The organism is Alteromonas sp. 14N.309.X.WAT.G.H12 (genome assembly GCF_036697315.1).
GTDB lineage: Bacteria > Pseudomonadota > Gammaproteobacteria > Enterobacterales > Alteromonadaceae > Alteromonas.
Map to the genome: position 1 here is coordinate 1 of NZ_JBAHZB010000004.1, position 115,343 is coordinate 115,343.

At 47.0% G+C, this 115,343-nt stretch carries 104 protein-coding genes and 1 pseudogene (1 of these 105 running past the window's edge); 49 read left to right on the top strand and 56 right to left on the bottom strand.

What is annotated here, in order from left to right; all coding sequences use genetic code 11:
- Positions 1–1,112, bottom strand: a 1,112-nt coding sequence (locus tag V5298_RS03105; protein WP_332930008.1) for a hypothetical protein, incomplete at its 3' end; no start/stop codon positions are given.
- Complete coding sequence (locus tag V5298_RS03110) at positions 1,109–2,869, bottom strand: autotransporter assembly complex family protein (protein ID WP_332930009.1); 1,761 nt, start codon at positions 2,867–2,869, stop codon at positions 1,109–1,111. The genes V5298_RS03105 and V5298_RS03110, both read right to left, overlap by 4 nt.
- Before the next feature lie 265 nt (positions 2,870–3,134).
- Between V5298_RS03110 and V5298_RS03115 the strand changes: the two genes are divergently transcribed.
- The gene (locus V5298_RS03115) at positions 3,135–4,364 is read left to right on the top strand and encodes a multidrug effflux MFS transporter (protein ID WP_332930010.1); all 1,230 of its coding nucleotides are present in this window, start codon (positions 3,135–3,137) and stop codon (positions 4,362–4,364) included.
- Between the two features lie 251 nt (positions 4,365–4,615).
- Here the strand turns inward: V5298_RS03115 and ilvC are convergent, their stop codons facing one another.
- Entirely contained in the window at positions 4,616–6,097 is a 1,482-nt protein-coding gene (gene ilvC, locus V5298_RS03120; protein WP_332930011.1) for a ketol-acid reductoisomerase, read from the bottom strand.
- A 154-nt stretch (positions 6,098–6,251) separates the two neighbouring features.
- On the opposite strand from ilvC, the gene ilvY reads away from it, so the two are divergent.
- Entirely contained in the window at positions 6,252–7,115 is an 864-nt protein-coding gene (gene ilvY, locus V5298_RS03125) for an HTH-type transcriptional activator IlvY (RefSeq protein ID WP_332930127.1), read from the top strand.
- Here the strand turns inward: ilvY and V5298_RS03130 are convergent.
- The gene (locus V5298_RS03130) at positions 7,097–8,617 is read right to left on the bottom strand and encodes a YifB family Mg chelatase-like AAA ATPase (protein ID WP_332930012.1); all 1,521 of its coding nucleotides are present in this window, start codon (positions 8,615–8,617) and stop codon (positions 7,097–7,099) included. The two genes, ilvY and V5298_RS03130, sit on opposite strands and share 19 nt — an antisense overlap.
- Positions 8,618–8,687: 70 nt before the next feature.
- Positions 8,688–9,299, bottom strand: coding sequence for a trimeric intracellular cation channel family protein (locus tag V5298_RS03135; RefSeq protein ID WP_332930013.1), 612 nt, complete (start codon positions 9,297–9,299; stop codon positions 8,688–8,690).
- Between the two features lie 436 nt (positions 9,300–9,735).
- Here V5298_RS03135 and V5298_RS03140 point away from each other — a divergent pair, with 436 nt between their 5' ends.
- Genes V5298_RS03140 through ilvA form a run of 3 tightly spaced genes read left to right on the top strand, consistent with a single transcriptional unit; the run spans position 9,736 to position 14,079 of the window.
- On the top strand, positions 9,736–10,668 hold the full coding sequence (locus V5298_RS03140; protein ID WP_332930014.1) for a branched-chain amino acid transaminase: 933 nt from the start codon (positions 9,736–9,738) through the stop codon (positions 10,666–10,668).
- Positions 10,669–10,702: 34 nt separating this feature from the next.
- Entirely contained in the window at positions 10,703–12,553 is a 1,851-nt protein-coding gene (gene ilvD / locus V5298_RS03145) for a dihydroxy-acid dehydratase (RefSeq protein ID WP_332930015.1), read from the top strand.
- The gene (ilvA, locus tag V5298_RS03150) at positions 12,550–14,079 is read left to right on the top strand and encodes a threonine ammonia-lyase, biosynthetic (RefSeq protein WP_332930016.1); all 1,530 of its coding nucleotides are present in this window, start codon (positions 12,550–12,552) and stop codon (positions 14,077–14,079) included. The genes ilvD and ilvA overlap by 4 nt, the downstream gene beginning before the upstream one ends.
- A gap of 55 nt (positions 14,080–14,134) precedes the next feature.
- Here ilvA and plsB read toward each other — a convergent pair whose 3' ends face one another.
- Both plsB and V5298_RS03160 read right to left on the bottom strand, forming a co-directional pair.
- The gene (gene plsB, locus V5298_RS03155; protein ID WP_332930017.1) at positions 14,135–16,588 is read right to left on the bottom strand and encodes a glycerol-3-phosphate 1-O-acyltransferase PlsB; all 2,454 of its coding nucleotides are present in this window, start codon (positions 16,586–16,588) and stop codon (positions 14,135–14,137) included.
- A gap of 107 nt (positions 16,589–16,695) precedes the next feature.
- Positions 16,696–17,127 (bottom strand): DUF2177 family protein, encoded by a 432-nt coding sequence (locus V5298_RS03160; protein ID WP_332930018.1) that lies wholly within the window; start codon positions 17,125–17,127, stop codon positions 16,696–16,698.
- 153 nt (positions 17,128–17,280) lie between these two features.
- Here V5298_RS03160 and V5298_RS03165 point away from each other — a divergent pair, with 153 nt between their 5' ends.
- Both V5298_RS03165 and lexA read left to right on the top strand, forming a co-directional pair.
- Positions 17,281–18,072 (top strand): hypothetical protein, encoded by a 792-nt coding sequence (locus V5298_RS03165; RefSeq protein ID WP_332930019.1) that lies wholly within the window; start codon positions 17,281–17,283, stop codon positions 18,070–18,072.
- A 121-nt stretch (positions 18,073–18,193) separates the two neighbouring features.
- Positions 18,194–18,820, top strand: a complete 627-nt coding sequence (lexA, locus tag V5298_RS03170; protein ID WP_332930020.1) for a transcriptional repressor LexA — start codon at positions 18,194–18,196, stop codon at positions 18,818–18,820.
- Between the two features lie 281 nt (positions 18,821–19,101).
- Here the strand turns inward: lexA and V5298_RS03175 are convergent, their stop codons facing one another.
- Complete coding sequence (locus V5298_RS03175) at positions 19,102–20,319, bottom strand: acyltransferase family protein (protein WP_332930021.1); 1,218 nt, start codon at positions 20,317–20,319, stop codon at positions 19,102–19,104.
- A 683-nt stretch (positions 20,320–21,002) separates the two neighbouring features.
- On the opposite strand from V5298_RS03175, the gene coxB reads away from it, so the two are divergent.
- Genes coxB through V5298_RS03195 form a run of 4 tightly spaced genes read left to right on the top strand, consistent with a single transcriptional unit; the run spans position 21,003 to position 25,229 of the window.
- Positions 21,003–22,115, top strand: a complete 1,113-nt coding sequence (coxB, locus tag V5298_RS03180; RefSeq protein WP_332930128.1) for a cytochrome c oxidase subunit II — start codon at positions 21,003–21,005, stop codon at positions 22,113–22,115.
- A gap of 9 nt (positions 22,116–22,124) precedes the next feature.
- Positions 22,125–23,732, top strand: coding sequence for a cytochrome c oxidase subunit I (gene ctaD, locus V5298_RS03185; protein ID WP_332930022.1), 1,608 nt, complete (start codon positions 22,125–22,127; stop codon positions 23,730–23,732).
- Positions 23,733–23,741: 9 nt separating this feature from the next.
- A complete protein-coding gene (locus V5298_RS03190; protein ID WP_332930023.1) occupies positions 23,742–24,332 on the top strand; it encodes a cytochrome c oxidase assembly protein in 591 nt (196 codons plus the stop codon).
- Positions 24,333–24,350: 18 nt separating this feature from the next.
- Positions 24,351–25,229, top strand: coding sequence for a cytochrome c oxidase subunit 3 (locus V5298_RS03195; RefSeq protein WP_332930024.1), 879 nt, complete (start codon positions 24,351–24,353; stop codon positions 25,227–25,229).
- Between the two features lie 10 nt (positions 25,230–25,239).
- Here the strand turns inward: V5298_RS03195 and V5298_RS03200 are convergent, their stop codons facing one another.
- Complete coding sequence (locus V5298_RS03200; protein WP_332930025.1) at positions 25,240–25,449, bottom strand: DUF2909 domain-containing protein; 210 nt, start codon at positions 25,447–25,449, stop codon at positions 25,240–25,242.
- Between the two features lie 30 nt (positions 25,450–25,479).
- On the opposite strand from V5298_RS03200, the gene V5298_RS03205 reads away from it, so the two are divergent.
- Genes V5298_RS03205 through V5298_RS03230 form a run of 6 tightly spaced genes read left to right on the top strand, consistent with a single transcriptional unit; the run spans position 25,480 to position 29,908 of the window.
- Positions 25,480–26,190 (top strand): SURF1 family protein, encoded by a 711-nt coding sequence (locus V5298_RS03205; RefSeq protein ID WP_332930026.1) that lies wholly within the window; start codon positions 25,480–25,482, stop codon positions 26,188–26,190.
- Positions 26,191–26,195: 5 nt separating this feature from the next.
- On the top strand, positions 26,196–26,753 hold the full coding sequence (locus tag V5298_RS03210) for a hypothetical protein (RefSeq protein WP_332930027.1): 558 nt from the start codon (positions 26,196–26,198) through the stop codon (positions 26,751–26,753).
- A gap of 9 nt (positions 26,754–26,762) precedes the next feature.
- Positions 26,763–27,752 carry a COX15/CtaA family protein gene (locus V5298_RS03215; RefSeq protein WP_332930028.1) on the top strand — a complete coding sequence of 330 codons (990 nt, stop codon included), beginning with the start codon at positions 26,763–26,765 and terminating at the stop codon, positions 27,750–27,752.
- Positions 27,745–28,662 carry a heme o synthase gene (gene cyoE / locus V5298_RS03220; protein WP_332930029.1) on the top strand — a complete coding sequence of 306 codons (918 nt, stop codon included), beginning with the start codon at positions 27,745–27,747 and terminating at the stop codon, positions 28,660–28,662. Before V5298_RS03215 ends, cyoE begins: the two co-directional genes overlap by 8 nt.
- Positions 28,659–29,303, top strand: coding sequence for an SCO family protein (locus V5298_RS03225; protein WP_332930030.1), 645 nt, complete (start codon positions 28,659–28,661; stop codon positions 29,301–29,303). The genes cyoE and V5298_RS03225 overlap by 4 nt, the downstream gene beginning before the upstream one ends.
- A gap of 5 nt (positions 29,304–29,308) precedes the next feature.
- A complete protein-coding gene (locus V5298_RS03230) occupies positions 29,309–29,908 on the top strand; it encodes a GNAT family N-acetyltransferase (protein ID WP_332930031.1) in 600 nt (199 codons plus the stop codon).
- A 16-nt stretch (positions 29,909–29,924) separates the two neighbouring features.
- Here the strand turns inward: V5298_RS03230 and V5298_RS03235 are convergent, their stop codons facing one another.
- A complete protein-coding gene (locus V5298_RS03235; protein ID WP_332930032.1) occupies positions 29,925–31,007 on the bottom strand; it encodes a polysaccharide deacetylase family protein in 1,083 nt (360 codons plus the stop codon).
- A 90-nt stretch (positions 31,008–31,097) separates the two neighbouring features.
- Between V5298_RS03235 and V5298_RS03240 the strand changes: the two genes are divergently transcribed.
- Positions 31,098–32,366, top strand: a complete 1,269-nt coding sequence (locus V5298_RS03240) for an MATE family efflux transporter (protein WP_332930129.1) — start codon at positions 31,098–31,100, stop codon at positions 32,364–32,366.
- Here V5298_RS03240 and V5298_RS03245 read toward each other — a convergent pair.
- Positions 32,338–32,586: a hypothetical protein gene (locus tag V5298_RS03245; RefSeq protein ID WP_332930033.1), complete on the bottom strand. Its 249-nt coding sequence runs from the start codon at positions 32,584–32,586 to the stop codon at positions 32,338–32,340. The two genes, V5298_RS03240 and V5298_RS03245, sit on opposite strands and share 29 nt — an antisense overlap.
- 9 nt (positions 32,587–32,595) lie before the next feature.
- Complete coding sequence (nfuA, locus tag V5298_RS03250) at positions 32,596–33,174, bottom strand: Fe-S biogenesis protein NfuA (RefSeq protein WP_332930034.1); 579 nt, start codon at positions 33,172–33,174, stop codon at positions 32,596–32,598.
- 126 nt (positions 33,175–33,300) lie between these two features.
- Between nfuA and V5298_RS03255 the strand changes: the two genes are divergently transcribed.
- Positions 33,301–35,889 carry a M14 family zinc carboxypeptidase gene (locus V5298_RS03255; RefSeq protein ID WP_332930035.1) on the top strand — a complete coding sequence of 863 codons (2,589 nt, stop codon included), beginning with the start codon at positions 33,301–33,303 and terminating at the stop codon, positions 35,887–35,889.
- Here the strand turns inward: V5298_RS03255 and V5298_RS03260 are convergent.
- Positions 35,865–36,551, bottom strand: a complete 687-nt coding sequence (locus tag V5298_RS03260) for a hypothetical protein (protein WP_332930036.1) — start codon at positions 36,549–36,551, stop codon at positions 35,865–35,867. The genes V5298_RS03255 and V5298_RS03260 overlap by 25 nt on opposite strands.
- A gap of 71 nt (positions 36,552–36,622) precedes the next feature.
- Between V5298_RS03260 and bioH the strand changes: the two genes are divergently transcribed.
- The 3 genes from bioH to V5298_RS03275 all read left to right on the top strand — a co-directional run bounded on the left by bioH (position 36,623) and on the right by V5298_RS03275 (position 38,709).
- Entirely contained in the window at positions 36,623–37,414 is a 792-nt protein-coding gene (gene bioH, locus V5298_RS03265) for a pimeloyl-ACP methyl ester esterase BioH (RefSeq protein WP_332930037.1), read from the top strand.
- A gap of 135 nt (positions 37,415–37,549) precedes the next feature.
- Positions 37,550–37,882, top strand: a complete 333-nt coding sequence (locus V5298_RS03270; protein WP_332930038.1) for a hypothetical protein — start codon at positions 37,550–37,552, stop codon at positions 37,880–37,882.
- An 8-nt stretch (positions 37,883–37,890) separates the two neighbouring features.
- A complete protein-coding gene (locus V5298_RS03275; RefSeq protein WP_332930039.1) occupies positions 37,891–38,709 on the top strand; it encodes a putative metalloprotease CJM1_0395 family protein in 819 nt (272 codons plus the stop codon).
- 49 nt (positions 38,710–38,758) lie between these two features.
- Here the strand turns inward: V5298_RS03275 and V5298_RS03280 are convergent, their stop codons facing one another.
- Positions 38,759–41,086: a Tex family protein gene (locus V5298_RS03280; RefSeq protein WP_332930040.1), complete on the bottom strand. Its 2,328-nt coding sequence runs from the start codon at positions 41,084–41,086 to the stop codon at positions 38,759–38,761.
- Between the two features lie 395 nt (positions 41,087–41,481).
- On the opposite strand from V5298_RS03280, the gene V5298_RS03285 reads away from it, so the two are divergent.
- On the top strand, positions 41,482–42,216 hold the full coding sequence (locus V5298_RS03285) for a FadR/GntR family transcriptional regulator (RefSeq protein WP_332930041.1): 735 nt from the start codon (positions 41,482–41,484) through the stop codon (positions 42,214–42,216).
- A 193-nt stretch (positions 42,217–42,409) separates the two neighbouring features.
- Here V5298_RS03285 and V5298_RS03290 read toward each other — a convergent pair whose 3' ends face one another.
- The 9 genes from V5298_RS03290 to greB all read right to left on the bottom strand — a co-directional run bounded on the left by V5298_RS03290 (position 42,410) and on the right by greB (position 55,878).
- A complete protein-coding gene (locus tag V5298_RS03290) occupies positions 42,410–45,376 on the bottom strand; it encodes a TonB-dependent receptor (RefSeq protein ID WP_332930042.1) in 2,967 nt (988 codons plus the stop codon).
- 515 nt (positions 45,377–45,891) lie between these two features.
- On the bottom strand, positions 45,892–46,512 hold the full coding sequence (gene eda / locus V5298_RS03295; RefSeq protein WP_332930043.1) for a bifunctional 4-hydroxy-2-oxoglutarate aldolase/2-dehydro-3-deoxy-phosphogluconate aldolase: 621 nt from the start codon (positions 46,510–46,512) through the stop codon (positions 45,892–45,894).
- A 64-nt stretch (positions 46,513–46,576) separates the two neighbouring features.
- Positions 46,577–47,509, bottom strand: coding sequence for a sugar kinase (locus V5298_RS03300; protein WP_332930044.1), 933 nt, complete (start codon positions 47,507–47,509; stop codon positions 46,577–46,579).
- A gap of 72 nt (positions 47,510–47,581) precedes the next feature.
- A complete protein-coding gene (locus tag V5298_RS03305; protein WP_332930045.1) occupies positions 47,582–48,895 on the bottom strand; it encodes an MFS transporter in 1,314 nt (437 codons plus the stop codon).
- A gap of 2 nt (positions 48,896–48,897) precedes the next feature.
- Entirely contained in the window at positions 48,898–49,242 is a 345-nt protein-coding gene (locus V5298_RS03310; RefSeq protein ID WP_332930046.1) for a cupin domain-containing protein, read from the bottom strand.
- An 11-nt stretch (positions 49,243–49,253) separates the two neighbouring features.
- Positions 49,254–51,407 carry a heparinase II/III domain-containing protein gene (locus V5298_RS03315; RefSeq protein ID WP_332930047.1) on the bottom strand — a complete coding sequence of 718 codons (2,154 nt, stop codon included), beginning with the start codon at positions 51,405–51,407 and terminating at the stop codon, positions 49,254–49,256.
- A gap of 66 nt (positions 51,408–51,473) precedes the next feature.
- The gene (locus V5298_RS03320; RefSeq protein ID WP_332930048.1) at positions 51,474–53,756 is read right to left on the bottom strand and encodes a polysaccharide lyase 6 family protein; all 2,283 of its coding nucleotides are present in this window, start codon (positions 53,754–53,756) and stop codon (positions 51,474–51,476) included.
- 176 nt (positions 53,757–53,932) lie between these two features.
- Complete coding sequence (locus V5298_RS03325; RefSeq protein ID WP_332930049.1) at positions 53,933–54,811, bottom strand: NAD(P)-dependent oxidoreductase; 879 nt, start codon at positions 54,809–54,811, stop codon at positions 53,933–53,935.
- A 590-nt stretch (positions 54,812–55,401) separates the two neighbouring features.
- A complete protein-coding gene (greB, locus tag V5298_RS03330) occupies positions 55,402–55,878 on the bottom strand; it encodes a transcription elongation factor GreB (RefSeq protein ID WP_332930050.1) in 477 nt (158 codons plus the stop codon).
- 220 nt (positions 55,879–56,098) lie between these two features.
- Between greB and V5298_RS03335 the strand changes: the two genes are divergently transcribed.
- The gene (locus V5298_RS03335; RefSeq protein ID WP_332930051.1) at positions 56,099–56,377 is read left to right on the top strand and encodes a hypothetical protein; all 279 of its coding nucleotides are present in this window, start codon (positions 56,099–56,101) and stop codon (positions 56,375–56,377) included.
- A 243-nt stretch (positions 56,378–56,620) separates the two neighbouring features.
- Here V5298_RS03335 and fkpA read toward each other — a convergent pair whose 3' ends face one another.
- Entirely contained in the window at positions 56,621–57,409 is a 789-nt protein-coding gene (gene fkpA / locus V5298_RS03340) for an FKBP-type peptidyl-prolyl cis-trans isomerase (RefSeq protein WP_332930052.1), read from the bottom strand.
- Positions 57,410–57,580: 171 nt separating this feature from the next.
- Between fkpA and V5298_RS03345 the strand changes: the two genes are divergently transcribed.
- On the top strand, positions 57,581–58,576 hold the full coding sequence (locus tag V5298_RS03345; RefSeq protein WP_332930053.1) for a hypothetical protein: 996 nt from the start codon (positions 57,581–57,583) through the stop codon (positions 58,574–58,576).
- On the top strand, positions 58,569–58,799 hold the full coding sequence (locus V5298_RS03350; protein ID WP_332930054.1) for a SlyX family protein: 231 nt from the start codon (positions 58,569–58,571) through the stop codon (positions 58,797–58,799). Before V5298_RS03345 ends, V5298_RS03350 begins: the two co-directional genes overlap by 8 nt.
- A 23-nt stretch (positions 58,800–58,822) precedes the next feature.
- Here V5298_RS03350 and V5298_RS03355 read toward each other — a convergent pair whose 3' ends face one another.
- The gene (locus tag V5298_RS03355) at positions 58,823–59,029 is read right to left on the bottom strand and encodes a YheV family putative zinc ribbon protein (protein ID WP_332930055.1); all 207 of its coding nucleotides are present in this window, start codon (positions 59,027–59,029) and stop codon (positions 58,823–58,825) included.
- 130 nt (positions 59,030–59,159) lie between these two features.
- On the opposite strand from V5298_RS03355, the gene V5298_RS03360 reads away from it, so the two are divergent.
- From V5298_RS03360 to mdoH, 7 genes and pseudogenes are all read left to right on the top strand, one after another.
- On the top strand, positions 59,160–61,061 hold the full coding sequence (locus V5298_RS03360; RefSeq protein ID WP_332930056.1) for an ATP-binding cassette domain-containing protein: 1,902 nt from the start codon (positions 59,160–59,162) through the stop codon (positions 61,059–61,061).
- Complete coding sequence (locus tag V5298_RS03365; protein WP_332930057.1) at positions 61,045–61,539, top strand: TIGR02444 family protein; 495 nt, start codon at positions 61,045–61,047, stop codon at positions 61,537–61,539. The genes V5298_RS03360 and V5298_RS03365 overlap by 17 nt, the downstream gene beginning before the upstream one ends.
- The gene (locus tag V5298_RS03370; protein ID WP_332930058.1) at positions 61,539–62,561 is read left to right on the top strand and encodes a hydrolase; all 1,023 of its coding nucleotides are present in this window, start codon (positions 61,539–61,541) and stop codon (positions 62,559–62,561) included. Before V5298_RS03365 ends, V5298_RS03370 begins: the two co-directional genes overlap by 1 nt.
- Positions 62,558–62,785, top strand: coding sequence for a YheU family protein (locus V5298_RS03375; RefSeq protein ID WP_332930059.1), 228 nt, complete (start codon positions 62,558–62,560; stop codon positions 62,783–62,785). Before V5298_RS03370 ends, V5298_RS03375 begins: the two co-directional genes overlap by 4 nt.
- Positions 62,786–62,789: 4 nt before the next feature.
- Positions 62,790–62,897 (top strand): annotated as a pseudogene (locus V5298_RS03380) (glyoxalase); the annotation flags it as partial.
- Positions 62,898–63,209: 312 nt separating this feature from the next.
- Positions 63,210–64,844 (top strand): glucan biosynthesis protein G, encoded by a 1,635-nt coding sequence (locus V5298_RS03385; protein WP_332930060.1) that lies wholly within the window; start codon positions 63,210–63,212, stop codon positions 64,842–64,844.
- Positions 64,831–66,816: a glucans biosynthesis glucosyltransferase MdoH gene (mdoH, locus tag V5298_RS03390; protein ID WP_332930061.1), complete on the top strand. Its 1,986-nt coding sequence runs from the start codon at positions 64,831–64,833 to the stop codon at positions 66,814–66,816. The genes V5298_RS03385 and mdoH overlap by 14 nt, the downstream gene beginning before the upstream one ends.
- Positions 66,817–66,874: 58 nt before the next feature.
- On the opposite strand, the gene V5298_RS03395 is transcribed toward mdoH, so the two are convergent.
- From V5298_RS03395 to nudE, 3 genes are read right to left on the bottom strand one after another with little or no spacing between them, the layout of a single operon-like run.
- Positions 66,875–67,444, bottom strand: coding sequence for a YceI family protein (locus tag V5298_RS03395; RefSeq protein WP_332930062.1), 570 nt, complete (start codon positions 67,442–67,444; stop codon positions 66,875–66,877).
- On the bottom strand, positions 67,445–68,278 hold the full coding sequence (gene cysQ / locus V5298_RS03400; RefSeq protein WP_332930063.1) for a 3'(2'),5'-bisphosphate nucleotidase CysQ: 834 nt from the start codon (positions 68,276–68,278) through the stop codon (positions 67,445–67,447).
- 4 nt (positions 68,279–68,282) lie between these two features.
- Positions 68,283–68,846, bottom strand: a complete 564-nt coding sequence (gene nudE, locus V5298_RS03405) for an ADP compounds hydrolase NudE (protein WP_332930064.1) — start codon at positions 68,844–68,846, stop codon at positions 68,283–68,285.
- Between the two features lie 71 nt (positions 68,847–68,917).
- Here nudE and yrfG point away from each other — a divergent pair, with 71 nt between their 5' ends.
- The 3 genes from yrfG to V5298_RS03420 all read left to right on the top strand — a co-directional run bounded on the left by yrfG (position 68,918) and on the right by V5298_RS03420 (position 71,712).
- On the top strand, positions 68,918–69,607 hold the full coding sequence (yrfG, locus tag V5298_RS03410) for a GMP/IMP nucleotidase (RefSeq protein WP_332930065.1): 690 nt from the start codon (positions 68,918–68,920) through the stop codon (positions 69,605–69,607).
- On the top strand, positions 69,604–70,164 hold the full coding sequence (yjjX, locus tag V5298_RS03415; RefSeq protein ID WP_332930066.1) for an inosine/xanthosine triphosphatase: 561 nt from the start codon (positions 69,604–69,606) through the stop codon (positions 70,162–70,164). Before yrfG ends, yjjX begins: the two co-directional genes overlap by 4 nt.
- A 171-nt stretch (positions 70,165–70,335) precedes the next feature.
- Complete coding sequence (locus V5298_RS03420; RefSeq protein WP_332930067.1) at positions 70,336–71,712, top strand: NAD-dependent succinate-semialdehyde dehydrogenase; 1,377 nt, start codon at positions 70,336–70,338, stop codon at positions 71,710–71,712.
- Positions 71,713–71,770: 58 nt separating this feature from the next.
- On the opposite strand, the gene V5298_RS03425 is transcribed toward V5298_RS03420, so the two are convergent.
- Genes V5298_RS03425 through gspC form a run of 12 tightly spaced genes read right to left on the bottom strand, consistent with a single transcriptional unit; the run spans position 71,771 to position 83,180 of the window.
- Entirely contained in the window at positions 71,771–72,526 is a 756-nt protein-coding gene (locus V5298_RS03425) for a type II secretion system protein N (protein WP_332930068.1), read from the bottom strand.
- A complete protein-coding gene (locus V5298_RS03430) occupies positions 72,526–72,996 on the bottom strand; it encodes a type II secretion system protein M (protein ID WP_332930069.1) in 471 nt (156 codons plus the stop codon). The genes V5298_RS03425 and V5298_RS03430 overlap by 1 nt, the downstream gene beginning before the upstream one ends.
- Before the next feature lie 2 nt (positions 72,997–72,998).
- Positions 72,999–74,192, bottom strand: coding sequence for a type II secretion system protein GspL (gene gspL / locus V5298_RS03435; protein WP_332930070.1), 1,194 nt, complete (start codon positions 74,190–74,192; stop codon positions 72,999–73,001).
- Entirely contained in the window at positions 74,192–75,178 is a 987-nt protein-coding gene (gene gspK / locus V5298_RS03440; protein WP_332930071.1) for a type II secretion system minor pseudopilin GspK, read from the bottom strand. The genes gspL and gspK overlap by 1 nt, the downstream gene beginning before the upstream one ends.
- Positions 75,175–75,819, bottom strand: coding sequence for a type II secretion system minor pseudopilin GspJ (gene gspJ, locus V5298_RS03445; protein WP_332930072.1), 645 nt, complete (start codon positions 75,817–75,819; stop codon positions 75,175–75,177). The genes gspK and gspJ overlap by 4 nt, the downstream gene beginning before the upstream one ends.
- Entirely contained in the window at positions 75,816–76,277 is a 462-nt protein-coding gene (gene gspI / locus V5298_RS03450) for a type II secretion system minor pseudopilin GspI (RefSeq protein WP_332930073.1), read from the bottom strand. The genes gspJ and gspI overlap by 4 nt, the downstream gene beginning before the upstream one ends.
- Positions 76,274–76,912 carry a type II secretion system minor pseudopilin GspH gene (gspH, locus tag V5298_RS03455; protein WP_332930074.1) on the bottom strand — a complete coding sequence of 213 codons (639 nt, stop codon included), beginning with the start codon at positions 76,910–76,912 and terminating at the stop codon, positions 76,274–76,276. Before gspH ends, gspI begins: the two co-directional genes overlap by 4 nt.
- Positions 76,913–76,925: 13 nt before the next feature.
- Positions 76,926–77,360: a type II secretion system major pseudopilin GspG gene (gene gspG, locus V5298_RS03460; RefSeq protein WP_332930075.1), complete on the bottom strand. Its 435-nt coding sequence runs from the start codon at positions 77,358–77,360 to the stop codon at positions 76,926–76,928.
- Complete coding sequence (gspF, locus tag V5298_RS03465; protein WP_332930076.1) at positions 77,360–78,580, bottom strand: type II secretion system inner membrane protein GspF; 1,221 nt, start codon at positions 78,578–78,580, stop codon at positions 77,360–77,362. The genes gspG and gspF overlap by 1 nt, the downstream gene beginning before the upstream one ends.
- Before the next feature lie 2 nt (positions 78,581–78,582).
- A complete protein-coding gene (gene gspE / locus V5298_RS03470) occupies positions 78,583–80,148 on the bottom strand; it encodes a type II secretion system ATPase GspE (protein WP_332930077.1) in 1,566 nt (521 codons plus the stop codon).
- Positions 80,149–80,150: 2 nt separating this feature from the next.
- Positions 80,151–82,208 (bottom strand): type II secretion system secretin GspD, encoded by a 2,058-nt coding sequence (gene gspD, locus V5298_RS03475; RefSeq protein ID WP_332930078.1) that lies wholly within the window; start codon positions 82,206–82,208, stop codon positions 80,151–80,153.
- Between the two features lie 21 nt (positions 82,209–82,229).
- Positions 82,230–83,180, bottom strand: coding sequence for a type II secretion system protein GspC (gene gspC, locus V5298_RS03480; protein WP_332930079.1), 951 nt, complete (start codon positions 83,178–83,180; stop codon positions 82,230–82,232).
- Between the two features lie 124 nt (positions 83,181–83,304).
- On the opposite strand from gspC, the gene hslR reads away from it, so the two are divergent.
- From hslR to V5298_RS03495, 3 genes are all read left to right on the top strand, one after another.
- Positions 83,305–83,709, top strand: a complete 405-nt coding sequence (gene hslR, locus V5298_RS03485) for a ribosome-associated heat shock protein Hsp15 (RefSeq protein ID WP_332930080.1) — start codon at positions 83,305–83,307, stop codon at positions 83,707–83,709.
- Between the two features lie 23 nt (positions 83,710–83,732).
- Positions 83,733–84,638, top strand: coding sequence for an Hsp33 family molecular chaperone HslO (gene hslO, locus V5298_RS03490; protein ID WP_332930081.1), 906 nt, complete (start codon positions 83,733–83,735; stop codon positions 84,636–84,638).
- Between the two features lie 337 nt (positions 84,639–84,975).
- Entirely contained in the window at positions 84,976–86,544 is a 1,569-nt protein-coding gene (locus V5298_RS03495; protein WP_332930082.1) for a phosphoenolpyruvate carboxykinase, read from the top strand.
- Between the two features lie 52 nt (positions 86,545–86,596).
- On the opposite strand, the gene V5298_RS03500 is transcribed toward V5298_RS03495, so the two are convergent.
- On the bottom strand, positions 86,597–87,028 hold the full coding sequence (locus V5298_RS03500) for a hypothetical protein (protein ID WP_332930083.1): 432 nt from the start codon (positions 87,026–87,028) through the stop codon (positions 86,597–86,599).
- 209 nt (positions 87,029–87,237) lie between these two features.
- Here V5298_RS03500 and V5298_RS03505 point away from each other — a divergent pair, with 209 nt between their 5' ends.
- The gene (locus tag V5298_RS03505; RefSeq protein WP_332930084.1) at positions 87,238–88,563 is read left to right on the top strand and encodes a Na+/H+ antiporter NhaC family protein; all 1,326 of its coding nucleotides are present in this window, start codon (positions 87,238–87,240) and stop codon (positions 88,561–88,563) included.
- 11 nt (positions 88,564–88,574) lie between these two features.
- On the opposite strand, the gene envZ is transcribed toward V5298_RS03505, so the two are convergent.
- The 11 genes from envZ to prmA form a co-directional block, all read right to left on the bottom strand.
- Positions 88,575–89,891, bottom strand: coding sequence for a two-component system sensor histidine kinase EnvZ (gene envZ, locus V5298_RS03510; RefSeq protein WP_332930085.1), 1,317 nt, complete (start codon positions 89,889–89,891; stop codon positions 88,575–88,577).
- Positions 89,892–89,905: 14 nt separating this feature from the next.
- Positions 89,906–90,631: a two-component system response regulator OmpR gene (ompR, locus tag V5298_RS03515; RefSeq protein ID WP_332930086.1), complete on the bottom strand. Its 726-nt coding sequence runs from the start codon at positions 90,629–90,631 to the stop codon at positions 89,906–89,908.
- Between the two features lie 191 nt (positions 90,632–90,822).
- A complete protein-coding gene (gene nhaD, locus V5298_RS03520; RefSeq protein WP_332930087.1) occupies positions 90,823–92,070 on the bottom strand; it encodes a sodium:proton antiporter NhaD in 1,248 nt (415 codons plus the stop codon).
- A 194-nt stretch (positions 92,071–92,264) separates the two neighbouring features.
- The gene (locus V5298_RS03525; protein ID WP_332930088.1) at positions 92,265–93,167 is read right to left on the bottom strand and encodes a phosphoribulokinase; all 903 of its coding nucleotides are present in this window, start codon (positions 93,165–93,167) and stop codon (positions 92,265–92,267) included.
- Between the two features lie 86 nt (positions 93,168–93,253).
- The gene (locus tag V5298_RS03530; RefSeq protein WP_332930089.1) at positions 93,254–94,213 is read right to left on the bottom strand and encodes an ion transporter; all 960 of its coding nucleotides are present in this window, start codon (positions 94,211–94,213) and stop codon (positions 93,254–93,256) included.
- A 189-nt stretch (positions 94,214–94,402) separates the two neighbouring features.
- A complete protein-coding gene (gene purD, locus V5298_RS03535; RefSeq protein WP_332930090.1) occupies positions 94,403–95,692 on the bottom strand; it encodes a phosphoribosylamine--glycine ligase in 1,290 nt (429 codons plus the stop codon).
- A gap of 19 nt (positions 95,693–95,711) precedes the next feature.
- The gene (locus V5298_RS03540; protein WP_332930091.1) at positions 95,712–96,536 is read right to left on the bottom strand and encodes a methyltransferase; all 825 of its coding nucleotides are present in this window, start codon (positions 96,534–96,536) and stop codon (positions 95,712–95,714) included.
- Between the two features lie 157 nt (positions 96,537–96,693).
- On the bottom strand, positions 96,694–98,286 hold the full coding sequence (gene purH / locus V5298_RS03545) for a bifunctional phosphoribosylaminoimidazolecarboxamide formyltransferase/IMP cyclohydrolase (protein WP_332930092.1): 1,593 nt from the start codon (positions 98,284–98,286) through the stop codon (positions 96,694–96,696).
- An 88-nt stretch (positions 98,287–98,374) separates the two neighbouring features.
- The gene (gene fis, locus V5298_RS03550; RefSeq protein ID WP_018982332.1) at positions 98,375–98,668 is read right to left on the bottom strand and encodes a DNA-binding transcriptional regulator Fis; all 294 of its coding nucleotides are present in this window, start codon (positions 98,666–98,668) and stop codon (positions 98,375–98,377) included.
- Between the two features lie 29 nt (positions 98,669–98,697).
- Positions 98,698–99,696: a tRNA dihydrouridine synthase DusB gene (gene dusB, locus V5298_RS03555; RefSeq protein ID WP_332930093.1), complete on the bottom strand. Its 999-nt coding sequence runs from the start codon at positions 99,694–99,696 to the stop codon at positions 98,698–98,700.
- Positions 99,697–99,920: 224 nt separating this feature from the next.
- Positions 99,921–100,802, bottom strand: coding sequence for a 50S ribosomal protein L11 methyltransferase (gene prmA / locus V5298_RS03560; RefSeq protein ID WP_332930095.1), 882 nt, complete (start codon positions 100,800–100,802; stop codon positions 99,921–99,923).
- Between the two features lie 383 nt (positions 100,803–101,185).
- On the opposite strand from prmA, the gene V5298_RS03565 reads away from it, so the two are divergent.
- The 7 genes from V5298_RS03565 to V5298_RS03595 all read left to right on the top strand — a co-directional run bounded on the left by V5298_RS03565 (position 101,186) and on the right by V5298_RS03595 (position 108,392).
- Complete coding sequence (locus V5298_RS03565; RefSeq protein ID WP_332930096.1) at positions 101,186–103,408, top strand: FepA family TonB-dependent siderophore receptor; 2,223 nt, start codon at positions 101,186–101,188, stop codon at positions 103,406–103,408.
- 65 nt (positions 103,409–103,473) lie between these two features.
- Positions 103,474–104,265: a DUF3450 family protein gene (locus tag V5298_RS03570; protein WP_332930097.1), complete on the top strand. Its 792-nt coding sequence runs from the start codon at positions 103,474–103,476 to the stop codon at positions 104,263–104,265.
- A 1-nt stretch (position 104,266) separates the two neighbouring features.
- Positions 104,267–105,604 (top strand): MotA/TolQ/ExbB proton channel family protein, encoded by a 1,338-nt coding sequence (locus V5298_RS03575; protein ID WP_332930098.1) that lies wholly within the window; start codon positions 104,267–104,269, stop codon positions 105,602–105,604.
- Positions 105,604–105,990: a MotA/TolQ/ExbB proton channel family protein gene (locus V5298_RS03580; RefSeq protein ID WP_332930099.1), complete on the top strand. Its 387-nt coding sequence runs from the start codon at positions 105,604–105,606 to the stop codon at positions 105,988–105,990. Before V5298_RS03575 ends, V5298_RS03580 begins: the two co-directional genes overlap by 1 nt.
- On the top strand, positions 105,980–106,387 hold the full coding sequence (locus tag V5298_RS03585; protein WP_332930100.1) for a biopolymer transporter ExbD: 408 nt from the start codon (positions 105,980–105,982) through the stop codon (positions 106,385–106,387). Before V5298_RS03580 ends, V5298_RS03585 begins: the two co-directional genes overlap by 11 nt.
- Positions 106,388–106,393: 6 nt before the next feature.
- The gene (locus V5298_RS03590; RefSeq protein WP_332930101.1) at positions 106,394–107,020 is read left to right on the top strand and encodes an energy transducer TonB; all 627 of its coding nucleotides are present in this window, start codon (positions 106,394–106,396) and stop codon (positions 107,018–107,020) included.
- 1 nt (position 107,021) lies between these two features.
- Positions 107,022–108,392: a tetratricopeptide repeat protein gene (locus tag V5298_RS03595; protein WP_332930102.1), complete on the top strand. Its 1,371-nt coding sequence runs from the start codon at positions 107,022–107,024 to the stop codon at positions 108,390–108,392.
- 63 nt (positions 108,393–108,455) lie between these two features.
- Here the strand turns inward: V5298_RS03595 and V5298_RS03600 are convergent, their stop codons facing one another.
- Together V5298_RS03600 and V5298_RS03605 are read right to left on the bottom strand one after the other, a co-directional pair.
- The gene (locus tag V5298_RS03600) at positions 108,456–108,749 is read right to left on the bottom strand and encodes a high-potential iron-sulfur protein (protein ID WP_332930103.1); all 294 of its coding nucleotides are present in this window, start codon (positions 108,747–108,749) and stop codon (positions 108,456–108,458) included.
- A gap of 184 nt (positions 108,750–108,933) precedes the next feature.
- Positions 108,934–109,125, bottom strand: a complete 192-nt coding sequence (locus V5298_RS03605; RefSeq protein ID WP_332930104.1) for a CPXCG motif-containing cysteine-rich protein — start codon at positions 109,123–109,125, stop codon at positions 108,934–108,936.
- A 131-nt stretch (positions 109,126–109,256) separates the two neighbouring features.
- On the opposite strand from V5298_RS03605, the gene V5298_RS03610 reads away from it, so the two are divergent.
- Complete coding sequence (locus tag V5298_RS03610; protein ID WP_332930105.1) at positions 109,257–111,377, top strand: exonuclease domain-containing protein; 2,121 nt, start codon at positions 109,257–109,259, stop codon at positions 111,375–111,377.
- A gap of 147 nt (positions 111,378–111,524) precedes the next feature.
- Here the strand turns inward: V5298_RS03610 and V5298_RS03615 are convergent, their stop codons facing one another.
- Positions 111,525–112,832: a DUF5690 family protein gene (locus V5298_RS03615; RefSeq protein WP_332930106.1), complete on the bottom strand. Its 1,308-nt coding sequence runs from the start codon at positions 112,830–112,832 to the stop codon at positions 111,525–111,527.
- A 70-nt stretch (positions 112,833–112,902) separates the two neighbouring features.
- Positions 112,903–113,661: a DeoR/GlpR family DNA-binding transcription regulator gene (locus tag V5298_RS03620; RefSeq protein WP_332930107.1), complete on the bottom strand. Its 759-nt coding sequence runs from the start codon at positions 113,659–113,661 to the stop codon at positions 112,903–112,905.
- Between the two features lie 197 nt (positions 113,662–113,858).
- Between V5298_RS03620 and V5298_RS03625 the strand changes: the two genes are divergently transcribed.
- On the top strand, positions 113,859–115,343 hold the 5' portion of the coding sequence (locus V5298_RS03625; protein WP_332930108.1) for a TonB-dependent receptor. Its footprint extends 849 nt past the window's final position; 1,485 of the gene's 2,334 nt are visible here — the first part of the coding sequence; the start codon lies at positions 113,859–113,861; its stop codon lies off the right edge, out of view.

The following is a 115,343-nucleotide window of genomic DNA, read 5'->3' on the forward strand; positions in this document are numbered from 1 at the left end:
TCTGCTCCGGCTTCACCGGTAAGGTGATATTCCCCCATTTCCCCTTGGAAGCTGAGGGTGCCTTGCCACAGTTGTCCGCCCTCAATTTGCGGAATGCTTTGATCAGGCCAGGACAGGGTAAAATCTAATGGCAGACTATCGGTAAGGACGTTGCCTTTTCCCTGGGCAACAAGGGTATAGGTACCTTGGGTCTTAAGGGTGAAGGACATATCATCCAAAGCGCCTTGGGCATCAAGGTCGATGTCTTCGTGCACATCGTCCTGGGTTACCGATACCTGTGCCGACACATCTAAAGGGTAACGTTCAGAAAACACAATGCCGCCGGTGGAGTCTACCGTCGCTTGCGAATGTTCCACATGGAGCTTGCGCCAGTTAAGTTGGCTTTCAATAAAAGACAGGTTATCCCAGGTAACACGGGCCACCTCAATGGGGGCGTTGTCACCCTGGGTGATGGTCATAGGGGCCAAGCTAAAATCGTTGATATTGACCGACATCGGTAGCGTGATCACCGGCAATTCAGGGGCGCTATAATCCATGGCATAGCTGCGGGTGGCGGCAGGATCCGCGTCTTGTGTCTTACTCGCGGCAAGCTGAACGGCTACGCCCTCTACCGTCAACGAATCTAAGTGGATTTTTTCATCGGCACTGCCTTTGGTCGACAATGAGGCCAAGGAAATGGACTGGTCTGGTAAGGCTAGGGAAAAGCCCGTTAGGGTAAGGGCATTTAACGAAATTGGAATGGGTAAAGTAAAATCTGCAGTGGGGGTGTCATCCGCGTCATTGTCGTCACTGACCGCAGTTTGTGTAATGGCGATATTGTTAAGGGTGAGATGATCAATACAGAGTTTTTTGGAAAAGAAGCAACTCAGCACTACGTTGATCTCAACGTAGTCGGCGTTAACCTTCCATTGATCGTTTTGCCAAGATAAGCCGCTGACGGAGAAATCGCTTAACAGGGTACCGTCCATACGGGTAATGGTTAAGTCATCCACTACGGCTTCGGCGACGTAGCGCAGTACTGGTGTGCCTAAGGGGCTGATAAGTAAAGCCAGCAGGATGAGCAAAACCAGTATAGGCAGAAGTAACCAAGCAATGGTACGGCGTAACCTCATAATGCAGGCCCTATCATGAAGTGAAGCCGCCAGCTGTTTTCATAATCAGAAATTCCTCGTGCACCGTACACCCGCACTGGGCCTATGGGCGAGAGCCAATGAAAGCCGGTACCAAAACCATAGGCGATATCCTGATCAAAATCGTTGGTTGCCGTACCCGCATCGATAAAAACCGCTGCCCGCCAGTTCTCTGCAACACGGTAGGCATATTCGACGCCGGCGGTGGCAAGGTATTTACCGCCAACGGAAACATCGCTTTCTTCTTCTCCGGTTTCCAGGTTGGTCACGGTATCTTTAGGGGAAATATCCCGATAAGCAAAGCCTCGAATACTTTGGTCGCCACCGGCAAAGAAGCGCAGCGATGCTGGCACACTGGAAAAGTCGTTGGTTTTGATGGCACCGGTTTCGGCCCGCATCATTAGCCAGTGTTTTTTATAGGTCCGTATTACGCCCCCTTCAATTACGGCTTTTACAATATTGATGTCAGAACCAACGTTGTCTCTGCCAACTTGGGTGAACGCATGAAAATACGTGCCCTTGGTAATATTTAAGGTGTCATCTCGATTGAGATAGCGAATGGCATAGCCGGGCATAATTAACTGGGTTGTTTGTTCATCATCGGAACCCTGAATATAGGTTTCTTTTAAATAAGTTAATGAACCGTCTTGCTGCCAGGGCGAGTCGCTTTCCTGCCAGTAACGGTGGGAGGCTAAGGATAAGGTTTCTGCATCGGTATCGGAATTGCTATATTCGATAAACTGATAGCCTGCCTCAATACTGAGATAATCCCGGGTGATATCCTTCATTGGAATACGGTAATCCATCGTAACGGATTGTTCTGGTGATGAGATAAATATGGCTGAACTCACAGAATGACCTCGGGAATTCACCCACGGGCGTTCCCATTGCAAGCGTATGCGTGGGCCTGTATCTGTGGCCGCGCCTACCCCGACATTAAAGCTATCTTTGGGCTTATGAACCAAGGTGATCTCAATAGGAACTTCAAGATCTTCGGCTTCACTGACCACTGGACGGGCAATAACACGAGAAAAATACCCAGATTGGTTTAAGCGCCGGTTATATTCCGTTAACACCGCTGATGAATAAGGTTGCCCTGTGGTAAAAGGTTTCAGGCGATTAAGTATGGCTTTGGATTTGTTTTCACCAATCAGTTTTAGTTCGCCAAATTTATATTGTGGGCCACTTTGGGCAATCAGTAGAATGTTGGCCTCCCGCTCTTCTCGTACCAGATCTAAGCGGGTGGCTTGCCAACTAAAATCGAAATAACCATGGGAAAGGGCATAGTTAAACATGGCGGTTTTAAAGCGACTATATAAGGGTTGATGCAGCACATCCCCTTTTTTCAGTGGGAATGCATTAAACTGTTGGTGGAAGCCTTCATCGGTGCGTCCTGGGCCAATGATTTCCCGGGTGACATTGGCAACAATCAATGGCGTGTTTAAGTTGACCGTTACCACAAGGGTATTGTCATCAACATCTACACTGGCCTGGCTATTATAATACCCAAAAGGCTCTACGGCAGTGGCCACAGTGCGGTTAATTTCCTCTTGCCAGTAGGGATCATTTAAAGCGCTGTTTTCTACCTCTAAGTTGTTTAAATGCAAACGAATATTTTCTTCTATTTCTGATTGTTCCACGCCTTTAATATCGGCTTCAATCGACCAAGCAGCACCATGAAATAATGTGGCGCAAAGGGCTAACCAGCAGTAAGGAAAAATGGCCAAGGGAGATTTCATTAAATACGGTCGTTCCAAATAACAAAGGGCATGGGTACCTCGTGGTGTGATACAAGCATTAACACAACAAAAATAATGGCTTTTGATTATCTTAAAAGATAATGCCGTGGTAATGGTATTCGTATTTGTCAGGTAAAACGATCAATTTTACCGCTATCACATTTTGGTACGTTAAACCTTGAAAGTGACAAAGTCTTAGCATTCCCTTCCCATGAATGGGGTATACTACGGGACTATCGTTTTTTAACTGGAAAATGAAGTTCTCATGGGTCAGCCTCTATCAGATACTAGCAGTAAGCCAACATTAGGGTTGGTGGAATTTGTTGCGCTTATGGCACTTATGACATCCCTTGTGGCGTTAAGTATTGATGCTATGTTACCGGCATTAATGCAAATTGGTGAAGCTTTAAATGCAGACCATCCTCATCAAGTGCATCTAATTGTGTCTATATTCTTTTTTGGCATGGCTTTCGGACAGCTATTTTTTGGCCCGTATTCAGATGCACGGGGACGCAGAGAGGCCATTTTACTGGGCTTGGTTATTTTTATTATCGGCACCGTAATATGTATGACTGCCAAAGATATGAACACCATGTTAATTGGTCGATTGGTGCAAGCTTTTGGTGTGTCTGGCCCACGTATCGCTTCTATGGCAATTATTCGTGATCTCTATGTCGGGGATGCCATGGCCCGCGTTATGTCTTTTATTATGATGGTCTTTATTCTTGTGCCTATGGTGGCGCCCATGGTTGGGCAAGCCGTGCTTACTTTCTTTAGTTGGCAGCATATTTTTACATTATTTTCGACCATTGCGGTGATCACCGGTGTGTGGTTTGTTGCCAGACAGCCTGAAACTTTACCGGCAACAAAGCGGGAATCTTTTGCGTGGTCTCGCTTCTTTAAGTCGTCAAAGTACATTCTGACCCACGGCAATATTATGGGTTATACCTGTGCCATGGGGTTTATTTTTGGTGGTTTTTTAAGTTACTTAAGCGCATCGCAAACCATTTTCCAAGAATATTATGACACCGGAACAATGTTCCCATTTATCTTCGCGTTTCTGGCTTTCTCCATTGGTTTGGCATCGTTTTTAAACGGTAAAATGGTAATGCGTTTTGGCATGAGCAAACTGGTCAATGTGGCCTTAATAGGTGCGATAGGTTTTGGCGTCGTATATTTGTCTTTAATTGTCGCGTATCAGGGCTTACCGCCATTATGGATGGTGGTGTTGGTAATGTTTGTAGGCTTTTTCTTTATGGGGATCCTGTTTGGTAACCTAAACGCCATGGCGATGCAACCCTTAGGTCATATGGCCGGTATTGGCGCTGCCATTATTGGTTCTATGTCGAGTATATTTTCCGTGCCTATCGCGCTGTTTATCGATAGTTTTCTTAGCGGCACCCTGTTTCCCATTGGAATTGGCTTTTTAACCTTGTTTTCCCTGGCCTATTGCTGCGTGAAGCTTGCTGAGCGCTCTAAGCATTTTGAAGGATAAAAGGGGTCAGATGAGCCGTAGTGGGCTCTTCAGGTGCAATGGGTTTGCCTATGGCCGCTTATGCTAAATGGCGATCTTCTTAGTTTAAACCTGTTCATTAAGCCAGGCGCAAAGGGGTATCGGCGTTGACCCATGGGCCTTGCCTGAAATGGGTATCTAAAGAGGGGTTTTGTGCGGGGAAGAGGCATAAAAAAGCCCGACCAAAATGGTCGGGCAAGAGGGCTTAGTTAAGCACCTAACGACAGAAATTGTTACACACCAATGATGGCTTTCATGTCCGTCATGTAGCCACGTAATTCCTTACCGATGCTTTCAACACCGTGATTACGGATAGCTTCATTAACTTCTACTAAGCGGCGGTTTTCAACCTGATTGGAGGTTTCTCCCAGGCCTTTACCAATAACACTGGTATCGATTTTAGGCATGAATTTCTCACGCAATAGCGGTACTGCTGCATTGGCGAACAAATAGTTACCGTATTCCGCTGTATCGGAGATAACCACGTTCATTTCATACAAGCGTTTACGCGCAATCGTATTAGAAATCAAAGGTGTTTCATGCAGTGATTCATAGTAAGCAGACTCAGGTAAAATTCCTGCTTCAACCATAACGTCGAAGGCCACTTCTACACCGCACTTGATCATGGCAACTAACAAGATGCCATTATCAAAAAATTCTTGCTCAGTGATTTTGCCATCATACTGAGGGGCATTTTCGAAACCGGATTGACCTGTTTCTTCACGCCATTTCAGTAGGTTAGCATCACCATTTGCCCAGTCTTCCATCATGGTGCGAGAAAACTCTCCGCTAATGATGTCATCCTGATGCTTTTCAAACAGAGGGCGAAGCAGGTCTGTCAATTCTTCAGCTAAATCAAATGCTTTGATTTTTGCTGGATTAGACAGTCTGTCCATCATGTTCGTTACACCACCGATCTTAAGTGCTTCGGTGATGGTTTCCAGTCCATATTGAATCAGCGCAGCTGCATAACCGGCATCGATACCATCAGCGGTCATTTTTTCGTAAGCCAAGATAGCGGCGGCTTGTTGCATACCACATAAAATGGTTTGCTCGCCCATCAAGTCAGACTTAACTTCAGCAACGAAAGAAGACTCAAGCACACCTGCACGGTCACCGCCGGTAGCACTTGCCAGTGCTTTGGCGATATCCCAGCCTTCACCTTTCGGATCGTTTTCTGGGTGCACTGCAATCAGTGTGGGAACACCAAAACCACGCTTATATTCTTCGCGTACTTCGGTACCTGGGCACTTAGGTGCACACATAATCACTGTGATGTCTTTGCGGATCTGCTGACCTTCTTCCACGATATTAAAACCGTGAGAATAGCCTAAAGCAGAACCTTCTTTCATAAGCGGCATTACCGCTTCTACCACACTGGCGTGCTGTTTATCCGGCGTCAGGTTATACACGAGGTCTGCATCGGGGATAAGTTCCTGATACGTACCGACTGTAAACCCGTTACCACTTGCACGCTGATAAGAATCGCGTTTTTCATCGATAGCTGCTTGACGCAATGCGTAAGCAACATTCAACCCTGAATCTCTCATATTCAGACCTTGGTTAAGGCCTTGAGCTCCACAGCCGACGATGACAATTTTCTTGCCTTTTAAGAATTCACAACCGTCTGTAAATTCGCTGCGCTCCATAAAACGACAGCGACCCAGTTGGTCTAATTGCTGACGAAGAGACAGAGTATTAAAATAATTAGCCATATATAATTCCGAACATCATTAATCTAGTCATTATCAACGGGCGCAAAGCCAGTCGATGACCTCGTCGATGACGACTTGCACAGAAGAATACGGGATCCCTTTTGTTTTGGAAAATGATATATTTGCAAAACAGTATTTCATATTTTGCAATATTATGGATTTTCGTTCACTTCAGCTTTTTAATCATTTAGCAAATAGTTTACATTTCGGCGAAACGGCAAATGCCATGTATGTGTCGCCCTCTACCTTAAGCCGAGCCATTCAACGCTTGGAAGAAGAGTGTGGCACTGTGCTGTTAAAACGGAATAACCGCTCTGTTGTGCTTACCCACGCCGGACATAAGCTTCTGGCATTTAGTACGGAAGTACTTAAAGAGTGGCAGTCTCTTAGGCAGGAGCTGCGGGATGACAATGACGCCCTGCAAGGGGAATTAAGTTTGTTTTGCTCTGTTACCGCAAGTCAAAGTCACTTGCCGGCCCTGTTAAGGCAATTTCGAGAGCGCTATCCCAGCGTGGATATACGCTTAGTGACCGGCGATCCCGCATTGTCCAATGAAAAAGTCAAACATAAAGAGTGTGATGTGGCCATTGGCATTGATGCGCCCGATTTTCCCACGGATATGACCTTTTCCCCCTTAGACAAGATCCCCCTTGAACTTATTGTGCCCAAAGACTGGCGTTTAACCGAACTTGCCCAGATCGACTGGCGTCGGCATCAGGTGATTATGCCCGAGCATGGTCCGACCCGTCGGATTGCGTATCATTGGTTTGCGGAACATGGCATTCGACCCAATGTGTATGCATCCGTTGGTGGTAACGAAGCCATTGTCAGCATGGTGGCGTTGGAATGCGGCATTGGCTTTGTGCCAAAAGTGGTGCTGGAATACTCCTCAATGACCAGCAATGTTAACCGTATCCAAGTGCATGATATTGAAGCTTATGATCTCGGTTTAAGTTGTTTGTCGTCCCGTCGCCACGAGCCGTTAATTAATGCCCTGTTTCAACTTGTACTTAGTTGACGGATCAAGTTATCTAATGCCCTGTAGCCCAAGGCTTCACTAATGTGTAGTCGATTGACCTCGGCGGCACCGTTAAGATCGGCAATGGTGCGGGAGACCTTCAACGCGCGATGAAAAGCGCGCATGGACAAATTCAGTTTTTCTGCGGCCTTTTGTATAAAAGATAAATCGGCGGCACTAAGGGAACACACGCCTGCGAGTTGGCTTACGGGCAAATGGGCATTAAGTACCCCTTGCCTGTCTAGTTGACGTTGCCGCGCCTGGCGGACTTTTTCTTTCGGATGGCGGATATCTTCTGCTTCATCGTCATCAAAGGTCATGGCGAGTTGATAATCGGGTAAACGGGGCACATCCACTTGAATATCAATGCGATCAAGTAGCGGCCCTGACACCCGGCTTAAATACCTCAGTATTTGATCTGGCGGCGTGCGCCCGTCATCCACATCACCGGTAGGACTGGGGTTCATTGCAGCAATCAGTTGGAATCGCGCCGGATAACAGGCGCTACCCGACGCTCTGGCAATGTGCACTTCGCCGGTTTCCAAGGGCTCTCTTAGAACATCTAACGCCCGACGACCAAACTCAGGTAATTCATCTAAAAATAATACCCCGTGATGCGCTAGCGAGACTTCGCCAGGTAAGGGAGACGCCCCGCCGCCTGTAAGGGCAATGGCTGAGCAGGTATGATGGGGTGAACGAAAAGGTCGCGCCGGGGTGGATGTGACCGATGTTGATGTTTGTTTTATGGAATGCAATGACGCCACTTCTAACGCTTCATCGGTAGACAGGGGAGGCAGCATTCTTAGTAAGCGACTGGCGAGTAAGCTTTTTCCTGTGCCAGGAGGACCGGTAAAAAGCACGTTATGGGCGCCAGCGGCCGCAATGAGTAATGCCCGTTTTGCCTGATGTTGCCCTTGAATGCCTTCCCACACAGGTAATGTCTGGTGATGGGTATCTTGCAATGGCGTATTGGTATCTTTCACTAAAGGATCGGTGCCCGAAAGGTGTAAATACACCGCCAGTAGTGATTCAGCGGCATAACGGTGAGCATCTTCTACAATGGCCGCATCGCTACGATTTTCCCACGGATGAATGAGCGCGTGACGGCTGTTTTTACAGGCAATCACCACAGGAATGATGCCGCTAATTTTTCTAAGCTCACCGGTTAGAGCCAGCTCGCCGATAAACTCGATATCGTCCGCTGCATTGCTGTCTAAGGTGCCGTGGGCAATGAGAATACCAATGGCGATGGCGAGATCGTAGCGGCCGCCCTGCTTGGGAATGCTAGCGGGTGATAAATTGACGGTAATACGTCGGGCGGGAAATTCAAAACCGCTATTGATGAGTGCACTGCGTACTCTGTCTCGGGCTTCTTTTACCGAGGTTTCTGCCATGCCAACTAACTGAAACGCGGGTAAGCCATTTGCGAGATGCACTTCAACCCGCACCAGTGGCGCATCAATGCCGGTTCCTGCCCGGGTGTTTACCACCGCCATGCCCATACTGATCTCCTTTGTTGCTTACAGAAGTGTATGAGCTGCAAAGGTAAGAAAAAACTGGCCTCAAGTTGGGTTATTCGGCATTAAAAACCGGCAGTTGCCAGTGCCAACGCAGGGCTCCTAAACGCATCAGCACCGTCACCGCCAATGACACGGCAACACAATACTGATTGGCAATGCCCAGATGATATAAAAGGGCATAGCTTAGACCACCACAAATGCAGGTAATGGCATACAGTTCACCATTTAATACCAGGGGGATTTCACGACAAATAACATCTCGCAGCAAGCCACCAAATACGCCAGTGATGGTGCCCATGGCAATGGCAACGGACATGGGGGCATCATTAATAAGGGCCTTCTCCATGCCAACCACATTAAACAACCCCAAACCAAACGCATCAGCAACGAGTAAGTAGTGAAAAGGAAAGCGTGGACTGATGCGCAACCAAGCGATGGTGAGGGCCGCCGCCAGTAAGGTTGAATAGATGTAGTCGGTGTCATGCACCCAAAAAACCGGAATATCCAGCACAATGTCTCGCAGTGTTCCACCGCCAATGGCCGTTACGGAGGCTAAAACTACGACGCCAAAACCATCCATTTTTTTCTGATATGCCATCAGGGTGCCTGAAATGGCACATACCGCCACGCCGGCTAAATTTATCCAGTGAAACCAGTCGATCATGTGTTTGCTCTTTAGAATTGTTTTGTATGATGTAACTATGTGGGGAAATATGCATCCCAAAACGCAAATTACTTGATTCTGACAGTAGTTTCATGCTATTTCTTCACCCAATATCAGATTTACAGTCGGCCAGCTGTAGGTTTGAAGAGCAAATTCTAAAAATTTAATTCCGAATTTTTAAAATCCAGTCATCAATAGTCTTTTAAAGACTAGCCCCGTATCTGTGTCGATTGAAAGCGAAACGAGATAGGTACAGGCGTGTCTACACCCAATTGTTGTGTAAATATTCCTGTCCAGTTATATACAAGCAGCAGAATCCTTATTGGGCACTTTACTGCAGTCATGTATCATTCGTTTCAGAACGTTGTCTTGTAATTAATTTAAATACCGTTTAAGCGGTGACGGGCAAACATGCCTGGTACAGGAAGGAACAAACATGGCTAAGCAACCAGCAGAGTATATTTGGTTTAACGGCGACATCATGCCTTGGAAAGAGGCGACGGTGCACGTTATGACCCACGCAATCCATTATGGATCATCTGTATTTGAAGGTATCAGAGCGTACAATACGCCCGACCAAGGTACCTGTGTATTTCGTTTGGACGAACACAATCGTCGTTTAATCGATTCAGCAAAAATTTACCGTATGACCATTCCTTATACGTTAGAGCAACTTAATGCCGCGACCATGGATATTCTCCGTAAAAACGAGCTTAAATCTGCGTATATTCGCCCTATTGCCTACTATGGTGATATTGGTATGGGATTAGCAGTGCCCTTCGGTCAAGAAACCGAACTGGCCATTGCTGCCTTCGAATGGGGTGCCTATTTAGGCGAAGAAGCGCTAAAAAGCGGCGTAGATGCCGGGATTTCCTCATGGAATCGTTTAGCGGCTAATACCATTCCCACCGGCGCAAAAGCGGGCGGAAACTATTTGTCATCACAATTAATTTCCATGGAAGCACGTCGCCATGGTTATGGCGAAGGTATCGCCCTTGACCGCAACGGTTATATTTCTGAAGGCGCGGGAGAAAATATCTTTATTATCCGCAATGGTGTGGTGTCTACCACGCCGAAAACGGCGGCGATACTGCCGGGGATCACCCGAGACACCGTCATTACCCTTTTGAAAGAAATGGGTTATGAAGTGCGTGAAGAGAATATTCCACGAGAAGCCATGTATTTGGCCGATGAAGTCTTTATGTGCGGTACCGCGGCGGAAGTAACGCCAGTGCGTAGCGTCGATGGTATTGCTGTTGGTAATGGCGCCCGAGGCCCAATTACCGAAAAAGTACAAACAATGTTCTTCGGTCTGTTTAACGGCAAAACCGAAGATAAATGGAACTGGTTAACTCCAGTTTATAAGTAATTTCTATTTAAAATAAATTAAACGGGAAAGCATTATGCCCAAGTTACGATCTGCAACCACCACCCAGGGAAGAAACATGGCCGGCGCTCGCGCGCTTTGGCGCGCAACCGGTATGAAAGACACCGATTTCAACAAGCCCATTATTGCCATTGCCAACTCTTTCACGCAGTTCGTGCCGGGGCATGTGCACCTAAAAGACATGGGCCAGCTGGTCGCCAGAAGCGTTGAAGCCGCCGGTGGTGTTGCCAAAGAATTTAATACCATTGCTGTCGATGACGGCATTGCCATGGGACATGCCGGTATGCTTTATAGCTTGCCGTCCCGTGAAATCATCGCCGATTCGGTGGAATACATGGTTAACGCCCACTGTGCCGATGCCATCGTGTGCATTTCAAACTGCGATAAAATCACCCCTGGAATGTTGATGGCCGCTATGCGCTTGAATATCCCAGTGGTGTTTGTGTCGGGTGGGCCTATGGAAGCGGGTAAAACCAAGCTTTCTGATCAGTTGATCAAACTTGATTTGGTTGATGCCATGGTTGCCGCTGCAGATGATCGCATTAGTAATGATGACTCGAACGAAATTGAACGTTCGGCGTGTCCGACCTGTGGCTCTTGCTCAGGTATGTTTACCGCTAACTCCATGAACTGCTTAACCGAAGCGTTAGGGCTGTCTTTGCCTGGAAATGGCTCGTTGCTGGCTACCCATGCGGATAGAGAAGAGCTCTTCAAACAAGCCGGTGTGGTAGCGGTTGAGTTATGTAACCGTTATTACAAAAACGATGATGAAACGGCTTTACCCCGCAATATTGCCACCTTCGAAGCGTTTGAAAATGCCATGAGTTTAGATATCGCCATGGGTGGTTCCACCAACACGATTTTGCATTTGCTGGCGGCGGCGATGGAAGGCGATGTACCTTTCACAATGGCGGACATTGATCGCTTGTCTCGTAAAGTACCTCACTTATGTAAAGTGGCACCGTCTACGCCGAAATACCATATGGAAGATGTGCATCGTGCCGGTGGTGTTTTGGGGATCCTTGGCGAACTGAATAAAGCCGGTCTGCTTAACCAGAATGTGAATCACGTGTTGGGTAAACCACTTCCAGAAGTGATTGCTGATTGGGATATCACTAATCCAGAGAATGAAGACGCGGTGAAGTTTTTCCGCGCTGGCCCTGCGGGCATTCGTACTACCAAAGCCTTTAGTCAAGATTGCCGCTGGGATGAAGCGGATGATGATCGCAAAGAAGGCTGCATTCGCACCGTGGAACATGCCTATAGTCACGATGGCGGTCTTGCTGTGTTGTACGGTAACCTAGCCACCGACGGTTGTATTGTAAAAACCGCCGGGGTTGATGCCTCTATCTTAAAATTCACCGGTACCGCGAAAATCTACGAAAGTCAGGATGATGCCGTAGCGGGAATTTTGGGCGATGAAGTTAAAGCTGGTGATGTGGTCATTATTCGTTACGAAGGACCCAAAGGTGGCCCGGGTATGCAAGAAATGCTCTACCCCACCTCTTACTTAAAATCGAAAGGTTTAGGTAAAGAGTGTGCCTTGATCACCGACGGGCGTTTTTCCGGTGGTACCAGTGGTTTGTCCATCGGTCACTGTTCCCCTGAAGCTGCTAGCGGCGGCGGAATTGGCTTGGTTGAAGAAGGTGACAAAATTGAAATTGATATTCCAAATCGTAGTATCAATATCCTGATTTCTGATGAAGAATTATCACAACGTCGCGAAGCGATGGAAAACAGTGCGAAACCCTGGCGTCCAAAAGATCGTCAGCGTGAAGTTTCTTTATCGTTAAAAACCTTTGCAATGCTGGCTACCAGTGCTGATAAGGGTGCAGTACGGGATCCGTCAAAACTGGAAGATATATGAGTGTCAGTGACCACGAATATTTAAAAAAAATATTACTGGCTCCTGTTTATGAAGTTGCGGTAAACAGTGAGCTTTCGGCTATGGTGCGTTTGTCGCACTTGATTGGCAATGATGTTTTTTTAAAACGTGAAGATCAACAACCGGTTAAGTCCTTCAAGCTTAGAGGGGCTTACAACCGGTTAAGTACCTTAACGGAAGAAGAGCTACAAGCTGGTGTGATAGCGGCATCTGCGGGAAATCATGCCCAAGGGTTGGCGTATGGGGCGAAGATGAAAGGTGTGCATGCGACCATTGTCATGCCAGAAACCACCCCTGAAATTAAAATCGAAGCCGTGCGCCGGTTTGGCGGCAGCCATGTAAATATTGTGCTTCATGGCACGAATTTCGATATGGCCAGTAAGCATGCCCAAGAATTATCCGCGTCTCAGGGGTATACATTTATTCCGCCCTTCGATGATCCGGATGTGATTGCCGGACAAGGCACCATCGCCCGTGAGTTGTTGGAACAAAATCCCAATTTGGACATTGTTTTTATTGCCATTGGCGGCGGCGGATTAGCAGCGGGTATTGCGGTATACCTTAAGCAGCTTAAGCCGGATATTCAGATCATTGGCGTGGAATCGGAAGAATCGGCCTGTTTTAAAGCGGCTATGGAAGCCGGTGAAATTGTGACCTTGCCTTCCGTGGGTATCTTTGCCGATGGTGTGGCGGTAAAAACCATGGGAACCGAAACTTACCGTTTATGCGCCCGTTTGCTCGATGACGTGATAACCGTCTCTAACGATGAAATCTGTGCGGCGATCAAGGATATTTTTGACGATACCCGTGTGATTGCCGAACCGGCGGGAGCCATGTCTGTGGCGGCCATCAAAAAATACACAGCGCAACACGGCATAAAAGGCAAAAAGTTAGGCGGCATACTCTGCGGTGCTAACATTAATTTTCATACCCTGCGGTATGTGTCAGAGCGTTGCGAATTAGGCGAGCAGAAAGAAGCCGTGTTTGCGGTACAAATTCCCGAACGGCGCGGTGCCTTTAAGCAGTTTTGTGAAGCCTTAGGTGGCAAAGCCATTACCGAGTTCAATTACCGCTATGCCAATGAAACCGATGCACACATTTTTGTGGGCGTGAACCTCAAAGGCGGTAAACAGGAGTTTGCCGCCCTAAAAGATTCGTTATCGGCTAAAGACTATTCGTGTTTTGATTTATCGGATAATGAACTGGCAAAACTGCATGTGCGTCATATGGTTGGGGGGCGTCCGCCTACCTTGCTAAATGAAACCGTGTTTACCTTCGAGTTTCCAGAGCATCCAGGTGCATTACTTAAATTCCTTGATACCCTTGGCGAACGTTGGAACCTGACCTTGTTCCATTATCGCAATCATGGTGCGGCAGAAGGGTTGGTTTTGGCTGGATTTCAGATATCGCCAGACAGCAGAGCCGAATTTGATGCCCATTTGACACAACTTAATTATGAATATAAAGAAGTGACGCAGGATCCTGCTTACAAATTCTTTCTTTCATAAATAAAGGGGCTAGCTAGCCCCTTTATTCTTTATACGCCTTCCATAAACTATGGTTTTATTCTGGGCAATCTACGTTTTCTAAATGTTGAGTGATTTCCGGCCACACCAAAGACAGTACATCTTGTCGCAAGGCATCGCTTTCTTCGGAATACTTCAAGCTGCCATCAGGGGCAGAGTCTAGCCAGTGGTTTTCCCTTAATGCGGAAATAAAGCTGGAAAGCACGTTTTTATCGTAAAACTCCGGCGAGTTTATGCCATAGAGGATAGATAACCGTTCGGCAACCTGTCGGCTATTGCGTTCCAGCGTACTGCGGCTAATGACCCGTTCACGTTCAATCAGGGTAAGCACCACGGCGTAACGCTGAAAGGTCTCTTGCATACAACGGCTTAACAGCCACGCTGAATGGAAATTTCTATCTGAAGAGGACGGTGGCGTGAGGCAGTCATCCTCGCCGGTTAATAGGCGTTGCTCGAGCATGGTGGTGATCAATTTGTCCGTATACGATAGCGCTTGATCCTGAGTCATGTATATAAACAGTTCTTTTTGCAACAAGGGATAAAATGCTGCCATGAGCCGTAATACTTCGTGGCGATGAATGCCGGGTCTGGCAAATACGGTGGACATGATCACGCCAGGTAAGGCAAATAAATGCAGAATATTGTTGCGATAGTAAGTGAGATATATTGCCGCGTCTTCTAACGGTGAAACCAAGGTGCCGTATCCATCCTTACTGATGTCAAAGCGTTTTAGCGCTAAGGTTTCTGCCAACATTGTTTTAGCGTTTATATCGGGGATGGTGGCATCGTCGCTGTAAGGCGCACTTTTAAGCAGTGTCAGGTAATTGGACATGGCCCGCATGAGCTCTTTTTCCGTCATGGTCTTGGTTTTAGACGATAACAAGCATAAAGAGACCAGCGCCATACCGTTAATGGCGGCGTTTTTATTGATCCGCAACATGACTTCATGAGCCAGATCATTAACCATGGGCGTGAGCCAGGCGGGCTTTTTGTCGCCGTCATCGGGTAAGGTTTCCCGCCAGTCAGGTACGGATTGTTCCAAGAACTGATTTAACTGAATCGGTTCGCCAAAATTAACGTAGCCATGGCCGTAATTTCTTAGCTTTCTAATGGCAGAAAACACCTGCCAACTGGATTCTTTTTTCTTGCCGCTGCCTTTCAGTTCACTAAGGTAACTTTTTACCTCCATGACGTTCTCGTAGCCGATGTATACAGGCACAATACTCACTGGGCGCTGAACGCCTTTGACAACCGCTTGCATGGTCATGGCTAACATACCGGTTTTCGGTGGAATAAGACGTCCTGTACGACTACGACCGCCTTCGGGGTAATATTTTACCGAATAGCCTTTGTTAAACAGCAGTTCAAGATATTCACGAAATACCGCGGTGTAGAGCTGATTGCCCGCAAAGCTGCGACGCAAGAAAAAGGCACCGCTGCGCCGGAAAATGGGACCGGCGGGCCAAAAATTCAGGTTAATACCCGCAGCGATATGAGGGGTCACCATGCCTTCGTGATAAATGACATAGGTAAGTAGCATATAGTCCATATGGCTGCGATGACAGGGAACGTAAATGATTTCGTGACCGTTTGCGGCCAGTTCACGGATACGCTCGCTGTGTTTTACGCTGATCCCATTGTAAATTTTGTTCCAAATACGGGTGAGTATGCGATCGCCAAAGCGAATTAATCCTTCGCGGTAATCGGCGGCAATTTCATTGATATATTCGATGGCCGTGTCTCTGGGATCCTGCTTCTTTTTGGACTTCTTTTTCGAATTGCTTTGTTCAAGCATGGCCCGTTTAACACTTTCAGAGCCGAGAATGGCATTATGCAATTCTTGGCGTTCTAGCAAATTTGGCCCCGTCATGCTCTGACGTTTACGATGAAAATGTGTGCGCGCTACGCGAATTAGCTTGTGGGCAATGGATTCGTCAGTACCCCGTTGGGTGGACATTTCCCGGGCAGAAACGGCTTTGCTAAAATTAATGAAATTATCCCGACCCAAAAACATCACGATGAAGAACTTTCTTAGCCAACTGGGGGATGCATGATGGGCAATGAGATCGCCCAAATTAGGAGAGCCTTTACCCGGCGCCCGTCCCCAAGAGACAAACACAGGTACTACCTGCACATCCACATCGTCATGGTCGCGATGTAAATGAAACAGACTGGAGAAAACGGCCTCCACATCGGTGCTTGAGGCGCCTTTAGCGAACAAGGGCTCAGTTTTGCGCAGAAAGACACTACCTGGATAGTGCTTACCTGCCACTTCGATTCCTGCGGTAGGACTGGGTAATCCCAATCGTTCTGTACACATACGTAAGGCAAGTTGATCCGTCACCGAATTGGTAGGCAGCAAGTAGATAATGGGCTTGCTTCTGTCGATACCCAATTCAGACTCAACATTTGCCGGAATATTATGATCTTTAACCAAAAGCTTCACGGGATAGTGAAACACCGAAAGCAGCGTTTTTCGCAACCACGACATGAAAAGAAAATCCTGTATTAAAATAACCGGCGCAGTTTATCACAAACCCGCGGCGATCTAGATGATCTGTGATGGGCTTATCATAATAGAGTGTCTCGTCGGGACTGTCACCCCTGTCCCTTTGATTTTACATTGGCTTTTCTGGCTGCCCAACCGCCGGTGAACGCCATGATCATGGTGGCAAGGCTGCCCCATAACCAGTCTACGAATGTCATGGTAAGTGGCCAATGCTCGATAATGGCATAGGCGGTAAGATTATAGGTACCGTAGGCGGTTGCACCTAGCACAAAACCGCCCCATGCGGTTTGGATCAGGTTCTGGTTTATATAAGGGCGTATTATCAAATAGACCACAGATGCGCAGTAAAGCAGATAAAATACGACCCAAGGCCAGATAATAAATGGTTCTCTAAAGAGCTGCGTAAAGGCTGTCTGATACCACGGCATAGCGATGATACCTAGCCAGAGTGCATCGAGCACGGCAAAGGTGAACAGGACAGCAAAATAGCTGGCAAATATAGCTTTAACAGTGAGTTTCATAGAGTCATAAACGCAGCTGCGCCAATTAAAGTTCAGAGAAAAATAAATACAATGTCACGATACGCGTTATTTGAGCCATACTGATACTCATATCTGACGACTTTTTATCCGGCACTGCGCCGAGTTAACAAACAGGAATAACACGGAAACGCTATGCAGAAAAAACTATTCGAATTTGGTGATTTATTCTGGGTGCCGGAGTTTTATCATGCTTTTCTTCGCCGCTTTATGGGGGCGCTCTATAAGTTAATGGGTTATCACAAGTTGTGGCTACCTGAACTTAAAGCATTTATCAGTAAAGCGGGGGGAACCGTGCTTGATCCCTGTGCCGGTAGTGGTTATGTCAATGAACTGCTGGTTAAAGAAATGGATAACGACGGGGTAAAGTTTTATTTGTCTGATTTTATGATAGATAAAAACCCGGAGTTTAGGGAACACATTAATAACCTCGGTGATGATCGCATCCACTATTTAGATCAACCCATCGATGTATTAAAAGACAATCCTGATTTTCAAATCCCGAAAATTTTTATTAATTCCTTTCACCATTTTGATGATGAGCAGGTGGCGGAGATTTTGCGTCTTAACCTTTCCCATGGCAACGACATTCTGGTATTGGAATACTGTGACAACTCAGTTGTTAGCTACATTTCTATGTTGTTCGGACCGTTACTTGCGATGATCTTGTTGCCTTTTATTACCGAACGACGACAACTGCTGGTGACGGCCATTTTCACTTATCTTATTCCTATTGTTCCCCTTATGTTGCTGTGGGATGGGTTGGTGTCTAATCTGCGCTGTTATTCTCATCGTTCACTGAAGAAAATTGTGCATGACACAGGTTTTACCAACTCTACCGTTACCACGACATTTAGACGCAGCTGGTTATATCCTGCTGGGGTCACCGCCCACCATATTACGGCCTCGTCGTTGGAATCTGAGTAAGGGTAAGAGGGTATTTTATAGGTTAATTGGGCAAATTAAGCCCCAGGCGCAAAATTAAGCCTTTGTTTCTACAATTGAACTGTATATACTTACAGAAACTGTATAGAAAAACAGGCTGTTTATGCGTCCACTTACACCCAGACAAACGGAAGTTCTCGAGTTAATCAAAACCACCATGCTGGAAACCGGTATGCCTCCAACGCGGGCAGAAATTGCGAAAAAGCTCGGGTTTAAATCTGCCAATGCCGCCGAAGAGCATCTAAAGGCCTTGGCACGAAAAGGGGTTATCGAGATTTTAGCGGGAACCTCCCGGGGTATTAAGCTAAACATTCCTCTTGAAGCTGACAACGACGAAGAGGCGGGTTTACCGTTAATCGGTCGAGTGGCAGCTGGTGAGCCTATATTGGCTCAGGAACACGTTGAGACCCACTACAAGGTCGATCCAGAGCTATTTCATCCCCGCGCCGATTTTCTACTCAGAGTAAACGGCATGAGCATGAAGGACATTGGCATTTTGGATGGCGATCTGCTTGCCGTACATCGCACTACCGATGTGCATAACGGTCAGGTTGTGGTGGCCCGGGTGGACGAAGACGTCACCGTTAAGCGTTTAGAAAAGCGTGGCCGGGAAGTGTGGTTACACGCTGAAAACGATGACTTTAATACCATTAAGGTTGATTTAGCCTCAGAGCCTTTCAATATTGAAGGTATTGCCGTGGGTGTGATCAGAAACGCCGATTGGATGTAACCATCATCGAGCGGCCCCCTTGTTTTATGACTTACCCGAATCATATGAAGCCCTGACTTGAACGGTCAGTTCTGAATCATAGGGCTCAATGAAAGCTGACAGCCGTTTGTATAATAAGCCGTCATCACTACTCGACAATCACTCGTGACAGCCATCTCGGAAGGCTGTCATGGCCAATGCAAGGGTTATGCACTAAATGAAACAATGTCGAACTTCGTATCTGGATATGAAACCAAGGTGCGGGTTTTAATAAAAATAGCAAAACGGTATCAGCCGTAAAATCAAAAGTAGCGACCTATACCCCAAGTGCGTTTTATTATCTCAGCAAATCCAAAACTGATGATTAATCCAGAGAGCGTTAATAGTAAGATTTTTGGAAATGTGTCTATGGCTAGTGAATCATACATGGTGGTTAACCAAACAAGGACTGGCGCATGAATAAAGTACACAGCAAATGAGCGAGACGATACCCAACGGGTGACCGCGTTACTGACATCAAACTGCCTTCTGAAACACACCAATATCCCCAATGCTAAACCCATGCCTGTGGTTTGCTCCCATGTAGCCGCTAAAAAAGCATACAAATTCAGTCCTCCGAAATACAATATGGGGCCGTGCTCTCCCGGTTGAGGACCTTCTGTTGGCCCCCCACCGATAAATAGGATAAGGGCTAGGAAAAGTGGGCCACCGATTAATGCCCCCAAGCCTATTTTTCTTGCCCACCTACAGTCGGTGATCTTATCCAATCCCCCATTTTGAGCTAACGCAATTCCCAAGATAAAAAATACGATGTACTGAGGGAAATAAGCGAACTGAAAATTAAAAACACTTGTTCCGATAGGAAAAAAGATGCGGGTTATGGCGGTAGCCAGTGATAGGAATAAAGCAAGAATAAAGAAGTTATGCGTAGACGGCAGTGAAGGTTGTGTATTGATTTTGAGCGTATTCGGATAAACGCTACATAATGTAAAACTGATGCAAAATACAAGCAGGGTCAACACAAACCATAAGGGACCACTACCACTCCACACGTCACCTGATTTTATGTAATTAAGATAAATTGTAAGATCAGTAAACCTAGCAGACCCTGTTGTTCCGTTCATTAACTTGTATAGGATAAACGGATGGACAATAAACATGTACAAAAGTGCGGGAACGGCAAGTCTATTCGTACGTTCGACAATAAAATTCCAACTTCCTTTCCTTTGCAAGGCGCCATAAGCCATCCATCCACCAATGAAAAATAGCACGCCCATAAAAAACGATTGTAGATGGAAGATCCAGAAAATATAGGGGAGTTTTTCAGTCAGTGTTCCTTCTGGTCCATCCTTGATATACCAATCACCTACATGGCTATAGGTAATGCAACTATGAAAGTGAACAACGAAAATGATAATTACTGCGCGCAAATTATCGATCCATGCAATTCGCTTATTATTCGAGTGTAACGAGCTCCTACCTTGTGACGTCATCGCTGCTAACCTTACTTCTCTGCTCATGAACATACGGACGCTGAATTATGGCCATTGCCCGCTGCTGACTTATTCCATTGAAAGAAAGGCAATTAATAGACCACAATATTTTTTTCTTTTATAGCAATAAGTTATGAATTTTAAATGGGTAAACTAAAGTAGCATGGGTAACTTCTGGTTAATTTGCCCAATTGTGTGGTCAATCTGACACCTAGAGTTCGGTTTACGCGCATTGCTGCCTGTCAGTGTTTTGTTTTTTTAAATTCTAAAAGGCATGCTGAGGATGATTGTGATGAATTCTAAAAGCGCAATGCACCACAGTGACTTATCAAGTCTCACTGTATAATTGCATGCGACATCAAACAATATCATCAAGTTGGTATTCGATTCCACATTCACCGTAATCGTGGCAAAGCCCCGCCTGTAATGTCCTGCTGAATTTTTATACGCATTTCCCACCTCTAATCGAAAAAGTTTTTTAAGAAATAATGAATGAAAGACTAGACAAAATCTTAAATGTGTTTAATTCTTATACTGTTATTAACAAGTTAATAACAAAAGAGGAAAAAAATTAACAAGCCGGGACGGCTATCATCACAGAATCGAGTACTGTAAACATCCTACAAGGTTCTCCATCACGGAGGTGTTGAGTGAAGAAACACGTACGTAACGCAATGATGGTTTTGGGGGGCTTTTTCGCCTTTACATCAATGCGGGTTTTCGCAAAAACCGAATCGACTGCACAAAGAGCTGGGGAATTAAATTTACGTCCTGGCGTAACAGATATTAGTGGTCAGGTTTACGACCTTCACATGCTCATGTTTTCTATTTGCGTGGTTATTGCTGTGTTGGTATTTGGCGTCATGTTTTACTCAATTATCCGGCATCGTAAATCCCGTGGCGCTAAACCGGCGCATTTTCACGAAAACATTAAAGTGGAAATTGCCTGGACGATCATTCCCTTTTTAATCCTTGTGTTTATGGCCGTACCGGCCGCACGCACCTTGATTGCGATGGAAGATGCCAGCGAGCCTGACATGACCGTATTAGTCACCGGATCCCAGTGGAAATGGCATTACAAATACATGGATAGTGATGTGGCTTTTTATTCCGTTTTGGCCACCCAGCAAGAACAAATCGCGAATAAATTTACTAAAGGGGAAAATTACCTCCTTGAGGTTGACCGGCCTTTGGTGATCCCCACGGGGCAGAAAGTGCGGTTTCTGATTACCTCTGACGATGTGATCCATTCTTGGTGGGTACCGGATTTTGCCATTAAAAAAGATGCGAATCCGGGGTTTATTAACGAGGTCTGGACCAACGTGAATGAGCCGGGCATATACCGGGGTCAGTGCGCTGAGTTATGCGGTAAAGATCACGGCTTCATGCCGGTGGTGGTAATTGCCAAAACGCCGGAAGACTACCAAGCATGGATGACCGCAGAAGAAAATAGAGTTAAACAAGCCAAAGAAGAAGAACAGCGGCTTTTGGCTATGAATATGAGTATGGATGAACTCATGATCCATGGGGAAAAAGTTTACAACAGCACCTGTGCTGCTTGTCATATGCCCACCGGACAGGGGCTACCCGGCGTCTTTCCTGCCCTTAAAGGCAGTCCAATAGTATTAAACGATCAGCAAGCACACATTGATATCGTCTTAAATGGTAAAGCCGGTACTGCTATGCAGGCCTTTGGCAAAATGCTTTCACTAAAAGACATCGCCGCGGTGGTTACTTACGAGCGTAACGCGTGGGGTAACAATACCGGCGATATTATTCAGCCAAAAGACGTTAATGCGGTTGCCACCGGAACAGGTATTTAGGAGCGTGCTATGACCAAAGCGACAGAGACCTTAATGCCAGATCACACATTGGCACACGACGATCATCACCACGGCGCACCGAAAGGGATCATGCGTTGGTTACTCACCACCAATCATAAGGATATTGGCACCCTGTATTTGTGGTTTGCCTTTATTATGTTTCTTGTGGGTGGTGCGATGGCCATGGTGATCCGCGCTGAATTATTTCAGCCGGGTTTGCAAATTGTGCAACCGAATTTCTTTAACCAGATGACCACGGTGCATGGACTAATTATGGTATTTGGTGCCGTTATGCCGGCATTTACCGGGCTGGCAAACTGGCTCATTCCCATGATGATAGGTGCGCCGGATATGGCGTTGCCACGAATGAACAACTGGAGTTTTTGGATCCTGCCTTTTGCCTTTGCTATTTTGCTCGGTTCCTTATTTGTTGAAGGGGGTGGCCCCGCTTTTGGCTGGACCTTTTATGCTCCGCTCTCCACCACCTACAGCAGTGACAGCACAGGGTTATTCGTGTTTTCGGTTCATATCATGGGGATATCTTCCATTATGGGGGCCATTAACGTCATTGTGACCATTTTCAATATGCGTGCACCGGGTATGTCGTGGATGAAAATGCCCTTATTTGTGTGGACCTGGCTAATCACTGCATTTTTGCTTATCGCGGTTATGCCGGTGTTAGCTGGGGCTGTCACCATGGTGCTAACCGACAAATTTTTTGGCACTAGCTTCTTTGATGCCGCCGGTGGCGGCGACCCGGTAATGTTCCAGCATATCTTCTGGTTTTTCGGACATCCTGAAGTGTACATCATGATTTTGCCCGCCTTCGGCATTATCTCGCAAATTGTTCCGACCTTTGCCCGTAAGCGCTTATTCGGCTATGCCTCTATGGTTTACGCCACCGCTTCTATTGCATTGCTGTCCTTCATCGTATGGGCTCACCATATGTTTACCACAGGCATGCCGGTGTTTGCGGAAATGTTCTTTATGTTTGCTACCATGCTCATCTCTGTCCCCACGGGCGTGAAGGTGTTTAACTGGGTGGCTACCATGTGGCGAGGCTCCCTGACCTTCGAGGTGCCCATGCTCTTTGCTCTTGCGTTTATCGTGCTCTTTACCATAGGCGGCCTATCTGGGTTGATGTTGGCCATCACGCCGGTGGATTTTCAGTACCACGATACCTATTTTGTGGTGGCACATTTCCACTATGTGTTGGTGACAGGGGCGGTATTCTCAATTATGGCTGCGGTGTATTACTGGCTGCCTAAGTGGACAGGGAAAATGTTTAATATCACCTTGGCGAAATGGCATTTCTGGTGCTCACTTATTTCTGTCAACGTGCTGTTTTTTCCTATGCACTTTGTGGGTCTTGCGGGTATGCCCCGACGTATTCCCGATTATTCGCTGCAATTTGCCGATTATAACCAATGGATAAGCATAGGGGGGTTTGCCTTTGGTTTGTCTCAGTTGATCTTCCTGGCTGTGGTGATTAAAGCCTGTAAAAAGCAAGGTGAAGCGGTCAGTGATCGCGTATGGGAAGGCGCAGAAGGTCTGGAGTGGGAAATTCCGTCCCCTGCTCCTTACCACACCTTCGAAACACCACCGGTTGTGAAGTAGCGGCCAATTATGAGCACATCCACGTCTCAACACCGTAAATTAACCCTGCGATTAGTCGTCATCGTGGTGGGGATGTTCGGCTTTGGCTTTGCGTTAGTGCCGCTGTATGACGTGTTTTGTGATGTCACGGGGATTAATGGCAAAACCCAAAACTCGGCGGCGGAATGGAAAAGCGGAAATGTGGATAGTAGCCGTTCTGTTACGGTGGAATTTATTACCCGTACAAACTCCGGTATGCCATGGGCCTTTTCGGCACAAACCCAGCGGATAAGCGTGCACCCCGGTGAAATTAACACGGTGTCATTTTATGTTCATAACCCCGCCCGAACCAATATTATTGCCCAGGCCATACCCTCTGTCAGCCCAGGCCAGGCGGCGCTTTATCTCAATAAAACCGAGTGCTTTTGTTTTAATCAGCAAACACTTCAGGCGGGGCAGGAAGCCTGGATGCCCATGTCGTTTTATGTGGATCCGGATCTGCCCGACGACATCACCTATTTTACTTTGCAATACACCTTGTATGACGTGACTGATCGCGCAGACGATCTCACCAATAGCAAGAACCCATTTTTACGTCAGCCTGCCAGCGGCAGTCGTTAGGCAGGAAGGAGAGTCACTATGCAACAAGAATATCAGCGATATTACGTGCCAGCCCAAAGTCCATGGCCTTTTGTGGGTGCTGTAGCCTTGTTCTTAATTGCAGTGGGGGCCGCCAATACGGTCATTGAAAACAGCAATGGTGAAGACGGTTTTGGCACTCGTGTGCTGGGGCTTGGGATCATCACCTTGTTGGTCATGCTGTTCGGCTGGTTTAAGAATCAAATTGATGAGTCCATGAGTGGCTTGTATAGCGATCAATTAGGTCGCTCTTACCGTCAGGGCATGAGCTGGTTTATTTTTTCCGAAGTGATGTTTTTTGGCGCTTTTTTTGGTGCCTTATTTTATGCCCGTATGATCTCGGTTCCCTGGCTTGGCGGGGCGTCGAACAACGCCATGACAAACGAGGTGTTGTGGCCGGGATTTGAAGCCATGTGGCCGCTGATATCCACCCCCGGAGGCACCACTACCGAACAAATGGGGGCGATGGGCTTACCCACCATCAATACGATTATTTTACTTATTTCTTCTGTGACGCTGCATTTTGCTCATGTGGGATTAGAGCAAGGTAAGCGTAAGCAATTAACCCTCATGTTGGGGATAACCATATTACTGGGCATCGGGTTTCTTTCCTTGCAGGTGGAAGAATACATTCATGCCTACCATGAGCTGGGGCTAACGCTACAGTCGGGCGTCTACGGCAACACATTTTTTATGCTCACAGGGTTTCATGGCATGCACGTGACCTTGGGCACCATCATGCTCATCGTCTTGTTCTTACGGGTGCTCAAGGGGCATTTTACCGCCCACAACCACTTTGCGTTTCAGGCCGGCAGTTGGTATTGGCATTTTGTCGATGTGGTGTGGGTGATGTTGTTTATGTTTGTTTATGTACTGTAAGGAACGCCCGTTAGTACGGGCGAGGGTTCGGGGTAATTAATCCGGTTGCCATGGCAACCAAAATGAGAATAACAATGACAACAGAGGTGAAAACACGGCGGCCAATATATTTACTCATCGGTGGCCCGTCAGGATCGTTTTTCATCATTGCTTTCATGGCTAAAAACAAATTAACAATCATGTAGATAAGCAAACACACAAGAATAATTTTTATTGTCATTTTATTCTCCAACGGTGGAGCAAAGCGGTTATGAAAATCAATGAAATGCGCTCATCTCTTCCCACGGCAGCTTTAGTCAGTGTGGCAATCATTTGCATGATTAGCCTTGGTTTCTGGCAACTGGATCGCATGCACCAAAAAGAAATACGTTTAGCCAGCATAACGCAAAAAAGTCAGGAAAGTGCAATTTCCCTTAAGGCGTTGGATCCGCGTCGGGAGGATATTCGGGATTATCAAGTAGGGTTTAACGGCAAAGTAGACACAACCCAATTGTTGTATCTCGACAACCAGGTGGTAAACGGACGGGTAGGGTTCGATATCCTTGCCCCTGTGGTGACAAACGAAGGGCCAGTACTGGTGAACTTTGGTTGGGTCGAAGCACCATTGAGTCGGGAGTATTTGCCCGATGTAAGTATTCAAACCGGCTATCGGCATTTTCATGGCCGGGTCACCGTGCCGCAAAAAAATCCGGTGGTAAGGGAAACCCTGTCGCTGGATTCTGCCTTTCCCGTCATTATCCAACAAATTGATATGGCGTTTATTCGTCAATTAACCGGAATGAACATGGCACCTTTTGTGGTGAAGTTAACCACACCCACAGAAGGTGAATTTGTACGTCGTTGGCAACCTGTTGTCATGCCTCCGCAAAAACATCTCGGTTATGCCATTCAATGGTTCGGTCTAGCCATGGCGGCGGCGATGGTCGGGTATTTTGCATTAACATCGAAACATAAAAGGTAATGGCCATGTCTCACAAACGCAGCAAGATCACGTTAATCGGTGTGTTTTTGGTATTTATCATGCCGGTGCTCATCGCCAAATTGGCATTGGACAATGGATGGTTTAATAGCGCGGCCACCAATAAAGGGGAATTATTGCAACCCGTGCGGGATTTAAGCGTTGTGTTTAAGCAGGAGACGCCGAAGTGGCGCATTGTTTATTTGTTGCCTGAGCATTGCGACAAAGCCTGTGAGAATGCCATTTACAGTATTAGTCAGGTGTGGCTTGCGTTGGGGCGGGAAACCGATCGGGCGCAGGCGACCGTATTGGTCACCGGCCAAAGCGATCCAACCCTAGTACAAGCCCTGGGTAAAGATGACCGGTTTCATCTTGTCAGCGTTGGCGATATGGCACTTGGGAATGTATTGGCGCCGCCCGATAGAGAAGGAATTTTATTGGTAGATACCCTAAATAACGCCATGCTTCGTTACCCTACATATGAAGATAAACAAGCGGCAGTGCAAAGCAGCAGAGACATCCTGTCTGATGTGAAAAAGCTGCTTAAATTATCGCGCATTGGATAGGTGAACAAGATGAAAAAATTAGTGTTGTTCAGTTTACTGTTAGCGGTTGTGGTTATTGTTCTTGGGGCCTATACCCGTCTGACGGATGCTGGGCTAGGTTGCCCGGACTGGCCGGGCTGTTACGGCTTGTTTAGCGTGCCGGTGCAAGATGCCCATGTTGAGGCAGCCAATCAAGCCTACCCCCACCGACCGGTGGAGGCCGCCAAAGCGTGGAATGAAATGATCCACCGCTATTTTGCAGGGGCATTAGGGTTATGTATTTTCACCATTGCGGTGTTGGCGCTTAAACAACGTCATCAAGGGCAGTCACTGCGGTTGCCGCTGTTTCTGGCCGGATTGGTGATCTTTCAAGCCGCACTGGGCATGTGGACAGTCACTATGAATCTCTTACCTGTGATTGTTATGGGCCACCTGCTGGGTGGTTTTACCCTGTTGGCGGGGTTGTTTTTATTGCATTTAAAGCTCAGGGAGCAACACCGGCAAGCCCCACGAAGAATAAATAGTCTTACTAAATTTGCCTTGGTTGGGCTTGGCATCTTGTTGCTGCAAATCGGTTTGGGTGGATGGACGTCGGCAAACTATGCTGCATTGGCCTGTACGGATTTTCCGGTGTGTGAAGACGGTTGGGCACAACGCCTGGATTTCTCGGGGGCCTTCAGTGTGCCTTACGCTGAAACCTATGAATATGGAGCCCATGGGTATGGTGAACGAATGACCATGCATATTGTTCATCGTGCCGGCGCGGTGATCACTTTCTTGTACTTATTGTGGTTAGGGTTTCGTTTGTATAGCCGAGAAGTTTCAGCACCACTGAAAACCGCAGGCATGGTGTTAATTGGTGTGCTGATGTTGCAGGTCACCTTGGGCGTAAGCAACATTGTTTTAAGCCTTCCTGTGCTGGTGGCCGTTGCCCATAATCTTGTGGCTGCATGTTTGCTACTGGTAATGGTGTGGATAACCTATCAAGTTTCACGGACGCAAGGGGAAGCTCATGGCTAAAACGATTGTGGCGCCTTCTACGCGCGCAAATGCCGGTACCTCCGCAACGTGGCGGGATTACTATGAGTTAACGAAACCCAAAGTGGTGTTGTTACTTTTACTCACCGCGCTGGTGGGTATGTGTTTAGCGACGGATTCGTGGGTAAATGGGGGCACATTGTTTGCGGGCATGGCGGGGATCGGTATGCTGGCCTCTGCCGCTGCGGTTATCAATCATGTGGTGGATCATCGCATTGACGGCTTGATGGCCCGAACCGTTAACCGGCCGGTGGTTAAAGGGAAAGTGTCGGTTTCCCATGCCTTGATGTTTTCCTTTGCGCTGGGTGTTACCGGTTTTGGTTTACTGTGGTTCTTTGTGAATGCATTAACCGCAATGCTCACCTTGGCAAGTCTGGTCGGTTATGCCGTGGTTTATACCATGTTCTTAAAACGGGCAACGCCGCAAAATATTGTGATTGGTGGCTTAGCGGGGGCGGCGCCACCTTTGTTGGGTTGGACAGCCGTAACCAATGAAATACATGCTCACGCACTGTTACTTGTTTTAATCATTTTTACTTGGACGCCACCCCATTTTTGGGCCTTGGCTATCCATCGGGAAAAAGACTACGCGCGGGCAAAAGTACCCATGTTACCCGTGACCCATGGCATTGAATTTACCAAAACATCGGTGCTCGGTTACACTATTTTACTGGTTTTGGTTTGCTTGTTGCCTTATCTGGTGGGCATGTCCCATCTTATCTATTTGTTGGGCTCTTTAGCCCTTAATGCGGGATTTGTCATGTGGGCGTGTCGGTTAAAATATGCCAGTAAACCCGATACGGCGATAAAAACATTTCGTTATTCCATCTTGCATCTCATGTTATTGTTTGTGGTACTTTTATTCGATCATTACGTACCGTTGAGCTTATGAATCAAAAATATGTTGTGGGAATTATTGCACTTGTTGCTTTAGTTGCCGGTATTGTGGGTGCACGTTACATTGCATCATCGCAACCTTCATCTGCCGTTAAGTATTTTCAGTATTATCCCGAGCCCAGAGAAATTGCTGCTTTTTCACTTACGCAAAATAATGGACAGCCATTTACCCGTGAAAATTTGCAAAATGCCTGGACCCTGATTTTCGTTGGCTATACCTATTGTCCCGATGTGTGTCCTACGACGATGGCGTCATTAAGTAAAGTTTGGGAAAAACTTTCGGCGATAAAATCTAACCATCCCATTAAGGTCTTGTTCTTGTCGGTAGATCCAAAACGGGATGATATACAAAGACTTAATAGTTACGTCGGCTTTTTTAATAATGAATTTTTAGCCGCAACGGGGCCACACTCTGTTTTATTTCCCCTTGTCAGGAACCTTGGTTTGATGTATGCCTTAACGGGAGACATGGAAAAACCTGACTATTTGGTCGATCATAGCGCTTCCGTGGTACTCGTGAATCCCGATGCCCAAGTCATCGGTCGTTTTAAACCTATTATGGAGCCCGGGAAGTTAGCAATCAGCGATGCCGAGCAGATCCTTGCCGATATGCCAGAGATTGTGTCACTTCATTAGTAGTTATGACTCTAGTTGTAAGACAGGCCACCGCAAAGGATGTGAACATTGCCGTCCCTCTACTATTAGAAGCTGGAGAGCATCTGCTCGTCTCGATATTCGGAAACGGAGAACATGACGATGCTTTCGGTTTTCTTCATGCTGCCTGGTTAAGAGGAAATGGTCAGTACGGGTTCGAGAATCATTGGTTAGCATGCCATAACGATGAGGTCGTCGGTATTATCTCCTGCTGGCACGATCATTTGCCGGATAATTTTGACCGGGACACCTTGCTGGCGATAACCGATTACTATGGCCTTGATATGGCCCTGGACGTGGTTATGCGCAGTCAGCGTTACTCAGCCTCTCTCAATTCACCCATGGCGTTAGAGTTGTGTATAGGGCACATCGCGGTGGTTGCTTCCGCCCGTAGAAAAGGCGTGGGAACGGCAATGATACGGTTTATGGAACATTATGCCCGCACGTTAGGGAAATTTGCCTTGGTGCTGGATGTGGAACAGAGCAACCGTCAGGCACTGGGTTTTTATCACGCCTTAGGCTTTCGAGAGCAGCAGACAACCCCGCCGTTTATTCAATTGGCAAAAGGGATCCCGCCGCTCATGTAACCTTGCCCGGTTAGGATTAATCTGGGTAAGAGCCATCCTCTGAGGCCACAAAAAAGGGCTGGGAGTACCAGTAGTAACGTCCTCTTTGGGATTTTGAAGGCGCAGTACAATTTATACGTGAACGCCCGGTGGGTAACTTCGCTGTTAGCGTATAAGTGAGGATATTTGCATGGGTTTCAACCGGCATTTTTTCACCCAAAAAGTAGCAAGCAGCCTGACTAAGGGTCACATCATCGGCATCTAGCGTGATGCTTTGTGGCGCAGTTAAGGTGGGTGAAGCCCGTTCTGGGTTCTTTACGGTAGTAGATACAACCGGCATAGACAAACTGGCCATTTTCACTTTCAACGACGTCATACTGGCATAAGGTCCGGCTGCGGGAAAGCGGGGTAAGGCCGCAAAATCACTGTATTTGCTAATTGCCCCTGAATGCTGACCAAAGCCGACATAACCTTCTTGCAGCACTTTTTTCGCCAACGCCTGATTATATTCGCCAAAGGGATAGGCAAGGAATTTGAGAGACTGACCTGTTTTAGCGGCAATGAGTGATTCGGCCTCCTCTACGTTCTGCCAGATCCGATCAAGCCAGGCCTGGTCCGTTTCTCCGGACAATCGTTCCAGCATATGAAGATGATCAAGGGTATGGTTGGCAAAATCCACCCCCTCCTTGTGCATACGGCTAATTTGTTCCCAAGTGAGCTGGTTTTTCTGTTTGCCTATTTCCTTGGGGTTGATAAATACGGTATAGGGCAGATTTAATTCCCTCATAATGGCATGACCATGGGTAAGAATATTGGCATATCCATCGTCAAAGGTAATCGCCATGGCGCGATCCGGTAACGGGGTCTCTGATTTTATCGCTTCGACAATTTCCGGCAACGGCAGCACAGAGTAATGCTCGGCAACATAACGCATATGGGTTTCAAAGGTGGCAGGGCTAACACTGGTGCTTTTAGGCGTGGAATCGGATACGTGATGATAAAGTAATATCACGGCGTTGTTAGTCTCGTTGGCTTGTACCGCCCATGCGGAGCATAAAATCAGCACAGCTATAAGCCAATTTGCTGAATGTGAACGAGACCAAATTCTGATAAACTTCATAAACGTATTTTCCACTATTAGATTCTGTTGACGACGCAATTTTCTGCTGCTTGGCCGGCACACAAGACGCTGCTTACATTAGCATTTCCCATGATCCTCGCCAATATTACCACGCCGTTATTAGGCTTGGTTGATACGGCGGTGATGGGGCATATGGATTCATCGGCTATGTTGGCCGGGGCATCCATCGGCACCCTGATATTAACCCAAATATACTGGGTGTGTGGTTTTTTAAGAATGTCGGCTACCGGACTTAGCGCGCAAGCGAAAGGGGATAAGCACAATAGCAAAATCATGTCGGCCAAAACCCTATGGCAGACTGCCGCCATTGGACTCTTGCTGGCAGCGGGTATTGTGTTACTTCAAGTGCCTATTCTTAGCGCAGGTCAGTTTCTGGCTGATACAACGAATGAAGTCGCCCATTATACCGCGTCCTATTTCTACGCCCGTGTGTGGGGCGCGCCGGCGGCAATGTTAAATCTTGTGCTCATTGGTTGGTTAGTGGGTCAGCAAAAAACCAAAAGCGTATTGTGGATCCAGGTGGTGGGGAATGTACTAAACGCTGCGCTGGATATGCTTTTTGTGTTCGTGTTTGATATGGGCGTAGCCGGCGTAGCATGGGCCAGTGTGATGGCCGAATACACCATGATGGGATTCGGTTTCGTGGTGGCTTTTAGGCAAATCAGAGGCATTCAACCAGCTTTGTCTTGGTTCAACAGTGCGGCCCGCAAAGTGTTGTTTAAACTTAACAGCAACATCTTATTGCGCAATCTTGCACTGCAACTTTGTTTGGCATTTCTTACCTTACAAGGTGCGAGAATGGGCGAAACCGCAGCGGCCGTTAACGCCATTCTCATGCAGTTTTTTGTTCTCATTGCCCTTGGACTTGACGGTATCGCTCAGGCGGTAGAAGCCTTGATCGGTGAAGCCAAAGGGGCCAAAGATAAAACCGGTGTACTACAACATACCCAACGAGGACTATTTTGGTCATCGTGTTTTGCCATTGGTTATGCGCTGCTTTTCTATCTAGCCGGCCATGGGATCATTGCTTTGCTCACCGATTTGCCGCCCCTACGACAGGCCGCCGAGCTCTATTTACCACTTATGGTTTTACTGCCTTTGTTGGCCCATTGGTGCTTTTTGTTTGACGGTGTTTTTGTGGGGTTAACCCGTTCAAAAGAGATGCGCAATACCATGCTAATCAGTGCTTTTGGGGTGTATTTCCCGGTGTGGTGGCTAACCAGCGATGCCGGTAACAAAGCGTTGTGGTATGGATTGCTGGCATTTTTGTTCGCCAGAGGCGTTACCCTTGGCTACAGCTTTTACCGGTTTATTCGTCAGGATGATAATGTTTTTTAGCCGGATTCATACGCTTTAACCGTTGCCATAAAATGGCCAAATACCCTGTCATGGCAATGGCAAAGCCAACGAATAAGATGGCGATTGAGATGATATATAAAACTTGATGAAGCTGGGCCACGGTAAGCAATAAGGTGGCACCAGCAATAAATATGATCAAACCCAGTCTAAACCGGTGCCAGCTGCGGAGCAAAGATAATTCGGCGGAGTCTGTTGTCATACCAAAAAATCAATAATACGAATGTTCGCCTGCTTCGTGACTGGTGGCATCCCGCACACCGTTCAGCTCTCCGGGGAAGCTCTCAAGCAGTTGCTTTTCGATACCTTCTTTAAGGGTAACATCTACCATGGAACAACCGTTACAGCCGCCACCAAATTGCAGCACGGCATGACCGTCTTCGGTAATTTCCAGTAACACCACCTGTCCGCCATGGCTAGCGAGCTGGGGGTTGATTTCTGATTCAATGACATAGCTCACACGCTCTACAAGCGGTGCGTCATCATCCACCTTGCGGGCCTTCGCATTCGGGGCTTTGAGGGTTAACTGCGACCCCATTTGATCGGTGACATAGTCAATTTCCGCTTCTTCTAAAAAGGGCGCACTTTCAGCGTCGACGATTGCATCGAAGCCATTGAAAGGTAAACGAATATCACCTGGTTCAACCGCGGTAGGAGGACAATAGGAGACACCGCACTCTGCTGTAGACGTACCCGGGTTTACCACGAATACGCGGATGTTCGTCCCAGCATCTTGTTTTTCCAACAGTTTTGCAAAGTGAGCCTGCGCATCTTCTGATATAGTAATCATTAACAAATCCTACGTTGCATCTTAATTAAGCATATAATAACAAATTTACCTGAGTAAAACAGTCAGGTATTGCATGCAATCATACAGGTATGGGCAAATAGGCAAAATACAACAGGAAAATGTAAAATGGTAGCACGGATCGAATGGACAGTAAGATGGACAGCTGCTTTCATGGCGCTGTTATGTTTGTCAGCACACGCAAATCCATCTTTTTCGGATGGTGGAGGGAAACCCGCAACGGCTTACCTGCCCGCGGGAGTGGAATTTGATCCGTCTATACCGACGCCGGAATCGGTGCTTGGTACTGACGTGGGCACCTGGCATGTGCGTCATGATCAACTGGTTAATTACATGCAGGTGTTGGCGAACGCGTCCGACAGAGTGTCACTGGAAGTGACCGGTTATACCCATGAACATCGCCCCCTACTTTTGCTGACCATTACAGCTCCGAAAAATAAAGCCCAACTTCCCCAGTGGCGAGAAGCACACCTTAAGCAAGTGAATGAAGGTGTTCCGGCCGGGAAAGATGCGCCCTTGTTTTTGTATATGGGCTACAGTATTCACGGCAATGAGGCATCCGGTGCTAATGCAGCGTTAGTGGTTGCTTACTATCTTGCAGCTGCTCAGGATGAAAGAGTGACGAACCTGTTAAACGGTAACATTGTGCTGCTCGATCCGTCATTGAATCCTGATGGCTTATCCCGTTTTGCCCAATGGGCGAATATGCACAAAAGTAAAAATTTAGTCTCGGATCCAGAAAACAGAGAGCATCGTGAAGACTGGCCATCTGGTCGCTCAAATCATTATTGGTTCGATTTAAACCGGGATTGGCTGTTACTAACCCATCCCGAATCCCAAGCCCGTATTCGTCAGTTTCAAAAGTGGCGACCACATATTCTCACCGATCATCACGAGATGGGGCCTGATAATAGCTATTTTTTCCAACCTGGCGTCCCGTCACGGAAAAATCCCAATACACCTGATGGCAACGTGCGTATAACAGAGGCGTTGGGAGCTTTTCATGCGCAGGCCTTTGATGATGCTGGCCAGTTGTATTTTTCCGAAGAAGCCTTTGATGACTTTTACTATGGAAAAGGCTCGTCATACCCGGATGCCCTTGGCAGCATCGGTATTCTTTTCGAGCAGGCCAGTAGCCGCGGTCATGTCCAAGACACCATCAATGGTAAACTGACCTTTGCACAAACCATTCAAAATCAGGTGACCACCAGCCTTAGCACCATCGACGGTGCTCTGGCCAACAAGCCCGCCATTTTGGATTATCAAAAATCCTTTTATGACGAAACCCAAGCCGCTATTAGGGATGATGATGATTTCGGTGCAATTGTTGCGCTGTCCCAGGATCATGGGCGGGTCAATGCGTTATTGTCCATATTAGATCAGCATCAGATCCAGTATGGGTTTACTCAGAAAGATACCAAGGTTGACGATAAGCGCTTCGCCCGTGGCAGTTTAGTTGTCTCCTATAACCAGCCCAAATACCGGCTGATTAAGAGTTTATTTTCCAGCCGTCAGGATTTTCCTGAAAATACCTTTTATGACGTGTCCAACTGGAACATCGCACTGGCGTTTGATTTGCCCTATGCCGTGTTAGATAAGCGTAAAGGCCGAGGTCTCGATTTGACCAAGGCGTTGCCGGTGAATAAGGACAGTGTGCTGAGTGAAGGCGCCTACGCCTACGCTTTTGAGTGGAATGATTACTTTGCTCCAGCCCTATTGCAACAATTGTTATCAGGTGGCGTGCAGGTGAAAAGTTCGTTGTCTGCCTTTACTGCAACGTTAACCAACAGCGAACAACACACTTTTTCCGCCGGCGCCATGGTGGTACCGATGGCACTGACCCAGCCGGATGATACCTATGCACAAATTCTGGCAGCGTCGAAACTCAGCGGCGTAAAGGTGTACGCCATGAAAAGTGGCTTAACGGTACAAGGTGCCGATTTAGGCAGCCGTACCATGAAAGTTGTTCGCCCGCCGCATATTTTGTTAGTGGGGGGGAAAGGCACGGTATCTTATGAGGCTGGTGAAATATGGCATTATCTCGATACCCGTGTGGGTGTTGCCCCGACGATTGTGGAGAAAAGTCGCCTAAGCAGTGTAGATCTCAACAACTACAGTCACATTATTTTGGTGGGTGGCAGTTATCATGATTTGATTGCTAAAGAATCTCAGCGCATGGATAGGTGGCTGACAGCCGGTGGTGTGCTCATTGGTCAAAAATCGGCCCTTAAGTATTTGACGGCCGAAGGTTGGCTCGATGCCGAAGTTGTCAATTCAGAAAAAATTAACAGTGTGTTCCCCACCGAAGGATTAAAATACAAAGATAAATCGGCTTTGGCGGCCAGTAAGATCATCGCCGGCGCAGTTTATGAAGCCCAAATCGATCCGTCACATCCTTTGTTCTTCGGCTATCACCACAATACCTTACCCTTATTTAAAACCAGTAACATGATAGTACGGGCAGAGCACAATCCGTTTTATCAGCCCGGTTTTTATACCGACTCGCCATTAATGGCCGGTTATAGCGCGCCTGTGTTGCAGGATATGATTGCCGATTCTGCCGCCGTCTTAGTGCAGCCCCGAGGTAAGGGGGTGGTTATCGGGTTTGTCGACGATACCTTATTCCGTGGCTATTGGTACGGTACCGGTAAACTCATGGGGAATGCCATCTATCAGTCAGCGCACCTGGTTCGCTGAATGAGGGGGTTACAGGTGGTCAGTGCCATTACCCAAATATCAATGATCAGGGCTGGCTGATGCGCCCGTAATTGTTTGGCCAGTACGTCTGCGGTTACGCCCGTGGTCATGACATCATCAATGATGGCGACATGATGCACGTCATGGGGAATTGAGGTGGAAAATGCCCTGCGTAAATTGAGTAACCGCTGGCTGCGTGACAGTTTATGTTGGGTTTTACCGCCCTTACGGCAGGCCCAGTCATGATAAACTGGGCGGTCTATTTGATTGCTGATATGACGGGCAATCACCGCCGCTTGGTTAAAACGGCGGTGCATGAAACGACGAAAATGCACGGGGACAGGAAGCAAACAATCCGGTAGCAGTGTGTCCTCATGGATACAGAACTCGACAAACCAATCCGCAAGAATACGGGCACTGGTAAGGCAACGATGAAATTTCATGTTGTGCACCAAGTCGGTAAATGGCCACTGGTATTCCCCACATGCATAGAGGTTATCGTATCCACTATGACGAAACTGTCGGCGGATTTGGGGGTAGGTAAGCAGATTATCTTTATATCCCCCTTTCGCTAAAAAACAGGTATCGGTTTTGCAGTACTCACAAACCGGATGGTCGCTGTATTGCTGACATAATAAACAGGCAAAATTAGGGAGCTTCATTGTGAAACCTTTTGTCATGGAGCCAGTGGCCCTATTGTGCGATTAACATGGTATGTTTAGAGGATATTGTCTTGGTAAATACTAATCTCTCAGAGAAACTCGTCAGCCGAACCTGTGGTACAGGAAAAGATCTGGTGCTTTTACATGGTTGGGGGATGAACAGTGGTGTGTTTGAACACTTTATCCCTTTGCTGGAACAGGAATTTCGGGTAACCACCATCGATCTGCCCGGTTTTGGTGAGAACAATCATATTGTTCCGTTTCCCTACACCGTGGCCGCCTTGGCCGAAGCCATCATTACCTCTGTGCCAGCGTCGAGTATTATTGCTGGGTGGTCGCTGGGGGGATTGGTGGCACAATATTTAACCATTCATTATCCGCAGCATATAGGCGGGCTGATTACCATTGCCTCAACCCCCCGTTTTGCTAAAGGACCTTGTTGGCCGGGCATTAATCCTGAACTGCTGGCAAAATTTGAAGCTGAGTTAGCCCAAGACTATAAGAAAACCCTGGAACGTTTTTTGGCCATTCAAGCCATGGGAAGTAAGACCGCACGACAGGATATCAAAGCGTTAAAACAGAGTATTACCGCCTTCCCTGCGCCTTCGGTCACGGCCTTAAAAGCCGGCTTGAATCTACTATCCAAAGAAGATTTACGCCCCCATATCGGGCGTATCTATCAGCCTACATTACGGATATATGGACGTTTGGACAGCTTGGTTCCTACCAGTGGTATTGACGGCATTTGTGAATTGCAGCCTCAATGCGATACCGTGGTATTGCCCCATGCGTCCCATGCTCCCTTTATTTCCCATCCCCAGCAATCTGCGGATATTGTGCGCCAATTTGCCATGGCAGTCTAAAAGTGTTTTAAAATGAGTATGTTACCTTTGTGTATACGGAGCGATACAGTCGCTATGGAAATTTAATTAAAATCGGGCTTCTCCTTTACGTCATTCTGGTTAATAATTAACCGTGAGAGAGTAGAGGTATGAATTATGTCCAGTCTAATCGGCAATAGCATTAACTCGTCCATTGTGTCAGGAATGAGTGGCGTTCAAAATGCCTATCAGGGAATGACGCAAGCGTCTGTTGGTCTAGCGCAAAAGGTTGCCCAAACCAGTGTTGAGTTAAATGGTACCAATGACGTATTGGCCAATGCGTCATTACAAAATCTGTCAAATATTCGCAGTGTGCTGCCCACCGGTGGCGATTCTGTGACATCTAATTTGGTGTCTTTGCAGTTAAACAGCAACAATGCCCTAGCATCTACCAAGGTGCTGGACACGGCATTTGATACCGTCGGTACTATCATAGATACACTAACCTGATCCTTGCTATGAATATTGTAACGCCGGTACCGACATCCCTTGTCTTTACTACTGCTAACGTGAATACGGAAGCGGCCCGTCGTGACAACCTGCTTAAAGAGACCATTCCGGCCTCCAAAGATGCGGATAACAGTGCCGCTGAACAAGGGCTAGGATCAGAATCTGATCGGGCCAAATCGGCAGGGCAAAAAGGGGCCCCCGTCACCTATGAACGTCCTCAAGTGCAAACTGATAGTGTATCGGCAGCGTTGCACCAGGATGGCAATGATTCTGCCCAGAGAGATACCGACAACGCGAACAGGGAAAGTGCGGGCAAGGAACTCGCCGAAGAAAAGCAACAACAGGCCCAGCAGCAACAAATCGAACAGCTTGAACAGCGTGATCTAGAGGTAAGGCAGCACGAACAGGCCCATGTTGCTCAAGGTGGACAATATGCCAGCGCCCCGCAATACGAGTATGAAAATGGACCTGATGGCAAGCGTTATGTGACCGATGGCGAGGTGAGTATTGATGTCTCTGAAGCCGATTCGCCAGAACAAACGGTGCAAAAAATGGAGCAAGTGCGTGCTGCTGCATTAGCGCCCGCCGAACCTTCAGCGCAAGATCTGAAAGTTGCCATTGAGGCTAGTCGCCTTGCCACAGAAGCGCGTCAGCAACTTACTAGCGATGATGATGCAGCGAAAGACGACACAGTTAGCGAATCGATGCAAACTGAGCGAACTCTCGAGAAAGAGGAAACGGGATTTCAGTCGCGCATTGCGGTTATTCAACAATTCTATCAGTCGGCGGTAACGCCGGAAAGCTCGGCTTTTTCTACCCACGCCTAAGTACAACAACCGGTGACTGTAACGCCACCGGTGCATTTCCTTTAAAACGTTACTTTCCTTTGGCTTTAGCGAATGCATCGGCAAAGGCATTGCCCATTGCCGCATTGGCTGGTGCTGCCGCTTTAGGGGCATTACGGCTCGCCGGTTTACCTCTACCGGATTTGCCTGCGTTCTTCTTGCCCTGAGGGCGTTTTTCTGTGGCCGGAGCTGGGGTATCGTCCAAACGCATGGTAAACGAAATACGTTTGCGCTGAATATCCACTTCTAGCACCTTCACTTTAACAATGTCACCGGCTTTCACCACATCCCGGGGATCAGAGATGAATTTATTGGTTAAAGCCGAAATGTGAACCAGACCATCTTGGTGTACACCCACATCCACAAAGGCTCCAAAATTAGCAACATTACTTACCACGCCTTCTAGGATCATGCCTGGTTTTAAATCACTGATGGTTTCGACACCCTCTTTAAAGGTTGCGGTTTTAAACTCAGGGCGTGGATCCCGTCCGGGTTTGTCCAGTTCTTTAAGAATATCTTTAACGGTAGGTAAACCGAAATGCTCGTCGGTGAAGTCATCCGGTGATAGCTTCCGTAGCAAGTCGGTATTACCGATAAGATCGTTAACCGCCACTGCAGTCTGCTGCACAATACTGTCGATAACCGGGTAAGCTTCTGGGTGAACCGCTGAAGCATCAAGGGGGTTACTGCCTGCATGGATGCGTAAAAAGCCCGCCGCCTGTTCAAAGGCCTTAGGACCTAAACGTTCCACTTTCAGTAAGGCTTTGCGATTGGCAAATGCCCCATTATTGTCGCGGAAGGCTACGATATTGTGAGCCAGGGTTTTATTTAACCCAGAAACATAAGAAAGCAGAGCTGGTGAGGCGGTGTTAAGATCCACACCCACGGCGTTTACGCAATCCTCAATCACTCTGTCTAGCGACTTGCCCAGTTGGCTTTGACTAACATCGTGCTGATATTGGCCCACACCAATGGCTTTAGGCTCAATTTTTACCAGCTCGGCCAAAGGATCTTGTAAACGACGGGCGATGGAAACCGCGCCTCGAAGGGATACGTCTAAATCAGGTAATTCTTTTGAAGCCAATTCGGATGCAGAATAAACCGATGCGCCGGCTTCACTGACCATGATTTTTTGTGCGCCAATTTCTGGCGCGGCTTTTAGCATTTCTCCCACTAATTTATCGGTTTCTCGAGAACCTGTACCGTTGCCGATACTGATCAGCTCAACCTTATGCTGTTTGCATACGTTAATGAGAGTGCGCATTGACTTATCCCAGGCATTTTGCGGCGCATGGGGGAAGATGGTGTGGGTAGCTACCACCTTTCCGGTTTTATCTACAACGGCCACTTTTACACCAGTTCTTAAACCGGGATCCAGCCCCATGGTGGTTTTTGCGCCTGCTGGTGCCGCCATCAACAAATCATTCAGGTTCTTGGCGAAAACACTAATGGCTTCTTCTTCTGCCCGTTCCCGAAGCGCCGTGAAGAGTTCAGTTTCCATGTGTAAACCAATTTTGATTTTCCATGTCCACTGTACAACCTGTTTTAAAAATCCATCACCGGCTCGGCCTTTATCGGCAATGGCATAGTGTTCGGCGATGATGTGCTCACACTGGGAGGGCTGGAGGGGATCTTCGTTTTGTGGATCGGCATTAAGCTGTATGTGCAGCATGCCTTCATTGCGCCCACGAAACATGGCTAAGGCACGATGAGAAGGGACATTTTGAAGTCGTTCTTGATGATCAAAATAGTCTTTGTACTTTATCGCTTCTTGCTCTTTGCCTGGCGCAACGGTACTGGTAATAAAGGCATTGTCCTGTAAATAGCGACGTACTTTTCTTAGCAGTGAGGCATCCTCAGCAAAGCGTTCCATTAAAATGTAACGGGCGCCTTCTAATACGGCTTTAACGTCAGCAAAGTTTTTCTCTGCGTCGATAAACTTTTCGGCTTCGGATTCAGGGTTGAGGGTAGGATCATTAAACAATGCATCGGCCAGCGGGGCTAACCCGGCTTCAATGGCTATTTGCCCTTTGGTTCGGCGTCTTGGTTTATACGGCAGGTATAAATCTTCTAGTGTGGTCTTACTGTCTGCACCCGAAATTTCTTGTTTTAATGTGTCAGTGAGTTTGCCCTGTTCTTCTATGGATTTAAGAATGACATTCCGACGGTCTTCCAGTTCCCGCAGATAGGTTAAACGCTGTTCGAGGTTGCGTAACTGGGTATCATCTAACCCTTGTGTCGCTTCTTTTCTATATCGTGCAATAAAGGGAACTGTAGCCCCTTCATCAAGTAGAGATACCGCAGCCTTCACCTGAGTGGGACTGACAGCCAGTTCGTCGGCAATTTTATTGATAATCATAGTTGGCTTTGGCTCTGTGACGTTTGTACGTGTCCTGCCGGCAGAAAGTCAACCGGCTTTAGTAATCGTTTTTTAAAAAGTGGATTAAGTATATCATTGATAAAGCGTCGAAGAAGTCCCTTTGTGATGGGCAAAAGCGTATTTTTGTTATACAAAGGGGAATCGGTCCTTATTGGGCACCTCATAACAAAATCCTCTTCAATAACCAATCTTGCTGACATAAATGTTACTTTAAATTTACCAATTGTTAATTTTGGGCTTACCAATTGTCCTCGACTGCACTATACTGTTTCATGGGTAATCTGCTCGCGCTTATCTTTTTATTGGTGACGATTTGTCTAACCAAACTGGCGCACTCATCGGATGCCTTTGGTAAGCGAATGGGAATAAAAATAATGAAAAGGCGTAGACGTTTTTGGACAGTGGTTGAAAAGCTTGAGGCTTTAATTGACCAAGGGGTGTATACAGCAGGTAGTCGTCTACCTGCAGAACGGGAACTCGCTGAAACCTATCAAGTAAGCAGGCCCACTATTCGTGAAGCTATTATTGCCCTTGAAGTAAGAGAGCGGGTTGAGGTAAAAACAGGCTCGGGTGTGTATGTGCTCAGTAGCAAACCCTCTGCCAGCACCGAAAAGCCCATTAGCGCATTTGAGCTAACCCAAGCCAGAGCATTGGTAGAAGCTGAAGCCGCAGCGATTGCAGCCTCTACCATCAAAGATGATGAACTTAGCGCGTTAAAGCAAACACTCACCGATATGCAAGTGCCTGATGTGGCAGAAGAAGCGGATCAACAGTTTCATCAAATCATTGCCCGCGCTACCCGTAATAATGCCATTGTGTTTTATATCGAGAAATTATGGCATCTACGCCGCACCGAGCCGCAAATTATCGGGGCATACAAAGACGTGTGTTCACAGAGCATGAATCAGCGACTCGCTGAACATACATCGATTTATAACGCCATCGCCGAAGGCGATTCAAGTGCCGCACGTAAAGCCATGCATAATCATTTTGATCGACTAATTAATGCCTTATTTGATGCCAGTGAAGCTAAAGCGCTGCAAGAAATTAAACGTAAAACCGATGAGACAAGAGGGCTTTACTCCCTATCCTATCTGTCACATAAATAAGCTTATTGTTGTCACTGCCCACCGTATACCTTGTATCGCTAACGTTTCCCTTTAATAGGGATGATCGCGCCCTTTTTTCGCTGTTATGTTTAACCAAATTCAGACACAAAAAAACAAGCTAAATAGCTTGTTTTTTATGGTGTTCTAGAATGATGGGGTTGGCGTAATCGACGCCAACCCACTACCGACTAACTTAGTAGCGGTAGCTTACGCCGAAGGTGATACGACGGTCAGTCAGACCTTGGTAACACAGTAGGGCGCCTTCATTTACACAAGATTGTGTCACGTCTTCTTTCGTCAGGTTAACCGCTTCGATACCCACGTTAATTTTCTCGTTGATATCATAGCTAACACTGGCGTTTAACTGGCCTCTGTCTTCCTGTACTACTGGGAAGCCCCATGGGAAGCTTGACGTACTACCGAAATCCGTTGAACGGTATGCTTCACGCCAGGTGTAACGAGCGCGAGCAGACAGACCATATTTTTCATAGTATAACGTGATGTTATAGGCGTTTTCAGACAAGTCCACCAATTGCTGTACCGCAGACACTTCGATATCGCTGTTGCCTGTGGTTAATCCAAATACTGCATTGGCACGGCTTGTTGCCGTATCTACCGATTCGCCGCCAGAGAATTTCTGGATTGTATAGTTGGCGGTTAAACCGAAACCTGATGCCCAGCCCAGTTCGTCTTCAAAATTAGACAGGTCGTACTGGAAGGCCATTTCCACACCTTTTTGTGTGGTTGTGCCGGTGTCGTTAATGGTAGTTTGTGTAGGTACACACACGCCTACGCCCACATCAGGTCCAAATACGTTGATATCGGCGATGGGGTTGAAAATACCGCCGCCTTCACAATCTGGGCCAACAGTATCACGGTAGCCTGTTACTGGATCTTCATACGGGTCTACCTGACTGGTTACGTGCAAGTCTTCCCGTTTTTTGTGGAAGTAGCCGATACTCACAACGGCTGCTGGAGCGAAGTACCATTCCGCTGAAATATCAAAAGATGTCACTTCTTCAGGCATCAATCCTGGGTTACCAATTTCCACTGGTGGGTTAGGACTGGTGGAGTAGGTTACTGACGTCGACAGTTTATCGAAATCTGGACGACGGATATCTTTTGATATACCCATCCGTAAAATCACATCATCGGCTACATCGGCCACCACGTTAATACGTGGTAGTAAGAAGTCGTAGTCGCCGGTGGTGGTAACTTGAGAGACGATTTCGTTGCCACTACCGTCTGTGGTGACAGAGTTACCCACAGAGTTGACTTCTGTTTCTAGGTAACGAAGACCGAAATTACCGCGGAATATGCCGTATTCAAAGTTAGCTTGAGCATATAAAGCGTGCGTAATTTCTTCTATATCGAAAAAGCCCGATACTGAAGAGGTCGGTTCATCAATGGTAATGGTCTCACCGCCCGTTTCTGCGGTGTGAGCGATAATCGCTTCGTTTAATTTGTCTATCGCGGCATCCGGGTTGGAGGCGACTAACTCAGGGTTAATAACCAGGAAGTCTTTTACGTATAAATCACGACCATCGGCGTCATTAAAGTTATCTGGGCCTGCCACTAGTAAGTCGGCAAACAGATCTCCTGATGGGCTTGTATCCATGGTCCGCAAACTGGTGTTGGATGTGATCTCATCCGTCATACTTTGGGTTTTACTGTAGCGGTAACCAAAATCAACAGAAGTAATGACATCAATTTCGTCGACATAGTAAGTAAAGTCGGTACGGAACGCATCTTCGCTATTTTCTGTTCTGTTCTGACCGATGTTAACGTCACGTAGTCTTACGTTGGCCGGATCAAGCAACTGCGCTGAAGTAGGCGCGTTTGCTTCGTCCTCGGCGATACCAAATGCCAGTGAACCACCGGTGAGATCGTAAATGAACGGCGTACCGTTTTCATTAGAGTCGTTAGTGGCGGCATTGGGGTTTATAAAGTTAAGGGTGGTGTTAAAGCTCGGTGTATCTGAATCCGATGATGAGGAAGAAATTTCTGCACTTACAGAAAGGTTTTCACCTGTCCAGTCACCGCCTAAACGAAATATTTTACTGGTTGTAATACGTGAATTGGTATCACCAGAGAAACGCAAGTTTGGATCAGCACCGCCATCTTCAACGGGGATCACGCCACGGACAGCGGCTTGGATGCTACCTAAATCCACACCATCTAAAGAGCCAAAATTCACGGTTTCAAAATCGGTTGGAACAGCAACATCTTTTAAGTCACTTAGTCCTGATGCTTGTATACGAGAACTTTCTTGACGACGTTCCTGATCGTTCACCACGGCATCAAAATAAAGTCGAGTATTTTCCGATGGAGCCCATTCTAAGGTACCGGCTAGGTTAATGGTTTCATATTCGTAGTTATCATAATCTTGCACGAGAAACTGGACAGGCAAGTAGTCAAAAGCTTGGGCGCTGGCTGCACCACTGTCCGAGGCTACGGAATTGTCACGGTCAGCGCGAGGACGGAATGCTGTTACATCTTGTTCGCTGTAACTACCACTCAGTACAATACCGAAGCGTCCAGAATCTGTTTCCCAGTTATCACCCCAAGCGCCAGAGAGGCGCGGCATGATGCCATCAGTAGACAAGCTACTGTCTTCGCCTTGTATACGTATGGACGCCATAGTGTCAGTTAACTGAAGAGGTCTGATTGTGCGCAGGTTGATGGTACCACCAACGGAACCTTCAATGGTTTTTGCTTCAGGTGCTTTCGTAACTTCTACTGCAGCGATGATCGCGGCGGAGACATCTTCAAAGTTGATGCCGCTTCGGCCTGAACCTGAGCCTACCGTAGATACGCCGTTAATTTCCGTTCTGTTCGCGTTAGTACCACGGATCTGTACGCCCGTTCCCACACCCGCTTCACGTGTAATTTGAATACCGGTTACGTTTTCCAGTACTTCTGCTAAATTTTGGTCTGGCAATTTACCGATATCTACGGCTTGGATAACTTCGATCAGGTTATCTGCTGAGCGCTTCTCCGCGAGTGCGCTGGTCAGTGACTGACGAATTCCTGAAACTTCGATGACCTCGACATCTTCTTCAGCCGTGGCATCGGCTTCCTGTGCTTGTGCGGTCATGGCAACGTTAATGGCAGAAGCTGATAAAACAGCTAATGTTAATTTAGATAATTTGTGCCCCATGGTTTTTCCCTGTGTGTTTCTTCAATGTTGAATTTACAAACGCATTCTTCGTTTTGAACGCTTTAGGCTTTTACAAAGAATTTACCTGATATTTACAGGTAATAAGAAAAAGGTCAAATTTTTGGTAAGATATTTTTACGATATTTTTATATATTTGTTATTACCAAAATGTATTTTGGTTATATCCATGTTGGTAATATCAATATTGATATTTGGTTAAACTGTTGTTTTATATGTTTTTTTATGTTGTTTGTGGGGCGCTGAAGTGAAGGTTAATGCGATGTTTTATCGAAACGGAATTTGTTAAATTAAAAATTTTAGAATAATAAACGCACACGATAAAAATTTACATATTGGCAATTGGTCTACCATTAGGGCGGTGAAAAACGATGGGGTGCTAAACCGATGTGGGAAATCTATCAGACCATTTGCCTGGGCCTGTCATGGCCGGTATGAAACACCAGCACTCCGTTAAATAGACGTTTTCTCGGAGTGCTGATGGTTTAGGGTATCATCTAGTCTTTGAGCGCCTCACTACAGGCCGTTGTAATGGATTGCCAATCAGAGGCTTCGACCCATTCTTTTTTCGCGACCCAGGTTCCGCCTACGGCGAATACATTGTTCAGCGACAAATAGTCCGATTTGTTGTTTTGACTTACTCCACCGGTAGGGCAAAAGCTGACTTCACGAAATACCGATGACACCGCGGATAGGAAGGGCGCACCACCGGAAAGGGAAGCGGGAAACAGTTTTTGTTCTTTAAAGCCAAATTCCAATGCCATAAGTATATCGCCGGTATTTGATACGCCGGGCAATACCGGAACGGTACATTGGGTAAGCTCAGACAATAAATCACTAGAGACCGCGGGGGTGACGATGAAGTCAGAGCCTGCGGAAAGGGCCTGGGCTAATATTTCGCTATTGATGATGGTACCTGCCCCGACTTTGAGCTCAGGCACTTCTTGCTTAATGGCACGTAGGGCATCAATAGAGGCATCGGTTCTTAATACCACTTCAACCAGTTTAAGGCCTGATGCCGCCATGGCACGGGCGATATTTACGCCCTCCTCGGGGGAATTCGCCTGAATAATGGGGAGCAAAGTTTGGCCGGACATTAGTTCGGAAAAGCGCGTCATGAAATTCTCTCTTATATAAATAGGCGAGGCCTTAAACGACCTCAATGCTAAATTCTGTCGTACATTACAACCCGTGTGCGGCCATAGCCTGTATGAATGCCTCTTTTGGCGCGATGGCGCCGGGGTGCTGGATAACGGTGCCTGCTGCTTTGGCTGCCAACTGAACCGCATCGGCAATGCTGTGGTCTGTGAGGCGGGCACCTAAATAGACGCCGTTAAACGCATCACCGGCAGACGTGGTATCGACAACCGTGGTAACAGGAACGATGGGGTGGTGTTCTTTTTCGCCGTTAAGGGATGTGATGACCGACTCTGGACCATTTTTTACCACCACTTCTGTAATCGCATATTGGCGACAAAATGTGAGGACATCCTCTGCGGTTTTAACCCCAAATAATACGGTGAGATCTTCCACACCGGGTAAGGCGACATCACACAGAGCAAATGCTTGTTCGAACTGGGCTACCGCTTCTTCCTCGCTTTGCCATAAACGCGCTCGATAATTAGGATCAAAGACGATGGTGACACCGGCTTCTTTGAGTGCTTTTATTTTTAGCCAAAATGTCGCCCGGTCTTGGGCGTCAATAACGGCCAAGGAAATACCGGAAATAAAAAACATGTCCGCCGTTGCCAAGGTGCGCATCTTGTCATCGGTAAGGAATTCCACCACTTTTTTGGCCGCCGCGTAGCTGCGCCAGTAGGTGAAGCTACGTTCGCCTGTTTCATCGGTTTCGATGTAATACATGCCGGCATTTTTTTCAGGGTGACGGAAAACAAACTCGGTGTTTAAGCCTTCCGCTTTAAAACGAGAAAGCATTTTGTCGCTGAGACTGTCTTGGCCAATGGCTGTTACTACCGAAGCTTGGATATCAGCAAAACAACGTTTCAGGTACACGGCTGAGTTATAGACATCGCCAGCGTATGAGCGACTGATCATATCTTCAGCGTTTTCACGAAGTTCGACCATGCACTCGCCAATAAAGTAAATAGTTTTCATAGCGGTAAGTTACCGTAAATTGTGCAGTGGAAGCGGCAGAGCATCCATAGCCGATGCCGCTTATTTATTTTTTTACTCTGGTTTTTTCAGCGGTTCTATTTTTGGAATGAGGATCCAAACCGCTGCCATTGCAATAATGGCCAAAGAGGCACCGATCACGAAGGCCGGTGTGTAGTTACCATCGGCGGTGAGATACGGAACCAGTGAGGTTAGCCCTACCGCGCCCAATTTGGCTGCCATGCCAGAGAAACCGGATAGCGTTCCTACGGCTTTTTTGCCTAATAGATCGCTGGGTAATGTTTGCACGTTACCAATAGCGGTTTGGAAACCAAACAAAATCACAGCCATGATCAATACGGCAACAACCGGTGCACCGGGGTTGGCCATGGCAAGCAGTGCGGGCAGCATGATGAGACACCCTAAGGTGATTGTCAGCTTACGGGTTTTATCTGCATTCCAGCCGGCCTTAAGTCTGTTTTGTGCCAATAAACCACCAAACCAGGCACCGAACATGGCACCTACATAAGGAACCCAGCCGTAAATACCAATTGATTTGACATCCATGCCATAAACTTCGTTTAAGTAAATGGGGATCCAGAAAACAAATAACCACCAAATAGGGTCGATGGCAGCAGAGGCAATAATAACGCCCCAGCTTTGTTTGCGAGAAAGCAGTTCTAAGGTATCTGGATTGTATTCCTCTTCCGCTGTAACACTGCTAGTTACCGACGCCACTTTGTCGCCGCTGCGTTGTCCGGTGAGGATATATTCCCGTTCTTCTTCACTGATCCATGGGTGAGCGCCGGGTGGGGATTTAACTAAAATCATCCAAGGGAGTAACCAAAGCAATCCCGCAAGGCCCACAATCACGAAAACCATTTGCCAGTTAAAGTAGATGGTTAACATGGCGATTAACGGAATTGCAATGATACCGCCAATGGCTGCACCTGAATTGAAAATACCTTGTGCGAGTGCGCGCTCTTTAGTGGGGAACCACTCTGCATTACCTTTTGCTGCCCCCGGCCAGTTGCCAGCTTCGGCAACACCAAGAATGGCGCGGAAAAAAGCAAAACTTAAGACGCCTTGGGCAAAGGCATGGGCAACCGTTGCCAGTGACCACACACCAATCGACAGAACAAAACCCAGACGAGTACCGACCCAGTCGAAAATTTTCCCAAAGATAGCTTGACCAAAGGCATAGGCAAAAACGAATACGATGGAAATATTCGCGTATATTTGTTTGCGTTCGAGTGCGTTCTTTTCTGGAAAAAGATCATGAACGATGTCAGGCCAGAGCACGCTCAGGGCCTGACGATCGATATAGTTGATAATGGTCGCTAACGCGATAAGCGCGATAACATACCATCGTAAGCCTTTGAGTTTCATAATCAGTCCTCGAGGAAATCTTCACGCGGTGGGCTGAATGTATCAATTAAGCTACCGCCCGTAGGACAAATTGCACCATGCTCCGCATACGGCGGGATGAGGCAGCTGTCACCGGCTTTCAATACCTTGGTTTCCCCATCGATAGTGAAGTGAAACTCACCTTCAACAATGTAGGTTACTTGAGAATGGCGGTGTTTGTGGGTATAGCCTTCCGCGCCCTTTTCAAACCACACTCGTACGGCCATGAGCTCTTCGTTGTAGCCCAGCATCTGACGAGTAAGGCCACCACCTACATCGACAACTTCGGTATCTTTGGTAAAGGAAAAAATATCGCTTTGCTTCTGCATGTTGTTCACTCCTAGTGGTTATCAATCGCATAAACAGCTAGTCGGCCATCTAATGCAAAGTCTTGATTGTTATAGTTAAAAGTTGTTTTTATTGATGCTGCTGACGGATCAGCGTGATTAATGGCGATAAGGTATTGCTTATCGGCAATCGTCAGCTTGGTCAGTGATACGTTACCCTCTTTACTATAGGCAAGATCCGTGACTTTGCTGGTGGCATCTAACGTGTATTCTTTACTTGGGTTGTATTCACCATGGGGCTCTAGTACCGAAATAAAGGTATGAGCCTTGGTATCGGAAACCCGACGAATAAATCCATTTTCGTTGCGTAAATTGAAGTTAGGATCATTTGCGCCAATTTGGGTAAACAGGAATGCCTCGTCACCTTTCACAAGGCTGGTTTGGGTGTAAAAACGCCCGTTCTCGTTTAACCAAGAAACTTTTGCTAAGCCTTTTTCTGGGGTTGCCTTTCCTTTTAACCACAGATGCTGGTAACCAAACTGCTTGCCAAGGGCTGAAATTTGGTCGGTGTAGGCACGAAGATCGAAATTGGTTTCAATCAGTTGACCTTTATAATGAAGAGGAAGATCCAGTTGATGGGGACTATCGGCATTCACGTCAAAGATATCCAGCGCCACCGTGGTTTCAAGCTCTGGCAAATTCACTAATGCCACAGTACGAGCAAGCATGACATCTTTATACGCGGTATCAATTTGTCCACTGGCAACACTGCCAAAGTCACTGCTTTCGAAGAAATTCAGCGTCGGCGCATACTGGTTACCAATTTTAACGTCACCATTAAAATGACTGGTTTCATCTACTACCACGGTGTTATGGGCCACCGTTTGTTTGGCGTAGCTATCATTTTCCGGCAGGTAACGGCCGCCATATTTAGCTTCTACATTGAGAAAACGGGCCGCGCCATAATCGGAAACAATTTCCTGTCCATGGTCGTAGTATTGCCAAGTTAGTTTATCGAAATGACCGTGTCCTAACCCCTGAGCTGCAGGTTTAAACACCAGCGCTTGGTCACCGCCCATGCTACTGCGCATAACCACTAAAGCGCCATCTTTACCATCACTGCCATCACCAAAGGCCACAGAACGATAAACATAGGGTTTCGCTAGCCCTTCGTCTAACGCTTGGGCTACTTTTAGTCCATCACCGGTCAGCACAATTTGATGTTGTTGTTGGGCGATGTCCAAATATTCAGGATTGAGCGTCAGGGCATAGGCTACAGCAACACCGTGCACTAACTCGATGGTATCGATGCCTTTACTCTTGATGGAGTCATTGATGGGGAAGAACAGTCCGTTGTAGCTCAGCTGAATGGCGGTATCAATGGCTTTAAGTAGTACACCATCTCGATGGGCAAAGATATGGCGCTGAGGATCGTTATTTTCAATTGCACGGGCAAAGGTAACGAAAGGCAGCAGGGCAAATCTGTGATAATACGGGCCTTCGTTGTAGTAACCTTGGGGAGAAAAGAGTTTATCCAGTTGCTTTAAAAAGCCACCCTTACCGGATTTATCCAGATCATATAATGCCTTTTCCACCCATTCAGGTTCATTTAATACATATCCAGCCATGCCCACACCGGTTGTTGCCCAAGTGCCGTGGTTATGAACCTTGTTAAAGGTGGAGGGTTGGCCTTCTGATAAGAAAAGCGCAACGGGTTTTAGTAAGTTGCCTTCAATGGTATCAATTTGCGATGGCGTTAAAGCGTCATGCACGAAATCATAGGCTTGGATAGTGTAAACCAGCCACATGGCTTCATTTAGACTTTGCCAAAACAGTTTACCTGGGTTTTGCGACTTCACTTTGCGTTTGGGGTGTAACCCTAGCGTGGGGTACAGATTGGCATAAGCAAGCAGCATATCCCGTACATAATCTGCGTATTTTTCATCCTGACTAAGCTGGTAAATGATCCCCGCGTTGTACATCAGTTGATAATTTTTCTTATGGCGTTCGTGAGTATAGCCACCACCACCATCTTTAGGTACAGGTACGGTGATCGGTTGCTTTATTTGTTCATCTACCTGTGTTTTTAACGCATGGTAAGCGTCGCTGAAACTGCCTTCTTTTTCAATAGCTTGACGCATGTTAGTCACGTCACTTTGCGTGATCACCAGGTTCGGATGTGCAGCCTGTGCGTTAAAAGCAAGCATGCTAGTAACCATTGTGCAGAGTAATAGAAAATGCCTCGTTTTAAACAAATTGGTAAACATTATTGGTTACTCCGCCGGTGGATTAAGTAGGGTGTTGTCTTGAATGACCGCGGTATGCGGTCCTTTTGCCCAAAGCTCAGTGACAACCGGTTGGGCCGTTCCATCGAAGGTGTTGTTAATAATCTGGGTTTTAGGTTCGCCTACAGTGTGGTTAACAATGAGAGGGCGTGCATTTTTGAATGTATTGTTGTGGATGTTGGTAACCTGAACACCCTGTAGGAACACACTGGCCTGTTCATGGTTGCGTTTACCGAAGCCGACGGTATCAACGGTGTTACCCGCCATTTCAAAATGCGGGCCGAAAGTACTTTCGTCCGTGCCACCGCGATAAAGCTTCACCAGTGCGCCTTCAATGTTTTTAAATGTGTTGTTTTCTAAGGTAACGTATTCCGCGTTATAAATGCCTAAATCTTCAATTTCTTTATTCAGTTGAAGGACATCACCGGTAACCGTGCTAATAGTATTGTTACGCAGTGTAATATGGTCAGCAAAAGCGCCTTTTCCAGAAACAAACACATGGAATGAATGGTTAATGTCTAAATCCGTAAGTGTGGCGTTAACCAGCATGAAGCGGTAGTTATTCAACATGCCCCATTTTTGCGTGCGAACCACGCTGTTACCCGCAGCATCAGGACTGGCGTGGCCAGAAATGTTCAAGCCGTCAATTTTGAGACTACCACCGTTATGAATTTCAAACAGCGCAGTACGTTCAAATGACAATGTTGTTTGGCCTTTTTCTTTGGCTTTAATCGTTAGGGTTTTATCAATTGTTACCAGTTTAGGCACGGTAAATGCGCCTGCTGCCAGTTCAATAATATCCCCAGATTCAGCTTGCTCGATGGCATCTAAAAGAGCCGTAGCAGAAGCGGCTACCTGATGTACGTTTCCTGAATCAAAATCAACGCTCGCGGGAGTTTTGGGGTACCAATCTACGCCGGTTTCATCTTTAGATAGCACCTTAAGATCTTGCTTCACGCCCGCGGTGATAGCCGTTGAGGCAGGATAGCGTAAACCGTTTTCCCCAGTGGTCAGGTTTACGTCTTGAGTGGCAACACCACTACCGATTTCAGGCAGTACCTGAGTATTTGCCACGTTACCGCTAAAGGTAATTCCGGAGATGTCGTCAAAGGCGGTAAAGGGCTGTTTGCCGTCTTCGTTAATGATGAGGTTGTTTTTAATCACACTATCAATTGGTGTAGCAGTACGTTCAGCATCGCTACCGGCAGCCAGTTGAAAATGTGCCACATTGATAAAGGTGTTGTTTTCTACCGTTGCGTTTTCGACCTGATTGTAACGATTGATAGGCGAGTTAGGCACGCCATTCATGATGGTAAAGCCACCACCGAAACGATAGCCGGTAAGACCTTCTAGATAGTTGTTGCGCACTATCTGATCTCGGTTGATGATACGAATACCGCCGGTGTGAGGAACGCCGTTACCCAAAAATACGTTTTCTTCTACAGTGTTTCCGTTCCCGTGACGTAAGGTTAACGTGCCGCGGGCTTCATAAAATACATTGCCGCGAATGATATTTTTCCCTGATTTCACAGAGATAATTTCAACTTCACCATCGGTATGTTCAAAGTAGTTATTTTCTACCAGGGTATGAGAATCAGAAAGTGAATAATGGCTAGTACCGATACGCAGGGTTTCGCCGCCGTTAGAGCCAAAAGTCGGGCGATAGCCAAAGTAGTTATGATCGATACGGTGATAATTTTGTTGGCTGTCTTCTGTTGTCAGACGAACCGCCACGGTCACCCCTTTATTGCGTTTGCCCACAATGTGGCTGTGATCAAGACGGTTATGACGGCCGTAAAAGGCAACCCAGTAATCGGATTCTTGTTTGTCTGGATTGTTAAAGTTATCTATGACCACTTCGGTGACGCGAGAGTGGTAAGCCAGCGCTTTTTTGTGACGAAACTCAATAACGGCGCTGCTGGGGGTATGGCCATTTTTAAAGACCAAACCACTGGCTACCAAATAATCCCCGGCTAGTTTTAAGCTGGACTCGCCAGATAATATCACTTTGCCTTTGGTTTCAGCTTTTAGCGTGATTGGGGCGTCTTTTGAGCCATGACCTTGCAAGACAATTTCGAAATCTGTCCACGTACCATTTTTAAGAATAACCGTATCGCCGGCCACGAGATTATTGGCGATATCCTGATAGTCTTGCTGATTTTCAACAATGTACGTGTTGGCGTTAGTATTGGTGTCAGTATTGGAGTTGATTGAGGAGCAGGCCATTAGAATCGTGCTAAGCGCGATTAAGTAAATCCACATGAAACGCATAGATAACTCTTCTTCTTTGAAACCAGATCGTGAACCTGAAAATCGCTTGGTAGACATACCCTATAATTCAGAACAGGCAAATCCAGTGGTTATAAAAATCATCGAAAGCGCGGGCGTTGTGCGATGGAAAGCTATTGGCGTCCACACAATGGACGCCCGCATTGTCAACAACGTACTTATTTACTTAACTTTAAAAAGTAGTCGAAGATTTCAGGAACGTTACCGTCCCCCATGCCTGCATCGAAGGCTGCTTGCAGGTTCGCAGACGAGCCTTCAGCAATTTTAGATTCCGTACCTAAATCTTCTACCATTTGTAAAAAATAACCTAAGTCTTTGTTTGCATTGGCAATGGAGAAGCCAAGATCACTGACATTATCCACAGCATAATTTTTACAGAATTGCATAAATGGTGACGATGAAGGCCCTGTAGACATAATGTCGAACAGTTGTTGTCTGTCTACACCGGCGCGATCTGCCACTGCGAAAGCTTGTGACATGGCACAAACCGTTGTCATACCCATAAAGTTGTTAATCAGCTTTGTGGTATGTCCTGCACCGAGGGCTCCCAGGTGGAAAACGTTCTCACCTTGGTCTTCCAATACAGGCTTCACTTTATTAAACGTATCGATATCACCGGCAGCCATGATGTTCAGCAAACCATCTTTGGCGTGCGCAGGAGTACGACCTAAAGGCGCATCAATCATGCCAATGCCTTTAGCGGCAAGATCAGCACCGATTTTGCGGGTTGACGCAGGAATGGATGTACCAAAATCGATAAGTACAGAACCTTCCTTCATTCCAGCCAAAACACCGTCTTCGGCATAAATGACTTTTTCTACGATGTTAGATGTGGTTAAGCACAGCATAACAATATCCGCATCGGCGGCGAGGGCTTTACCCGTTGTTGCTGCTTTCGCTCCGCGGGCAACACACGCATCCACGGCATCTTTGTTCAGATCCATAACGATAAGATCGTAACCGCGTTTTTGCAGGTTCTCGACCATATTGCCGCCCATTAAGCCGAGACCGATGAATCCAATGACAGGTTTTGACATGAAAAACTCCTAAAATATTTGGCGCACTTACTCGGGTTGAATATTTGCCTGTTCTAGGCACGTCATCACCCGTACTAAATTCTCTATTACGTTGCCAGTACCAGCACGTTAGAAACGTGCAATACCCGCCGAAAAAATGTTGGGGGTACAATGCAAAACGTTCGTTATACCGATATAGCCTGGTTGCTTATTCTTCGTGCTAACCAATCAGCATACCAAAAACACTATTCCTACCTTGCCAATTTGTCAACCAATAATTAACATTTGGCTACAATCTGTGAACTTAAATTATTGCCTAAAACCTGACTTCTAAGCGATAAAATAACGTTTAGTTGGTGGCGGTTGAAATGAAAGTTTTAATAAATTGTTACTGTATCATGCTGTTTTAATTGCTTTTTATTTTGCTTCTTGTGACGAAGTAAGAGGAGGTAAGGGATTAAATAGTAGGGGGAAACAGCCTAAATGGAAGTATGAAAATGCTGTTAAATTTCTGATTTGGCTAAAGGGGGGAATTGGTAATAACATAAGGTGAACTGGTAATAACAGGGTGTGAAGTGCTCATGTTCATGAACCCATATCGCTTAAGGTTGTTATTTTTCATATTCAATGCGGTTGATGTACCAGGTTTTAATGCCCTCAGGGGTATTAACCGTTGCCGTTTCATCGACCTCTTTTTTGAGTAAGGCTCGGGCCATGGGTGAGTCTATGGAAATAAAGGTTTTATCTTCGCCGTATATTTCCTCGGGGCCAACAATACGTACTGAACGAATATCCCCAGCGTCATTTTCTATTTCAACACGGGCTCCAAAAAATACCCGCCCTTCCTGTTCCGGCGCATAATCCACAATTTTCAGCCGTTCCAGGCACTTCCTTAAATACCGTACACGGCGATCAATTTCCCGCAGGCGTTTCTTGTTATATTGATAGTCGGCATTTTCGCTGCGATCCCCTAAACTGGCCGCCCATGCGACCTTCCGTGTGGTTTCCGGTCTTTCCACCCGCCACAGGTGATCTAACTCTTGTTGTAGTTTTTCGTAACCTTTACGGGTAATCAGGGGTGTTCGCATAATCATTATTCGCTATGTTTATGATTTCTTTACTCATATATACGTTAAGCTGGTCGATAACAGAGTAACTATTTGGATATGCTTCGTTAGTTTTGCAACCTTATGCATGACAACTGCATAAAATATGAACATAATTGAACATATCGTCTGTAATAATGTCCTAAAAATAGTTTTAGTGATATTTGTCGATACTTTCAGAACGAGACCAGCGGGTAATTCTATGCAAGATGATCAAGCTTTCAACAAATCAAAGCGACATGGCGTGTCAGCCACTGCAAACGGAATTACCATAGCCGGGTTTTTGCTTTTCTTAACCGGCGGAATATTGTTTGCTATAGGCATGATAGACATTTTGGTACGTATAAACAGCCTTAAAACGGCATTAATGTTAGTGGGTGGACTTGTTTCGTATAAAGTGGGCCTAGTTATGATCCGTCATTGTGCCACATTACGCACCCGTACAGAACGACGCCGTCATCTACTTTCAGGTAGTAGCTAACAACCAAAAATAATAATCATACTTTTTTTAGTGCGAAACGTTTTATAAAACACCTATAAATATGTGTAAATTGAGCTAGTATAAAAAGTGAACAATATGTTTACGCATACCATTCTGGCTCGGATTCTTATTCGAGCACGCGCTTGAACCTAAACAGGCGATATGCACGTAAGGACTCACAGTGGGTACGGAGTTACCATAAAAAAAGCCGACGTTAAGTCGGCTTTTTTACATCAGAATTTCTTACTCGCTTTGGCTATCGTCGGCTTGCTCAACCACTTCAAGCAACTCCACATCAAAAATCAACGTTGAGTTGGGGGTGATTAAGCCGGTAGAGCGCTCACCGTAGGCGAGGTCCGCAGGAATAACGAAACGGTACTTGGCGCCTTCTTTCATTAATTGAACGCCTTCGGTCCAGCCTGGAATAACACGGTTTAATGGGAAGATAACCGGTTCACCACGTTCGTAAGAAGAGTCAAAAACGGTGCCATCAATAAGAGTGCCGTGATAATGCACTTTTACTGTGTCTGTGGCAGATGGGCTTTTGCCTGTGCCTTCTTTAATGACTTCATACTGAAGGCCAGAATCAGTGACAACTACCCCGTCTTTTTTCGCATTTTCGGCCAGGTAATCTTCACCTATCTTAATATTTTCTTCGGCGGCTTTAGTGGCCATTTCCTGTTGCTTGGCGCGCAACTGCTCTTCACCGGCTTGGGCGAATTTTTGAATGTCGCCAGTGGAGAATTTAGTTTCATTATTCATGGCATCAAGAAAGCCTTCTTTGAGGGCTTCTTTGTCCAAAGGTAAGCCGACTTGGTCTTGTTGCTTTGCGCGGTTAGTCACAAAAATACCCATGCTGGCGCCCATGGCGTAAGCATGTTTTTGCGCTTCAGTCATATCTACCGCCGCACTGTCTTGTGTAGAAGTTTCCTTGGCTGCCATATCTTCTTTTGTTTTATCATCTGTATTCGGTTGACAGGCAAACAAACCAAGTGCAGCTACTGTCGATAAGGCGACTAGCGACTTACGCATAAAATTCTCCATTAAAGTAAAAAAGTGAGTCAGACTTCACGTCCAACTTATTCGAGTTATAAATTAATAAATCCTAAAAAATGATCAACGTAAAAATCTTTTTGTTAAATTGATCTTCATTTATCCATGCTATGGTAAATGCAGGCGTAGATAAAGCGAAACCTGTAAGACATGATTCATCGACGATTGTTCCAAAGAACACTATCACTGGCATTTTTTATCCTGACACTGTGCAGTTGCTCGGTGCCCGAAACGAACCCTTTAGACAAATGGTGGCATGCGGAAGGGGGAATTTTCGCCGCGGATATTTCCCCCGACGGCAAATTTAGCGTGGTTTCCGGTGTGGACAACGGTATTAATGTTTGGCGTAACACTGACAATAAATTGTTGTATCATTGGCGTCACCAAAGTGAAGGCAACAATTTGGTTATTGCTATTCATATATCATCGGATAACAAATATGTGGTGACGGCGGATCGTGGAGCCTTTGCACTTTGGAGTATCGAAACCGGTGATCCTGTGGGTTTTTGGCGTATTGATGAGTCGTCTATTCGGGATGTGGCGGTTGCGGACGATGGCAAGGGAATACTGGTTGGCCGCTCTAATGGCCATGTTATGTATTTTGAGCCGCAAACGGGTCGGCGACTGGAATTTCTGGGGCATCAGGAACGCATTAATAGCGTCGATATATCGCCCAATGGAAAATATGCCCTCACCGGCGGCAATGACTATATGGCGTACTTGTGGAGTACCGACAGCGGACAAATCATTCATACCTTTCCCCACAGTAGCCGCATTTCAAAAGTGGCACTGGATGATAAAGGACGGTACGCCTTTACCGCCGACAGTAAGCAGGATTCGAAAATATGGAACGTACAAACAGGTGCGACTGTCAGTAACCTCAAGTATATTGCACGTCAGAAAATATTCACCGATGCGGTGTTTTCTGATGACGGTAAGTCGTTACTGACTGGTGCGCCTTCCCGACGTATTTATCGCTGGAATGTGAGAAGCGGAAAACTACAGGAAGAATGGAAGGTGGCCCCCAAAGAAGGCACAAGACCAGCGAGTGCCGTAGTTTATGCGGTGGGCTTTATGCCAAATGGCAAGTTGCTTTCAGAAAGCAGCAGTGGGTTAGCAGAATTATGGGCAATAGAAGATGAGTAATCCGACAACGATGAATGATGCCATACAGGCTATTGAAGAATTACAAACAAAAATAGCGTTTCAAGAACATACCATTGAAGCCCTCAATGAGGCGTTAACGGCGCAACAGTACCAGATAGAAAAATTGCAAGTGCAGATGCGTCATGTTATGGAAAAGGTCAAAGGATTCGAACCTTCAAATATTGCTAAATTGTCAGATGAGGCGCCACCGCCCCACTATTAAAATTACACCCTGTGGGGCGCGGGTTATTCGGGTTTAAAAACACCAATCACATTTTCATCCTGTCGGGTTTCAGCGCTAACTTTTTGGTCGGCTTGAGACTGGGTGTATCCGCATTGTACGCATTCGAGTTTTTCAACATTGTTTTCAAAATACAACATGATTTTATCCATAGAACCGCACTTAGGACAGGTGGCGCCGGCTATAAAACGTTTTCTCTTGCGCGCAGTCATGCTTGTCTCCTGTGTCATAGTAGAAAATGCGCTGATTTTTTATAGTGGTGGTATGTGCGTTAAAAACAAGCCACAACTACAGTGAGTTTGCTATCATACGCCGCTTAAATTGAAGGACAACCACGTAGGCATGATTACTCTATCTGACATAACGTTAATGCGCGGCAGCAAAGTGCTGTTAGAAAACGCATCGGTGCAACTTTTCCCTGGCCACAAAACCGCCCTTATCGGCAGCAACGGTTGCGGTAAATCCAGTTTGTTTGCCTTGCTCAGACAAGAATTGTCGGTGGATGCCGGTGAGTGTCAGGTGCCAGCCCAATGGCGTATTGTGAGTGTGGCCCAAGAAACCCCAGCGGTAGCACGCAGTGCCATAGATTACGTTATTGATGGCGACGCCCACCTACGGGGTTTGCAGCAAGCCTTAATCGATGCCGAAGCCAAGCAAGACGGGGACGCCATGGGGCGTATACATGGCATGCTTGAACATGCCGGTGCCTATGATGTGGAAGCCCGCGCCGCCACTATTTTAGCCGGTTTAGGGTTTACCACCGCCCAGCTAACCTCCCCGGTAACAGACTTTTCCGGGGGCTGGCGAATGCGTTTGAATCTGGCGCAAGCTTTATTGTGTCCCTCCGATTTGCTATTGCTCGATGAGCCCACTAACCACCTAGACTTAGATGCAGTTATCTGGCTGGAAAAATGGTTACAGCGCTACGCCGGCACCTTGTTATTGATCAGCCACGATAAGGCCTTTATCGATAATACCGTGGAACAAATTGTGAGTGTTGAGCAGCAAAAACTGGTGACCTACACGGGTAACTATTCGGCCTTTGAGCGCCAACGGGCCGAGCGACTTCGTCTGCAAAATATCGAGTTTCAAAAACAGCAGGATAAAATTGCCCACCTTGAATCCTTTATTAATCGCTTTAAAGCGAAAGCCAGTAAAGCGAAGCAAGCCCAAAGTCGCATTAAGCAGTTAGAAAAAATGGAGCAGCTATTGCCTGCCCATGCTGCCAGTGAGTTCAGTTTTGAATTTGCGCCTCCTGCTGGCTTGCCCAACCCGCTTATTCAGATGCGTGATGTAAAACTCGGTTACGGTGAACAGGTGATACTGAGTAACGTAAAGCTCAATTTGGTGCCGGGCAGTCGTATTGGTTTGCTAGGCCGTAATGGGCAGGGTAAATCAACACTGATTAAACTTTTAGCCGGTGTTCATGGGCCTATGGAAGGGAGCTTTACCGCAGCAAAAGGGCTAAATGTGGGGTATTTCGCCCAGCATCAGCTGGAATACCTTGATCCAGAGGCCTCTGCATTACTGCATTTACAACGGCTGGATAGTAAAACCACCGAGCAGGCGCTACGGGACTTTTTAGGCGGCTTTGGGTTTCATGGTGATCAGGCATTAGCGCCGGTGGCCCCCATGTCTGGCGGCGAAAAAGCCCGCTTAGTGTTGGCGCTCATTGTTTATCAGAAACCCAATTTATTACTCCTTGATGAACCAACAAACCACCTCGATCTGGAAATGCGTCATGCGTTGAATATGGCGTTGCAAGGATTTAGTGGGGCCATGGTGCTGGTTTCTCACGATCGTTTTTTGTTGTCGTCGGTGTGTGAAGATTTCTATCTTGTGGACAGTGGCAGCGCGGAGCCGTTTAATGGTGACCTGGACGATTATCGTCAGTGGATCCTCGCTCAGCAGCCAAACGATAAAGACAACAAAGAAGAGAAACCGAAAATTGATCGTAAGGCTGAAAAGCGCCGTGAAGCCGAGTTTAGACAGTCAGTAGCACCGCTAAAAAAAGCCATAGAGAAACACGAAAAGGCCATGGAAAAGGTCTCCCTCGCATTATCAGAAGTTGAAACGGAATTGGCAGATCCTGCGTTGTATGACGATACTAATAAAGCGAGGCTGTTAGCCTTGCTTGAAAAGCAGACAACACTCAAACAGCAAATGGATGATCATGAAGCAGCTTGGTTAGAAGCGCAGGAAACCATCGAATTGACAAGGGCGGAGTATGAATCTGAACGCTGATACATTTTGGCAGTACAGTTTACAGGTATATGGAAACAAAAAGGTGGCGGATACCGCATTGGCACTGCAAGATTCCTATCAGGTTAATGTGAATATGTTGCTGTTGCTTTGCTGGTGCACTGATAAGGGCGCGGTGGTGACATTAAATCAATGGGAAGTGCTAAAAGCAGCCATTGTGACGTCGGATGACAAGCTACAAAAACACCGTAAATTACGTCGTCAGGCAAAGTTAGCTAGGCCGTTTAATGACGAGGCATATACCCGTTTAAAACAACAGGAATTGGCCCTGGAGATGGAACAGCAAGATGTACTGACCACCGTATTTAATCGTATGGATGTGGAGTATGTACCATTAAAAGGCATTAACGGCAGTGTGGCAGGTTTTATCAACCTTTATGCCCTGCGAAAAAACGAAGAGGCCGTAAAGTGGGTAACCTACGTACTTAAATTGTCCCAATCGAACATTCCGCTTTCCTAATGGCCCTTCCCGACCATGGTCATGGTGTGGTTCAGCGCAGTGCTTTTACGCCACCCCGTTGGGCCCAAAACCCCCATATCCAAACCATATGGCCCCGTTTTGTGCAAAAGCGTCAGCCTGTTCATTTTCGCTGGGAGCGGATTGAAACAGAGGATGGCGACTTTGTGGATTTAGCCTGGGGCCCCGTTCCTGCCTCACTTTCAGGTTTGGTGGTGATGTTTCATGGCTTAGAAGGCAGTATCCGATCTCATTATGCTATCGATACCATGGCCGCATTGAGCGCCCAGGGCTGGCAGGTGGTGATGATGCATTTTCGTGGCTGTAGTGGCGAGGTCAACCGTACGCCCAGAGCTTATCATTCCGGAGACACCCAGGATGCGGTGTATATTCTCGAACTTTTACATCAACGCTTCCCCGGCTTGCCCAAGGTCGCCATCGGGTTTTCCCTCGGGGGGAATATGTTGCTTAAGTTATTGGGCGAGCAGCCCGATCAGCCCTGGCTTGAAGCCGCAATGGCGGTCTCGCCACCGATGAAACTTGATGTATGCAGTACCAGTATCAACCAAGGCTCCTCGCGGTTTTATCAAGGTTATTTGATCAGAAGTATGAAAAAAACGCTGATGAAAAAAATGGCGATGATGGATTATGGCAGCTTAATTGATCTTAATGTCGAGCAGGTGAAAAAACTGCGTACATTTCGCCAATTTGATGACAAGGTAACCGCACCGCTACATGGGTTTGCCGACGCATTAGATTATTATGAGAAATGCAGTGCCTTTCGTTATTTAGGCGCAATTCATTGCCCAACGCTTATTATCCATAGCTTGGACGACCCCTTTATGAGCCCACAAATTGTGCCCCAAGCCAGTGACTTATCCCCCAGGGTGACACTCGAACTTAGCGAGTTTGGTGGCCACGTTGGATTTATGCAGGGCGATATACGAAACCCCACAGTTTGGCATCCACAACGTGCCATTGATTATTTCACCCCGTATTTATCCGCTAAAGGCGAGATTTTATGATCATACCCATTGAAGAGTTAGATAAAGAGACCCTGACCAATATCGCTGAGTCTTTTGTATTACGTGAAGGGACCGACTACGGTGAGATTGAAGCCAGCTTTGAAGATAAAGTGAACCAGGTGCTGCGTTCTTTGCAAAAAGGCGATACGGTGTTGGTGTATTCTGAATTACATGAATCCGTTAATATTCAGGATAAACGAGAATATGATGCTTCCGAACAATAACTTAGGTGAAAAGTCGTATCGCATGATTTATACGGACCTATTTGGCAATATCCTTGAAATCTATAGCCATAATTATGAATTACATTATGGTCGTGGCGCGTATACGGGCTGATTGAAAAAATCACCCATAATTACCGTGTAATTATGGGCCCGTATCAGCCATGGGCACGGGCAAATGTTGACGAATTATTCCCCAGTGTATGCGATAGGCAACAGAAACCCTTATTTACTCAGCATACTGTAAATTTTCCACAAGCTATAAATTGTTCAGTTCCAAACGCAACTCCCAATGGCCTTTATTAACAAGGCCTGCAGCGATGTCGCTAGGCTAACTTTATTGTGGTTTGGTTTTTGCATTAAGCCTCCTAAAGTTTAATAAAAATACATCCTTTGGGATCTTTACATTTAAATGGAGCAGGAACCTATGTTGCCGCGTAATTTGTTAGCGACAAACACGGAATTATTATTTTCAATGGGTGGTGCGTCCAGTGGGATTTTTTCAGTGCGTCCTGCGGTGCTCCGAGCTTTTATTTTTTGTCTGTGTTTTGCTTTCAGTGCATTGAGTTTGGCCGATGAGATTGCAGAAGAGAACCTGCCTGCCGGAAAGCCTATTTTAAATCGGATCATTGAAGAGGCTAGAATCAGTGCCGAGCAAGATTATGTGGTTAACGATCACAATCTGGCTCAAGAACTCAAAGACATCGATTATCAAACCTATCGTCAAATTCGTTTCAACCCTGACAAAGCCTTGTGGAAAAACAAGCACGATTATGAGGTCCAGTTTTTTCATCCCGGTTTTTTGTATCAGCAACCTGTCTCTGTGGTCACTATTGCGCCGGATAACAGCGAAAATTTACTGACCTTCAACAGCGATAAATTTATTTACGAAAAAAATGCCCAGCCTTTGGCAAAACTAACGGATGAGAATAGCGGGTATGCTGGTTTTCGTATTCATTACCCCATAAAAAACAAAAACTACAAAGATGAATTTGCCGTATTTTTGGGGGCGTCTTACTTTCGTTTGGTGGGAAAAAACCAGGTTTACGGTATTTCCGCCCGTGGACTTGCCGTTAACACGGCCATGCCTGAAGGCGAAGAATTCCCACATTTTACCCAGTTTTGGTTGATCGAGCCTCGCGCCGGACAACCGATAAAAATTTACGCACGTCTGGAAAGCCCATCAGTGTCAGGTACTTACAGTTTTGAACTGATGCCAGGAAAAGACACTACCATGGAGGTGAAAAGCTGGATTTTTGCCCGTCAAGATGTGGACAAATTAGGGGTTGCGCCTTTTACCAGTATGTTTTTATACGGTGAAAATTCCCAACAGCGTCATGACGATTACCGTCCTGAAGTTCATGACAGCGATGGCGTACTTATGCTTAACCACGTGGGTGAAGTGATTTGGCGACCCCTGACCAACCCCCGTCGTTTGCAGGTGACCTCACTGAGTGACATTAAACCCCAGGGGTTTGGCATGCTGCAACGGGATACGGATTTTGCCAACTACCTTGATGCAGAAGCGAACTATCACTTGCGTCCGAGTCTGTGGGTAACGCCGAAAGTAGGCTTCGACAAAGGTAAGTTGGAAATTGTTGAAATACCTACCGACTCAGAAGTGCATGACAATATCGTAGCCTACTGGGTGCCTGATACGCCCTTTTTGGCTGGAGAAAGCCGTTATTTTGCTTACACCCTTAAAACCGTAGAAAAGCAACCTATGCGGTACGGGTTAGCGACAGTGGTACGCACCCGTCAAGGTGCTAGTCGATTACCCGGCTTTGAAACAACAGAAGAACGACATATACGACGCTTCGTTGTGGATTTTGAATTGCCCGACGGAATGACCGTTAACCCCGACAAAGTGAATCTTATTCTCGATGCGACTAACGCCCAAGTAGAGCAGGCCAAAGTGTTTGCCGTGGATGGCGGGAATAGCGTGCGTGTGACGTTCCTGGTTATTCCAAAGAGCGATGCTGCTGTCGATATGCGTATGTTTTTGAATCAGGACGAAACCCAGATGAGTGAAATATGGAGCTATGTCTATGAGCCACAGTAACCGAGATACATTATCTGTAAAGCAGTTTCGATTAAGCGTGAGAGGTCGCAGCTGGCGATTGCTGTTCATGTTTACCCTTGTTGCTGTATCTACTGCGTTGGCAGGATATAGCATGTTTGAAATTTTTCGTCCCAACCGCTTTACCGAGCTGGAAATGATCCAGCTTGGTTTGGCCATGGTGTTGTTTGTTTGGCTTACCATGTCGTTTTGGACTGCCGTTATCGGTTTTTTACTCAAGCTGTTTCACATCGACCCCTTGTCGTTGCGTCGTGAGATTGCCAAGTCCGATACGTCACTACCCATTTTTCGACGCCACGCCATCGTTATGCCTGTGTACAACGAAGATACCCAGCGCATTATGGTTGGGTTTGAGGCCTGTGTGCGGGAAATCATGGCCAGTGACTATGCGGACAAATACGATTTCTACATGCTTAGCGATACCCAAAATGACGAACTGGCTGTTGCTGAACTTAAAGCTTGGCAGCGTCTCCAGTTACGTTTAGGCAAAAAAGCGCCTAACACCTATTACCGCAGACGGGAAGACAACTGGGGACGAAAAGTTGGTAACATCACCGACTTTTGTGAACGCTGGGGTGGACAATACGAGTCGATGCTGGTCTTGGATGCCGATAGCGTGATGTCAAAAGCACGCATATTGGATATGACGCGCCGTATTGAGACCAACCCCGAAGCGGCCATGATTCAAACCATCCCCATGCCTGTGCGTCAGGACACGTTTTTTGGTCGTTTTGTACAGTTTGCTGCTCATTTATATAGCCCCATGCTGGCCACGGGCTTGTCCTTCTGGCAGACAGACAGTGCCAATTATTGGGGCCATAACGCCATTATCCGTGTTGAGCCCTTTATGCAACATTGTGGCTTGCCCACGTTAAAAGGGCGGGCACCGTTTGGTGGCGATATTCTAAGTCATGATTTCGTTGAAGCCGCCTTGTTACGCCGCGCAGGTTGGGAGTGTTATCTTATTACCGACACTGATGGCTCTTATGAAGAAGTGCCCGGCAATATGGTGGATTATGCTATTCGTGATCGTCGCTGGGTACAGGGGAACATTCAACACCTTGGTTTATTGCGTACCAAAGGGTTAAAACTCACCAATCGGTTGCACTTTAGCTTTGGTGCCTTTGCTTATATGTCATCATTATTGCTGTTTTTAATGTTAATGGCAGGTACCGCTGATGCGTTAGTGAAAGCTTTGGTTGATCCTGTGTATTTCACCTCGGCTCATCAACTCTTTCCCGACTGGCAAATAGCCCGGGAAGGACTCATGATTTTAACGTTGTGGGGCACCATCGCCTTGCTGTTCATGCCTAAAATGCTAGGCTTGCTTTTGACCATTATCCAACGTCGTAAGGATTTTGGTGGCGTCTTTAGATTGCTGTTTGGCAGTGTGGTGGAATTATTTATGGCCGTACTGATCGCACCTATGATGATGTTCTATCACAGCTATTTTGTGATTAGTGTCTTTATTGGGCATCAGGTGAAATGGGAAGCCCAAGCGCGAGAAGGGCGCATGGTGCCTTGGAAGGTGGCTATTTCTAAAGCAGCAGTAATGACAGTATTGGCGGCAGCATGGGGTGGCGCAACATTTTACTACACGCCCTCTTTATTCCTGTGGTTGTTACCTGTATTAACCGGGATGGTTTTTGCTGCTCCCATTATTCGCCTAACCAGTAGTGCCACCTTAGGGCGTGTGTGTCGCAAACTCGGTATCTTTGTTATCCAAGAAGAAATACGGGAAGCAGCGGTATTAAAAGAAGTGCGTGTAGAGATGGAAAAGTTCGATATTGCCGGGTTAGCACAATTTAATGCCATAGTGCCGTCTTTACCGATGGCGCATCCTGCCCACATGCAAGTGCAAGATCTCAAAAAAGCGCCGTTACCAAAACGGCAGAGGGTATTGCCAAGAGCAGAAGTGCTGAGATTAAACGCGAAAAGGAAAACTGCGGCTTAATTGTAATGGCGGGCTCTAGTCTAAGATTGGCGTGACCGGATTGTCACGCCAAATTAGGTTAATTTACTAAGGCAACAGAAAAGGTTACCGGTACAGCCAAGGTAATACTCGCAAGCTTTGCTACGTCCTGTAGCGCTTTTACACCACCATCAAGATTAAAGGTTGCTGCATTAATAACGGTAGGCGCGGTAGTTGCCACCGTGATGGTGTGATCGGATAACTGATTTACCACGACGTTAAAGGTGGCCGGTGCGGTAACACCATGTAATGAGATTTCACCGCTAATGGAAGCGGTTTGGCTATCACCCGCACTCATTGTTAACAACGCGTCTGGGATCGATGCGGTAAAAGTGGCTTCTGGATATGTCTTGGTTTCGAACAACATTTCCTGCATGCGTGTGTTACGAATGTCGATATGGGTATTCACACTGCTTAGCGGCACTTTGACGGTTAATTTACCATCGTTAGATAACTTGCCAGACAAGGCATCGAAGCTGTGAACTTCGGTTACCTGGGCATTTTTGGTGGTTAGAAAATTGAGGCTGGAATTGTCACTGTCAATGCTCCAATCTGCACTAGCAGGCAGTGCAATACAGGCGGTTAATGCCAACAAAGTACGTTTTATCATTTATTTCGCTCCTTTTTCATATTGAACGATATCTTCCCACGGCACGCGCTGATCGCCGAGAACGATAAAGTCTGGGTTTTCTAGCGTTTCACGCTGATTGTAGGTAAGGGGTTGAAAATTGGCGGCCAATATATTGCCGCCGGCTTCGGTGACGATACACTGAGAAGCCCCGGTATCCCACTCACCGGTAATGCCTAGTCGCATAAATACGTCAGCGCGTCCTTCTGCAATAAAGCAGGATTTTAGCGAGCAACTACCAAGAGGAAGGGTTTGATAAATCCGTTTTGCTGACATACGGGAAAACACCTTTTCCCGGGATTGACGCCGGCTGATGGCAATCATTACCACACTGTCGAGGGGATCTTCGAGTTTGCGGACATGGATTTTTCGGTGCTCGTCAGGGGTTTGTTTAAACGCCCCTTTGTTTTTAGTGGCATAATAGAGAGATTGTCCGGGAGGCCAGAAAATCACACCAATAACCGGTTCATTGTTCTCAATCAGAGCAATATTGACGGCAAAATCACCACTACGGGCAATAAACTCTTGGGTACCATCGATGGGATCAATGAGCCAGTATCTATCCCAGTTCCGACGCTCATCTAACTCGGCATGTTTGTTTTCTTCAGATAAGATGGGAATATGGGGGGTGGCTTCCATCAACCGTTTATTGATGATGTCGTTGGCCAGATAATCGGCACTGGTAACCGGCGAGTCGTCCTCTTTTGTGTAGGCGTCAAAGTCGCCCTTGTCATAAATAGTAAGAACGGCTTCGCCGGCTTCAATGGCGGCGCTTTTGGCCAATTCCAAAAGCGATTCATGGGTATCGTCAGGCATGATTTTAGCGCTCCTTTAACCACTTCTGAGCTAAGAATAGGGCAGCGACACAGCGGGCTTCAGTGAAATCTTCGCGAGCGAGAAGTTCGTCTGCTTGACTGAGTGGCCAATTAAGAACCTCCAAGGGCTCAGGTTCGTCACCTTCCAGCGAACTGGGATAGAGATCGCGGGCAACAACGATGGTCATTTCTGCATTAAAAAAGGTAGGCGCCATACTGACGGTATGAATAATATGTAAGTCATTGGACGCGTAACCGGCTTCTTCCTGTAATTCACGATTAGCAGCCTCAATGGCCGTTTCGCCAGGATCGATTAATCCTTTTGGAAAGCCAAGCTGATAAGAGTGGGTACCGGCGGCATATTCTCGGATCATGACCATGGTGGCATCATCGAGCATGGGCACAATCATGACGGCTCCTCGGTTGCCCCCGGCCATTCTTTCAAACTGGCGCTCAGCGCCATTTGAGAACTCAAGATCAAGCTGTTCAACCTTGAACAATCGGCTACGGGCTACAATTTCCCGATGCTTGATGAGGGGAAGTGATTTGGCGGAATCAATTTTACTCATTTTTATCCGTTAAAACTTTCGTTATCATGGCTACCATTGACTTAAGCTTAATGTATTTGAAGGAAAATCGCTTGCCATTTCTACCTTGGAGTGAAATAGACACGGTTCTACTCGACATGGATGGAACCTTACTAGATTTACACTTCGATAATCACTTTTGGATCGAACACTTGCCGAAAAAAATCGCTGAACGTAGCGGCAAGTCGGTAGATGAGTGTAAAACTACCATGCTAGCCCATTATCAACAGGTGTTCGGGCAGATACAATGGTATTGCCTCGATTATTGGGCTGACCAGCTGAACATGGATATTATGGCGGCGAAACGGGAGGTACAACACCTCATTTCTATGCGCCCAGATACCCTTCCTTTTTTAGACGCGCTTCACGACAGTGGACGTAAAGTGGTCCTTGTTACCAATGCACACCCAGACAGCTTGTCACTGAAAGTGGAGCATACCCAGCTGGATTCCCACATTGATGAGTTAATCTCTACCCATGAATTTGGTGTCACCAAAGAATCTCAGCAATTATGGCAGCAACTTCGCCAGCGGCTGAATTTTGATCCGGCACGAACTTTATTTGTAGATGATAGCGTACCCATACTGCATGCTGCTAAACGATTCGGTATTGGGCATCTGCTTGCGGTGAGTAACCCCGATAGTAAACAGCCTTTACGGAATATAAATGAGTTTCCTGCCATCAGTGATTACCGCACCATGGTGGATGAGATACGGCAACATCCGGTGAAAAATCCCTTATGACAGTATGTATTGTAGGATCTAAAAATCCAGTGAAGCTAAATGCTGCCCAACAGGCATTGAGCTTGTCTTTAGCGTCACCCGAGCTCACGGTTGAAGGGATAGCCGTGCCCAGTGGCGTGCCTGACCAACCCATGGACAGTGCCCAGACCCGAGAAGGGGCAATAAACCGTGTGAAAGCGGCCTTATCTTGCAGTGATGAATTTGCCCGCGCTAATCACTGGTTTGTTGCCATTGAAGGGGGCGTGGATCTATTTGACGATGGTCCGGCGACTTTTGCGTATGTGGCCATTTATCATCAGCAGCAATGGTCGGTGGGGCGCAGTGCGAACTTGCCTTTACCCCAATCGGTTTATCGCGCCTTACAGCAAGGGGAAGAACTCGGTACTGTGATGGATAAATTGTTTAATACCCACAATATTAAGCAAAAAGGGGGCGCCATTGGACTGCTCACCAATCACCTCGCCACACGGCAAAGTGTTTATGAAATAGCTTTATTGCTAGCGATGGCAAAATTTAATCATCCTGCACTTTACGAGACAGATTCCCCCACACCATGAAAAAATGGGGGACCGGTGTGAATAGAACGCATGCCCGCGGTAGAGTCACAGGCTAGTTCACCCATTGAGTGTTTGTAATGTCATAATATTGAAGGAGAAATTATTTTTCTTTACTTGGCGTTATAGTTGCAGCTTCTGTTTTACATAGTGAAAAAACAGGAGCGAACCTTAATGAGTGATAAAACAGTTACCATCAATCCTGCTACAGAGCAGCCCCTCGCTAAATATGGATTACTCTCTGAAACAGAAGCCCGCAACGCGGTGGATAAAGCCCACAACGCCTTCCTGCTATGGAAAAAGACGACCTTTAAGGAACGGGCGGCGTGTCTGCATAAGCTGGCTGATCTTATTACTGAACGCGGTGATGAAATTACCGCACTTATGGTTAAGGAAATGGGAAAAGTAGCGGCCCAAGGTCAGCAGGAAGTGGCACTTTGCGCATCTATTTGTCGCTATTCTGCGGATAATGGCGAGGCCTTCCTACAAGATGAAAATCGGGTTTACGAGGGCGGCAATGCCATTATTACCTACCAACCTATCGGTGTTATTCTTGGGATCCAACCTTGGAACTTCCCCCTGTATCAAGTGATCCGTTACAGCGCGGCCAATATTATGGCTGGTAATACAACGGTGCTGAAGCATGCTAAAAATGTATTCGGTATGGCTGAAATGATCCAGGCCCTATACGAAGAGGCTGGCTTTCCCAAGTATGTGTACCAATCACTGTTAACCGACGGCAAAACCGCCAGTGCCTTAATCAAACATGACAAAGTGCGGGGCGTCACGTTTACCGGCAGTGATCAGGTGGGCAAATCGGTGGCAGAAACGGCAGCGGGTCTTGCTAAGAAAACCGTATTGGAATTAGGCAGTAACGATGCCTTCGTGGTGTTGGGCGATGCTGACATCGATACTGCGGTAGAAGCGTGCGTGCAAGGACGCATCATCAACAATGGGGAAACCTGTGTTGCGGCCAAACGGTTTATTGTGGTGAACGAGGTTTATGATGCGTTTCGCGCCAAGTTTATCGCGGCTTTTAAAAACCTGACTATGGGTGATCCCGCACATGAAGGCACGGATATAGGGCCGATGGCCCGTGAGGACTTACGGGACAAACTCCATGAACAGGTACAGAACTCCATCGCTAAAGGGGCCAAACTCGTGTTAGGTGGGGAAATACCGCAACAAACAGGCTGGTATTATCCGGTCACTATTTTAGAAGAGATCACACCGGGCATGCCTGCCTACGACGATGAATTGTTTGGCCCGGTGGCGTCCTTTATTCGTGCTCAAAATGATACCCACGCCATGCAAATTGCTAACGACTCCCGGTACGGATTAGGTGGCGGCATTTTTACCACCGATAAGGACAAAGCCATTCGATTAGCCAAAGAAGAGTTTGATACCGGCATGGTCAATATTAACGGTTATTCGTTGGCGCAGCCGAATTTACCTTTTGGTGGGGTAAAAGACAGTGGCTACGGTAGGGAACATGGGGGTTTTGGCATGAAAGAATTCGTTAACGAAAAAACGATTTATATTGCCCAATAGGAAAGCATCGACGAAAAAGGGCGTTACGACGCCCTTTGTACCCTTTTTGACCCTTTTTTTAAAGGGAAAATGAAATGTACCCGTCTTTGTCCGGTTTGCCAAAGATCTCCGCAGCCTGATGCACTTCGTCGGGCAAATCGTCCTCGGGTTTAAACTTCCCGTCTATGGAAAATTGCTCAAAGTCTGCGGATAAAACGGCTTGCAGTGATAAGCCCAGTTTATTGGGCTCTTTTACCGTTATGCCGATATCTTTCCCTTCACAACTTAATTGCGCAGAGTAGTTACCAAAATCGATGGGGCCTTGAGTGCCGGCTACTGTTGCATTGAGCCAATCACCATGACCGGCCATGCGATTGCAATCCGGGCCGAAAGAGAAGGCATCTAAACGTACGCGAAAACGCCCGCCGGCATCCACCGGTAAAGGCAGCTGAATATTGGCTAAAATACGGTCCACCGGTAAAAACAACAGAAAGTCATCGGAGTTTATTTGCTCAGGAGAAAAGGCACTGACACTCACCGAGCCTTTAAATGACACATCATTGGGATCCCGCAAGTTACCACCGGTGATGTCGGCACTGAGACTACCGATAAGGAGTGGTAACCCAGCAATATCCCATTGCACATTCGTGATCGGAATGCCATCGATGACCATCGCTTGGGCTTTTCCTTCCCAAATTGTGCCACTTACCCCATAAATATTGATGTTCTTAGGCAGTGATTGGGCATAGATTATTTGGCTGGCCGGCATGTAGAGGATAACAAAATAGAAAAACACCACGACGGCGGCGCACGTCCATAAAATTTTAGCTTTCATTATTTACCTAACTGAAGTCGGCGAATTTTGACCTTGCCGGGATCATCACCCTCGGCAAAATCAGCCTGAATGATACGAATACCCATGGCTTCCATAGCTTGTAACCAGTCAAGAACCGCGTTAAAGGGCACTTCATCTACCGTCACTTGTAGTTCATCATCCTGGGGCTGCATTCTTGCAATGGCGATATTGAACCGTTCTGCGGTGTTATTTACCCCTTGGGCAAGGGAGCCGGTAAAGACGGTTTTCCCGCTGCTGCGACGCAATTGTTGGGCGCGATTACTTTGTTCTTTTACCCAGGTCAGTAGCGCCTGCTGAGATTCAAGACGGGCGGTTTCCTGGACGACGCCAGTGCTCAGGGGTTGCCAAACCAGCCAGTAGAAAAGGGCAATGGCTACGACCACGGCAGTCAATAAGGTGAGTCGCTGTTCTCGCTCACTGAGTTCTTTATATTTATCGAAAATTTTCATGCTCAACCCCGTATAGACACGGTGCCGATGACCATGTCATCGCGGTTATTAATAGCGCCTTGTTCCACATCGAAACCGGCACTTTCTGCCTGACGTCGGAATTGTTCAAGGGATTCAAAACTTTTCCCCTGGGCTTGCATACGCAGTTCAGTTCGCGCCGAATCAAACCGAATTGTCTGTGGTTTAATTTTTGAAGCCGAAAATGCCGGCGTTAACTGTTCCATCATCACCAGCAGAGAACTGCCACCACCGACTTGTTCTAGCTTTGCCATTTCGCCACGTATTTTTAAGCGGACATCACGGTAAGGGCCTAAATTAGGGAAACCGGTATCGACAAGCTGTTGGATCTCGTTGCTGAGTTTCGCATTTTCCCGTTTTAGCTGATAAAGGGTAACGCCCTTGTCTATTAAGGAAGTGGTCAGGGCAATGACTGCCAATATGGCGGCAACTCGCCATTGATACCATCGCCCAGCGCGCTTGCTTTTTAACCGATATTCGCCTTGTAACAAGTTAAAATCGGCCTGAGTTGCGCCAACGGCGAGTACGTGCATGGGTAAATCAAGCGGCTCTTGCTCGACAGTGGCATTTGGTAATGTGCCAAGATCATAATCGGAATAATTGTGTACGGTAACCTGGGTTGCTCGTTGACGTAAAATATGGGTAAACGCTGGCAGTACCCAGGAAGCTTCACCTTGCATCCCTTGCCATTCGTCTTCCCGCAACAAGACTTCATTACCCATGGTCAGTACCGACCAACCGTCTTTTGTTAACGGCATTGCCAGTACATCGGGTATTAAGCGATCACAAAATAGTCCCGCATCACTGAGCCATTGGCGCCAATGATTCATTTTTTCCCGAGATACCACCGCGACGGCTTGTTTATCACCCCGCTTAGGGCCAATGGCAAAAAACTGTTGGCTAATGTCTTCGGCCAATTCGTCTTCCAGCATAAAGGGCAGCGCAGATAAAATCTTACGTCCCCCTCGAGGCGGCAGTGCCACCCATTTTAGTAAAATATCACTGCCGGGCGCCAGCGCGATGATGGGACGTTGCCCTGCCCGCTCTTTTAGCGAGGAAAGGTGGGAGGCGTCGGGCAGTTCGCCTGAGGCAATAATTTCCTGTTCGCTGGCCGACCAAACCAGCCATTGTACAGGGATGTCATGCCGGGAACCCAATCTGACTAGCAGTTGTTCCATTATTTTACTCCTCCGAATTCACGACGTATTACCTCTACGCTTTCACCTGATTCAGCACTCAATAGACTGGTTAATGAAAATGTCGCGTTGTTATAACTGGTTTTAATATGCAACATAAAATACTTTGTGGTGATGGTAAACCAATCACGTTGGGTATCGCTAAGATCCAAAGCCTCAATGGTCGGTTCACTTAAAAAGTCATCCACCGTACTCCACCCGTCTTCCGAGCGACTGCTAATCAGGTTACTTGCCTGCGCCAATGATAGCCCTGTCAGACCGGCGAGAATAGGGGCCCGCTCTACGGTTAGGGTATTGACGTTTATCGCTAGCGTTGTTTCATCGGGAATGACACAAATTAACGGTAATATGTCGTTGAGCCAAGTCGGACTGACGCCGTTTATCAGGCGTAACTCTGACTGATTGGTCATCTGCGAGTTGGCAGCCAGATAGGGATGCTCCAAGCTTTCATAATCACTGTCTTCTGCGCCATAGGTTCGCGCGCTGGTGTCACTGTCTAACCAATCGGCTAGGCTGTCTCTTACGGTCTCGGCGGTGTAACTGTCGATATCATCGCCGGCGGCCTCTAGCATTAAACCAAAGGCTTCCATTTCTTCCGACGCTTCTGACTGACTGGTTTTGTCCTCATCACTCGGCGAGACGGCATTTAAATTGAAGCAGCTTTGGGCATCTTCCAATTGGGCTTTGATAACGCCGTTTTCTACCGGATAAGTAAATTCCTGGGCCCAATCATCACTAAGTACCACCTTATCGTCGGTTTCATCCAATAAGGTTGCAATGGCGGTGCGGGCATAGGCTTCGGCACCAAGGGCGTACCAGTATGCTTGATTATTATCTTTAATGTTAATGGTACGCTGTACCTGAATTTGCAGCCGAGTGCCCATTTCGCTGGCGATAATCACCACGAGGGCGACAATCATTAGGACGATGAGCAGGGCGACGCCCCGTTGTTGTGATGGCATCCTCATAAACTGGCTCCGCTAATGGTAAATTCCCGGCGTATTTTGCCAAAGTCTTTACTCACAAATTCGAAGGCGACAGCTTTGGGTAGTGTTGAACCCACGAAGGTGTCTCGCCAATCCATCCCGTCACTGTTAGACGACAAGGTATTGCTTGTCTCTTCGTCTTCATCTAAATCAACGATAAATTGCACTTTAAACTCGCTGATATTGTCTAGCAGTTCCCGCACTTTAGGTTCGGTGCCACTGACACTATCAACATAATTGGTATACAGGCGTTCAAGCTTGCCATCACGAATACGGTAGGCCACAGATTGCAGCGTACTGCGAGGCAACATTAATTGAGGGTTTTGCCATCCACTGCGCACAAACGCGATAGCCAGTCCGTCTGAATCATCAGGATCGCCGCCACGCATTACGGTTTCAGAGGCTTCGCCGTCTATCCTTACGGCCCGAGGTACCGCTTGTTCAATATCCCGCTCAATAATAGTCACTGCGCGCTGTAACCGTTGCAGCTTGTCAAAGCGGGAGGATGAGAGTTTGTCGCTGTCTAACACGGTTGTTAGCACCGCCGTGGAGGCTACGCCAATAAAGGCAAAAATGGCGATGGCGATAAGGACTTCGACGAGGGTAAAACCCTGTTGCTTCATGAGTCATCATCCTCATCGTCGTCGTCATTAAGATCATCGGCGTCGTTAGCGCTGTCTGAATCGCTGTCGGTGTCGATGGTTGTTGGCTCAGCCACATAGGTGATCACCGTGGTGGTAAAGTCATCGTAATTTGCATCTAACCCCACGCTGATCTCAAGGGCCTGCAATTCTTCTTGCGAAGTTTCTTTGACAACCTGCTTCCAATACCAGGTACGATTGGCCATTTCCGAGGTGCCACGGAGGTTATTTTCCGGCGGCCAGGTGGCTGTTAGTTTAACTTTGTTGATACGGTTATTAGCGACCCAGGTTGCAAAGGTGATTTCTTCAATTTTACCCACACTGAGTAAATGGTCTGAGGCCGCTTTTAACGCTGCAGTGCCTGCCATGGCAAAGATGACAATGGCAGCCATTACCTCCAGTAACGTAAGACCAGATTGTTTTGTCTTTACTGGCTTCATTCTGGCGGGTCCTCTAGCGGACCGTTTAAAATGAGTGGCGGCATATCTCGGTTTTGTAATTCAAAATACACCGGCGTTTCGCTACTTAAGCTGGGCTCATAGCGAAATGTCAGGCTAAAAGGCGTAATTTCACCGCTGGACATGATCAACACCTGCGGTGGCGGCAGCACCTTTTCTTCTTCGTCACCAATATTGGTACTGGTGTCATCAAGGGAGAAATTCTCGTCAAATACATCCCGTTCAAAGAGCTGATCTTCCGTATCCCAGGGTAAATCATCCAGATTAAGGGAAAAGGTAAAAGGATCAGCCAAGGCATGGGTGGCATACAATTTTTCATTTTCGAGCTTCTGCCACTTATCATCATCGTCGAGATAAACGAAATAATACTCATGGCGTTGTTGCTCAAACCGCACGCCAAGTTGACGTTGATTCAATACCGCGTAATCGCTGGCCATATCCACAAGCACCTGCAGTCGATTGGCTTCTTTTTTCAGCTGATCGGTTTGATTGACCCCAAAGGCATTAAATACCACAAAACTGGCGGCCAGCCCCATGACCACCATTACCAGCATAATTTCCAGCAAAGTAAAACCTTTCATGGCAGGCATTGGTAAAGCGTGATGAGGCTGCTTCATGGACGTCTTCGATTTACAGATATTCGTTCACGTTCCAAGTACCGATGTCGTCATCAGTACCGGGTTGTCCGTCAGGTCCGTTTGAGTAAATATCGTAATCGCCCATTTCTCCAGGGCTCATAAACTGATACGGATTGCCCCAAGGATCGTCAGGTAAACGTTGAATAATGCCGCCGGTAGGGTAGTTTTTCGGTACCGGATCAACGGAGGGTTTTTTCACCAAGGCTTCAAGTCCTTGCTCTGTGGTCGGGTAGCGGTTGGCCTGCATTTTATACATGGCCATGGCACTTTCCAGTTGCTGGATATCCACTGCGGCTTTTTTCTTTTGCGCGATCTCCTGATTCCCAATGACGTTGGGTAAGACCATGGACGCAATAATACCGATGATCACCAGTACGATCATCACCTCGATTAGGGTAAAACCGGAATGTCTTTTCATCGTTTTCATTAAATATTCACCATTTGATTCATTGCTAATATGGGTTGCAGAATAGCCATCACAATAAATAACACAACGAGTGCCATGACAACTATCAGCATAGGTTCAAAAATTTTCAGAGAAATACTCACCTGAGTTTCAAATTCACGGTCTTGGTTATCCGCGGCACGTCCCAGCATTTGTTGAAGTTCGCCCGACTTTTCACCGGATGCAATCATATGCATCATCATGGGAGGAAAGATGCGGGTTTTCTCTAATGCCGCGCGTAAACTACTTCCTTCTTTTACATTGACCGCCGCTTCAGTGATTTGGTTCTTAATATGTTGGTTTTGCAGCACATCGGCAGAAATACGCATGGCTTCAAGGAGTGGCACTGCACTGGACGAAAGTATGCTGAGTGTGCGGGCAAATCTTGCCGTATTGAGCCCTTTACTCACCTTGCCGAGGATCGGCATTTGTAAGATGGCGCGATGGTATTTCAGTTTCATCGCCGGTTTTTGCACCAACCGGTTAAATACCACCACCAGCAACATAATAACGAGCAGTAGTACTAAGCCGTAGGCCTGCATCCATTCGCTGATACTAATAAGAATGCGGGTGATCACCGGAATATCCTGGCCCATGTGTTCAAATTGGCCAACAATTTTAGGTACAACCACGGTGAGCAACAGTGAGATAACGCCAATGGCAAACACCAGCATTATGGCCGGGTACACCATGGCTTGTGTAATCTGGCTACGGGTTTGTTGTCTGCGTTCGGTGTAATCGGCTAAACGATTTAGCACGATATCTAAATGCCCTGACTTTTCACCTGCCGCCACCATGGCGCGATACAATTCATCAAAAACACTGGGAAATTGCCCTAACGCATCGGCGAGGCCGTGACCTTCAACCACTTTACTGCGCACGGCCATCATCATATTTTTATGACGGGGCTTCTCACTTTGTTCGGCAACCGCCAGGAGGGCTTCTTCAATGGGAAGTGCCGACTCTACCAAGGTGGCGATTTGACGTGTCAGTAGTGCGAGGTCTGAGGCCGAAATTCGGGGCTTAAAAAAGTTAAAGCCACTGCCTTTGGTGTTGTTCTTTTCGGCAACAATTTCTACTTCAAGGGGGATGAGCCCTTTTTCACGTAGTTGTTGGCGGACCTGACGGGCATTGTCCCCTTCCAATACGCCTTGTTTATTGCGGCCACTGGCATTGAGGGCCTTATAGGAAAACGCAGCCATTTTTAGTCCTCCCGCGTTACGCGCAGAACTTCTTCAAGAGACGTTTCGCCGGTCAGTACTTTTTGACAGCCGTCGTCTCGGATGCTTGGGGTGGACGTGCGAATATAACGTTCGATAGCTTGTTCGCCTTTGCCTTCGTGCATCATTTCTCGAATAGGTTCATCTACCAATAATAATTCGTGGATCCCAGTTCGACCTCGATAACCGGTTTGATTACACGCGGCACAACCTGCGGGTTGGTATATGGTGGGCAGCGGTTGGGTATTTGACACACCCAACAGTGCGGCTTGCTGCTCATTAGGTGTGGTGGGTTTGCGGCACTCTTTACACAAGGTTCTTACCAACCGTTGTGAAAGCACGGCTAACAAACTGGATGACATTAAAAAGGGCTCTATTCCCATGTCTTCCAAGCGGGTGATGGCGCCGGCGGCAGTATTGGTGTGCAGCGTAGACAATACCAAGTGGCCAGTTAAACTGGCCTGAACCGCAATTTGTGCGGTTTCAATATCACGGATTTCTCCCACCATTACCACATCAGGATCCTGACGCAAAATGGCCCGTAAACCTCGGGCGAAAGTCATATCTACCCGCGGGTTTACCTGAGTTTGACCGATACCGGGAAGATCGAATTCGATGGGGTCTTCTACCGTTAGGATGTTGCGATCTTTGGAATTGATTTCCGTAAGACCCGCATACAAGGTGGTACTTTTCCCTGAGCCCGTTGGTCCGGTGACCAAAATGATGCCATGGGGTTTGCGAATTAACGACGAGAATATATCCCGGTTGGCTTTTGTCATGCCTAAATCAGCAAGGTTTAATCGCGCATTGTTCTTATCGAGTAACCGCAATACCACACGTTCGCCGTGATTTGACGGCATGGTCGATACCCGTACATCTACCGCGCGACCTGCGATACGCAATGTAATTCGTCCATCCTGGGGGACCCGCTTTTCTGCAATATCCAGTTTGGCCATAACCTTAATTCGAGATACCAGCATGGAGGATAATTTCCGGTTTGGCCGCAAAATTTCCCGTAGTACACCATCAACACGAAAGCGCACGACCAGTTGATTCTCAAAGGTTTCAATATGAATATCTGAGGCTCCTTCCTTGATCGCTTCACCGAGCATGGCATTGATCAATTTAATGATGGGGGCATCATCTTCACTGTCGAGCAAATCTTCTGTATCGGGTAGTTCTTCGGCCAGGGCAAAAAGGTCACTTTCGTTACCTAAATCTTCCATTAATTGTTTGGCGGCAGAAGAATCGCGCTGAAAGGCTTGGGTTAGCAAGCTCTCAAATTGGTCCTGAGGAATTTCAGATAAAGTGAAAGGTTCACCAAAGAAGCGCCTGACCTCGACAAAAATGCTAAAAGGCGTTGCTTCAGTGTAATACAAGGTGGCAGGTTCACTATTGGTTTCAAGCAAAACATGATTTCGCTTTGCGAAGCTAAAGCTCAACTGGCGAGGACCGCCAGCGTCTTCAGCGACGTTATCATCGGCAAGACTATCGAGTGCTTCTTCTTGCGCCGCGATAGCCTGCTCAAGCGTATCTTGATTCGCAGCCATGATTAATCGTTGCCCTCTTTTTCTTTCTCTATCTCTTTCTCTTTGTCTTTTTCCATGATGTAGTCTTCAAATGACGGTGGTAATGCGAGGTCGTCATCCCATTTGGGCATGGAAGGTTGTTCTTTATCTGGCATCAATGCAATACCATCAGAATGGCGTTTTAACTGCTGAGCACGAATATAGTTATATTTTCTACGACTGATTTTGTTTGCTGTTACCCCATCGCGAATAATGGTGGGTCTTAAAAATACCATCAAATTACGCTTACGCTTAGTGGTAGAGGTAGACTTAAACAAGTTCCCAATATACGGGATGTCACCAAGGAGGGGGATCTTAGAGACACTTTCTTGTACATCTTCATCAATGAGGCCGCCAAGAACGATAGTGCCACCATCATCCACAATAACAGTGGTTTTGATTTGTCTTTTGTTAATGGAGATATCCACGGACGTGGTACCACTGACAGAGGAGACCTCTTGTTCTATGGTTAACTGAACCGCATCCCCTTCGTTAATTTGTGGGGTAACTTTGAGTTTTATCCCTACTTCCTGACGATCTACCGTTTGGAAGGGGTTGGAATTATCGTCACCGGTGGTTGTGCCTGTGATCACCGGTACTTCCTGACCCACAATGAAAAAGGCTTCTTCGTTGTCCATGGTGGTAAGGTGAGGTGTCGCCAGTACATTGGAATTGGTGTCAGTATTTACCGCCTGAATTACTGCCCCCCAGCCGTTTTGTATAACCCCTGCCAGTAAGCCGTTGGTACCGCTAAGTAAGCTAGACAGTGAGCTGTAATCGCCGTCATCGGTTGTGGTCACCGACACCACGTCACCATCATCGGTAATATAAGCTTCGGTATCAGTGGTATCTTCCGCTTCTTTAATGGCCACCGCCAGCGAGCCCACAGGAATAATACCATTACTAAATTGTGTACCACCGCCGTCTTCGGTGACCAGCTGCACCCCTAACGTGGCACCATTGCTTTCGTACACTTCTACAATAATGGCTTCGACTTGCACTTGGGCACGGCGCACATCAAGCTGGCGAATGATTTCCGTTAGCGAGCTCATCATATCTGGCTCGGCGGTAATCACCACGGCATTTGAGGGAACGTGGGGTTCAATGCTTATATCGCGGCTGCTGGTGTTTTTAGCGGTTTGCGTCGCGCCTTTTTCTTCCGCCTGAATACTGGCAGAAACCCCTTGTAAAACTTTAACGACATCTTCTGCTTTGGCGTAATTTAGGAAGATGACCTGGGTGTTGCCATTGGTTTCCAATTCCTCATCCATTTGCTGGATCAGTTTGACAATGCGCTCTCTTGATTGGGCATCGCCACTGATGATCACGGAGTTAGTCCGATCATCTGCCACCGCCCGAGGGGTCGATTTTCCCGTGGTAGTGGTTTTGCTTTGGGTACTGTTGATGCTGTCGACAATACGCACCATTTCCGAGGCTGACGCATAGTGCAATTTGACGATTTCCACTTCTTCGTCACCGGCACGGTCAACACGTTCAATGATTTCTACTAACCGATTAACCACCGCCGCGCGCCCTGTGAGCATCATTACGTTTGAGGGATCGTGGGCCACCACGTTACCGCCTCCGGCCTGATCGTTTAGCTGGCGCAGAATGGGGGCAAGTTCTCTTACCGGTACATTGTAAACCGGCACGACCCGGGTAATCATTTCATCGCCGTCTAAGGTATCGCCTTCTACAACGGGAATATTGGAGGTTTTCGCTTCTTTCGAGCGCACCACTTTGAGGACGCCGCTGGGCATTTCTACCACCGCAAAATCATAAACCTGCAATACATTCAGGAAAAACTGATAGTACTGATCTTCGGTGAGCATGTCGTAGGAACGCACACTGATCTTGCCCCTAACGTTGGGCTCGACAATGATCGTTTTTTTCAAATTTTTACCAACGATGGTAATAAATTCGTTGATATCGGTATCTTTGAAATTCGGCATGTACTCTGCGGCTGTTGCCGAAACACACAGCGCGGCAGCACACATCGCCGCTGAAATCCGAGAAAATAAGGTTCGGCGCTTTTGCCTCATGAGTCTGTCTTCCTACTTTTATTATGCATTATCCGGCTCCGGCATATCCAGATACACGGTAATATACTCACCGTCACGGGTCAGTGTCAGTTCAATGGTACTTGCCTGACGAAGTTCATTCATGGCGGCTGAAGATTGTTGCGTGTCTGTCAAATCCAGCCCATTAATTTGTATTACCACATCGCCCGACTTAAGACCGGAAGATTCGAACAACGCAGGGTTGTTCCCCGGTTTAATTGTATACCCTATCAGTTGGCCGCCGTTAATGGCGGGGGTGATAGAAATATAATCGGTAAAAGTCGCCGGTTTTTTTCGTAACTGGTTGGCGATCCCTTCATCGATTTTTACTTGTCTACCCTTGCCCGATGGCGGGGTAGTGTTTCTGGGGGGAATATTGGGACGACGTTTATCCGGGAGTTCATTTTTCACCACCCGTTTTTTGTTGGTATCATAGTCGATGCCGTCGAGCATCAGGGTTTCTTTACGTATGCCATTTTTAATGATGACCCGATCATCGTGCACCTGATGTAAGGTGGCATTGGTGTTTTCAATTTTTTCACCCAAGCCATAGACATCCTGAACCCCGCGATACTCAATAATGGCCGCAGCCTCTTCTTTGATTGAGCTGACGACGACGCCGGTCAGGGTTAATTTTAGTTTGGTTTCCGGTGCATCGGTTATGGGCTTTTCATCCACTAGGGCATCGTTTTGAATGGGTTTTCCAAATAAATTTAGCTGTTGTATTTGTGCTACATTGACCCCACTTTGCCCTTGTTGAACAAGTTGTGGTCCTGCGGATAAATCGGCAGGTATGGTAGCGGCGTCAGGTTCGGGTATAATTTGCCACACTAACCGTGCAGCAAATGCCAATAAATACAGGCTCAGCAGTACCACAACGACGAGGTGCAGTTGTTTTTGATGCCGGCTGAAAAATAGCGCCAGAGATTGAGTGTTAATTTTGTCGAGTGTCATGTGTTGTCGAAGATACTGCTTTTTTAATCATTGATTTAGAATTATGCACACGATAGCCGACTCATCATAGCCTAGTCGAGGCGGGGGTCACAACAGTAAAACGAAAGAGTGACAAAAATATTACATGAGCAATGGTAATCCTGATGACACTGACGTTAATGTCCGCCTTGATAAATGGCTCTGGGCTGCTCGTTTCTTTAAAACGCGCTCCATTGCCAGAGAAATGATTCAGGCTGGAAAAGTTCACTATAACGGCCAGCGTGCCAAGCCAGGTAAAACAGTAGAGCGTGGCGCCATGATAAAAGTTCCCGCCGGTTGGGATATTAAAGAAGTTAAAGTGCTTAAAACCAGTGATAAACGGCAAAGCGCCGCGTTGGCCCAAGGCTTATATAAAGAAACGGACAAGAGTATTGCACAGCGGGAAGCGAATCAGGCGGCACGTAAATTAAGTGCGTTTCATAGTCCTAGGCCAGAGCACCGGCCGGATAAAAAACAGCGCAGACAGATTATTAAATTTAAGCAGCAGTAGTCTGCTAAAACAGGATAACAGGCATGACCAACAACCAATATGATGAACTTCACCGGTATCTGTTGAACGCCGCCAATGTGCGAGGCGAACTGGTACGTTTAGAAGATAGTTTGCAAAACATCGTACACAGTTATGAATACCCGGTACCGATCCAGCATTTACTTAGCGAAATGGCAGCTGCAACCTGTTTGCTTACGGCTATTTTGAAATTTAAAGGCGAAATCGGCATTCAAATTCAAAGTAAAGGGCCGGTGAGTTATGCGGTGATTAATGCCACCCACGATTACACCTTGCGTGGCGTGGCAAGATGGGATGAAACCCTAAGTCATTTACCTGACGCCTTTCAAGAGCTTCTAAGCGAGGCGGTAATGGTGATCACCATTACCCCAGAAGAAGGTGAACGTTACCAGGGTGTGGTGCCGTTGGATAAGCCGACTCTAGCCGAATGTTTGGAAGGGTATTTTGCCCAATCTGAACAATTGGCCACGAAAGTGATGTTGATGACAGATTTAAACAACCCCGGACATGCTCGGTCAGCGGGTATGTTATTGCAGGTTATGCCCACTCAGGCGGCGAATACCGACGTGAGTCAGGATACTGAATTTGAACACGTCTGTAAGCTTGCCGAGACCCTGTCTGAAAAAGAAATGTTTACGTTGCCGGTGAATGACATTCTTTATCGCTTGTTCCACCAAGAAGAAGTGGAAGTGTTTCCGCCACATGGGGTTTCTTTTGCCTGTTCATGCTCAAAGCAACGTAGTGCCGATGCACTACGTAATGTGGATAAAGCCGAGCTGTTGCAAATTGTGGAGCAAGACGGTGCGGTTAGAATGAATTGTCAGTATTGCCATGCTGAATATGTCTTTGACAGTATGGATATTGAAGCTATCCATGAAGGGCAGTTTGTGGAAACGCGAAAAGATCAGTAAGGTGCTGAAAACTAGTTAGATAATGCTCTATGTATTGGCAATAAAAAAAGCGGCTCAATGCCGCTTTTTTATTGTTTTTCTTTTTGTGTTAAAGCAATATTACATAACTGTTTACAGTTTTTTAACTAAGCTATCTCTTTGAATTTTATTATAAAATGGGTTTTGTTTTTATTTGGTGTCACCCTATTTTGTAATTATCCCACCAATAAACTGTAATTTAGATCAATAAATGGTCATTATTTAGCACTTAAATGTTGATGAAAGCCCTGTTTTATATACAATCGAAGATAGAAGTATTTTTGAAAGCAAAACTGAAAATTTACCAAAAGGCTTACAGATGACAGCGGCACCACGTATTCACTCAGATAATTCAGTACAACCGCTTACCGACTTAACATCGGCGGAGCTAATCGAAATTGCATTGCAACGCGGCGAAGGGAAACTAGCCGATAATGGTGCCTTGGTCGTTGAAACGGGACATAGAACGGGGCGCTCGCCGGCGGACAGGTTTATTGTTCGTGAACCGTCAACCGAAGGGGATATCGACTGGGGTAGCGTAAACAAACCTTTTGATCCTGAGGCGTTTTCTGCACTTTGGGATCGTGTGGAAGCTTATATCAACGAGCAAGAGCATTTTTTGTCCCATTTGCAGGTGGGCGCAGATCCACAGCATGCTTTGCCAATAAAAGTGAGAACACAAACCGCCTGGCAGCATGTTTTTGCCCGTAACCTGTTTATCCGCCCTAAAGAGTGGAACAGTGAAAATCACGAAGTCTGGGATGTACTCAATGTGCCCGGCTTTCTTTGTGAACCCGAGCGAGATGGTACAAATAGCGATGGTGCCGTGATTATTAATTTCGCAGAGAAAAAGGTCTTACTGGCAGGTATGCGCTATGCCGGCGAAATGAAAAAAGCCATGTTCAGCGTACAGAATTTTCTGTTGCCAGCAAAAGAAGTTTTACCCATGCACTGCTCTGCTAACGTGGGTGAAGGCGGCGATGTCACCTTATTCTTTGGATTATCCGGTACTGGGAAAACCACCCTTTCTGCGGATCCTAAACGCTTTTTAATCGGTGACGATGAACACGGCTGGGCACCGGGAAGCGTGTTTAATATTGAAGGGGGATGCTATGCAAAATGCATCGATCTTTCGCAGAAAAATGAACCGGTTATTTGGGATGCCATCCGTTTTGGTACGATTTTGGAAAATGTGGTTTTAGATGACCACCGTACACCGGACTATGCCGATACATCGCTCACTCAAAACTCTCGTGCCGCTTATCCGCTGGAACATATTGAAAAAAGAGTTGCGGAAAACCGGGGTGGTGAACCGCGTTCCGTGGTCTTTCTTACCTGTGATGTTAGCGGCGTGTTACCACCGGTGTCCGTGTTAAGTGAAGAGGCTGCGGCTTACCACTTTTTAAGCGGCTATACCGCAAAAGTGGGCTCCACAGAGATCGGCTCTACCAGTGATATTGAGTCGACCTTTTCCACCTGCTTTGGCGCGCCATTCTTCCCTCGTCCAGCTGGCGTTTATGCCGATTTGCTGATCAAACGGGTCAAGTCTTTTGGTGCCAAGGTGTATCTGGTCAATACCGGTTGGACCGGTGGCCCGTACGGAAAAGGCAAACGTTTTGATATTCCCACAACCCGTGCCATTGTTGATGCTATTGTCACTGGTGCTTTAGCTAATGTGCCTACCCAATATATTGATGGCCTTAATGTGGAAGTGCCGATTACGGTACCTGGGGTGGACAGCACCTTGCTTGTTCCTTCTAGAACATGGGCTGACAAAGGGGAATACAAAAAATATTTGGACAACCTGATTGGCGAATTTCAGGCAAACTTCGCGAAATATGATGTGAGCGAAAGCATTGTTAAGGCCGGTCCAGGTTACAAAAGCTAGTGTTATTTAGGGTATGAGCAAAGCAGCCCGCCAGCAATGACGGGCTGTTTTTTTATTGTGAGGCCGCCGCTTGAATGACCGACATATCCATATAGTTGGCATAATTGCTGATAGCTTGGGTAACTTGGGGGTTTTGCATCAGTTCGCCCATGGCAACCTGACCTACCAGTTCGAAGGCACGCTGCGTGGCCATAGGATCAACCTTCAAAGCGTTTTTAAACTCTTCTGGACAATCTTCTCCTAGCAGGCGCGTTATCAGCGCACCAATGGTTTTATCCGACGCTAATCTGTCGCTATCTTCGATATTGGCATAGTCAATAATTTCCGGATGGGCGGCCATGGCAAAATAGATCCATTTAGCCAACTCTTTGCGCTCTTTACCGTTTAAGGCATCGACGAGGCATTCGCCAAAGGCGTTGGCAGAGGCTTGCATGGATATAATGCTGCTTAGACTTAAAATTAACGCTCCAATGATTTTTTTCATTCTTTATTCCCTGTTTAAGTGATTTCCCTTGAACTTGATGTCCATTATGGCATGAAGCTCAAGTAAGCAGCACTGTACTGGCCGCAGGTATATCTTATCGGCAATCGATATAATATGGGTAAGACTTTTTGACACTCGCTAGTGAAATTTCCTCTTTGATTAGGCTACACTTCGCGTCAAATAACATGACGCCTATTTGATGGGGACCTGTGCAACAACACGCGCCTGCTAATTTTTTAGGGCTTACGCCCATTTTGTTTTTTGTTATCACTGTGCTGGTCGCCGGTATCGCTACCGATGACATTACATCAATGCCGGTTTTGGTGGCCTTTTTCCTTTCGGCGGGCTACGCACTGCTACTTAATCCTAAACATAAAACCCTGTCTTTAACGGAAAAGCTGAATCTGTTTTGCGAAGGAGCGGGTAACCGTAATATTGTTCTGCTGGTGCTGATATTTTTACTGGCAGGGGCGTTTTATTCCCTTACGATTGATATTGGTGCCCGGGACGCCACGGTTAATCTGGCCCTCAGTGTGATCCCAACGCCCATGATTTTGCCCGGATTATTTTTAATTTGCTGTTTTATTTCCTTTTCTATGGGGACATCCACGGGCACCATAACCGCCTTAGCACCCATCGGTCTGGGTCTATCTGAGGGCTTGGGAGTTTCTCCTGCGTTATTGGCCGGAGTGGTTGTGGGCGGCGCCATGTTTGGAGACAACTTATCCTTTGTGTCTGATACCACCATTGCTGCCACTCGTAGTCAGGGGGTTCAGCTTACCGACAAATTCAAAGCCAACTTATTAATTACCTTACCGGCCTGCATCCTTACGTTAATGATACTGGTTTTTATTCCCGTATCGGGTGGCAGTGCATTACAACAAGGTGGCTATGATCTAGTGCGTATCTTGCCCTACCTTATGATTATTATCAGTGCATTGGCGGGGCTGAATGTGATCATTGTATTGGCGTTAGGGATTGCCACTGCGGGGATCATTGGTTTGAGTACTGACAGTTTTGGCGTTATGGCCATGTGGCAAAGTATTCAAACCGGTATGGGGTGGATGCAAAATTTGTCGATGATTGCACTCACCATTGGTGGCATTGTGAGTTTGATGTATGCCTATGGCGGTATCGCCTGGCTTATTCGGGTACTGACTTACCGCGTGAAAAGTCGTCGGGGCGCGGAGTTCAGTATTGCTGCCTTGGTCAGTATTTTAGATTTATCCACTGCCAACAACACCATATCCATTGTGGCGGCGGGCCCTATTGCCAGTAAACTTAATAGCGAATATGGCGTTGATCCCCGTCGCACCGCCAGTATTTTGGATGTCTTTTCTTGCAGTTTTCAGGGCGTGGTTCCCTATGGCGCACAAATTCTTACTATTTCAGCGGTGGGTGGTCTATCCCCTTTGGCGGTATCGGCGTATGCCTGGTATCCCATGCTACTGCTATTTTTTGGCTTGGTGAGTATTGCGTTTAACTTCCCCCGGTTTGTCACCGACGGTTCGGAATATGCCGCCGATACCCCTTAATCTCTCTGGTGTTAGTGATTAATGGGTAACCAGAATTCAGCGACCAGCCCGCCTTGGGGGTGGTTGCGCAATGAAATACCGCCAAAATGCATGTTAATTATTTTGCGGGTGATGGCCAGTCCTAAACCTGAGCCAATACTGCCGCGGGCTCTGTCACCCTGTTTAAAGGGCATAAAAACGTCGTCTAGGGAGGCTTCGGGAATACCCGGGCCAAAGTCCCGAACACGACAATAAACCCGATTTTGTTTTTTGTCGTAAAACGTACTGATGGTGATGGCATTGCCCCCGTAGCGAAATGCGTTTTCCAATAAATTATCCAGTACCCGTTTAAGGGCGATTTTACGTAAGGGAATTCGGGGTAAGTCATTTAGTTTTACGGTGATTTGATGCTCGCTTTGACGATGATGAGAAGCGGTAATATCGTTAATAAGGGTATTGAGATCATCGTTTTCCCAGTGCTCAGCATGATCATTGCGGGCGTATTCGATAAACTGATCAATAATGGCATTCATGTCTTCAATATCACTATTAATGCCATCACTGACCCACTGGCTGTTTTCAGGCAACATTTCAGAAGCAAGACGGATACGGGTTAACGGCGTGCGTAAATCGTGGGAAATACCCGCGGTCATCAGTGTGCGTTCATCTTCCAGTTGCTTTATGCCCTGACTCATGCGATTAAAGGCCCGTGTCACCTCCCGCATCTCCGAACTCCCTTGTTCTTTTAGGGGGGGAGGGAATTGTCCTTTTCCCACTTGTAACGCTGCTTGTTGTAGAGCCTTTAACGGCCGGTTCATATGCCTGACAAACCACCAGCCGCCGGTCACGCTTAATATCCCAATGACCATCAGATACATGCCGGGGGGGGGCGAGATCCCAGAATAGTTGTCATTGGCTAGGGGAATGCTTACCCATACATTGGGGTAGGCCGACAGAGAAAGCCATACGCGGTAGGGGGTATTGCCCACTGAACTTTGGTTACTGCTTATGCGAACGTCCGTTCGTATACCCAAATTGGCAGAGACCTGATCGGACATAAAATGGTAATGGGTGGCTTGTTGTAAACCTTGTTGCAACGCCCGCTCGGTGGTCATGATATCCACGTTGGTTTGCTGGGCGTATTGCAACCGTTGTTCAATGGGTTTGTTGAGTAGCTCCTGACTTAAAATGCTTTGCATTTGGGTTGCTAACAAACTGCTGATCTGTTGGGTGGTGGGGCGAACGAAGTAGTAGGTAACAGACAAATAGGAAACAATTTGATTGATAAGCAGCAGAACGCCAATCAGTAAGACAGTTTGGCCGAAAGCACTGGCGGGAATAAGGCGCATAGTCCGTGTTCTCTCTAGCTCTGTTCCTCGCCATCGGGCACAAAGACATAGCCAAGTCCCCACACCGTTTGAATATACCTTGGGTTAGCCGGATCTTTTTCTAACATCCGTCGTAAACGAGATACCTGTACGTCAATACTTCGTTCAAGTGCGCTGTAGTCCCGTCCCCGGGCAAGATTCATCAATTTATCCCGGGATAAGGGCTCTCGGGGGTGGGTGACTAAGGATTTTAAAACGGCAAACTCGCCACTGGTTAACGGCATGGGTTTACCTGCCCCTGTCATTTCCCGTGTTGCCAGGTTCAGGCGGTATTCACCAAACGCCACAATTTGCTGCTCTTTAGAGGGCGCGCCGGGCACATCGGTTGATTTTCGGCGCAATACGGCCTTGGCGCGGGCCAATAATTCCCTTGGATTAAAGGGTTTTGGTAAGTAATCGTCCGCGCCCATTTCCAGACCGATGATCCTGTCTACTTCATCACCTTTGGCGGTGAGCATGATAATGGGAATATCGTTGTCAGCTTGACGAAGCCGACGGCAAATAGACAGACCGTCTTCGCCAGGAAGCATTAAATCCAATACAATCAGGTGAAAGTTTTCTCGTTCAAGAAGCCGGTCCATCTGCTCACTATTGGCCGCAGAACGTACCTGATAATCCTGTTCTACCAGATAGCGCTCTAACAGACTGCGTAAGCGCATATCGTCATCGACTACCAGTATCTTCGAGGTTTCCTGACTCATATTCTAATACCCACTGTATTTAAGCGTATTGCGACGACAAGAATGTAATAGTGCAGGAAGCGTTAATGGCAAAAACGGAATGTTTGTTGGCGTGTTTTTGTCTGCTGCCCGCTGCGTTAACTATAACTATATCAGCGGGCAGACAAAAGCAAAGAGATGTTACATATCCCTATTGAGTGTTACAAAAAATGTCAGTTAAGTACCAAATGTGCCATTAGCAATACTAAGGAAAAGCCTAGGCTGTAAGATACCAATAGGAGTAGCGCGAATTTGGCATATTTGGCAAAGGTTAAACCGCTGACTTTACTCATGGTAACGATCCCCGCAGAAGAACCGATAATGAGTAGCGAGCCGCCCACGCCTACAGCGTAGGTAAAGGCCATCCATTCTGCGGTAGACATGGCTATATCGGCTTTTAATAACGCGGCGGTTAGCGGTACGTTATCGATCATTGATGACAGTACGCCCATGACGAAGTTTGCGCCGGTGGCTGGCAGAACGTTATATATATCCAGTAAGGCACCTAACGCGTGAATGTGATCTAACATGCCGACTAGCAGCAACACGCCTAAGAAGAATAGCAAGGTATCAAACTCAATTAGGCGAATGTAATCAAGGATGGGATCTTCGTATTCTTCCTCGCCCATAAATGTTGCCACCAAAAACATCACCGCCATACCTGATAAGAAGCAAAGCATGGGGGGAATGGAAAACAACACGTTTGCGACCAACGTAAGAATAATGGTAGAGATAAAGGTACCGGCAATAACATAGTCCACGGCTCGCATTTCACGTCGGGTTTTCTTGATTTTCACTTTACCTTTCAAGCCAATGCTTAGCATGCTGGCTAAGAAAAGTACGGCTGTTAATGAAGGAATAATTAACAGTAAAAGCTGAGTGATGGTGACTTTGTCGTCAAGGAAGATCATCAATGTAGTGACGTCACCGGTAATCAGCGAAACACCGCCGGAGTTCACTGCAAACACAACCAGTACCGCAAAGCGCATGGTCTGATTAAAGGGCAGGCCCAGGGACAGCACCATGGCAATGGAGACGAGGGTGGCGGTGATATTATCCGCCAAAGAGGAAAAGCAGAAACTAAAAATGGCGGTGAAGAAAATGAGTTTTCGAAGACTGATTTCAGCGGGCATGATGATATTCAACATATTTTCAATCATGCCTTTGCGGTTAAGGTAGGCAACAAAGGTCATTGCGGCGACCAAAAACAGCCATAGGGTGGATATTTCAGTAATGTTTTCGGTTAAATGCTCGCTAATCTCGGCTAATTCCGGCCCCTGATTAGCATCGATAAACAATATTATCCAAGCTAAAGTACCCAGAAAGAGTGTGGTTTTGGCTTTATTAATATGAAGGGCTTCTTCAAAAATAACGCCCACAAGGGCAAGTATGGCTATGCCGATGAGCAGGATATCCAGCATGTTTTTAATCTCTGAAAAAAAAGAGCCTAATTATAGGGATTTCTAGTTATAAACTAAACCGCCAGCACGTTAGAAACGCGGTATTGCAGGTTATATTCAGAATGCAATGAAGTGATGGAAACAGATTGATAATAAATTGTAAATCAACTGGTATGAAAGGAGTGAAAGACGCGTGAAAACACGTCTTTGAATACTTAGTTTTCGCCCACCCAATCCATTTGACTACCGGCTCTGCGCTTCTGATCTAAAATTTCTTCAATCAGTGGTGTGAGGATGAGTTCCATGGCCAGCCCCATTTTTCCACCAGGCACCACAATGGTATTGACCCGAGACATAAATGCGCCATCGATCATTTGTAACAGGTAGGGGTAATCAACGTTTTTCATTTCGCGGCGAAAACGTACTACCACAAAACTTTCGTCCTGAGTGGGAATTTCACGGGCACTGAAGGGGTTAGACGTATCTACTGTGGGAACCCGCTGAAAGTTCACGTGTGTGCGAGAGAACTGGGGCGTAATGTATTGAAAGTAGTCATCAAGACCTCTAACAATGCTGCTCATTACCGCTTCACGGGAGTGGCCTCGGTCAGTGGTATCGCGCACAATTTTTTGGATCCATTCCAGATTCACAATGGGGACCATGCCAACCAACAAATCAACGTGCTTAGCCACATTGTTTTCATCGGTGACCACCCCACCGTGGAGTCCTTCGTAAAACAATAAATCGGTATTTTCTGGTAACGCCTGCCAGGGAGTGAAAGTGCCGGGCATTTGATTAAAGGGTACAGCTTCATCAAAGGTATGAAGGTATTGGCGGAATTGCCCTGTCCCCGTATTGCTATATTCACGGAATAAGCTTTCTAACAGCTCAAAATCATTAGCCCGAGGACCAAAATAGCTGATATGACGGCCTTGCTCCTGGGCTTTACGTATTTCTACTTCCATTTCAGGTCGTGTAAACCGATGGAAGCTATCTCCCCCTACAACCGCAGCATTGACACTCAGATTTCTGAATATATGCCTGATTGCATTGGTGGTTGTGGTGGTGCCCGCACCTGAAGAACCGGTGATAGCAATAATAGGATGTTTAGCTGACATAATCGACGTTCGGTAATATTGAAATACTGTTATAAGCTGGCTTGCGCCAAGAATCAAGTGAAGTCATACTCTCGCTGATCTTGTGATCAGCCCAAAGAATCATCGTCCGTAGGCTCTGAATGTCCGTCCTGCCTATGTTTAAGTAGTTGAACAATCAACTCTGCCTCTTCTTTATCTAGATACAATAATTCTCGAATTTTTTCGATATGGTGGTAATCATTGTCAGTCAGATAGCCATCTGCCATAGCATCATTTACCAGCGCACGAAAACGTTCTCGGCGAATGTGCAATTGGGCGGTGAAGCTTGACGATAATATACCTGCGGGTAATGCATAGAGTGTTACGCCAAGTAAGGTTACTAGCCCGCTAAATACCTTGCCCATGGGCGTCACAGGAATTACATCGCCGTAGCCCAAGGTTGTCAGCGTTACCAGCGCCCACCACATGGCATTGGGTATGGACCCAAAAACCTCCGGCTGCTGTTCACGCTCTAAATAGTATATGCCGGTTGCGGCAAAGGTCATAATAATAACCAAAACACTCATGGCAGCAAACAGAGTGCGAGATTCATTACGTAACACCTGCCACAGTAATTGTATTGAATGAGAGTACCGCCCCAGTTTTATCAGGCGCGTAAGCCGTAATATTCGCAACACTCGTAGGTCTAAATTAATGAACATGCCCAGATAAAAAGGCAATATGGCGATGAGATCCACAATAGCCATCGGTGACAGCATGTAATGTAAACGCTGCTTAAACAGGGATTTTTCCGCGTGTTTAGTTTCGGGGTTTTCCACACAGCACCACACGCGGGTAATGTATTCTATGGTAAAAATGGTTACCGAAAGTGTATCGAAAATACCTAAAGCCGTACCCCAACGGTGAGCAATATCGGGTACCGTTTCGAGCATCATCGCAATGGCATTGGCCAGGATCAGTACAATCAGACAGGTGTCGAACAGGCGGCTTGGCCACTCGCCGGCTTGGTTCTCCATATAAGGACGCAAAATACGATAAGATTTTGCGCGCAACGGCAATTTGCTCATTATGCCGCCTTGCTTTCGTTAGACGTCATGGGTTTAGTCCAAGATGATGACAGGTCAAGAGCATTACTTATAACCTACCAGTGTCAAAATTACACCCTGCTTCGGCTAAAAGACGCCTTGATTTAACCGGCAGTTAAACTAAAAAAGGGCGCTTTGTGCGCCCTTAAGTACTTATTTTTTATATTTTTATTAGCCTCTCGCTTCTCGCTCGATGGCGCGATAGGCAATATCTGTACGAAAGTATACGTCTTTCCAATTGATGGTGTTTACCAGCTCATAGGCTTTTTGTTGTGCTTCGGTAACACTATTGCCTAAGGCGGTGGCACATAACACACGGCCACCGGCGGTAACGACTTCACCATCCTGCATAGCCGTACCGGCATGGAAGACTTTACCGTCTTTTTCTGCCGCATCCTCTAAGCCGTGAATCACCTCACCTTTATCATAACTGCCAGGGTAGCCACCGGCTGCTAATACCACGCCCACGGCAGCCCGTGGATCAAATTCGATGGTTTTGCCCGCCAGTTCGCCCTTACAGGCGGATTGACACAATGCAACCAGATCCGATTGTAAACGCATCATGATAGGTTGGGTTTCCGGATCGCCAAATCGGCAATTATATTCAATGACCTTAGGCGTACCATCGGCCATGATCATTAAGCCTGCATATAAGAAGCCGGTGTAAGGATTTCCTTCTGCGGCCATACCTTCAACGGTGGGCAAGATCACTTCTTCCATGACCCGGTCATGAATGGCTTGGGTAACCACGGGAGCGGGCGAATATGCGCCCATACCGCCGGTATTTAACCCTGTGTCTCCGTTACCCGCCCGCTTGTGATCCTGGCTGGTGGCAAAAGGCACCACGTTTTTGCCGTCCACCATAACGATAAAGGAGGCTTCTTCGCCATCAAGAAATTCTTCGATTACCACCCGGCTGCCTGCATCGCCAAAGGCATTACCGGCTAGCATATCGCGGATGGCGGTTTCAGCTTCTTCCAGGGTCATGGCAACAATCACACCTTTACCTGCGGCTAACCCATCTGCTTTGACAACAATGGGCGCGCCTTTTTCCCGCACATAGGCAATGGCGGGTTCAATTTCGGTAAAGTTCTGATATTCCGCCGTGGGGATCTGGTGACGGGCCAGAAAATCCTTGGTGAACGCTTTGGAACCTTCCAGTTGGGCGGCGGCTTGAGTGGGGCCGAAAATCATTTGCCCTGCCTCGGTAAAGGCGTCCACAACCCCTTCTACCAAGGGGGCTTCAGGGCCAACGATGGTCATATCGACTTTATTGTCCTGTGCAAAAGCCAGTAAGCCTTCGATATCGGTGACACCAATGGCCACATTGCGAAGTTTAGGTTCGGTGGCTGTGCCGGCATTACCCGGTGCAACAAATACCGTTGATACAGCTTCAGATTGTGCGGCTTTCCACGCCAAGGCGTGTTCACGGCCACCGCTGCCAATAACTAGTACGTTCATCAAAGCGTTCCGTTACTCATTATTCAGGTTTAACAAATTTTAATGTCATTCGATTACTTTCCCCAATGGCCATGTATTTTTCCTGGTCTTTCTGGCCTAAGCGAAGAGAAGGAGGAAGGGTCCATACACCGCGGGGGTGATCGGCGGTATCCAGCGGGTTTGCATTCACAGCACTTTCTGCTGCCAGTTCAAAGCCCGCTGCTTTCGCCGCATCAATGACGAAGGATTTTTTCATATAGCCGCTGCTTTTCATGTTTTCGTCGGCAGCGGTTTCTGGCAATTGATGTTCCACCACACCTAGGATGCCACCGGGTTTGAGCGCTTTATAAAAAGAAGAAAATGCGCTTACCACGGCATCTCGCTCGCCGCCCATATACCAGTTGTGGATATTGCGGAAGGTGAGCACTGCATCAGCACTGCCTTCAGGGGCTATGGCTAGCGCTTTTTGGGGATGAAATGCGGTGATGGTTACGCCTTCATAAGGGCTACCATCCTGGGTTTTTTGCTGAAAGGAGGCCAGCGATCTTTTGTAATAATCGCCGCTTTCATCATCAATATAAAAGTGGGCGGCAATATAGTTACCCTCTTTGGCAAGTAGTGGAAATAAAATATCGGTATACCAGCCGCCACCGGGCCAGATTTCCACGACTGTCATGTCTGGCTTGATGCCGAAAAATCGCAGTGTTTGCTGAGGATGACGATATTCGTCACGGGCTTTAGCGTCGTCACTACGAAGTGCATTTTTAGCGGCATCTAAAACAGCATCTGCGTTGGCATTTATGGGGGCCATCACAGTGGTAGCAGCAAAAAGTGAAGCGGCAATCACACGGATTGTGTTTTTCATGGTTGATCCTTTTGTCGTCACGGAGCTTTTCGTTTTCTTACACTTATACCCAGTACTACCAAATAGGGTGCGACTAGGTTAACCCAGGTAGCAAAGGAAGAAAACGCAAAAAGGTTGTGGGTACTACCACAACCTTTGTCGTTAACAACATGTCGGATTAGTGACGGAAATGACGCATACCGGTAAAGACCATGGCAATGCCATGTTCATCAGCTGCTGCAATGACTTCATCATCGCGCATGGAGCCACCTGGCTGGATCACCGCTTTGATACCCGCCGCGGCCGCCGCATCGATACCGTCTCTAAACGGGAAGAAGGCATCTGAGGCCATCACGGAACCGGCCACTTCCAGATCTTCATCAGCGGCTTTAATGCCGGCTATCTTCGCCGAATAAACCCGGCTCATTTGGCCTGCACCCACGCCAATGGTCATGCTGTCTTTGGCATACACAATGGCGTTGGATTTGACATATTTTGCCACTTTCCAGCAGAACATAAGGTCACGTAATTGTTCTTCTGTGGGCTTCACTTTTGATACAACTTGTAAATCGTCGGCTTCAACCATGCCAAAGTCACGTTCTTGTATCAGCAACCCACCATTGACGCGTTTGAAGTCGCGGCCTTCGGTAAGTTGGCCTTGCCAGTCACCACAAGCAAGCAGACGCACATTTTTCTTCGCTGCAACCACGGTTTTGGCTTCATCGCTTACTGTAGGAGCGATAATGACTTCAACAAACTGACGTTCCACAATGGCTTTTGCTGTGGCTTCGTCCAGTTCACGGTTAAAGGCAATAATGCCACCAAAGGCAGAGGTGGGATCGGTTTTAAAAGCGCGATCGTAGGCGGTAAGAATTGAATCGCCAATGGCCACACCACAAGGGTTGGCATGTTTGACAATGACGCAGGCCGGCTCATCGAATTCTTTTACGCATTCAAGGGCAGCATCGGTATCAGCAATATTATTGAAGGACAATTCTTTGCCCTGTAATTGCTCTGCTGTCGCTACAGATGCTTCCTGGATATTGTTTTCCACATAAAATGCTGCTGTCTGGTGGCTGTTTTCACCATAGCGTAAATCCTGTTTTTTGGTCATCTGAATGTTGAAAGTGCGAGGGTATTCGCTTTGACATTCACAGGTATCTTCACAGCAAGACTCAACACGGGTACCAAAGTAATTGGCAATCATGCCATCATATTCTGCGGTGTGCTCAAAGGCTTTAATGGCTAAATCGAAACGGGTCTGATAAGTCAGTGAGCCCTGATGGTTTTCCATTTCAGCTAATACCCGGGGATAATCCGCCGCATTGACCACAATGGTCACATCTTTGTGGTTTTTCGCTGCTGCACGCACCATGGTTGGGCCGCCGATATCGATATTCTCGATAGCATCTTCCAGGGTACAGTCTTCATTGGCTACCGTAGCGGCAAAGGGATACAGGTTAACCACCACAAGATCGATAGGGGCAATGTGGTTATCAGCCATTACCCCCTCGTCCTGACCGCGACGACCAAGAATACCGCCATGAATTTTAGGGTGCAGGGTTTTCACCCGGCCATCCATAATTTCAGGGTGCCCCGTATGTTCAGAAACCTCTTTCACCGGCAGACCGGCTTGCGCCAGTAATTTTGCCGTACCGCCTGTGGATAGCAGTTCAACGCCGCTGTCATGAAGTGCCTTGGCGAAATCGACAATGCCCGTCTTATCGGACACACTTAGCAGGGCGCGTTTGATAGGTTTAGGTGTTTGCATAGTGATGTTGAGCTCTTTGCGTTAGTTGACGTGAGATACAAAAAGAGCACCGTTTGGTGCTCTTTAAATTGGGCTAGGCCCGTAAATCTTAGTTCATGCCGTACTGCTTCAGTTTTTTGCGCAGTGTACCACGGTTGATTCCCATCATGATGGCTGCACGAGTTTGGTTACCACGAGTGTAAGTCATTACTTCTTCAAGTAAAGGGGCTTCTACTTCAGCCAGAACAAGTTCGTACAAATTATCGATATTAGCGTTATCCAGTTGCTTAAGGTATTTATTAACCGCTTGCTTTACTGAATCACGCAGAGGTTTCTGTGCCTGTGTTTGTGAAGGAGTGGTTACTGTCGTGGTGAAAGGTGAAGTCACATTTTGATCGAACATAATACTTTCTTGCTCTTAGTTAGTCATTACTATGCTGCTGGCGAGATTTGTCGCTTATCTCTGATTAGCAGCGATTGAAAATAGTCATCAAGGGCTTCAAGCTGTAATTCAGCTTGCTCAAGACCATTGAACGTTCGGCGGAACTGATTTTCCTTGTCGTGCTCCGCGAGATACCACCCTACGTGCTTACGCGCGATTCTCACGCCCATAATGTCGCCGTAAAAGGCATGCACATTACTGACGTGCTCGTGGAGTACCGCATGCTGTTCAGACAACGATGGCGAAGGCAGGTTCTCACCTGTCTCAAGGAAATGCTGAATTTGTTTAAAAATCCAGGGATTTCCCTGTGCGCCACGACCAATCATGATCCCGTCTGCACCGGTATACTCGAGCACGGTACGTGCTTTTTCCGGGGAGTTAATGTCGCCATTGGCTATGACAGGAATAGACACGGCCTGTTTAATGGCTTTGATCGTGTCATATTCGGCATTTCCCCGATACATACAGGCTCGCGTTCTGCCATGAACCGCTAATGACTGTATGCCGTTTTGTTCCGCAATGCGGGCAATTTCTGCCCCGTTACGATTTTCAGTATTCCACCCTGTCCTGATTTTCAGGGTGACTGGCACATCCACCGCATCTACTACCGCTCGGACAATGCTTTCAACAAGTTTCGGAAACTGTAGTAAAGCGGAGCCAGCTAACTTTTTATTCACCTTTTTGGCCGGGCAACCCATGTTGATATCGATGATTTGCGCACCGTTACCCACATTAAATTGCGCCGCCTGAGCCATTAACTCAGGATCTGCGCCTGCGATCTGTACGGAACGAATACCTTCTTCACCAGTGTGATCCATGCGTTGCATCGATTTCACTGACTTCCATACCCTTGGATTACTCGACAGCATTTCCGAAACAACCAAGCCTGCCCCCATACGTCGACATAACTGTCGAAAGGGCCTGTCTGTCACGCCCGCCATAGGCGCGAGCATCAAATTGTTCTTAAGTCTGTGAGGACCAATTCGCATAATATACCATCAACCGCTGCGCAGATTTTATACACCGGGCCAAAACGGGGCGCTAAGTTTACGTGTTTTCACAAGCCTTGAAAAGGCTAAAAATCGCACAAAATTTGTGTCTGGGCTCTTGACAGGAAAAAGAAGATTTGCGTGAGCCATCGAGTTATTGGGTAAATAGGGATAGAAAAAAAAGGCATTTTTTTGTCAGTAGTCTTACATTTTTATGAATATTTTCAGTAGGTTCTTGTTCCACTGACCCGGGCCCAATCCCCTTCTGTGGCACTCTTGTCCAAGGTGAAAGCATCGCCATAGGCCGATTCAATTTTTTCTATCTGTTCTTTTAAAATACCAGATAAAACGAGCTTTCCACCTACCTTGCAATAGGCACTAATGACTGATTTTAATTCAATAAGGGGGCCACTGAGTATATTTGCCATCACAATGTCGGCTTCCAGCGCGGGTTGATCTTCGGGTAAATACACGCTGAGACGGCTTTCTACCCCATTGCGCCGGGCGTTTTCCATCGAGGCTTGCAACGCCTGCGGATCGATATCAATACCAATCACTTCTTTGGCACCGAGTTTTAGGGCGGCTAAGGCCAGAATGCCGGAACCACAGCCAAAATCCACCACAGTTTTATCGGTTAAATCTAATGCATCAAGCCATTTGAGACATAATGCGGTGGTGGGATGGGTTCCGGTACCGAAGGCGAGACCGGGGTCGAGCATTACATTCACCGCCGTTGGATCCGGCACATCTCGCCAGCTTGGACAGATCCAAAGTCGCTGGCCAAATTGCATAGGGTGGAAATTGTCCATCCATTCCCGTTCCCAGTCTTTGTCTTCCAGTTGATCGAGCTTGTATTTAAAACCTGGGCCCAGTATTTTGGATTTTTCTAGTCTTTTGATCACGCTTTTCATGTCGTCGGCAGCGTCAAATAGCCCGACCACCTGGGTGTCTGGCCAAAGCAGGGTTTCTCCCGGTTTAGGCTCATACATGGGGGTATCTTGCGCATCAACAAAGGTGACGGCCTGCGCACCGTTGGCACTGAGCATGGTGCCGATTTGTTCTGCCTGTTCCGAATTAGAGTCGATTTTTAGCTGTATCCAAGACATGTTAACCCTTGAGCGCGATGATTATTGCTGATGTGTCTGCTTTTAGGGGCGTATTTTACCAGTGAAAGACGATAAAGCCCATTCTAGTTCACGGTTATTGGTTTAAACATCCTTGCTGGTTACTTGATGGGAAAATCTTGCACTGGAAACGTCTATCCTTTTGCAAGGGTGTATTGGCGTTCTTGTAAACAGATTATTCCCCTGTGTCCCTCTTATTGTTCATTTTTTCTAAAAAGATACTTGAAAAAAATTCATTAACAATGATAATGATTCTCATTGAGGTATGTGTTTAAATTAGCCAAAAATAAGAGCGTTCCCCCATTACGCCATTCTTTTCGACCGTACATTTCAAATTAAAAACACACGAATACCAAGGAAAAAACATGCCTGATTTAGGTAAGATTGTAATGGTTTCTGCTTTATTTCCTGGGTTGGCTGCTAATGTAATGGCGCAAACTCAGTCAGATGATGAATTGGAAATGCTGGACATGACGGTAGTCCAAGCCGCATCTCAAGAATTGAAACAAGCCCAGGGCGTCTCTGTTATTACCGCAGAGGATTTTAGACGCCGTCCTGTGACTAACGATATTGCAGAACTCGTTAAAACCATGCCGGGAATTAACTTATCCGGGAACTCCAGTACGGGCCAGTACGGTAACAATCGGCAGATCGATATTCGGGGCATGGGACCTGAAAATACCCTGATTCTGATTGACGGCAAGCCGGTACTTTCTCGTAACAGCGTGAAAATGGGACGCTCCGGCGAACGCAATACCCGCGGCGACAGCAACTGGGTTCCACCAGAAGCCATTGAGAGCATTGAAGTTATTCGCGGCCCTGCGGCAGCCCGTTATGGCTCAGGTGCCTCCGGTGGTGTGATCAATATTATTACCAAAAAACCGGATGAAGCATCGGGTACTATTACACTGCAAACAGAAATTCCGGAAAATTCCCTGGAAGGGGGTAATAAACGGGCGGATATCGTACTAAGTGGCCCGTTGTCTGAACGTTTCTCACATCGCACTATACTCAATTACAACGATCAGGAAGGGGATTCCCCTGAATTAAACCGCGAGCATACCGTTGAAGGCAGTAATGTGGCTGCGGGTTCAGAAGGTGTGGAAAATATCGATGTACGCTCGTTACTTCGCTTTGACCAAAACGAAGTAAACATGTGGGAGCTGGAAGCGGCGTACAGTCGTCAAGGTAATGAATACGCCGGTGACAATGCCTTCCAAGGCGTAGATAACGCCAATACACAACTTTATATTGGCCAGGAAACCAATGTATTGCGCCGCAAGACCTTGTCGGCGACACACTATGGTAACTTCGAGTTTGGTGATTCCTTTTCATATATTCAGTATGAAGAAACCGACAATACGCGTTTAAGTGAAGGTCTGGCCGGTGGTGGTGAGGGCGTCTTTAATACCGAAGATGGCGAGATGGTGACGATTACGTTACGTAATGTCACCGCAAAATCAGAGTGGAACATTCCGGTAGAATGGTTTGGGAAAACTCAAACCCTAACCCTTGGTGGTGAGTTTCGCGGCGAAAGAATGGACGATCCCTCTTCCCTGCAAGGGGGCATTAACGTGGGAGATGGGGTTGTCATTGATGGCACTGATATTGACCCAGAAAATAGGGATCCCCACTCCAGTTCAGAGCTGTTCGGCGTGTATATTGAAGACAATATCATGCTGACCAACAGCATCATGGTAACGCCAGGATTACGTATTGATAATCATAGTGAAGCCGGAACCAATGTTTCCCCAAGCCTAAATACCAGTTGGCAAGTGACGCCCAATGTGACAGTGCAAGCGGGTATTAGTCGCGCATTTAAAGCGCCCAATCTGTATCAGCTGAATCCCAACTATGTGTATACCACCCGAGGAAATGGTTGTCCGGTGGACTACCCAAGTTTAGGCGGTGGCTGCAACATTTTGGGTAACCCCGACTTAGAACATGAAACCTCGGTGAATAAAGAAATTGGGATTAATTATGCGCCTGATAATGGCTTAAATGCCGGCATTACCTATTTCCATAACGATTATAAAGACAAAATTGTGACCGGAAACTATGCGCCAGAGTTAGTACTGGAAGGCACCGAGGACGGTGATCTTGTGCAAGTGTTTCGCTGGACTAATACGCCCAAAGCTATTGTTGAGGGGCTGGAAGGTACATTAACCGTGCCCGTTGCTGACAATCTGGAGTGGGTAACCAATGCCACCGTTATGTTGGAATCTGAAGATAAAACAACGGGGCAGCCATTATCAATTGTGCCGGATTACACCATCAATACCCTGCTTTCTTGGCAGGTAAATAAAGACTGGGAACTGGTGGCCAGCGCCCAGCATTATGGTGAAACCGATAGCCCTAGCTTGAGCACCAGTAGCGGGGCTGTGATTGAAAATCCTGAACCGAGAGAGGCTTATACCATTGTTAATTTAAACAGTGTTTATACCTATCAAAATATTGATTTAACCCTATCGGTTAAAAACGTATTGGATAAAGACATTTATCGGGAAGGGACCCAAACAAACGCAGGTGCGAATACGTACAACGAGCCGGGACGTAGTTGGTTGCTGTCGGCAACCTATCACTTCTGATAAGGCTCACTGACGGGCCACATTTTGTGGCCCGTCGGATTTTTGTAGTGGAAGGAAAGACATAGATGAAAAAAATACAATGGGGTTGTGCTGCGGTGTGGCTGTTAGCGACCATCGCTGTCATACCTCCCGTACAGGCAGCTGTCACCGATGAGGTTGATAATTTAACCCGTGAATGGTTACAAATTGAAGCTCAGGAGCGAAAGCTGGTCCTCGACTGGCAAGAGCAGGAGCCCATTGTTCGTCAACGCATAGAATTGCTGAAAAAAGAAAAGGCACAGTTGCAGGCTATTTTGGCAAAAAGCACCGATTCGCAAGATGACGTAGAAGCCCGTCGCAATGCACTGCTGGCCGAACAAAATGCGCTGGAAAGCCAGCAAGAAGATGTGGCGAACGCATTGGCGTCTTTGGTCTCCAGAGTGAACAGCTTGTACGACAGTTTACCGCCTCCCCTCCAGGCTAACTGGGATAAAGAAGATGGCGCGCTAACCGGTGAGGACAGTGAAAACCCGTCAAAAATACTGCAGGTGGCGCTGGCTAAATTATCACGCTTATCTCAATTCGATACCAAGCTAACGGTAAATGAAGAAGTACTTACTACGCCCGAAGGCAAAGATATCGTTGTTAAACAATTATATTTGGGAAGTCAGCTGGCATGGTTTGCCAACAACGATGGTAGCGTGGCGGGTACCGGATATCCTATCAACGGTAAATGGGAATGGCATTTTGATGCTGACGCCGATGGTGGAGCAATTAATCAGGCCCTTGCTGTTTTTGAACGTCGTCAACAACCTGCATTTATTGCACTACCTTTGCCATTTGAAACGCAAAATCAGGTATCTGGAGGAGGTCATTAATATGAAATTATCCAGTGTATTAGTTTGTGTTGCCCTAGTTATATTCCCCATGTCTTCAATGGCACAGCAACAGGCAATGCTGAACAAAATTGAAACGGCAAAACAGAATTTAACTCGTAGTGAAAACCGTATTGTGAAAGCCCGTGTATCCTTATCGGCCACATTACGTCAGTTAGAAAACGACGTGTTGGCGTTGCGCGAAAAAACCGCCGTGGCTAGACGCCTTGCCGATGAGAAAACCCTGAGCTTAAGTAAACTCGAAACCCGACTTGCCGAATGGAAAGAACAGCAAACCTATCAACAGAATTTACTCAATCGCTTCTTACAACAACAGGGCATGAGTTTTACAGATGTGAATGCCATGGCGACGGTGGATAAAATGTCTGCGGTGATCAATGCGGCAGAGCGTACTGTGTCATTGCCTGATTGGAAGCCGAGCCCCTTAGTGTTGGATAACGGCGAGATTGCCGACGCCCAGGCGCTAAGTATTGGGCCTGTCACCTGGTTTAAATATCAGGATGAAGTGGGGATAGCCGAACAGGTATCCGGACGGCTTCAGGCCAGTGGTGTGTTATCTGGCGCCTATGCTTCGGCCATGCTCGATAGCAACCATAAGCTAGTACTTGATCCTACTTTAGGGCGTGCACTGACCCGAGAGTCTGCCAAAGAAGGCGTCATTGAACATATTGTGAATGGAGGAATTTGGGTGGTGCCCATTTTACTCTTTGCTTTCATCGCGACCTCAATTGGTGTGATCAAAACCGTGCAACTGCTGCGTTTACCCAAAGTGGTGCCGGTACGCTCTAAAGCGATGCTAGATAAGCTGTTACAGGCAGGCAAAGGGGCGCAGGAGCAGTTCCAGGGGATGCAGGCTCGCCTGTTGTTAATTACCAAACAAGCGGCGTCTGTGCGGGAACGGGATGATCAGTTGTTTGTTCAGTTGCAACAAGACAGACAGCAACTTGATAAGTGGATCAATGCGATAGCCGTAACCGCCGCCGTCGCCCCGTTGCTTGGTTTGCTAGGTACGGTAAGCGGCATGATAGAGACTTTTCGAATGATGACGTCATTTGGCTCTAGTGATCCTGAAGTGATTTCTGGCGGGATCGCCAAAGCCCTGGTCACCACAGAGTTAGGTTTAATTGTTGCCATACCGGCACTCATTCTAAATGCCTTGTTAAGCCGCAAAGCCAGACAGTATTACACCGATTTAGAAAACTTCGCCTTGGTATTAAGTGGTGACGATGGTGCAGAAGACCCCCATGTTGGCGAACAAAGCCCCCAAAGTCGCACGGATGATGGTTTGATGGGTGCTGCACAGCCAGCAGGAGCAGGCTAATGATGATGCTATTTATTGGTAACCCATTGTGTTGGGTGATGGTGATCCTTGGTTGGTTTGCGTTCCAGCAAATCTGGATGTTGTATTTAAACCGTTTTGAGATCCAGGCGCAGAATCAAGACACCAATCCGTTAATGCTGCCATCGGTATTGGTTGGCGCATTACCCTTGATGGGACTGCTTGGTACCATTATGGGGCTGGAAGGCAGCTTCACGGGCATGATGACCGAAGGCGCCGACAGCCAGGTGGTGTCAGCGGGTATTGCCGATGCCCTTTTTACCACGCAACTTGGTTTGGTCATGGCCATTCCCGGGTGGCTATGTTTAACCTGGGTTAAAGGGCACTTGCAAGATCAACCCTCGGAGGCATTGCCACATGGCCAGTAGATTACAGCGCAGGCTGGAAGCCCAGCCCATGCAAACCATTGATATGTCGCCTTTGTTGGATGTGGTGTTCATTTTGCTCATCTTTTTCATCGTATCCACGGTATTTGTGAAAGAAACCGGCGTAGAGGTAGACAAACCCCAAGCTATTTCTGCACAAAAACTCGATCAAATGGCCATCCTTATTGCCATCACCAGCAGTGGTGAGGTGATGTACGACGGCGCCAATATTGGCGTAGCGGGCGTACGCGGCACGGTGGAACAATTGTTGGTGAAAGAAGACCGGCCTGTGGTCTTGCAGGTGGACAAAATGGTACCCACGGAATTGTTAGTTGAAGTGATTGATGCCGCTAAGCTTGCCGGAGCGGTAGATGTCAATATTGCCACCGCGAAAATGTAGGAAAAAATGATGAAACAACAGTTATCAGCTTTCTTGTTAAGTGGTGCCGTAATGGGTGTATCGCTAGGAATATTGGCATTGGGCTATATGTTGTCTGCCGATAACAGCCCAGCGCTGATGGTACGCAAATTAGACATTGCCGTCTCTCAGCCGCCACCACCGCCGCCGCCTCAAAGTCAGCAAGTCACCGAACAAGCGGATGTGAATATGCAGGTAGAGGGCGCTGGTGCTGCCGTCTCCATGGCGGACATGCGTATTGATCCCACCATCGACATTGATAAACCGGATATGCCTAATGTGGTGATGAATCAACCCCAGTGGGAAGCGCCAGAAATTGACTGGGACGCATACGGCCTGGGCGAGCTCGATGACAAGCCCACCTTATTAACGCCGCTGAAAATACACTTTCCGAAAAAGTTAAAGCGCCGGGGTATTGATCGGGTTGTGGTAAAGCTGGATGTGTTAATTGATGAGAAAGGTGATGTGACCTTAATCAATATTCTGGACAATCCGCACCATGAACTGAATAAAGAAATTCACCGGTTTGTGCGTAGTAGCAAGTTTACTGCCCCCCATAAAGCCCATGAAGCGGTTAGAGCCCGGTTTATCTGGCCGGTGGAGATTGAAGCTTAAGATGAAGACATTAAAACATAAATATTTATTGTTACTGGCCTTTTTAGCGCCCTTTAGTGGGGCTTCCTTTGCTGACGTTACCGTTAGTCTTGATGAGCCTGATTGGTCCTTTACGCTAAAGCCGTCTATGGGCGAGTCGGGAAGAAATCGGGTGAATCGGGAAGAGGGCGAGTTTTTCCGACAAGTACAGAAGCATCTGGATGAGCAAAATTATCCGGCGGTGATCACCGCCTTTACTGCATTTTCTGACGCTCATGAAAAGGTAAGTCCCATGCTGCATGAAATGATGGGGCAGGTGTTTTTGGGCGCAAAGCACTATGACGAGGCGAAAAAACATTTTCAAATTGCATTAAAAGAAAACCCGGGAATGCCTGTGTCAGAACGGGGATTAAGCATGATTTATATGCTTAAGCAGGATTACGCAAATGCCCGTGAGCATTTAGCAAAAGCCCTAACATTAGGTATGGTAGACAGCCAGATGTACGGGCAGCTTGGGTATCTAAACTTACAGTTGGAAAAGCCTCGCAGTGCCATTGCCGCCTATCAAAATGCCATGATGCTGGATATTGATAATTATCAGTGGAAACAGGGTCTTTTATTTGCGTTGATTGCCAGTGATGCCTTGCCGCAGGCCAGATCCTTGGCCGATGAAATGCTCGCCGCACAACCGGATAATCGACGTTTGTGGTTACAGCGAAGCCAAATTGCCATGAAAGCCGGCGATGAAGTCGGTGCAATTAGTAGCCTTGAAACCGCGGTAGATCTGGGTGAGAAAGGTGTGTCTAATCTGGTGATGTTAACGAAACTTCATGTGCGTTCCGGTAGTCCACATCGTGCGGTTACCTTATTAAAAGCCCACGCCGATAGCCTGCTTGCGTCCGGTGAAGACGGTGCCGAAGCGATATTGAGCATTGGGAACTGGCTGGCCGCCAATCAAGATTGGCAGAATTTGGCACTGCTTATAGAGGTAAGCGATGGTCATAGCGGGGCATTTTCAAGCGAAGCCCAGGCCGATTTGAATGTGATGAAAGCCAACTTGGCCATGGCGAAAAACCAGACAACCCATGCACAGAAATATTTGTTAGCAGCATTGAAAACATCACCGGCTAACGGTGATGCATTGCTCACCATTGCGGGGTTGCTTCGTCAGCAGAACAAGGATGAGCGTGCAAAGATGTACTACCTACGGGCAGAAGCGCTTCCTGAATACAAAACCCGCGCCGTGTTAGGGCGAGCACAAATCGCCATTAATCAACGCAGTTATTCAGAAGCGCTGGCATTACTTAGGCAAGTTTATAAGGAAAACCCAAGTCGAAGTGATTTGCTAAGTAATATTCAGTCGCTGGAAAACATCGTCAATAACGCCTTGTAAACCGGTCTGTTTCTCAGTGGACGGGGCGTCCACTGAGTTGACCAACGGAGCGGTTGGCTGTGTTTAGCCTGGACGTTTAACCCAAGCGCTACACCAACCATTGGCATTCACGAGTTTTCCAGGGAAGATGGCGCAAGGACGGTTTTCTGCACTGGCATCGCCTTGAATGTACATGCAGTTGGCGCACTGTGCACCTGCCACTTCCGATTTGGTGGTGTATTTCAGGGTCTTAGCCGTAGGATCATCGGTGGTGAGTTTTTCCTGCGCTTGGGCTTTTAATGCGATGCTACCGAATGTCATGCCAATGAGCGTGGTTCCCGACAGCTTGATGAAATCGCGCCTGTTAAAGTGACTCATAAAAATGCTCCTGTTAATCGTAAACGATAATGATTTTTTTTCACTAGGTGTTAAAACGTGAAAAACCTGCCCGAAGGCAGGTTTTTGATGCTGTATTTATACGTTACTAATGCCCTTGTGCCAAATCCAAACCCCATTTAATTGATGTAGATTAACCTTTTTCATTGCCGAGGGCGGTGGGCACCTATTCATTTTCTTGTTTTACCTGCGCTGTCATATGGTCGCGATCACCGGTAATTGTCATCTCAATAGGTTGACAGCAAACCTGACAGTCGATGATCTGCATCACGTCAATATCGTTAAGTTCATCTACTTCTACCTCGTTAGGCTCCATGCAATAAGGACAGTGAAACAACAGTGTTCGTGTCAGACTCATGGCTGCTCCCAATTATCACTATGTGTTTTAGATTACGAAGATAAGTGCTAAGTGGATTGCTTGAATTAAATTTGATTGTGCTAGCTGTATAAATGTACACTGATTGAAAGTACAGTATCTTGAAGATCATCATGCGTAAAGTTTTGCCTGAAAAATACTATTTGGATCACTTCCATGAGTTTCTCAATTTCTTTGAGGGCAATAGTGGTGGGCTGCTCGATACGGAAAGCTGGGCCTTTATTCATGCCTTTCGGGCGCTGCCTGAGCCCAAGCAGTGTATCGTGGCTCGGGCGGCCAATAGAAAATACGGTGTGATAAACCGAACTCACTTTAATTATCAGGAGATCCCCTCGCCCGCAGAGCAAATCGATGCCCTCATTACGGATGGTTGGTTTGGGTCTATAAAAGAAGCGCCCAAGCGGGATCTGGCAGGCATGTTAGTAAAAGAAGATATTCTGCGTTGCTTAACCGGATATCCTCAGATCACCGTGGATCGCGGGGTGAAAAAAGCGACATTGCTCAATGCCCTATTCACTTGTATTGAACAAAGCGGTTGGCCGGCGGATTTGTCTGTGGATGATTATTTATATTGCCGATTTGATGGCGTATTGCGATTCTTAACGTTTGTGTATTTTGGCAATATTAAAGGTCGATTAAATCAGTTTTCCATGCGTGATTTGGGGGTGATGCGTACTCGCAATCAGGCGGTGGGTGAGCAAACCCATTTTGAGAATAAGCAGGAAGCGGCTGCGGCCTTTTACTATGCAATGGGCATCGAAGAGCTTGATTATTTGGACGATGATCAGCGCCTGGCTAAGGCGCAAGAAGCGCAACCAGAGGTTAATTCGCCCGGAGCCATGGGCTTAGCTGAAAAATACGCCTACAAACTGGGTGTATCTTTGTTGTTGATTGATAACCCTTTAGCGCTGGATTTTCTTAAATCGGCACCGGGTGATAGCTGTCAAGAAAAATGGATCCGAGAAGCTTACAAAGCCGGTGAAAAAGCGAGCGTAAAACAGGAGCTGGAAGCCATTATAGATGCACCCGCTTCTGATACCTTGCTGGCCTTTGCTGAAGACTTTTACTTACGTAAATACCATAAAAAGCGCACCAGTATGGTCACTGACATGTTGCGTAGTGCAACGCGAGTTCTGGATTTAGACGAAAGTCAGAATCAAGCCGTGGAACAGGGAGTAATTGGCTGGTACAAGCGCCACGGGATAAACGCATGGCGTACAGAGAATCGCCTTTGGCGCAGTTTGTTTGCCCTGGTTTTTTGGCCCATATTATTTGAAAAAGACAGCCCCATAACTGAATTTGATCGCCGCCCTAAAAGCCTTCAGGACAATCGGTTTTACACCACCTTTGTCAGCGATATTGAAAAGGTGTTTAGCTGTTATGCTGATAACAAATCAATGCATCAATATGTATTGGCTAATGCGACCCGTTATTACGGGCAGAGCAACAGTTTGTTTATTTGGGGGCCAAGTATTATGGCACCCATAAATGCGTTGTTTACTTATGCTGATCATGAGCAAATTACCACCTTGCTACGGGCCATGGCAGTAGACTTTTCCCAATTCAAAGATGGGTTTCCTGATATTTTGGTATTGGAAAATGATCACCTGCGCTTTGAAGAAATTAAAGCCCCGGGGGATCAGTTAAGACGTAATCAACTCGTCACTATTCAAAAACTGCGTCAGGTGGGGTTTGACGTGCAGATAACCCAGGTTAACTGGGTGCGGGATCCCAATCAGCCTTATGTGGTTGTGGATATTGAAACCACTGGGGGAAATAGCCAATATCATCGTATTACCGAAATAGGCATGGTGAAATTAGTCAACGGCGAAGTGGTAGATAAGTGGCAATCGCTGATTAATCCGCAGCGAGCAATACCTACCGCGATTACCCGTTTAACTGGCATCACTAATGCTATGGTGGCTGATGCGCCTGTATTTGCCGAGGTGGCTGACACCATCGATAGGTTTACCCAAGATTGTGTTTTCGTGGCCCATAATGTGAATTTTGATTATGGTTTTGTTCGACAGGAATTTTCCCGTCTTGAACAAAGTTATCGTCGTCCAAAGCTATGTACGGTACGAGAAAGTCGCAAACATTTCCCGGGCTTGTCATCCTACTCATTGGCTGCCTTAACCCATCATTTTGATATAGCAATGGAGCAGCACCACCGCGCATTATCAGATGCACAAGCGGCGGCTGAGCTATTAAAAATGACTCAGGGGCGCGTCTAATTCTTTAAGTGTTTACACCCAGTACGTTGTGGCGAAATAGGCTAAAGCTAACAACCAGTTACCGACTATTGCTCGATGGTATAAAGTGGCTATTTATCCCGCTTAAAGAAGGTATGACCCTACGACTGCGGGCCTCTCAAATTCAGCTTAAGAAAGTTGTGGAAATTCTTGATGAGCAGATCCCGACGAGCGAATAAACTTACGGCGAAAATATGCGGCTGCGACAACAACTAGCACCATTCCGGATACCGATACAAAATAGGCGCTATCAATGAGAAAGAGCATCCAGCTCATATCTCCGTTAAAGCTGCTTTTAAATAACAGTATGGCTACACCGCCAGCGTAGCCAGCAGCATCAGCTATGTAGATCAGAAACCCGGCGTTAGCACGCACAGTAGCGAGAGACACCAGACGCTCAAAGATAATGCAGTTAAACGGTACATAAGCCAGATAGATGCAGCTTGTGAGGCAAATCATCCAGCTAAGACCCGAGATCGCGTTCAACTGAAACAGTAGCGAGCTTATGCCCATTCCCGCGAACCCGGTGACAACGATAAAATGATTAACCATCAACGCTCGAAAATGGTTTTTTATCCACATCACTGCGCCCAACAGCGCCAGAACCACAACTGAAACATATACCGAAGATAGGGCAAAAATGCCGGGGGCATCACCATACCCCAAATGTTGCCAGATTTCGGCAGCAAAGTTATCACTGAAATCCCGTAAGGAAGACAGCAACATATAAGCAATTGTAAGGCATAACAATCCGTTGAAGTAACGGCCAATGAATACCACCCGATCGTTACGATTCATAGGCTCGCGGGCGCGCCGCACGATAATATCCCCCGTTGACGGTGGCGGCGTAGAAGCGAGCCAGCGTACTGACAGAAAAAGTGGCAGCGTAAAGAACGCGCCTGTTGCTGCCGGCATCCAGTACTCACTCACATCCATGTATAGCATGAGATACAAACCTACCGATTTTACAATCCCGGAAGAAACAATAAAGCTCACAGACAAAATAGCAGCAAGGATTTCGGTGGTTCGTCGCCCTTCCAGAAAGCTAAATACCAGCCCCCAAATCATTCCTAGCGGCAAACCGTTAAAAAACAGCGCCACCAGTTTGCCGTTGTGGGGTAACAGGGCAAAAGCAACTAACGCAATTTGCGAGGTCATGACTAGCATGAGAATGGCTCGACTACGGTTTGCTGCTGTCATTTCAGCAATGACTTTGATACCAATAAATTTCGACAGGGCGTAGCCCAAAACCTGTGCAATGATGAGTGCACTTTTGAAGTCGAGTCCGAGTATGCCTTCAGCCTGTTCATAGCTGGCTACAGCAAAAGGCTTTCGAAAGGCATACATACAGAAGTAAGTTGAAAAGGCAGCTAAAGATGCACTGATGATGAAAAGCAAACGTTCCTTGTCTAAGCGCTTCAGGCTTTGCAATAACATGGTTGAGATACTCGATAACGAATTGTGAGCGCCATGTTAGCGGCCGAATATGAACAATTTATGCAACGCGTCAATTATCTGCTTGGATAACGGTTACATTAGCCTCATTCAGTGCACTTTTTAGTGGATCCCCCGGCATTTGCTCACAAACCAACGTATCGATTTGCGCCAGCGACGCAAACTGCACAGTGCCAGCGCTATCAAATTTACTGGCGTCTGCTATCACAACACTGTGCTTTGCCAGCAACAGCAGTGCGCGTTTAAAATCCGCTTCATCGCTATTGAAATCCATCCATCCGTGGTTTGCACAAATGCCGCCGGCAGAGAGAAATAGCAAGTCGGGAACGTAGCGCTGAGCCTGCATGATGGCTTCTATGCCGAACGCAGCCCGGTAATCCATATCAATGACACCGCCCACAACAATAAGCTTACAGTTCGGCTTACCGGCGATTTCTCCCGCCACCTCCAGTGAATTGGTGATCACGGTCAAGTTTTTCGTGGTGGTGAGGGCCTTTGCCATCCATAAACTGGTGGTACCATTGTCGATGAAAATGGTCATGCCATTTTCCACCATCTCCGCCGCTTTAAGACCAATTATTTTTTTAACTTTGCCATTGCGATTCACACGCTGCCAGTAAGGAGGTTCTAGCTGCGTAGCCGGTAATCGCACGCCGCCGTGAATTTTTTCCACCCGACCGGCAGACTCCAGCAGCTTAATATCACGCCGGATAGTTTCTTCAGAAACCGCAAACTGTCTGGAGAGTGCTGATACCGACATTGAGCGGTGTAATTCTACTAATTCCAGGATCCCTGTTTGTCTGTCTGTCATCTTCATACCTCGCTTTCTAGTGCAACTAAGTATATCCACATCCTGATACCGCTCAAGCAAAAACCACATAAATCAACAAAATGTCACATCATTTCACACAAAGTGTCACATTTTACCTCTACGCTGACCTGGTCTTTAAGGGGGCATTGTCCTCGCAAACAAAAAATCACACGTAAAACTATTCACAAGGAAACGAAATGAAAACGCTTTGCTGCTTTGCCCTTTCACCCCTCATGCTGGCCATGGCAAGTTCTGCCGTCGTTGCTCAGGAAACAGAAACAGAAAAATCACAAACTGAAAAGATTGTGGTTATTGGCCAGAAGCAGACCTTTGCTTCTAATACCGTATCAATGGACATGATTTCCCGCCGTCCTGCTAACGCCTCAGTCAACACGGTGGTGCAGGAATTACCCGGGGTTATCGTTCAGGAAGCTGACACTTTTGGTTCTTCTGATTGGATGACCAACATCCGCATGCGCGGCTTCAATACGAGCAATGGTCAAATTGGTACCACACTGGATGGCCTGCCAAACGGTGGTTCAGGCTACGGCGGCGGTAGTAAAGCCAACAAGTTTATCGACGTATTCGATCTGGAAACCGTAGAAGTGAGCCAAGGCACTGCAGATATCAGCGCGCGCTCAAATGAAGCGCTCGGCGGTACGCTGAACTTTATTACCACTGACCCGATGACGGAAGAAAACATCAGCGTGTATTACATGGCCGGTGATCAGGATGCGAGCAAATATCGCTTTCGCTACGATTCAGGTGAAATTATGGAGAATACGTATTTCTTCATCAGTGGCTCGTCGGCTGAAAACAAAGACGTATGGGACAATGCTGCGACCACAGAGAAAGACTATCTGACCGGTAAACTGATTTCTGAAATCAACGGTTACAACCTCACCGCATTTGCAACGTTCAATGATTCGAATGAAAATGAATACGAGTATGTATCACTTGAACAGTATTACGAAAATCCTCGTCACGACGCGCTTCACTCCAACTGGACCGGTATTCCCAGTCTTGACGAAAATAACCGTGAAGGCTGGCGCGCCCTGCGTGAAAACAAGTTCTATAGCCTGAAACTGGATAAGGATTTCGGTGATTTCGCCTTTAACACCGCTGCTTATTTCCACCGTATGGATGGACGTGGCGACTGGATCCCGCCTTATGTGACCGATGTGGATGGCGACGGTACGCTGGAAGCTGAGTTGTCTGGTGACACCCTCTATGGCGACTACGAAGGCGACGATATCTACTACGTCAATGCGGGAACCACCACAGAGGGCACGCTAATTGATGGCTGTGAAGGCCGTTTTGGTTTGGATGCTGCGCAGGATCCTAACTGCTACGAAGGTAATGTGGAGCCAGTAAGCTCTTATCGTACATCAAACTATTCTAATCGTCGCTATGGCCTGACCGGTGATGTCTCTTACGCCTTCACCACAGGTGACGTGTCGCACACGTTGCGTGCCGGTTTCTGGTACGAAAACTACGATGCTGATGTGACGCGTCAATGGCATTTGATTAACAACCCTGAAACCAGCATCGAATTCAGTGAAACACCATACTGGGTGCAGTATAAAACCGAATCGAACACCAAAGAGCTGATGTATTACATTCAGGAAAATCTGGAAGTTGGCCCGTTAACAGCCAGTGTGGGTGTGAAGCAATTTCAACTG

Excerpts from the sequence above, each read along its gene's own strand:
- V5298_RS03305 (WP_332930045.1), bottom strand. The coding sequence starts at position 48,895 with ATGAAACTCAAAGGCTTACGATGGTATGTTATCGCGCTTATCGCGTTA.
- V5298_RS03245 (WP_332930033.1), bottom strand. The coding sequence starts at position 32,586 with ATGACAACAGACTCCGCCGAATTATCTTTGCTCCGCAGCTGGCACCGG.
- V5298_RS03370 (WP_332930058.1), top strand. The coding sequence starts at position 61,539 with ATGGCCCTTCCCGACCATGGTCATGGTGTGGTTCAGCGCAGTGCTTTT.
- V5298_RS03600 (WP_332930103.1), bottom strand. The coding sequence starts at position 108,749 with ATGAGTCACTTTAACAGGCGCGATTTCATCAAGCTGTCGGGAACCACG.
- V5298_RS03420 (WP_332930067.1), top strand. The coding sequence starts at position 70,336 with ATGAGTGATAAAACAGTTACCATCAATCCTGCTACAGAGCAGCCCCTC.
- V5298_RS03275 (WP_332930039.1), top strand. The coding sequence starts at position 37,891 with ATGAATATTGTAACGCCGGTACCGACATCCCTTGTCTTTACTACTGCT.
- V5298_RS03585 (WP_332930100.1), top strand. The coding sequence starts at position 105,980 with ATGGCCAGTAGATTACAGCGCAGGCTGGAAGCCCAGCCCATGCAAACC.
- V5298_RS03565 (WP_332930096.1), top strand. The coding sequence starts at position 101,186 with ATGCCTGATTTAGGTAAGATTGTAATGGTTTCTGCTTTATTTCCTGGG.
- V5298_RS03525 (WP_332930088.1), bottom strand. The coding sequence starts at position 93,167 with ATGTCAGCTAAACATCCTATTATTGCTATCACCGGTTCTTCAGGTGCG.
- gspI (WP_332930073.1), bottom strand. The coding sequence starts at position 76,277 with ATGAAGCCAGTAAAGACAAAACAATCTGGTCTTACGTTACTGGAGGTA.
- cyoE (WP_332930029.1), top strand. The coding sequence starts at position 27,745 with ATGGCTAAAACGATTGTGGCGCCTTCTACGCGCGCAAATGCCGGTACC.
- V5298_RS03375 (WP_332930059.1), top strand. The coding sequence starts at position 62,558 with ATGATCATACCCATTGAAGAGTTAGATAAAGAGACCCTGACCAATATC.
- V5298_RS03620 (WP_332930107.1), bottom strand. The coding sequence starts at position 113,661 with ATGACAGACAGACAAACAGGGATCCTGGAATTAGTAGAATTACACCGC.
- hslO (WP_332930081.1), top strand. The coding sequence starts at position 83,733 with ATGACCAACAACCAATATGATGAACTTCACCGGTATCTGTTGAACGCC.
- nhaD (WP_332930087.1), bottom strand. The coding sequence starts at position 92,070 with ATGCTGGATATCCTGCTCATCGGCATAGCCATACTTGCCCTTGTGGGC.
- V5298_RS03210 (WP_332930027.1), top strand. The coding sequence starts at position 26,196 with ATGTCTCACAAACGCAGCAAGATCACGTTAATCGGTGTGTTTTTGGTA.
- V5298_RS03610 (WP_332930105.1), top strand. The coding sequence starts at position 109,257 with ATGCGTAAAGTTTTGCCTGAAAAATACTATTTGGATCACTTCCATGAG.
- V5298_RS03360 (WP_332930056.1), top strand. The coding sequence starts at position 59,160 with ATGATTACTCTATCTGACATAACGTTAATGCGCGGCAGCAAAGTGCTG.
- V5298_RS03255 (WP_332930035.1), top strand. The coding sequence starts at position 33,301 with ATGGTAGCACGGATCGAATGGACAGTAAGATGGACAGCTGCTTTCATG.
- gspC (WP_332930079.1), bottom strand. The coding sequence starts at position 83,180 with ATGACACTCGACAAAATTAACACTCAATCTCTGGCGCTATTTTTCAGC.
- fis (WP_018982332.1), bottom strand. The coding sequence starts at position 98,668 with ATGTTCGATCAAAATGTGACTTCACCTTTCACCACGACAGTAACCACT.
- V5298_RS03200 (WP_332930025.1), bottom strand. The coding sequence starts at position 25,449 with ATGACAATAAAAATTATTCTTGTGTGTTTGCTTATCTACATGATTGTT.
- V5298_RS03160 (WP_332930018.1), bottom strand. The coding sequence starts at position 17,127 with ATGAAACTCACTGTTAAAGCTATATTTGCCAGCTATTTTGCTGTCCTG.
- V5298_RS03595 (WP_332930102.1), top strand. The coding sequence starts at position 107,022 with ATGAAGACATTAAAACATAAATATTTATTGTTACTGGCCTTTTTAGCG.
- V5298_RS03280 (WP_332930040.1), bottom strand. The coding sequence starts at position 41,086 with ATGATTATCAATAAAATTGCCGACGAACTGGCTGTCAGTCCCACTCAG.
- V5298_RS03135 (WP_332930013.1), bottom strand. The coding sequence starts at position 9,299 with ATGATCGACTGGTTTCACTGGATAAATTTAGCCGGCGTGGCGGTATGT.
- V5298_RS03205 (WP_332930026.1), top strand. The coding sequence starts at position 25,480 with ATGAAAATCAATGAAATGCGCTCATCTCTTCCCACGGCAGCTTTAGTC.
- V5298_RS03365 (WP_332930057.1), top strand. The coding sequence starts at position 61,045 with ATGAATCTGAACGCTGATACATTTTGGCAGTACAGTTTACAGGTATAT.
- V5298_RS03260 (WP_332930036.1), bottom strand. The coding sequence starts at position 36,551 with ATGAAGCTCCCTAATTTTGCCTGTTTATTATGTCAGCAATACAGCGAC.
- gspH (WP_332930074.1), bottom strand. The coding sequence starts at position 76,912 with ATGAAGCAGCCTCATCACGCTTTACCAATGCCTGCCATGAAAGGTTTT.
- gspF (WP_332930076.1), bottom strand. The coding sequence starts at position 78,580 with ATGGCTGCGTTTTCCTATAAGGCCCTCAATGCCAGTGGCCGCAATAAA.
- V5298_RS03430 (WP_332930069.1), bottom strand. The coding sequence starts at position 72,996 with ATGAAAATTTTCGATAAATATAAAGAACTCAGTGAGCGAGAACAGCGA.
- V5298_RS03235 (WP_332930032.1), bottom strand. The coding sequence starts at position 31,007 with ATGAAGTTTATCAGAATTTGGTCTCGTTCACATTCAGCAAATTGGCTT.
- yjjX (WP_332930066.1), top strand. The coding sequence starts at position 69,604 with ATGACAGTATGTATTGTAGGATCTAAAAATCCAGTGAAGCTAAATGCT.
- V5298_RS03115 (WP_332930010.1), top strand. The coding sequence starts at position 3,135 with ATGGGTCAGCCTCTATCAGATACTAGCAGTAAGCCAACATTAGGGTTG.
- gspE (WP_332930077.1), bottom strand. The coding sequence starts at position 80,148 with ATGGCTGCGAATCAAGATACGCTTGAGCAGGCTATCGCGGCGCAAGAA.
- V5298_RS03385 (WP_332930060.1), top strand. The coding sequence starts at position 63,210 with ATGTTGCCGCGTAATTTGTTAGCGACAAACACGGAATTATTATTTTCA.
- V5298_RS03570 (WP_332930097.1), top strand. The coding sequence starts at position 103,474 with ATGAAAAAAATACAATGGGGTTGTGCTGCGGTGTGGCTGTTAGCGACC.
- hslR (WP_332930080.1), top strand. The coding sequence starts at position 83,305 with ATGAGCAATGGTAATCCTGATGACACTGACGTTAATGTCCGCCTTGAT.
- V5298_RS03175 (WP_332930021.1), bottom strand. The coding sequence starts at position 20,319 with ATGAGCAGAGAAGTAAGGTTAGCAGCGATGACGTCACAAGGTAGGAGC.
- V5298_RS03605 (WP_332930104.1), bottom strand. The coding sequence starts at position 109,125 with ATGAGTCTGACACGAACACTGTTGTTTCACTGTCCTTATTGCATGGAG.
- gspG (WP_332930075.1), bottom strand. The coding sequence starts at position 77,360 with ATGAAAACGATGAAAAGACATTCCGGTTTTACCCTAATCGAGGTGATG.
- ompR (WP_332930086.1), bottom strand. The coding sequence starts at position 90,631 with ATGAGTCAGGAAACCTCGAAGATACTGGTAGTCGATGACGATATGCGC.
- V5298_RS03110 (WP_332930009.1), bottom strand. The coding sequence starts at position 2,869 with ATGAAATCTCCCTTGGCCATTTTTCCTTACTGCTGGTTAGCCCTTTGC.
- V5298_RS03225 (WP_332930030.1), top strand. The coding sequence starts at position 28,659 with ATGAATCAAAAATATGTTGTGGGAATTATTGCACTTGTTGCTTTAGTT.
- nfuA (WP_332930034.1), bottom strand. The coding sequence starts at position 33,174 with ATGATTACTATATCAGAAGATGCGCAGGCTCACTTTGCAAAACTGTTG.
- V5298_RS03350 (WP_332930054.1), top strand. The coding sequence starts at position 58,569 with ATGAGTAATCCGACAACGATGAATGATGCCATACAGGCTATTGAAGAA.
- purD (WP_332930090.1), bottom strand. The coding sequence starts at position 95,692 with ATGAACGTACTAGTTATTGGCAGCGGTGGCCGTGAACACGCCTTGGCG.
- V5298_RS03615 (WP_332930106.1), bottom strand. The coding sequence starts at position 112,832 with ATGTTATTGCAAAGCCTGAAGCGCTTAGACAAGGAACGTTTGCTTTTC.
- V5298_RS03355 (WP_332930055.1), bottom strand. The coding sequence starts at position 59,029 with ATGACTGCGCGCAAGAGAAAACGTTTTATAGCCGGCGCCACCTGTCCT.
- V5298_RS03270 (WP_332930038.1), top strand. The coding sequence starts at position 37,550 with ATGTCCAGTCTAATCGGCAATAGCATTAACTCGTCCATTGTGTCAGGA.
- gspL (WP_332930070.1), bottom strand. The coding sequence starts at position 74,192 with ATGGAACAACTGCTAGTCAGATTGGGTTCCCGGCATGACATCCCTGTA.
- V5298_RS03230 (WP_332930031.1), top strand. The coding sequence starts at position 29,309 with ATGACTCTAGTTGTAAGACAGGCCACCGCAAAGGATGTGAACATTGCC.
- V5298_RS03320 (WP_332930048.1), bottom strand. The coding sequence starts at position 53,756 with ATGCGTTTCATGTGGATTTACTTAATCGCGCTTAGCACGATTCTAATG.
- V5298_RS03500 (WP_332930083.1), bottom strand. The coding sequence starts at position 87,028 with ATGAAAAAAATCATTGGAGCGTTAATTTTAAGTCTAAGCAGCATTATA.
- mdoH (WP_332930061.1), top strand. The coding sequence starts at position 64,831 with ATGAGCCACAGTAACCGAGATACATTATCTGTAAAGCAGTTTCGATTA.
- plsB (WP_332930017.1), bottom strand. The coding sequence starts at position 16,588 with ATGTCGTGGTTGCGAAAAACGCTGCTTTCGGTGTTTCACTATCCCGTG.
- V5298_RS03495 (WP_332930082.1), top strand. The coding sequence starts at position 84,976 with ATGACAGCGGCACCACGTATTCACTCAGATAATTCAGTACAACCGCTT.
- V5298_RS03165 (WP_332930019.1), top strand. The coding sequence starts at position 17,281 with ATGCAGAAAAAACTATTCGAATTTGGTGATTTATTCTGGGTGCCGGAG.
- V5298_RS03425 (WP_332930068.1), bottom strand. The coding sequence starts at position 72,526 with ATGAAAGCTAAAATTTTATGGACGTGCGCCGCCGTCGTGGTGTTTTTC.
- gspK (WP_332930071.1), bottom strand. The coding sequence starts at position 75,178 with ATGAGGATGCCATCACAACAACGGGGCGTCGCCCTGCTCATCGTCCTA.
- V5298_RS03195 (WP_332930024.1), top strand. The coding sequence starts at position 24,351 with ATGCAACAAGAATATCAGCGATATTACGTGCCAGCCCAAAGTCCATGG.
- V5298_RS03325 (WP_332930049.1), bottom strand. The coding sequence starts at position 54,811 with ATGTCAAAACCTGTCATTGGATTCATCGGTCTCGGCTTAATGGGCGGC.
- V5298_RS03345 (WP_332930053.1), top strand. The coding sequence starts at position 57,581 with ATGATTCATCGACGATTGTTCCAAAGAACACTATCACTGGCATTTTTT.
- V5298_RS03315 (WP_332930047.1), bottom strand. The coding sequence starts at position 51,407 with ATGCTTGCTTTTAACGCACAGGCTGCACATCCGAACCTGGTGATCACG.
- ilvC (WP_332930011.1), bottom strand. The coding sequence starts at position 6,097 with ATGGCTAATTATTTTAATACTCTGTCTCTTCGTCAGCAATTAGACCAA.
- V5298_RS03140 (WP_332930014.1), top strand. The coding sequence starts at position 9,736 with ATGGCTAAGCAACCAGCAGAGTATATTTGGTTTAACGGCGACATCATG.
- V5298_RS03335 (WP_332930051.1), top strand. The coding sequence starts at position 56,099 with ATGCAAGATGATCAAGCTTTCAACAAATCAAAGCGACATGGCGTGTCA.
- greB (WP_332930050.1), bottom strand. The coding sequence starts at position 55,878 with ATGCGAACACCCCTGATTACCCGTAAAGGTTACGAAAAACTACAACAA.
- eda (WP_332930043.1), bottom strand. The coding sequence starts at position 46,512 with ATGACGCGCTTTTCCGAACTAATGTCCGGCCAAACTTTGCTCCCCATT.
- lexA (WP_332930020.1), top strand. The coding sequence starts at position 18,194 with ATGCGTCCACTTACACCCAGACAAACGGAAGTTCTCGAGTTAATCAAA.
- V5298_RS03575 (WP_332930098.1), top strand. The coding sequence starts at position 104,267 with ATGAAATTATCCAGTGTATTAGTTTGTGTTGCCCTAGTTATATTCCCC.
- V5298_RS03190 (WP_332930023.1), top strand. The coding sequence starts at position 23,742 with ATGAGCACATCCACGTCTCAACACCGTAAATTAACCCTGCGATTAGTC.
- ilvY (WP_332930127.1), top strand. The coding sequence starts at position 6,252 with ATGGATTTTCGTTCACTTCAGCTTTTTAATCATTTAGCAAATAGTTTA.
- V5298_RS03240 (WP_332930129.1), top strand. The coding sequence starts at position 31,098 with ATGATCCTCGCCAATATTACCACGCCGTTATTAGGCTTGGTTGATACG.
- V5298_RS03590 (WP_332930101.1), top strand. The coding sequence starts at position 106,394 with ATGATGAAACAACAGTTATCAGCTTTCTTGTTAAGTGGTGCCGTAATG.
- V5298_RS03530 (WP_332930089.1), bottom strand. The coding sequence starts at position 94,213 with ATGAGCAAATTGCCGTTGCGCGCAAAATCTTATCGTATTTTGCGTCCT.
- ilvD (WP_332930015.1), top strand. The coding sequence starts at position 10,703 with ATGCCCAAGTTACGATCTGCAACCACCACCCAGGGAAGAAACATGGCC.
- V5298_RS03300 (WP_332930044.1), bottom strand. The coding sequence starts at position 47,509 with ATGAAAACTATTTACTTTATTGGCGAGTGCATGGTCGAACTTCGTGAA.
- ilvA (WP_332930016.1), top strand. The coding sequence starts at position 12,550 with ATGAGTGTCAGTGACCACGAATATTTAAAAAAAATATTACTGGCTCCT.
- ctaD (WP_332930022.1), top strand. The coding sequence starts at position 22,125 with ATGACCAAAGCGACAGAGACCTTAATGCCAGATCACACATTGGCACAC.
- V5298_RS03540 (WP_332930091.1), bottom strand. The coding sequence starts at position 96,536 with ATGAAAAACACAATCCGTGTGATTGCCGCTTCACTTTTTGCTGCTACC.
- V5298_RS03285 (WP_332930041.1), top strand. The coding sequence starts at position 41,482 with ATGAAAAGGCGTAGACGTTTTTGGACAGTGGTTGAAAAGCTTGAGGCT.
- V5298_RS03215 (WP_332930028.1), top strand. The coding sequence starts at position 26,763 with ATGAAAAAATTAGTGTTGTTCAGTTTACTGTTAGCGGTTGTGGTTATT.
- V5298_RS03580 (WP_332930099.1), top strand. The coding sequence starts at position 105,604 with ATGATGATGCTATTTATTGGTAACCCATTGTGTTGGGTGATGGTGATC.
- coxB (WP_332930128.1), top strand. The coding sequence starts at position 21,003 with ATGCGGGTTTTCGCAAAAACCGAATCGACTGCACAAAGAGCTGGGGAA.
- gspD (WP_332930078.1), bottom strand. The coding sequence starts at position 82,208 with ATGAGGCAAAAGCGCCGAACCTTATTTTCTCGGATTTCAGCGGCGATG.
- V5298_RS03290 (WP_332930042.1), bottom strand. The coding sequence starts at position 45,376 with ATGGGGCACAAATTATCTAAATTAACATTAGCTGTTTTATCAGCTTCT.
- V5298_RS03130 (WP_332930012.1), bottom strand. The coding sequence starts at position 8,617 with ATGGGCATGGCGGTGGTAAACACCCGGGCAGGAACCGGCATTGATGCG.
- dusB (WP_332930093.1), bottom strand. The coding sequence starts at position 99,696 with ATGCGAATTGGTCCTCACAGACTTAAGAACAATTTGATGCTCGCGCCT.
- envZ (WP_332930085.1), bottom strand. The coding sequence starts at position 89,891 with ATGCGCCTTATTCCCGCCAGTGCTTTCGGCCAAACTGTCTTACTGATT.
- purH (WP_332930092.1), bottom strand. The coding sequence starts at position 98,286 with ATGCAAACACCTAAACCTATCAAACGCGCCCTGCTAAGTGTGTCCGAT.
- V5298_RS03310 (WP_332930046.1), bottom strand. The coding sequence starts at position 49,242 with ATGCAGAAGCAAAGCGATATTTTTTCCTTTACCAAAGATACCGAAGTT.
- V5298_RS03395 (WP_332930062.1), bottom strand. The coding sequence starts at position 67,444 with ATGATAAAACGTACTTTGTTGGCATTAACCGCCTGTATTGCACTGCCT.
- nudE (WP_332930064.1), bottom strand. The coding sequence starts at position 68,846 with ATGAGTAAAATTGATTCCGCCAAATCACTTCCCCTCATCAAGCATCGG.
- prmA (WP_332930095.1), bottom strand. The coding sequence starts at position 100,802 with ATGTCTTGGATACAGCTAAAAATCGACTCTAATTCGGAACAGGCAGAA.
- cysQ (WP_332930063.1), bottom strand. The coding sequence starts at position 68,278 with ATGCCTGACGATACCCATGAATCGCTTTTGGAATTGGCCAAAAGCGCC.
- fkpA (WP_332930052.1), bottom strand. The coding sequence starts at position 57,409 with ATGCGTAAGTCGCTAGTCGCCTTATCGACAGTAGCTGCACTTGGTTTG.
- gspJ (WP_332930072.1), bottom strand. The coding sequence starts at position 75,819 with ATGAAGCAACAGGGTTTTACCCTCGTCGAAGTCCTTATCGCCATCGCC.